Origin of the sequence: Azospirillum baldaniorum (assembly GCF_003119195.2) — a bacterium.
Classification (GTDB): Bacteria; Pseudomonadota; Alphaproteobacteria; order Azospirillales; family Azospirillaceae; genus Azospirillum; species Azospirillum baldaniorum.
Window position 1 is genome coordinate 1,911,261 of record NZ_CP022253.1, and the last position, 112,299, is coordinate 2,023,559.

The window sequence follows — 112,299 nt, forward strand, 5'->3', positions numbered from 1 at the left end:
CCGATCACCATCACCGCGGTGTATTGCGGAACCACCAGCCGCAAGGCGGTCACGGACGCCACCACACCCAAAACCGTCCCAACGACCAGAATCGGCCAGCCCTCCCGCATCGTCCGCAGGAACCGCCGCAGCCGCAGTCCCGATTCCACCGCTTCGGCCTCCAACGGGGAGCGGCGCAGCGGCATTCCATCAGGCATGGGGCAGGCTCCGCCCGCGCAGAACGGACGCGCCGCGCAGCTTTGTCTGGCGCAGCGTCTCGGCCAACACCGCGAATCGCCGGGCCGCCGCCGTGGCGTCCCAGGCCGATGCGACGGTCAGCGCGCGTGCCCCGTGCGCCGCGCGCAGCAGCGGATCGCCGGCATAGCGGCGGATCGCGGCGGCCAGGCCCGCCACGTCGTCCGGCGCCAGCCTTTGCCCGCAGCCCTCCAGCATGGCCGCCGCATCGCTGCCCGCCGGCCCCAGAAACAGGCAAGGCCGGCCGGCCGCCAGCGCGCCGGCCACCTTGCTGGGCACCAGCAGCCCTTCGGCCCGCGGGTCCATGGTCGCCAGATGCAGATCGGCCGCGGACAGGCTTTCGGCCAGCCGGTCCGGCGGCTGGAGCGGGAGCAACCGGACGTTCGTCAGCCCGCGCCGTTCCACCGCCTCCGCCACGGCGGCCCGCCGCCGCCCCTCCCCGATCAACAGAATCGCAATGGCGGGATCGCTGCGCGCCAGCAGAGCCGCCGCGTCCAGCAGAGGATCCATCGGGTGGGCCAGCCCCATGTTTCCCGAATAGGCCACGGTGAAACGACCACCCAGATCATGCTCCCGCCGGAACGGGTTGTCCGCGCGGGGCACCGGCCGGATGCGCGGGTCGGGCCAGTTCGGCAGGACGGTGATCCGTTCCGCCGGCACCCCCGCCGCCGCCAGCCTTCCCGCCATGCAGCGCCCGATGGCGACCACCGCGTCGTGGCGGCGAAGCGCCCGAACACTCGCCCGCTCCGTCATCCGCATCAGCGGTTCCGGCAAGTGGATGCCGAGCACCGGCAACAGCGCCGGAAACACATCCTGGCTCCAATGAAGGGACGCCGCGCCGTGGCGGGCGGCGATCAGCGGACCTGCGCAGCCCAACAGCGGCGGATCGGTCATGGTCACCACCACGTCGTGCCGCGGCAGGCGCAACGCCCGCTGAATCAGCCGAAGCGCGCCGGCGAGATAACCGCGGGCGGTCAGCCGCGGGTCTCGGGGCACCGCCCGTTCATCACGCGGAGCATCCCCACCGGTGCGGCGGACCGAGACGCCCGGCGGCGCATCACTGGGTCCGCACCCGTCCGCGACGACGGTGACCCGCCAGCCCATTGCCGCCATCCGCCCCGCCAAGTCGGACACGCAACGCCCGGTCGCCCCCTTGTCCGGAGGAAACACACGGTTGACGAACAGGATGGACGGCGAATCCACGAAAGTGGGATCTCTATAATATTTTGACACGCATAAGTATGCATCTCCGTCAGCGCGGCGGCAACCACTTCCCGCGCTCCGCCGCCAGCACCGCCAAGGTGAGCAAAAGGCCGGTGTCGAGGTATTTGAAGCTGGTGTGCGCCCCAAGCGCCATCAGAAGCGGCGCCGATACCGCCCAGCCGAGCGCAGGATCGGAACGGAGGAGCGCCAGCACACGCGGAGCAATGCCGCCGAGATAGGCAATCAGGGCGCACAGGCCGATCACCCCGGTCTTGGCCAAGGCGTAGGTCACGAGCGTGTGGGTGTAGGACACGCGCCAGCCGCCCACCGCCGGATTGGCGAGGAGCGCCCCCCACCCCTGCCCGAACAGGAAGGCGGCCGGAGAGGACAGGGCCTGCCCGAGGGCGGCCTCCGCCTCTTCCCACCGGGTGTTGGCCCCGGCCAGCCGGGTTTTCTCCGCCGCCTGCCCCAAGGCGCCAAACAGCATCTCGGGAAACAGCGCCACCGACAGCAGCGCCGCCGTTCCTACGCCCAACGCGGCCAGAGGCGCCCACCGCAACCACCACGGCCCCAGAGCGAAGAAGGCCACGGCGGCAAGCCCAAGCGCCATGCGGTGCACCGCTCCGGCCAGCGCCACCAGACACAACAGGCCACCCAGAATCGACGCCACACCGGCGGCGCGCCGCAGCCATCCGCCCTGCGTCAGCATCCCGATTCCGAAGGCCGGCAGCGCAATCGCGGCGAACAGGACCGATGGCGCGTTCAGCAGATAAACGCCGCCATCCGCCATCGCCCGCACGCCGACGGCGCCGAAGCCCCAGTCCGCCTGCTTCCACCAACGCAACGCGAATCCCACACCGGCCACCGCAAGACCACCGGCCAGCAGGCCCACCGCCCGGTCGGGAGCGGCGCGCAGCATCGGCACCAGCAGCACCGGCAGGAACAGATAAAGAAGTGGCACCACGTCGCGCACCATGTCGCCCGGCGCCCAGTCCAGCCACACGCCGCGCATCAGCGGGCACCACAACAGCACCGCCAACGCCAGAGCCGCAGGCATCTCCCACTGCGGCGAACCACGCTCCAGCAACGTCTGGCCCGTCGCCACGCACAGGGGGCGCAGCAGCCCGACACCCAGCACCAGCAGCGCACCAATGGCCGCCTCCGCCGGGCGGATCTCTGCCGGTGCCGGCACGCTCAGCAGGCCGTAGAGGACGAGCGCCAGGAACAACCCGGCGGCACGCCACGAAGCCACATTCCTTCCGGCCACGCCTTTCCCGTCACCCGCCCGACTCGAACAGGTGCCAGAATTTCACGACTCATCGGAAAAAGGAACAACTGATCGGAACCGCAACGATCAGGCGTAGCGCAGCTCAGCCCGATCAAGGCGGTAGAACAACCCTTCCAGAGGGTTCAGCCGCAACGTGCCGGTCATCAGCACCGGCGCCTGCGACTCGCGGACAGGAATCTGGCTGTGGACGTGCAGCATGGTGGAAGGGCTGGGCCTGTGGCAGGCCGGGCAGAAGATGGGATTGGCGGCGAGGATGAAGCGGTTGTGGGACGACGCGTCGCTCAGCGGCACCATGAAGCCACGCACCGTCACCAGCTTTCCCTCCAGCGCCTTGACGCGGGTCGGAAAGACCGGATTGGCGGCTGGCCCCTCCATGCGGACCTGAACCAGATCCCGCCACAGGGCCGTGGTGTCGTCCAGCGGCAGATGGAACGGTCCGGCGGGGTGCGTGGGTTCGCTGGCGTTGGTCGCCCAGATCGCCCAGCCGGCCACCGGGGCCAGCGCGAGCGGCAACAGAAACTGTCGGCGCGACGTCATGGCTTCCTCCCCCTTGATCCTGCCCGTTCCGGTCGTTCGTTCGACCGTTCATTCGATCCCGTTCATTGGATCGTTGAAGGCATCCTGTGCGGCCTTGCCCCAGACCGTCGTGCTTGTGGCCGAATTGTTCCCGAGCCTCCGCCCAAGGTCAACAGGCGAGCGATAGGCCATACGTAAGATGCCGCCGCCCGGCGACTTCGGGCACCGCTTCGCCGACCTATGGGATTGACGCGGCCGCCGACCTATACTTTGTAAGAGCGGCAACCACCGATAAAAACCTTACGAGCGGGAATCAACGCGGCATGCAAAAAGGGTCAGCACCGAAGGACAAGCCGGCGCATCTCCGCCTGTCCGAAGACCAGACCACCGAACTGGCCGACATGTTCCGCCTGATGAGCGACCCCAGCCGGCTGCGCATCATCCTGGCCTGCCTGGACACCTCGACCTCGGTCGGCGACATGGCGGCGGCGCTGGGCCTGTCGCCGTCCCTGGTCAGCCATCACCTCCGCCTGCTGCGGGCGGGACGGCTGATCCAGGCGGAACGGCGCGGCAACCGTGTCTTCTACCTGATCACCGACGAGCACATCCGGCGCGTCCTGTCGGACATGGTCGACCATGTGGCCGAGGAAAGCGAAGGCGATCTGGAAGCGTGAGGTGGTTGCGGCGGCCCCGGCCGCCACAACCCGTTGAAGCCTTTATAACAAATACGCAATAGGATTTGACCGCCATGCCGGTTGCGCCGCATAGTTCCGATCATGCTGCGGCGCATCAAACCGTTGTTGCACGAATGGCTTGATGAATCGGGCCAGGAAACAAAGGGTGTTGGCATGGAGACGTTCCGCTTCCAGCCGGGGGAAACCCCCGTCCTGCTCAGCATCCCGCATGTCGGCACCGTCGTGCCGCCGGACATCGCGGCCACCATGACCGACTCCGCCCTGGCGATGCCGGACACCGACTGGCATCTCGACCGGCTCTATCACTTCGCCCCGGCGCTGGGCATCGGCTTCCTGAAGCCCATCCTCTCGCGCTACGTGATCGACCTCAACCGCGATCCCGACAGCGACCTTCCCATCCCCGGCGGCGCCAGCAGCACCGAACTCTGTCCCCTCACCACCTTCGATCACCAGCCGGTCTACCGCCCCGGACAGGAACCGGACGCGGTGGAGGTGCGGCGACGGATCGGCGCCTATTGGCGCCCCTATCACGAGCAGCTCAACGGCGAACTTCAGGCGCTGAAGGAACGCTTCGGCGTGGCGGTGCTGTTCGACGCCCATTCCATCCGATCGCGCGTGCCGCGCTTCTTCGACGGGCAGATTCAGGACTTCAGCCTGGGCACGGCGGAGGGGACTAGCGCCTCGCCGGCGCTGGTCGGCCGTGTGATGAACGTGCTCACCGCCACCGGACGTTTTTCCTCGGTGCAGAACGGGCGCTTCAAGGGCGGCTTCATCACCCGCCGCTACGGCAACCCCGCCGACAACATCCATTCGATCCAGCTCGAACTGTCGCAGCTCACCTACATGGACGAGGAGGCTCCCTTCGGCTTCCGCGAGGAGTCGGCGCGTCAGGTGCGTCCGACGCTGGAGCGGCTGCTGAGCCTCGTCGTCGAGTGGGCTTGGGAGAACGCCGCCGGCCGGCGGCGCAGCGCCTTCCTGTAACGCCCTGTCCGGCCCTCAGACCCAGACGCCCCGCACATAGGGGGTCAGCTGCGTGTCCTGCATGATGATGTGGTGGACCAGCCAGTTCGCGGTGAAGGTATAAATCCGCTCGGCGTTCTGATGCGTCGGGTCCCGCGTGAAGACCGCGGACAGTTCGCTCAGCGTCCGCACGGCCTCGTGATGCTGGCGGACGTGCTCCTCGAACTTCGGGTAATGCACGGCCTGCATGATCTTTTCTTCGCGGGCGAAATGCTGCTGGGTGTATTCCAGCAGTTTCATGAGGATCTTGGCGACGCGCACCGGCATGAAGCTGCGCGAATTCAGCGCGGCGTTCAGTTCGTTCAGATACTCGATCAGGTGCTTGTGATCTTCATCGATGGACGGCTGGCCGACGCTGAGCTGCCGCCTCCACGTAATGACACCCATGAACCCTCCGCACCCTGACTTCCGCGGCTACCGGGCCATTCCGCCGAAAGCCACCGCATTGAAGGGAAGCGCGCCGTAGCTTGCGCAACTGAAGATGAAGGTGCGCAACCCGTCAAGGAACCGTAAATACCGGACGCCGCGACCCTTGTTACCGCCGACTCCGCAACCGGCGGCCTTTGCCTGCATTATGGGCGCATTTTCTACAAAACGAACGCATACGATCGTCACATGGCATTTTGCCGCACCAAAACAAAGACGCGAAAAGGCAGGGGAAACGTCATGTTTCCGCCTGCCTTCGCATCGACTTTATGAAGATGAGGCGATGATCGGCCGCCCCAACTTACCTGTCAAACAACGTCCGATCAGCCGACGATCGAATAGCCGCAATCCACATAGGTGGTGCTGCCGGTGATGCCCTTGGCGCCGTCGGTCGCCAGGAAGGCGGTGGTGTAGCCGACCTCTTCGATGGTGACGAGGCGCTGCTCCGGCGCGCGTTCCGCGGCCTTCTCCATCAGCTCGTCGAAATGCGCGATGCCGGAGGCGGCGCGGGTCTTGATCGGGCCGGGGGAGATGGCATGGACGCGGATGCCCTTCGGGCCCAGCTCCGCCGCCAGATAGCGCACGCTGGCCTCCAGGGCGGCCTTGACAGGCCCCATGACGCCGTAATTGTCGATCACGCGGTTGGCGCCGAAATAAGACATGGTGAACAGCGAACCGCCGTCCTTCATCAGCGGCTCCGCGTAGCGGGCCATGCGGATGAAGGAGTGGCAGGACACGTCCATCGCCATCTGGAAGCCCTCGCGCGAGCAATCGACGACGCGGCCGTGCAGATCGTCCTTCGGGGCGAAGGCGATGGAATGCAGCGCGAAGTCCAGCTTGCCCCACTTCTGCTCGATCTTCTCGAAGATGGCCTTCAGCTCACCCTCGCCGGTGACGTCCACCGGTTCGAAGATCTCCGCTTCGAGCTGCTGGGCCAGCGGCTCGACGAAGCGCTTCGCCTTGTCGTTGAGGTAGCTGACCGCGAGATCCGCGCCCAGAGCGCGGAAGGCGCGGGCGCAGCCCCACGCGATCGACTGATCGTTGGCGATGCCGAGCACGAGGCCCTTCTTGCCTTCAAGAGTGGCGGCGGCGGGGATGATCGTGGTCATAGGCTGGCTTTCCCGGATTGCAAGGTGGCCGGATTCAGAGTGCGCCAGATCGGATCACTCGAATTGTGCAACGCACCATAATGCAATCGAAGGTCATAGGCAACTTGTTAAAGTCGCAATATATCCGACATTATCGCTTTGTTTATCCGTAACACAGCCTTCACACAGCGAAGACGCGAAGTCCGCGGCGGCAATCCATACCTCTTTCTTGCGTATTCATAACGAGGACCGCAACAAAAACAAAGGCCCCACCTTTCGGAGGGGCCTTTTCGTAGGACCGGCTTCTATGGAACCGGAGACGATCAAACGGCGCCGGGCGTGAATGACGGCGGATCGCTGGCCGGGAAGGATTCCATCGACGCCTCGTCCACCTTCTCCTTCTCGTCGGCGTCGTCGTAGATGTCGCCGGGATGACGCGAGTACCGATGGACGCCTTGATCCACATCCTCGGCGGGGGTGCCCGCCCCGTCGTGATGGCTGCCAAAATCCTCCATCATCGCCTTGGCCGGGCAATAGCCGGTCAGCCCACGGGCGACCAGGGCGCCGCCGGCCAGAGCCAGCGCCGCCCCACCGACGGTCGGACGGCGCAGCCCGAGCACGGCGAGAAGCCCACCGCCGACCAGAGACACCAGACGTTCGGTGTGCCCGACGTTGATCATGCGTTCGAGATCGTCCGGCAGGGCCGCGTCGCGGCTGCCCATGCCCTTTTGGCTCGTCATCGCCATCGCTGCTCTCCTCGATCTTTTTCTATAGTCACTGCTGCGGAGCGGGCGGCGTGGACCCGCCCTGCCCCTGCGCCGGCGCGGCGCCGGTTGAACCGGACGAGCCCGGCTGCGCCGTCCCATCGGGCTTGCGGGCCGTGTCGGCCAGAGTGCGGGCCTGCGACAGCTCGCGGTTCAGCCGGTCCACCTCCTGGGAGAGGCGCTGCACTTCCGACTGGAGCTGCGGCGATCCCGCGGCACCGCCCTCCGGCATACCAACCGCGGCGAGGGCCGCACCGTCGCGCATCCAATAGGGCTGGACTCCGTAATAGGTGTGCAGCGCCACCGCCCATTGCCGGTCCGACATGTCCGGACGGTTGGAACGGGTGAATTGCGGCGCCGCGGTCAGCCGGTCCTTGGTCACGTTCAGGACATAGCCGTCACCGGACTGCGCCGGCTGGATCAGTGCCCAGGGAACCGGGAAGTTGCGCTCACCAAGACCGAGGAACCCACCGGCTTCGACCACGGCGTAGGCGACGCGCCCGGTGTTCGGATCGACCACCAGTTCGGAAATGGAGCCCATCTCCTCGCCGCTGGCGTTGTGCAGCTTGGCCTTCGAAAGGTCGTCGGCGGCAACCACGCGCGGATGCTCGACCGAGCGCAGCAAGGCGTCGGCCTCGCCCAGGATGGTCTGGCAGGCCGGCTCGCCGCCCCGCTGCCCGGCGCGCTCGGCGGTCTGGCGCAGGGCGCGGAGCTGGCCGATCTCCTGCGGGCTGATGGAGGCGGGAGTCTGGTTGCCGGCGGCCTCCAGCGCGCCGATGCGCTGGCCCAGCCGGTTCACCCCCTCCGGGCAGGTCTCGGCGAATGCCGGCCAAGGCCCGAGCGCCCCCGCGATCATGGCGGCGCTGAGGAGCAGGCGTTTCATCGTGGGGGCCTCCGGCTTGGTTTCCGTGCGTGTGCGTCTCACGCGGGGAAAACAGCACGGCCAAGACGGAGGTTCCGCGAATGCTTCTTCTGCGAAGTGATCAGCCCGGAAGCGGCAACCCGCCCCGCTGAACGATGAAGGACTGGACCGCGTCCACCCCCTGCCCCGTCTTGATGTTGGTGAAGACGAAGGGCCGGTCGCCGCGCATCTTCTTGGCGTCGCGGTCCATCACCTCCAGACTGGCGCCGACTAGCGGGGCGAGGTCGATCTTGTTGATGACCAGCAGGTCCGACCGGGTGATGCCCGGCCCGCCCTTGCGCGGGATCTTGTCGCCCGCCGACACGTCGATGACGTAGATGGTCAGGTCGGCCAGTTCCGGCGAGAAGGTCGCCGCCAGATTGTCGCCGCCCGATTCCACGAAGATCAGGTCGAGGTTGGGGAACTTGCGGTTCATCTCGTCGACGGCGGCGAGGTTGATCGAGGCATCCTCGCGGATCGCCGTGTGCGGGCAGCCGCCGGTCTCCACCCCCATGATCCGGTCCGGCTTCAGCGCGCCGGAACGGGTGAGGAATTCGGCGTCCTCCTTGGTGTAGATGTCGTTGGTGATCGCCGCGACCTCCCAATCGTCGCGCATGCGCTTGCACAGCGCGTCGGTCAGCGCCGTCTTGCCGGAGCCGACCGGCCCGCCGATGCCCACGCGCAGGGGGCCACCATGGCTCTTGGAAATCGGGGCGGTCATGAGCGGAACAACCTCGTGTATTGGGTTTCGTGGATCATGGAGGTCCAATCGACGGCCATGGCGCGGCTGCCCAGATCGTCGAGCGGGGCGGCCAGCGCGGCCTCCGCCGCAGAGTGCACCACGGAATCGAGCGCCGCCAGGGCCTTCTGCCCGTCCGTCTGCCCCAGCGGCACCAGCCGCACCCCGGCGGAGACGAGGTTGGCGGCGAAAGCGTGCAGATAGGCCGACAGGGCGGGTCCCTCCGGCACGCCGATCAGCGCGGCGGCCAGCGCCACGGCGACGGCGTAGGCGACCGGGCGGCCGGTGTCGGCGATCACCCGGTCCCAGCGCTCCATCCCCTCCAGCGGCCAGGCGGCGCGCACGGCGATGAGGAAGGCCTGCCCCTGCGCGCGGCTCTCCAGCGCGGTTTCGGAGGAGGCGCGCATGGCGTCGGCGCGCTCGACCGCCCAGGCGAAACCAGTCTCGTCGCCCGCCAGCACGGCGCGGTGAGCGGCCACGAAGAGCATGCCGTCGGTCCGCCCGGCGCCGTGGCGCAGGATGCCGTCCATCCAGCGCGCCAGCGTGTCGCGGTCGCGGACGAGGCCCTGCTCCACCGCCGCCTCGATGCCGTGGCTGTAGGAGAAGCCGCCGACCGGGAAGGACGGCGACAGCCAGGCGAGGAGCTTGGTGAGGTGGGTGGCCGAGACGGGCCCCCACCCCCCCGCTTCGCGGGTCCCTCCCTCCCCCGCTGCGCAGGGGAGGGCCAAATCCCCTCCCTCGCGAAGCGGGGGAGGGTTGGGGAGGGGGCAAGCGCCCTCAGTCATGCGAATGCCCATGGGAATGGGAATGCCCATGGGAATGGGAGTGGCTGTGGGAATGCGAATGACCATGATCGTGGTCATGATCATGCCCATGGTCATGGCCGTGCCCGTGCGAATGCCCGTGCCCCTGCCCCGAGTAGGCCCCGCCCTCCGGCGCGAAGGGCGCGTGGATGGCCGCGACGCTGGCCCCCAGCCCTTTCAGCATGTCCTCGATCACATGGTCGCGGCGCAGGCGGATGGTCTCTCCGACAATCTGCACCGGCAGGTGGCGGTTGCCGAGGTGCCAGGCGATGCGCGCGAAGCCCTCTGTCCCGCCGCCGCAGCGCACCTCCATCAGGTCCTCGTCGGCGGCGACCACGCGCAGATAGGCGCCGTCGCCCAGTTCCAGCCCGTCGCCATGGTCGAGCGCGACCGCGCGCGGCAGGTCCAGCAGGAAGTCGGCCCCCGCATCGTCCGTCATCACCATGCGCCGCCGGTGGCGGTCGTCGAAGGCGAGGGTCACCGTGCCGGCCTCGCGCTCGGCCGGCCAATGGCCGCGGGCGTGGACTCGGGTGGCGCGGCGGAGCGTGTCGGTCATGGAGAAAGCCGTTCGAAGGGTGTGGGCCGGCCGAAGAAACGTCCCGCGAGGGCGCCGACCGGTTCCGCCGCTCCCGTGGTGAAGAAACGAAGGGCGCCCGGCGCCTCGCCAGCGGACGGGGCGTATTCGGGGTGGCGCTCCAGGTAATTGTCCAGCGACCGGGCGACCAAGCTGGGCTGGCACAGCACCTCCACCCCCGGCGGCAGCGCCTCCGCGAACAGATGCGCCACCAGCGGGTAATGGGTGCAGCCGAGCACCGCCGCGTCCAGCGGGCGTCCATCCAACTGCGCCAGCAGCGCCCGCACATAGCCGCGCACCGCCGGAGCCAGTTCTTCGTCCCCCGCCCCGCGCTCGATCAGCGGGACGAGGTCCGGGCAGGCCTGCTGCACCACCCGCACGTCGGGCGCCCGCTTGCCGATCTCGCGCGGGAAGGAACCCGACGCGACGGTGGCCGGGGTGGCGAAGACGCCGACCGTCCGCGGCTCCGGACGCCAGTCGGCGGCGGGGCCGTCCTGCATCCAGGGCACGCGGGTGATCGCCTCGACCATCGGCACCAGGACGCCCAGCACGTTGCGGCCGGGATGGGCCACCGGCAGCCACGTCCGCTGCATCCGCCGCAGGGCCACCGCCGCCGCGGTGTTGCAGGCCAGGACGACCAGCCCGCAACCCTGGGCGAACAGCCGCTCCACCCCCTGGACCGTCAGGCGGTAGATGTCCTCCTCGCTGCGCGGACCATAGGGAGCGGCGGCATGGTCGCCGAGATAGACGAAGGGACGCCCGGGAGCGGCGGCCACCAGCGCGCGCAGCACCGTCAGACCGCCATGCCCGGAATCGAAGACACCAATCACGAACCCCTCACCCCACACTCAGAACAGGAAGTACCGCTGCGCCATGGGCAGCACGTCCGCCGGCTCGCAGGTCAGGAGCTGGCCGTCGGCGCGCACCTCGTAGGTTTCCGGATCGACCTCGATGTGGGGTGTGGAATCGTTGTGGATCATCTGCTTCTTGCCGATGGCCCGCACCCCCGTCACCGCGACCAGTTCGCGCCGCAGGCCGAGCGAGCGCAGCGCCTCGTTCTCCAGCGACAGCTTGCTGACAAAGGTCAGGGAACTGGCCTGCATCGCGCGTCCGTAGGCGCCGAACATCGGGCGGTAATGCACCGGCTGCGGCGTCGGGATGGAGGCGTTGGGGTCGCCCATCAGCGCCGCCGCGATGGTCCCGGCCTTCAGCACCATGTCCGGCTTCACGCCGAAGAAGGCCGGCGACCAGACCACCAGATCGGCCAGCTTGCCCACCTCGACCGAGCCGACGACATGGGCGATGCCGTGCGACAGCGCCGGGTTGATCGTGTATTTGGCGACGTAGCGCTTGACGCGGAAGTTGTCGTTCTCGCCCAGCTCCTCGGCCAGACGCCCGCGCTGCACCTTCATCTTGTGCGCGGTCTGCCAGGTGCGGATGATGACCTCGCCGACCCGGCCCATGGCTTGGCTGTCCGAACTCAGCATCGAGAAGACGCCGAGGTCGTGCAGGATGTCCTCCGCCGCGATGGTCTCGCGCCGGATGCGGCTTTCGGCGAAGGCCACGTCCTCCGGGATGCGGGGCGACAGGTGGTGGCAGACCATGAGCATGTCGAGATGCTCGTCCACCGTGTTCACCGTGAACGGCCGCGTCGGGTTGGTGGAGCTGGGCAGCACGTTGGGCAGGCCCGCCACCTTGATGATGTCCGGCGCGTGGCCGCCGCCCGCCCCCTCGGTGTGGAAGGCGTGGATGTTGCGGCCCTTGAAGGCGGCGATGGTGTTCTCCACGAAGCCCGACTCGTTCAGCGTGTCGGTGTGGATGGCCACCTGGATGTCCGTCTCCTCCGCCACCGTCAGGCAGGTGTCGATGGCCGCCGGGGTGGTGCCCCAGTCCTCGTGCAGCTTCATGCCGCAGGCGCCGGCGGCGATCTGCTCCAACAGCGCGTCGGGACGGCTGGCATTGCCCTTGCCGAAGAAGCCCAGGTTGATCGGCAGCCCCTCCGCCGCCTGGAGCATCCGGGCCATGTGCCACGGCCCCGGCGTGCAGGTGGTGGCCGACGTGCCGGCCGCCGGGCCGGTGCCGCCGCCCAGCATGGTGGTGACGCCGCTGTTCAGCGCCTCATCCACCTGCTGCGGGCAGATGAAGTGGATGTGGGCGTCGATGCCGCCGGCGGTGACGATCTTGCCCTCACCCGCGATGACCTCGGTCCCCGGCCCGACGACGATGGTCACGCCCGGCTGGACGTCCGGGTTGCCGGCCTTGCCGATGCCGGCGATGCGCCCGCCGACGATGCCGATGTCGGCCTTGACGATGCCCCAGTGGTCGATGATCAGCGCGTTGGTGATGACGGTGTCCACCGCGCCGCCCTGGCGCGAGGTCTGGGCCTGCCCCATGCCGTCGCGGATCACCTTGCCGCCGCCGAACTTGACCTCCTCGCCATAGACGGTGTGGTCCTTCTCGACCTCGACGATCAGGTCGGTGTCGGCCAGCCGGACACGGTCGCCCACGGTGGGGCCGTAGAGAGCCGCGTATTCGGCCCGGTCGATGCGATGCGCCATTGTCTGATGCCCTCCGCTGGCGCCCTTCACAGGCTGCCGTTGACCTTGCCGTTGAAGCCGATGACCACGCGGTTGCCGGCGTAGGCGACCAGCCGCACGCGGCGCGTCTGCCCCGGCTCGAAACGCACCGCTGTCCCGGCGGGGATGTCCAGCCGGAAGCCGCGCGCCGTCTCGCGGTCGAAGGTCAGCGCCCCGTTCGTTTCAGCGAAGTGATAGTGCGAGCCGACCTGGATCGGGCGGTCGCCGGCGTTGGCGACGTCCAACTCCACCGTGTCGCGGCCGGCGTTGAGTTCGATCTCGCCCGCGGCGGGGATGATTTCACCGGGTTTCATCGGGGCTCCCCTTAGCGAATCGGCTGGTGGACGGTGACGAGCTTGGTGCCGTCGGGGAAGGTGGCCTCGACCTGGATCTCGTGGATCATCTCCGGGATGCCATCCATCACCTGATCGCGGGTGATCACCGTCGCGCCGTCGCGCATCAGCTCGGCCACGGTGCGTCCGTCGCGCGCGCCCTCCACCACGTAATCGGTGATGAGGGCCACCGCCTCGGGATGGTTCAGCTTCACGCCACGCTCCAGCCGGCGGCGCGCCACCATGGCGGCCATGGCCACGAGAAGCTTGTCCTTCTCGCGCGGTGTCAGGTTCATGGGGCTGTCTCTCCGCCTTCCCATTGGGTTGGCGGGATTATGCCACGTTGCTGCGGTGCGCCAATCCCGTTTTGACGGGTGCGCGGCGCTTTCGCGCCGGTCAGACCTCCCACAAACGCGGCAGCCGGGTTGGCAGACCCGCCGCCGCGGAGCGAAGATGCGACCACAGCGCCGCGTAGGCGCGGCGCACCGCCAACGCCTCGCCGCCCAGGATGCGGACGACCAGCAGCCCGTCGAAGGCGGTCGCGCCGACCCGCACGCCTTCCAACTCCTCCGCTGCCTCGCGCAACGCGTCCCGCCGGGTCGCGGCGTCGGGGGCGGCGTAAAGCAACGTGGCACAGGCCCCGGCCCCGCCGAAGCCCGCCGGGTGGGCCAGCGTCTCGGCGAGGTCGCCGTCCATGTGCAGGGCGTCGGCCCAGGCGAGGCGGCCATCGCGCACCACCTCCCAGGCGTCGCGGACGAGGCCGCGGGTGACCGTCTCGCCGAAGGCGGCGCGTCCGAAGACCAGCATCTCGCCGGCGATCAGGCGGGCATCGCCCTCCAGCTCCAGCCGGGTCAGGCGGCGCAGGCGGGAGCCCTCGAAGACGATGGCCTCCTGCGGCATCCATTCCAGCCAGCCGCCGGCCTCCACGGTCACGCGGGTGTCGATGCGGCAGTCCGGCCCGGCGGAGCGGTAGACCTTCTCCGCCGCCTGCGTCGTCACCAGCGCCGCCGCCCCCGGCCCCGCCGACAGGGCAACGTCCAGCCGGTCGCCGCCGACCAGCCCGCCGGAGGTGGTGACCAGAACCGCGATGGGCAGGTCCCCCGCCCGCGGGTCGGGCAGCAGCACCCGCAGCGGGTCGTGGTGGTAGAGCGTGGCGAGGCGCGTGGCCCCATGGCGATGCTCGAACCGCACCGTCGCCGCGCCGTGGACGGCGACCTTCTTCATCAACGCGTCAGCCACCAGCGGAACCCATCCCTGCTTTCAACTTCTGGGCCTTTACATCCTCAACCGCCAGCAGCACGCGCTCCGGCGTCGCGGGCGCGTCGAGGCGCACGGGCAGCCGGTGGCCGCCCACCGCCGCGACGGCGTCGGGCAGCCGGTGGCCGCCCACCGCCGCGACGGCGTCCTTCAGCGCCAGCCACGCCGAGATGCCGAGCATCAGCGGCGGCTCCCCGATTGCCTTGGAGCGGAACACCGTGTCCTCCCGGTTGGGGCGGTCGGTGTAGAGCGCCACCCGGAAATCCTCCGGCAGCGAGCGCGAGGTCGGAACCTTGTAGGTGCTGGGCGCGTGGGTGCGCAAGCGTCCCTCGCCGTCCCACCACAGCTCCTCCGACGTGACCCAACCCAGCCCCTGGACGAAGGCGCCCTCCACCTGCCCAAGGTCGATGGCGGGGTTGATGCTGCCGGAGCAGTCGTGCAGCACGTCGGCGCGGGGGAATCTGTACTCGCCGGTCAACGTGTCGATCAGCGCCTCGGTCACCGCGACGCCGCAGGAGAAGTAGAAGAAGGGCCGCCCCTCGCACTTCTCGCGGTCCCACCAGATCTTCGGCGTGGCGTAATGGCCGGTGGAGGACAGCGACACCCGGTTCAGATAGGCGAGCTTCGCCACCTCCGCGAAGGTCATGGCGTGGTTGCCGGCGAAGACGGCGTTGTCGCGGAACTCCACCTTGTCCGGCGTGGTGTGGCAGTGCTCGGCGAGGAACGCCACCAGCCGGTCGCGGATGGTCCCCACGGCGATGCGCACCGCCATGCCGTTCAGGTCGGTGCCGGCCGACGCCGCGGTGGGCGGGGCGTTCGGCACCTTGTCGGTGGCGCTGGCGGTGACCCGCACCCGCTCCACGTCGATCTGGAACTCCTGGGCGGCGATCTGGGCCATCTTGGTGTGGATACCCTGCCCCATCTCCGTCCCGCCGTGGTTCACCTGGATGGAGCCGTCGGTGTAGACATGAACCAGCGCCGCCGCCTGGTTCAGGTGCTTGACGGTGAAGGAGATGCCGAACTTCACCGGAGTCACCGCCAGCCCCTTCTTCAGCACCGGGCTGCGGGCGTTGAAGGCGTCGATCTCCTCGCGGCGGCGGCGGTAATCGCCGTCCCGCTCGATCCGGTCCATCAGTTCGGCCAGGATCTCCGGCTCCTCGACCGGCATGCCGTAATGGGTGGTGTCGCGGCCCGGCCCGCCGTAGAGGTTGGCGCGGCGCACGTCGAGCGGGTCCTTGCCCAAGCTGCGGGCGATCTCGTCGACCACATGCTCGATGGCGATGACGCCCTGCGGCCCGCCGAAGCCGCGGAAGGCGGTGTTGGACACCGTGTTCGTCTTGCAGCGGTGCCCGGTCACCCGCGCCGCCGGCAGGTAATAGGCGTTGTCGGCGTGGAACATGGCGCGGTCGACCACGCCGTTCGACAGGTCCAGCGACATGCCGCAGCGTCCGGCGAGGTCCATCTCCAAACCCAGGATGCGCCCTTCGCCGTCGAAGCCGACGTCGTAGCGCACGAAGAAGTCGTGGCGCTTGCCGGTCATCAGCATGTCGTCGTCGCGGTCCAGGCGGAACTTCACGGGACGCTTCGTCGCGTTGGCCAGCAGGCCGGCAATGGCGGCGATCTGCGCCGGCTGGCTCTCCTTGCCGCCGAAGCCGCCGCCCATGCGCCGGCACTCCACGGCGATGCCGTGCATCGGCCGCCCCAAAACCTGGGCGACGGCGTGCTGGACCTCCGACGGGTGCTGGGTCGAGGAATGGACCAGCAGGTCGCCGTCCTCCTTGGGGATGGCGTAGGCGATGTGGCCTTCCAGATAGAAATGGTCCTGCCCGCCGACCTCCAACGTGCCGGTCAGCCGGTGCAGCGCCCCGGCGACCTCCGCCGCCGCGTTGCCGCGCCGGAAGGTCAGCGGCGGGGAGACGAAGCTGCCCTTTTCCAGCGCCGCCTCGGCGGTCAGCACCGCCGGCAGGTCCTCGTAATGGATCTCCACCAGCCGGGCGGCGGCGCGGGCCTGCAACAGCGTCTCCGCCGCCACGGCAACCACCGCCTGCCCGGCATATTCGACCAGCTCGTCGGCCAGCACGGGATCGCCGCGCTGGATGGTGCCGATGTCGCCGTCCCCCGGAACGTCGGCGTAGGTGAGGACCGCGTGGACGCCCGGTGCCTGCTTCGCCCGCGACAGGTCCATGCCCAGGATGCGCGCGTGCGCCCGCTCCGACAGCCGCACCGCGACGTGCAGCGTGCCGGGCAGCTCCGGGATGTCGTCGGTGTAGGCCGCGGCGCCCATCACATGCTTGCGGGCGCTTTCATGCTCGATGCCCCGGTGGACGCCGCCGCGGATCGGTTGGATGGTGCCGCCGTCAGCCATGCACGGCCTCCAGGGAGGGCAACTCGGCCCCGGTCGTGTGAAGAAGGAAGCGCATCAGCAGGTTCTTCGCCACCAGCGCCCGGTAGCGGTCGCTGGCTCGCATGTCGGTCATCGGGCGGAAGTCGCGGTCGAGCGCCGACAGGGCCGCCGCCACGGCGTCCGCCGTCCAGGGTTGCCCGGCCATCGCCGCCTCCAGCGCCGGAGCGCGGGCCGGGGTCGCCGCCATGCCGCCGTAGCCGGCGCGCAGCTCGGCCACCCGCCCCTCCCCATCCAACGTCAGCAGGAAGGCGGCGCAGACGGCGGAGATGTCCTGGTCCCGCCGCTTGGACACCTTCCAGGTGGCGAAGCGCTGGCCGTCGCGCGGCAGGGGGATGCGGATGCGCTCGACCAACTCGCCCGGCTTCAGATCGTTCTTGCGGTAGCCGTGGTAGAAGCCGTCCAGAGGCAGCTCCCGCCGCACCCCGCCCCGGTTCAGCACCAGCGAGGTGCCGAGCGCCAGCAGGGCCGGCATGCTGTCCCCGATGGGCGAGCCGTTGGCGACGTTGCCGCCCAGCGTGCCGGAATTGCGCACCTGCGCCGCGCCGATGCGGGTGACCAGGGCGGCCAGTTCGGGCAGGCGGCGCTCAAGGACCGGGAGCAGGTCGGTGTAGGTCACCGCCGCACCGATCTCCAGCGCATCGGTCCCCTCGTCGATCCGGTGGAGTTCCCGCACCTGGGCGAGATGGATCAGCGTGGGCAGGCTGCGCCCCTGCTTGGTCACCCACAGCCCGACGTCGGTCGCTCCGGCCACCAGCGTGGCGTTCGGATGAGCGGCGCACAGGGTGGCCAACTCATCGACGCTCCGCGGCGCGTGGAAGCTGGCGGCGCCGTGGGTCACGGTCAGAGGCCCATCGTGCTGGATGGAGCGCAGCAGAGTGGCGATGCCCTCCTCCGCCCGGTCGAAGCGGTCGTCGGTCCGTTCCGCCGCCATGGTCCGGGCGGCGTCAAGGATCGGGCGGTAGCCGGTGCAGCGGCACAGGTTGCCGGCCAGCGCGTCGTGGATCGCCCCGTCGGTCAGGCCGCCGGACGCGACGCGCCCGTCATGATGGAGCGCGAACAGCGCCATCACGAAACCAGGGGTGCAGAAGCCGCATTGCGAGGCGTGCTTGTCCACCATCGCCGCCTGGACGGGGTGCAGCTGCCCGTCCTCGCCGGCCAGATCCTCGACGGTCAGCAGCAGCTTGCCGTCGATCATCGGCAGGAAGAGGATGCAGGCGTTGACGGCGCGGTACCGGACGCGCCCGTCCGCGGCAAGATCGCCCAGCACCACCGTGCAGGCGCCGCAATCCCCCTCGGCGCAGCCCTCCTTGGAACCGGGGCGCCCGTTGGCGCGCAGCCAGTTCAGCACCGTGGTGGTGGGTTCAGAGTCCCGCACCTCCACCACCCGTCCGCCGAGCACGAAACGCACAGAGCCCGTCATTGTCCCTCCTGTCGGGCGTTTCCGTCATAGTGCCGGAAAGTCTCCGCAGGCCGCAATGGCGGGCCGGCCGTCTAGCCATAAAGGCATGGTCCGGATGGATAAACCGCTCCGAAAGGCGTCAGGCGTCCTCGGGGAAGCAGCCGCTGCGGGCGGCCACGACGGCGACCTGGGTGCGGTTGCGCACGCCCAGCTTCTGCATGATGGCCCGCACATGGACCTTCACGGTGCCCTCCAGCACGCCCAGCTCCCGCGCGATCTCCTTGTTGGAGTGACCGGCCAGCAGAAGCTGGAACACGTCGCGCTGCCGGTCGGTCAGACGGTCGAGGATTTGGCCCGAGGGGCGCGCGGCCTCCGCCGCGACGTTGCCGGACAGGACGGCGCGCGGCAGCGGCAGGAAGGTCTCCCCGGTCAGCGCCAGGGAGATCGCGTGCTCCAGCACCGCCGTCGAGCTGGTCTTCAGGATGTAGCCCCTGGCCCCCAGCCGCACGCTGTCCACGATGTCCGCCACCTCGTCCGACCCGGAGATGACCAGAAGCGGACGGTTTCCCAGCACCTCGACCATGCGGCGCACCCCGTCGCGCCCGCTGCGGTCGCCCAGGTTGAGGTCGAACAGGACCAGCGTCAGATCCGGCGTGCGGTCGGCGATGGCCATCGCCTCGTCCAGCGAGCCAGCCTCCAGCACCTGCGCGTCCGGGTGGATCTCCCCCACCGAGAGGGCGAAGCCGTGCCGGACCAGGGGGTGATCGTCCACCACCAGAAACTTCTGTGCCCTGCCGGCCACCGACCGCTCCTTGCCGCGCGTCTGCAGCTGAACTTCCATTGCTTTGCTACCCCATCAAGCCGCCGAAAGCCGACTTGGAAAAACAAAAACGCCCAACCCAGCTCGGCTTTCTGTCCAGCGGAAAAGTATAAAGATACCTCTTTTGGACTTTGCAGGAGCAGTGCTGTGCGAATTCCAGTCTTTTTGAAGCCATTTATGATTCATTCGTATCGAGCTTCTTCCAAGCATCTTGCACCGCTCCCTGACCATCCGTATAAATCATCGGGACAACCAGCGTAAAGCACGCTTTTTCGATACAATAAAGGCGGCTTTTTTCCCTTTTCCCAGGCGAAACGGACAACGATTGGCGTTGTGCGCTGCTCGTCACGGGTGGCGTCACGGAGGAGTTTCGATGAGAACCTGGAACGTCATGCTCGTGGACCATGATCGGCTGTTTTCGGCGGCGCTGGGAACGCTCATCAGCGGCGGCCCCTTCCGCGTCTGCCACCACGCCACGACGGTGGAGGATGCCGAGGCGGCCATCGCGCAGGGCGTGCAACCCGACCTGATCGTGGTGGCCCTGGGGGACGCGACGAACGACGAGGCCGGCGGGGTGAAGCGCCTGCGCGCCGCCACCAGCGCCCGCATCGCCGTGCTGGCCGACGCCATCGCCGACCGCACGCTGTCGCTGTCGCTGAAGGCCGGCGCCGACGCCTATCTGAACAAGTCGATGTCGAGCGAGTCCCTGCTGCGCGCCCTGCAGCTGGTCATGCTGGGCGAGGTGGTCTATCCCACTCATGTCGCCAGCCTGCTGATCGCCAACGCCAACAGCGAGCGTCCGCAGCCGGAGCGCGCCCAGCCCGCCAACAACGAGCTGTCGAAGCGCGAGATCCAGATCCTGCGCTGCCTGCTCGCCGGGCAGTCGAACAAGGCCATCGCGCGCAACCTGCACATCACGGAATCGACCGTGAAGATGCATTTCAAGAACGTGATGCGGAAGATCAACGCCCAGAACCGCACGCAGGCCGCGGTGTGGGCGATCCAGAACGGACTGTCGCCGCTGGCGCCCGTCTAGAGAATTTGTCCCCTCTCCCAGCGCAGGGGAGAGGGGACGGTGCACGATCATTCCGCCGCGTGGCGGTGGGTGCCGTGGCGGCCTTCGGCGAACTCCTCCACCATCTTGCGGCAGAAGGCCGGCAGATCGTCCGGCTTGCGCGAAGTCACCAGCCCCTGATCGGTGACCACCTCGCTGTCCTCCCAATTCGCCCCGGCGTTGCCAAGATCGGCCTTCAGCGACGGCCATGAGGTCATGCGCTTGCCCTTGGCGCCACCCGCATCGATCAGCGTCCAGGGGCCGTGACAAATCGCGGCGATGGGCTTGCCCGACTGGACGAAGCTGCGCACGAAATCGATGGCCTTGGGCTCCAGCCGCAGCGCGTCGGGGTTGATGACGCCGCCCGGCAGAACCAGCGCGTCGAAGCTGCCGGGGTCCGCCTGATCGAGCGTGACGTCCACATCCACCCGGTCGGCCTTGTCGTGATGGTTCCAGCCCTGGATCTGCCCGCCCTGAGGCGCCACGATCCGCACATCCGCCCCTTCGTTGCGCAGCGCCTTCACCGGTTCGGTCAATTCGACCTGCTCGAAGCCGTCGGTCGCCAGAACCGCGACGGTCTTCTTCTCAAGTTTTCCTGCCATGGAATCACCTCCTCGGTTGGCCTGTCCGCTCAGCAACCGGCGTACCTCTGGGGAGTTCCCTCCGGAACCGTCACGCACCCCCCATGTTCCCTTTGACGGACCGCGCGTCACAATCGGGAGCACAGACCCATGCGTTACAGCGGCACTTCGGCGGGCATCCTCGCCGCGTTCGCCATCGCCACGTCCCTGACTTTGGGCGTTCCTCAACCTGTCCAGGCTCAACCTTCCCAGGCTCAACCTTCTCAGTCCGCCGAAACGGTGCGGACCGCGGAAGCGTCCTACCCCCGCCTCTACCAGGGCTGGCGGGCCGGCGTGATCGTCGGGACGGATGTCGAGGGGCTCCTCGGCGAGGAGCTTGGGCAGGTGGTGGATCTCGTCGTCGGCCCGGACGGACGGCTGGAAAGCGCGGTGATCGAGGCGAGCGGCATGCTCGACGTCGGCGAGGCGCGCTTCACCGTGCCCTGGCACCAGTTGATGCCCGGATCGGTGGACGGCGTCCTGGCCTATCCGGTCACCGGCCCCGACACGCTGGATATGATCCGCCGCCAGCAGCAGGCGGCCAGCCGTCCCGGCGACTGGCGCGTCTCAGCCCTGATCGGCCAGCCGGCCAACACCGCGGGCGGTGCGATGGAGGCCGGCTTCTTCGGCACCGTGGAGGATCTGGTGTTCGACCGCAACGGCGCGCTCAAGGCCCTTGTGGTGACGCCCGAACCGGAGGGTGAAGGCCCCTACGCCGTCGCCTGGAAAGCGGCGGCGCTGGAGCCGGGCCTGACCTCCGTCACATTGCAGGCGACGCCGGATCAGGTGAAGGCGCTCGGCTCCTTCGACGCGGCGCGCATGAAGGAGTTCAACACCGCGCGCCTGAACCAGGGTGCGCAGGCGCGTCGGGAATAGGCCCCGGCAGAAACAGGCCTCTTCGGGAATAGCCCCGTCAGGCCGCCGGGCGGGCCACGCCGCCGACCGTCGGGCGGCTGGCCGCGGCGGCGGAACGGCCGTAGCGGGCCACCGTCAGCCCGTCCATGTCGATCTCCGTCTGGCGCCCGCCGACCACGTCGGCGACCACCCGGCCCGAGCCGGCGGCCATCGTCCAGCCGAGCGTGCCGTGGCCGGTGTTGAGGAACAGGTTGCGCACCGGGGTCGGCCCGACGATGGGGGTGCCGTCCGGCGTGTTCGGGCGCAGGCCGGTCCAGAACTCCGCCTTCGACAGGTCGCCGCCCGTGGGGAAGAGGTCGCTCACCACATGGTCGAGCGGACCGCGGCGTCCCGGACGCAGCGTCAGGTCGAAACCGGTCAGCTCCGCCGTGCCGCCGACGCGGATGCGGTCGCCCAGGCGGGTCACCGCGATCTTGTGCGTCTCGTCCATCACCGTGGATTCCGGAGCGCCCGCCGCGTCGACGATGGGCAGCGTCAGCGAGTAGCCCTTCACCGGATAGACCGGCAGGTCGAGCCCGAACGGCTTCACCAGCGTCGGGGAGTAGCTGCCCATGGCGACGACGTAGGAGTCGGCGGTCAGCGTGCCGGCGTCGGTGACCACGCCGGTGACCCGGCGCCCGTCGCTCTCCAGCTTGCGGATTCCGGTGTTGTAGCGGAACTCCACCCCCAGCTCCGTCGCCATCGCGGCCAGCGCGTTGGTGAAGCGGAAGCAGTCGCCCGTCTCGTCACCGGGCAGCAGCAGGCCGCCGACGATCTTCTCTTTGACCAGCCGCAGCGCCGGCTCGACCGCCGCGCAGCCCTCCACATCCAGCAGGCTGTAGGGCACCTTGAAGCGGTCCAGCACAGCCATGTCGGTGGCGGCGGCGTCCACCTGCTTCTGGGTGCGGAAGACCTGGAGCGTGCCCTTTGCGCGCTCGTCGTAACGGATGCCGGTCTCGTCGCGCAGGACGCGCAGGCAGTCGCGGCTGTATTCGGCCAGCCGGACCATGCGGCCCTTGTTGATCTCGTAGGAACGCTCGTTGGCGTTGGCCAGCAGCTTCAGGCACCAGGACCACATGGCCGGGTCCATCTTCGGCCGGATCACCAGCGGGGAATGCTTCATCAGCATCCACTTCACCGCCTTCGCCATCAGACCCGGCGCCGCCCAGGGAGCGGAGTAGCCCGGCGACACCTCGCCCGCGTTGGCATAGCTGGTCTCCAGCGCCGGGCCGGGCTGCCGATCCACCACCGTGACCTCGTGCCCGGCCTTCGCCAGGAAATAGGCGGTGGAAACGCCGATGACGCCGCTGCCGAGGACGATGACGCGCATGTGAAGGCTCCCGAGATCACGGATTTGTTCGCATCCCATTCGCAAACGCGATGCCAAGTGCCGGAAGCCGCGGAAACATTGGGGAGGACGGCTGGGCGCCGGACGAAGCTGTACAAAAATCGTTACACATTGCCCGAGACGCGCTACCCGGACCCTGAATAAACACACTTAGAACAATGAATTGATCAACCCGTACAAAAAACGTTACGGCGTACACAGATGTTTACGGATGCGCCCATCGTGGTACACTCCCTCCTCCATCGGGGAGAGCCATGCGCATCGACGTCCTGTTCGCCGACCGGGTCGGCATCGCCCATGAGATCCTGGCCGTGCTCGCCAAGCGGCGCCTAAACGTCGTGGCGGTGGAAGTGGACCCGCCGCACATCCACATCGACGCGCCGGAACTGGACGTGCCGGGCTTCGGCGCGCTCGACGCCGCGCTGCGCGCCGTGCCGGGGGTGGAGTCCGTCACCCCCATCGACATCCTGCCCGGCACGCGGCGACGGCTGCATCTGGACGCGCTGCTGGCCGCCCTGCCCGACCCGGTTCTGGCGGTGGACCGCGCGTGCCGCATCGTGGTGGCCAACACCGCCGCCGCGACGGTCGCCGGGCGCAGCGAGGCCGCCCTGACCGGCGCCGACTTCGGGCGGCTGTTCGGTGACGCCGAGCTGTCCGACCTGCTGGTGGACAACGGCTTCCGCCTCGCCGCCGGGCAGGAGGTCACGCTGAACGGCCAGCCCTTTCTGCTGGACGCCACCCCCATCGTGGAGGACGGGCGCGCTGCCGGCGGGGTGGTCACCCTGTTCGCGCCGAGCCGGCTGGGCGAGCGGCTGAACGCGCTGCAGAACTTCGACGAGGGCGGCTTCGACCGCATCCTCGGCGAGTCCGCTCCGGTCCGCTCGCTGAAGGCACGGGCGGCGCGGGTCGCGGCGGTGGACGCGCCGCTGCTGATCCTGGGCGAGACGGGCACCGGCAAGGAGCTGATCGCCCACGCCTGCCACCGCGCCAGCCCGCGCCGCGACAAGCCCTTCCTGGCGCTGAACTGCGCCGCCGTTCCGGAGAGTCTGGCCGAGAGCGAGCTGTTCGGCTACGCCCCCGGCTCCTTCACCGGGGCGCAGCGCGGCGGCAAGCCCGGCCTGCTGGAACTGGCGCACGGCGGCACCGTCTTCCTCGACGAGATCGGGGAAATGTCGCCCTACCTCCAGGCCAAGCTGCTGCGCTTCCTGAACGACGGGCGCTTCCGCCGCGTCGGCGGCGACCGCGAGCAGACGGTGGACGTGCGGGTGGTCAGCGCCACCCACCGCGACCTCGACGCCATGGTCGCCGAGCACAGCTTCCGCGAGGACCTGTTTTACCGGCTGAACGTGCTGTCGCTCCAAGTCCCGGCACTGCGCGAGCGCGGCGACGACATCCTTCTGCTCGCCCGGCACTTCATCGCCCGCGCCTGCGCCCAGGCCCGCCGCCCGCCCTGCCGGCTGACCGTGGCGGCCAGCGCCGCCCTGCTCGCCAACCCCTGGCCGGGCAACGTCCGCCAGCTGGAAAACGTCATCTTCCGCGCCGTGACGATGAGCGACGGCGCCTATCTCGACGCCGCCGACTTGGAACTGGCCGGAGCGCGCATGGAGGCCGAAACCGGCGGCGAGCCCGCCGAGCCGTCCAGTTGGGACGAGGCGGCGGCGGCGTTCGAGCGCGGCCTGCTCCGCCGCCTCTACCCGCGCTACCCGTCGAGCCGCAAACTGGCCGCCCGCCTCCACACCTCGCACACCATGATCGCGAACAAGCTGCGGAAATACGGGATACCGGACGGGACGTGAGCGCCGCGCCGGATGCGGAAGCGCTAAATGCGCGAGCGTTCCGCCTTGCTGTAGTTGCTGAAATGGCCCTCCGCGGCAGCGGCGCTGCGGGCGGTCTTGAGGAACTTGTCGGCCTTGGTGTCCGGCGCGATGCGCGCCACCTTCCGCTCCAGCGCCGCCGATCCGCAGGAGGCGCAGACGGGCGTGTCCGACGAGCGCACCAGCGCTTCGAAGTCGTGGTCGCAGGCGGTGCAGCGATAGGAGTAGAGCGGCATGGGAGTCCTCACACGGGTCGGGAACCAGGCGCACCCATCCTATCACGTAATTTTCTTATGGGTATAGCGCAGTGCAGCAACCGCACCCCGCCGCAGCGATCTGCGCTAGGATCGCTCAGCGATATGAAATGGAGGAACGGGTGATCTACGCCTTCAACGACAAGGTCCCGCAACTGTCGCCCGCCTGCTGGGTAGCTCCCAACGCCACCGTCGTCGGCGACATCCTGCTGGAGGAGGACGTGTCCGTCTGGTGGGGCGCGGTCATGCGCGCCGAGGAGGAGCGCATCCACATCGGCGCCGGCAGCAACGTCCAGGACAACGCCGTCCTCCACGTCGATCCCGGCTTCCCGCTGCTCATCGGCAGGAACGTGACCATCGGACATCTGGCGATGGTGCACGGCTGCACCGTCGGCGACGGCAGCCTGATCGGCATCGGCGCCACCGTCCTCAACGGCGCCCGCATCGGCCGCGATTGTCTGATCGGCGCCCACGCCTTCATCGCCGAGGGCAAGGAGATCCCCGACCGCTCGCTGGTGCTCGGCGCGCCGGGCAAGGTGGTGCGCACGCTGTCGGACGAGGATGTGGAGCGCATGCGCGCCCCCGCCGCCGTCTACCAGCAGCGGTGGAAGAGCTACGCCAAGGGGCTGCGCCCGATCACCGCCCCCGGCACCGCCCCCGGCCAGCCCTGACCGGAGCCGGCGTGGGGCGCCCTCAGGCTCCGGCGCCCCTGATGAAGAAGTACAGGGTCAGCCCCACGCCGATCGACACCACCACCCACTTCATCACGTCGCGGCTGACCCGCTTCGCGGCGTGGGCGCCGGCATAGCCGCCGGCGATGGCCGACACGGCCATGACGGCGGTTTCCGGCCAGGACACCGCGTCGGACAGGCAGAAGGCCGCCACAGCCGCGCCGTTCATCAGCGCGGCCAGCAGGATGCGCAGCCCGTTCATGGCGTGGATGTCGCGCAGGCCGAACAGGGTCAACGCCGCCAGCATCAGGAAGCCGATCCCGCCGCCGAAATAGCCGCCATAGATGGCGATGACGAACTGCACGACCAGAACGGAGCGACCACTCAGCCGCAGCCGGGCGGCCAGCGCCGGCATGAAGCTGCCGACCGCGAAGACCGCCGTCGCGAACAGCAGCAGCCAGGGCACCAGCCCGGCAAAGGCGCGATCCGGCGTGGTCAGCAGAAGGATCGCCCCGACCACCCCGCCGACCAGGCTGACCACCGAGAAGGCGGTGACGCTGACCTCCGTCACGCCGCGGATCTCGTTGCGGTAGGCCCAGGCGCTGGCCATCTGGCCGGGGAACAGGGCGACGGTGCTCGACACGTTGGCGCTGACCGGCGGCACTCCGGCAAACAGCAGCGCCGGGAAGGTGATGAAGGCCCCACCCCCGGCGACGGCGTTGAGAACGCCCGACGCGAACGCCGCGACCATCAGCAGCACCATGGCAAGCATCGCACCCCCACCGTCAGCTTTCCTATGTATTTGGCATGCCAGCTATCGTTGTGGGCACCCTGACAAACGCCATAGGAGGCGGGCAAGCGCCAAGGGTGTGGCCGCGCGGTTCGGCGACATCGTCACACAAAATGCGATTCCACTGATTGTTTGCTATATTAGCCATTGACGTGTCGTGGCATTTGGTATACCAAATATCCATCGCCTGCCACTGCCCGATGCCCAGGTGCCGCCGACGGCCTTCGACCGGCCCGACGCGGTTCCACCGGTCAAGCTCCGGTCCCCCGCGGGGGTCTCCGTGCAGGGCGCGCTTACGCAACCCGCTGTCTGGTGGAGGGCTCGCCATGAAAGTCGCCGACATTCTTCGGACCAAGGAATCCCGCGTCGTCACCGTCCGTTCCGGCGAAACCATCGAGGAGGCGATCCGGCTGATGCGGTCGGAGAACATCAGCGCCCTGGTGGTCAAGGACGTCTGCCGGACCGAGGGCAACGCCGTGGCCGGCATGCTGTCGGAACGCGACGTCGTCTACGCGCTGCTGGAGCGCGGCGCGTCGGTCCTGAAGACGCCGGTCTTCATGCTGATGTCGCGCGCACCGCAGACCTGCTCGCCCGACGACAGCCTCATCCATGCGCTGGAACTGATGGACCGGCACCATATCCGCCATCTGCCGGTGCTCGACGGCTCCACGCTGGTCGGTGTCGTCAGCGCCCGCGACTTCACCAAGCTCCAGCTCACCGAGATGGTCGCCCACACCCAGCCGCCGGCCCAGGAATCCCCGGTCTACGCCCACTGACCGCGGCCCGGCGGAAGCGAAAAGGCCCCAGCCAAAAGGCCCGTCGTCCCCTCGGACGGCGGGCCTTTCTTCATGGCCGCGAAACCGTCAATCGTCGGCTCCCTCGGCCCAGCGCAGCAGCAGCGCCACGGCTTCCGGCGGCTCGGGGCGGATCATCGGCACGCTGCCCAGGATCACATGGCCCGCCCCGCCGTCCACGGTGATGATCTCACCCGCCCGGACGGTCAGGTCGCCCACGGTCATCACGCCGGCCGCCGGATCGACGCGCAGCATGCGCGCTCCGGTGACGCAGGGCAGCCCCATGGCGCGGGCGACGGTGGCGGCGTGGCTGGTCGCTCCGCCGCGGGCGGTCACCACCGCGCAGGCCACCTGCATGCCGTGCACGTCGTGGGGAGAGGTTTCCGGGCGGCACAGCACAACCGCCACGCCCTCCGCCGCCAGCCGGACCGCCTCGTCCGACGTGAAGACCGCGGCACCCGTGGCAGCGCCGGAGGAGGCCGGCAGACCGCGGGCGATCACCTCGCGGGGCGCGTCCGGATCGGGGATGGGGCGCAGGCTGTCCGCCAGCGCCGGCAGGTCGGCGCGCCGCACCGCCTCGGCCCGCGAGATGATGCCGGCCTGCGCCATTTCCGTGGCGATGCGCACTCCCGCCTCCGGCGTCCGCTTGCCGGCACGAGACTGGAGGATGAACAGGCGCCCCTGCTGAACGGTGAACTCGATCTCCTGCATGTCGCCGAAATGGCGCTCCAGCCGGTCGGCGATGCGCCCCAGCTCGGCGAAGGCCTCGGGAGCGACCGCCTCAAGAGACGCGTCGGCGCCGGCCAGCGGCCCCGGCGTGCGCAGGCCGGACACGATGTCCTCACCCTGGGCGTCAGCCAGGAATTCGCCGCACAGCACGGCCTCGCCGGTGGAGGGATCGCGGCTGTGGGCGACGCCCGTGCCGGAGGCGCTGCCGCGGTTGCCGAACACCATCGCCTGCACGGTCGCCGCGGTGCTCCAATCGTCGGGAATGCCGTGCACCGCCCGGAAGGCCACGGCGCGGGCGTTGCTCCAGGAGCGGAAAATGGCCCCGATGGCGGCGAAGAGCTGGGTGCGCGCGTCCTGCGGGAAGGGCTCTCCCGCCTCGCGCTCAATCACCTCGCGGTAGGCAGCGGCCACGGCGCGCCAGTCGGCGGCGTTCAGGTCGGCGTCACGGGTCAGCCCACGCCCTTCCTTGTAGGCCTCCAGCGCCGCATCGAAGACGTGGGCGCCCACCCCCTGCACCACCGTGCCGTAGGTTTGGATCAGCCGGCGGTAGCAGTCATAGGCGAAGCGCGCGTCGCCGCTGCGCGCGGCCAGCCCCGTCACCGTCGCGTCGGTCAGGCCGAGATTCAGGATCGTGTCCATCATGCCGGGCATCGAGGCCCGTGCGCCCGACCGCACGGACACCAGCAGCGGGTTCTCCGACCCGCCGAAGCGGGTGCCCGCCACGGCTTCCAGCCGGGTCAGCGCCTCCTCCACCTGGGCCTTCAACCCGGCGGGAAAGCCACCCTGCCCGGCGCGGTGTCGGCGGCTGGCCTCCGCCACGATGGTAAAGCCAGGCGGCACCGGCACGCCCAGCCGTGCCATCTCGGCCAGCCCGGCGCCCTTGCCGCCCAGCTCCGCCAGCATGCCGCCGTGCCCTTCCGCCCCGCCGCCACCAAAGGCGTAGACCCACCGCTGCCCACCGGCTACCTGTCCTTTGGCCGCTGGCAACGCCGCGTGCCCGGCAACCACGGCGGCACCGACGGCGATGGCGCCGCTGGTGTCGGTGGAGCCTTGGATGATGGACTGGTGGAGCATGGACCTATCCTCGCGTCGGCGTGGTGTTCAGGCACCCTGTGGACATGAACGGAAAATTTCTCCGGTCAAACCGATATCTTATTTCCTTATAATGCCATCTTGCGAACTGAGTGCAATGCACAAATAGTCGCATTTGCGACGATAACGCTTCGGCGGCGAAAAAAGGCACGGGAAATTCCGCATAGCGGAATTTTAGGCGAATTGTTCACCAGAAATGCGCGACGCGAACCCCGGACGGCCTGGGCGCTCAGCCCAGCCGCGCCTGCTCCAGCGGAACTCGGGTCAGGGGGTAACCGAGACCTTCCGGGATGCACAACGCTGGCCCCTCGGGGGTGTCGGCGGGACGGGGCAGGATGGGGGTCAGGGGATGGAAGCGCGCGGCCTCTTCCATCGCGTGGCGGACCGTGCGGCAGCCGGCCAGACGCAGCAGGGTCATGCGGGTGGCGAAGACCAGCGACAGCCGTTCCGCCTCCGCCTCGGCCAGGATCGCCCGCGGCGTGCCCCAGAACCCGGCGACCGCCTCCACCCCATCGACCACGGCGGTCTGGCGCGGCGGCGCCTTGGCGAGGAAGAACAGGGTGTCGTAGCGCCGCCACACGCTCTCGGGCGTGACCCAGCGGGCGAAGGGCACCAGAGCCGCCACGTCCGGCGCCAGCCCCGCCGCCAGCAGCCGATCCAGGAAGGTCCCGCCCGACGCGCTGCGCAGCCCGTCGAGAAGGGCGGCATCCACCGTGCCACCGGTCAACAGCAGGCCGCATTCCTCGAACGCCTCGCGGATCGCGGCCATCCGCTGCGGCATGTCATCGGTCAGCGGCAACGACAGCTCCCGCCAGGGCAGCTCGCTGTCCTCCGCGTCCAGCCGCCCGCCGGGAAACACCGTGGCGCCGGGCGCAAAGCGAAGGTCGCGGTGGCGCTGGATCATGAAGACCTCCAGCCCGTCCACGCTGTCGCGCAAAAGGATCAGGCCGGCGGCGGAAAGCGGCTCGACAGGCGTGTTCATGGCATCGTCCTGGCTGATCGCGGGCGTCCAGTGTCTGCCCAGGGCTCACCCCCGGTCAAACCAACCGTGTGACTTCCCGCTATGTGGAAAAGCCATAGCGGCGGTTTGACCCCCGCCCCGCCCCGGTCGCAGCATCACCCCAAGCACCGCACAGTCACCGCCTAAAGTCATCGCCCTCTCAGGAGGCCCGCGCCATGCAGCGCAACCGCAGCACCAAGATCGTCGCCACTCTGGGGCCGGCCAGCTCGACCTACAGCCAGATTTTCGCCCTCGCCGAGGCCGGCGTGGATGTCTTCCGCCTGAACGCCAGCCACGGCACGCAGCGCGACCACGCCGAACGCTACCGCCAGATCCGCGCGGTCGAGGAGACGGTCGGGCGCCCCATCGGCGTGCTTCTCGATCTTCAGGGTCCGAAGCTGCGCGTCGGCACCTTCAAGGAGGTGGCGGTGATCCTGGCCGGCGGCGACCGCTTCCGCCTCGACCTCGACCCGACCCCCGGCGACCGCAGCCGCGTCTGCGTCCCGCATCCGGAGATCTTCGCCAGCCTGGAGCCGGGGCACGAGCTTCTGCTGAACGACGGGCGCATGCGCCTGCGCGTGCTGAGCTGCGGGCCGGACCACGCGGAGACCGAGGTCATGGTCGGCGGCACCCTGTCCGACCGCAAGGGCATGAACGTCCCCGGCACCACGCTGGCCCTCAGCGCCCTGTCGGAGAAGGACCGCAGCGACCTGCAGTTCGGCCTGACGCTGGGCGTGGACTGGATCGGCCTCAGCTTCGTGCAACGGCCCGAGGACATCCTGGAGGCGCGCGCCCTGATCGGCGACCGCGCCCACATCATGACCAAGGTGGAGAAGCCCGCCGCCCTGCCCCGGCTGGAGGAGATCATCGCCCTGTCGGACGCGGTGATGGTGGCCCGCGGCGACCTCGGCGTGGAACTGCCGCCCGAGGACGTGCCCGGCCTGCAGAAGCGGATGATCCGCCTGAGCCGCGCCGCCGGCAAGCCGGTGATCGTCGCCACGCAGATGCTGGAATCCATGATCACTGAGCCGACGCCGACGCGCGCCGAGGCGTCGGACGTGGCGACCGCCGTCTATGACGGGTCGGACGCCGTGATGCTGTCGGCGGAATCGGCATCGGGCAAGCATCCGGTGGAGGCCGTGGCGATGATGGACCGCATCATCCGCCGGGTCGAGCGCGATCCGCTCTACCGCCGCATCATGGACTCCGAGCATCCGAGCCCGGAGGCGACCACCCCGGATGCCCTGTCCGCCGCGGCGCGCCAGATCGCCGAGACCATCTCGGCCGCCGGCATCGCCACCTTCACCAGCACCGGCTCGACCGCGCGGCGCGCCTCGCGCGAGCGGCCGACCGTGCCGATCCTCGGCCTCAGCGCCGAACGCGGGACTGCCCGCCTGCTGTCGCTGGCCTGGGGCGTGCATCCGGTCTGGACCGCCGACGTGGCGAATTTCGCGGAGATGGTCGAGCGGGCGAGCCTCGTCGCCGCGCAGGAGGGCATCGGCGCCCCCGGCCAGTCCCTGATCGTGACGGCGGGTGTCCCCTTCGGAACGCCCGGCACCACCAACAGCCTGCGCGTGGTCACGATCGCCGCGAACGGTCTGAACAGCGCTTCCGAAACCGCCGCGGTCAAGACCCACGTGCCGGCCTGACCCTGTATCGGTGCCCTTCCCCCTCATCGGGGGCGGGGCACCTTCACTCCAGGAAATCGCAATGCTTCTCGACGTGCGCCGCCAGACCCAGCGTGTGGTCGCGGATCAGGTGTTCGGCCTGATCGACGTCGCGGCGTTCCAGCGCCTTGATGATTTCCTTGTGGTCGTTGATCGACCGCTCCGCCCGGTTGTCCTGACCGATGGTCAGCTTGCGGATCGCGCGGATGTGGATGAACAGGTTGTCGGTCATCTCCTGGATCAGCTTGGAGCCGCTGAGCCGGATGATGCTCTTGTGGAAGGCGATGTTGGCGTCGGAGTATTCGTTGACATGCTCCTTGGGGTTCCGCATCTCGAAGTTGCGGAACAGGTCCCACAGGGTGCGGATGTCCTCGTCAGTGGCCTGCGTCGCGACCATCCGACCGGCCATGCTCTCCAGCGCCGCCCAGACCTGGATCATCTCGACGATCTCGGCCTTGGTCTTACGGATGACGAAGATGCCCCGGCGCGGCTGGAGGCGGATGAACCCCTCCTGCTCCAGCAGGGTCAGCGCCTCGCGGATCGGCGTCCGGCTGACGCCCAGCAACTCGCTGAGCTGCCGCTCCTCAAGCCGGATCTCGTCGTTATGGTCGTAGATGTCCATTTGCGAGATGGCTTGCTTCAACGCATGGTACGCTTGGCTGCGGAAGGTCGTTCCGGTGTCGAGCGGCTGGACGTTGATCGGCGGAGGGTTCATGGTCGGCACCGTTCCTCAATGCTGGCCGTCCGGAAGCACCCCACTGTGCGCCGGCCCGGTCGTGCGAAAGGCATCGCATCGTTTTCGTATATGAGATACCAGATGCACATTTCGGGCTGAAAAGTCCAGGATTACGATAAAGATAGGGTGGCTCCGCCCGCCCCTCGTCCTTACGGTTGTCCGCCTTTCAATGCCTTGAGCAGATCGGGCAGGCGGTCCGGTGTCCGCATCGCCGTGCCCATGACCGCCACTCCGGCGGCTCCCGCGGCCAGACAGTCTCCAACAGTGCCCGACTCCACGCCGCCAAGCGCGATGATGGGCAGCGGAGCCTCCGCGGCCAAGCGTCTCAGCGCCTCCGTCCCGATCGGCGGGCCGTAGCCCGGCTTGCTCGGCGACGGAAAGACGGGCGACAGCGTGACGTAATCCGCCCCGCCCGCCACGGCCCGCCGAATCCCCTCCGCGTCATGGGTCGAGAGCCCGACCAAGGCGCCGGGGCCGAGCCGCCGCCGTGCGGCCGCCACATCGGCCCCCTCCGGCAGATGCACACCATCCGTACCGGCGGCCAGCGCCAGATCCGGATCGCCGTGCAGCGTGACCACCGCCCCCCAGGGCCGCGCCCGCTCCACCAGCGCATGCGCCAGGGCGATCTGCCGCGACTCGTCCAGATCCTTTTCGCGCAGCGACAGCCAACGCAGCCCGCCGGCGAACAGGCGCGCCGCCAGATCCGGCAGGGGCTGCGCCGCCTGCCGCCGGTCCGTAATCGCCAGGAGGCGGGGACTCGGGATCGCCATCATGCAACCACGATGACAGCGCCATCGGGACTGTGCAAGTGCAGCATAATTGTCCGCCGCGCCGTGAAGGACTGCCCCGTTCGGCGCGATTTCCATCACGCGGAAAGGATTCGCCAACACTTTGCCAATAGCCGCCCCGCTGATGAAAGCTCAATCCAACGCAACAGCGACCCGTTACGCGAGGGAGGAGACCAAGCCATGGCTAGGATGATGGCGATTGAAGCGGCGGTGCATGTCCTGGAAAAGGAAGGCGTGTCCGTTTGCTTTGGCGTCCCCGGAGCGGCCATCAATCCGTTCTACGCGGCGCTGCAACGCAACGGCCGCATCGGCCACGTTCTTGCGCGCCATGTCGAGGGCGCGTCGCATATGGCCGAGGGCTACACGCGCGCCAAGGCCGGCAACATCGGCGTCTGCATCGGCACCTCCGGCCCCGCCGGCACCGATATGATCACGGGCCTCTATTCGGCCTCCGCCGACTCCATTCCGATCCTGTGCATCACCGGCCAGGCGCCGCGCGCCCGCCTGCACAAGGAGGATTTCCAGGCCGTGGACATCCCGTCCATCGCCAAGCCGGTCGCCAAGTGGGCGGTCACCGTGCTGGAGCCGGGGCAGGTCCCCTACGCCTTCCAGCAAGCCTTCCACCTGATGCGCTCCGGCCGGCCCGGCCCGGTGCTGCTCGACCTGCCGATCGACGTGCAGATGGCCGAGATCGAGTTCGATCCCGACGCCTACGAGCCGCTGCCCACCTACAAGCCGGCGGCGACCCGAGCCCAGGTGGAAAAGGCGCTGGCCATGCTGAACGCGGCAGAGCGTCCGCTGCTGGTGGCCGGCGGCGGCATCATCAACGCCGACGCCAGCGACCGTCTGGTCGAGTTCGCCGAGATCGCCGGCCTGCCGGTCATCCCGACCCTGATGGCCTGGGGCGCCATTCCGGACGATCACCCGCTGATGGCCGGCATGGTCGGTTTGCAGACCGCCCACCGCTACGGCAACGCCGCCATGCTGGCGTCCGACTTCGTGCTGGGCATCGGCAACCGCTGGGCCAACCGCCACACCGGATCGGTCGACGTCTACACCAAGGGCCGCAAGTTCGTGCATGTGGACATCGAGCCGACCCAGATCGGCCGCGTCTTCGCGCCGGACCTGGGCATCGTGTCCGACGCCGGGGCGGCGCTCGACCTCTTCATCGAGGTGGCGAAGGAGTGGAAGGCCGCCGGCAAGCTGCGCGACTGGTCGGAGTGGGTGAAGACCTGCCAAGTCCGCAAGCGCTCCATGCTGCGCCGGTCCGACTTCGCCAACGTGCCGATCAAGCCGCAGCGCGTCTATCAGGAGATGAACAGCGCCTTCGGCGAGGACGTCTGCTACGTCTCGACCATCGGCCTGTCGCAGATCGCCGGCGCGCAGTTCCTGCACGTCTACAAGCCGCGCCATTGGATCAATTGCGGTCAGGCCGGCCCGCTCGGCTGGACCCTGCCGGCGGCGCTCGGCGTGCGGGTGGCCGATCCGAAGCGCAAGATCGTCGCGCTGTCCGGCGACTACGACTTCCAGTTCCTGATTGAGGAGCTGGCGGTGGGCGCCCAGTTCAAGCTGCCCTACATCCACGTCCTGGTGAACAACAGCTACCTCGGGCTGATCCGGCAGGCGCAGCGCGCCTTCCAGATGGACTTCCAAGTCCAGCTCTCCTTCGAGAACATCAACGCCCCGGAGATCGGCGTCTACGGCGTGGACCACGTCGCGGTGGCCGAGGGTCTGGGCTGCAAGGCCATCCGCGTCACCGACCCGGACAACCTGCAATCCGCCTTCGCGCAGGCGCAGCAGTGGATGGACGAGTTCCAGGTCCCGGTGGTCGTCGAGGTCATCCTGGAGCGCGTCACCAACATCGCCATGGGCACGGAGATCAACAACATCACCGAGTTCGAGGACGTGCTGGACGTGCCCGCGGACGAGCCGGAGCTGGTGCGGGTCTGATCGGGCGGTTGCCCCACCCTTCCCACTTCGTGGGTCCCCTCCCTCCCCCGCTTCGCAGGGGAGGGCCAAATTCCCTCCCCTGCGAAGCGGGGGAGGGTCAGGGTGGGGGCAAGCGGCTCCGCCAGATCCACAGTTCCGCAGGGTGAAAAAAGGCGGCTGTCGCGTTGACGCCTCCGCCATCACCCTCCGATCCTGAGCCAAACGGCCAAGCCTGTAACGAACATCCGGCCCGAAACGACCATCCGGGAGAGAGACATGCCCAAGTTCGCCGCCAACCTGACGATGCTCTACAACGAACTGCCCTTCCTCGACCGCTTCGCCGCGGCGGCGAAGGACGGCTTCACCGGCGTCGAGTATCTGTTCCCCTACGCCTTCGAGAAGGACGCGCTGGTCGAGCAGCTGGCCGCCAACCGGCTGACCCAGGTCCTGCACAACCTGCCGGCGGGCGACTGGGACGCGGGCGAGCGCGGCATCGCCGTCCTGCCGGACCGTGTGGGCGAGTTCCAGGACGGGGTGGGCCGCGCCATCGAATACGCCACGGCGCTGGGCTGCAAGCAGATCAACTGCCTCGCCGGCAAGGCCCCGGCGGGTGTGGCGGCGGATGCGCTGGAGCGCACCTTCGTCGACAACCTGTCCTTCGCCGCCAAGGCGCTGAAGCAGGCCGGCATCCGTTTCCTGATCGAGCCGATCAACACCCGCGACATTCCGGGCTTCTACCTGACCAACACCACGCAGGCGGAACGGATTCTCGAGGCCGTCGGCTCCGACAACCTCTTCATCCAGTACGACGTCTATCACATGCAGATCATGGAGGGCGACCTCGTCCCGACCATCCAGCGCCTGCTGCCGAAGATCGCGCATGTCCAGATCGCCGACAACCCTGGCCGCAACGAGCCGGGCACCGGCGAGATCAACTACCCCTTCGTCTTCGCGGCGCTCGACCGGATCGGCTACGACGGCTGGGTCGGCTGCGAGTACAAGCCGGCCAAGGGGACCAGCGAAGGGCTGGGCTGGATGCGCGCCGCCACCCCCGGCGAGACCGTAGCCGCCTGAGGGCCGCCGCCTAATGGCCGCCACCTGATCGCCCACCCCATTTCGACCGCCCGAACACAGAAGATTTGAGGACACAGCCATGAACGTTGGATTCATCGGTCTCGGCATCATGGGCCGCCCCATGGCCGGTCATCTGGCCGACGCCGGCCACACCCTGTTCGTCTACGACATCAACCCGGCTCCGGAAGACCTGCTCGCCAAGGGCGCCACGGCCTGCGGTTCCAGCCGCGAGGTGGCGCAGAAGGCCGACATCGTCTTCACGATGGTCCCCGACACCCCCCATGTGCAGGCCGCCCTGTTCGGCCCGAACGGCGTCGCCGAGGGGCTGTCCGCCGGCAAGATCGTCGTCGACATGTCCTCGATCTCCCCGATCGAGACCAAGGCCTTCGCCCAGCGCATCAACGAACTGGGCTGCGACTACCTCGACGCCCCGGTGTCCGGCGGCGAGGTCGGCGCCAAGGCCGCCTCGCTGACCATCATGGTCGGCGGTCCGGACAAGGCCTTCGAGACGGTGAAGCCGCTGTTCGAGAAGATGGGCAAGAACATCACGCTGGTCGGCGGCAACGGCGACGGCCAGACGACGAAGGTCGCCAATCAGATCGTCGTCGCCCTGACCATCGAGGCGGTGGGCGAGGCCCTGCTGTTCGCGTCCAAGGCCGGCGCCGACCCGGCGAAGGTCCGTCAGGCCCTGATGGGCGGCTTCGCCTCCTCGCGCATTCTGGAGGTGCACGGCGAGCGCATGGTGAAGCGCACCTTCGATCCGGGCTTCCGAATCGAGCTGCACCAGAAGGACCTGAACCTCGCCCTGTCCGGCGCCCGCGCGCTCGGTGTGTCGCTGCCCAACACGGCGACCTGCCAGGAGCTGTTCAACGCCTGCGCCGCCCAGGGCGGCAAGGCGTGGGACCACTCCGGCATGGTCCGCGCGCTGGAGCTGCTCGCCAACCACGAGATCGGCCAGAACCACCGCGTGACCGAACCCGCGGAGTGAGGTTGTTTCCTTCTCCCTCTCCCGCCCCGGGAGAGGGAGGGGGCCATGCGCCGCATGGGAGGGTGAGGGTGCCGCCAAGAACACGAGACTGATCCTCGTACGGCCCTCACCCGCCCGCTTCGCGGGCACCCTCTCTCATGATGTGAGAGGGATAAACGCCCTCCCCATTGCCCCCTGCGCCAAATTCGTTAGCATTCCCAGCACATGAGGACCGGCGCCGACGAACGGCGCGGCTCAGGGAAGGGACAGAACCGAACCATGACGACCACCGATCCCCGCGCGCTCCTGACCGACATGTTCCGCGCCGCCGTCGCTTCGGCGCAGCCGGCGCTGTGCGTGCCGCCGCATCTTCCGGAACCGCCGAAGGGCCGCACGGTCGTCGTCGGTGCCGGCAAGGCCGCGGCCTCCATGGCGAAGGCGGTTGAGGATCACTGGAAGGGTCCGCTGTCCGGTCTGGTCGTCACCCGCTACGGCCACAACGTGCCCTGCGAGCGGATCGAGGTGGTCGAGGCGTCGCACCCCGTCCCCGACGAGGCCGGCCAGCAGGCGGCAAAGCGCATCCTCGACATCGCCGCCTCGCTCGGCCCCGACGACCTGATGCTCTGCCTGATCTCCGGCGGCGGCTCCGCCCTGCTCGCCCTGCCCGCGCCCGGCATCTCCATGGCCGACAAGCAGGCGGTGTCCAAGGCGCTGCTCCGCTCCGGCGCGAACATCACCGAGATGAACTGCGTGCGCAAGCACCTGTCCGCCATCAAGGGCGGGCGACTGGCCGCGGCGACCAAGGCGCGGGTGGTCTCGCTGGTCATCTCCGACGTGCCGGGCGACGATCTGTCGGTGATCGCCTCCGGCCCCACCGTCCCCGACCCGACCAGCTACGCCGACGCGCTGGCCGTGCTGGAGAAATACGGGATCAGCCCGCCGCAGCCGGTCATGGACCATCTGCTGGCCGGGCGCGACGAGAGCCCGAAGCCCGGCGACCCGCGGTTGGAGCGCGTCAGCACGATCCTCGTCGCCACCCCGCAGATGGCGCTGGAGCGCGCGGCAGAGGTCGCCCGCAAGGCCGGCGTCACTCCGGTCATCCTCGGCAACGCGCTGGAGGGTGAGTCGCGCGAGGTGGCGCTCGTCCATGCCGGCATCGCCCGCCAGATCGTCGAGCACGACCAGCCGGCGGCCAAGCCCTGCGTCCTGCTGTCCGGCGGCGAGACCACGGTGACCGTGCGCGGCAAGGGCCGCGGCGGGCGCAACGCCGAGTTCCTGCTGGCGCTGACCGTGGCGCTGGACGGGATGAAGGGCGTGCATGCCCTGGCCGCCGACACCGACGGCATCGACGGGACGGAGGACAACGCCGGCGCCCTGCTCTCCCCCGACACGCTGGCCCGCGCCGCCGAGGCCGGCGTCAACGCCAAGGAACGGCTGGCCGACAACGACGGCTACAGCTTCTTCAGCGCGCTCGGCGACCTGCTGGTGACCGGGCCGACCCTGACCAACGTCAACGACTTTCGCGCGGTTCTGGTCGTGTAAGCGGTGGGGCGCCGCCGGCCGATTTGATATATCACTTACGGCCAGAGCGGCGCCCGCTCACGAAAATTTGTTGATGACTCCACGGATTATCCGCCACACTCACCGTCAAGGCATCACGAATATGGCGTCTGGCATGCCAACAGCATGCAGCCGGGCCGCCCCGTTCGAAGGATAAAGCGAAGCGGTCGGGCACCGAACGCACCCCGCGCGCGCCAGGACAAGAACGAGATAGCGGACCCATCCGGGAGGAACCATATGCGCCAAACCGGTGCGCAAAGCGCCCTGCCTGTCGGCGGGCGTTGGATGCAGTTGCTTGCCGGCGTCATCTGCATGTCGATGATCGCCAATCTGCAGTACGGATGGACCCTCTTCGTCGAACCCATCGACGACAAGCACGGCTGGGGCCGTGCGGCCATCCAGGTGGCCTTCACCATCTTCATCGTCACCGAAACATGGCTGGTGCCCGTCGAGGGCTGGTTCGTGGATCGCTTCGGCCCGCGGATCGTCGTGCTGTTCGGCTCGGTGCTCTGCGCCGCCTCCTGGGCGCTGAACGCGGTGGCGGACTCGCTGCTCGTGCTCTACGTCGCGGCGGCCATCGGCGGCATCGGGGCGGGCGCCGTCTACGGCACCTGCGTCGGCAACGCGCTGAAATGGTTTCCCGACCGGCGCGGTCTGGCCGCCGGCATCACCGCGGCGGGCTTCGGAGCCGGCTCCGCCCTGACGGTGGTGCCCATCGCCACGATGATCGAGACCTCGGGCTACGAGGCGACCTTCATGGCCTTCGGGCTGGGACAGGGGCTGGTGGTCTTCGCGCTCGCCTGGCTGCTGGTCGCCCCGCCGTCCGCTCCGCTCGCCCGCGGCGGCTTCGCCACCCCGCCCGCGCAGCGGCAATACACGCCGAGCCAGATGGTCCGCACGCCGGTCTTCTGGGTCATGTACGCCATGTTCGTGATGGTGGCCGGCGGCGGGCTGATGGCGACGGCCCAGCTCGGCCCGATCGCCCAGGATTTCGGGCTGGCCCACGCGCCGGTCAGCATCCTCGGCCTGACCCTGCCCGCCCTGACCTTCGCCCTGTCCATCGACCGGGTGCTGAACGGGCTGACGCGCCCCTTCTTCGGGTGGGTGTCCGACCACATCGGGCGCGAGAACACCATGTTCATCGCCTTCGCCATCGAGGCGGTGGGCATCGTCGCACTCAGCCTCTACGGCCGCGACCCGGTGGCCTTCGTGCTGCTGACCGGTCTGGTCTTCTTCGCCTGGGGCGAGATCTACAGCCTGTTCCCGGCCTGCTGTGCCGACACCTTCGGGTCGAAGTTCGCCGCCAGCAACGCCGGCCTGCTCTACACCGCCAAGGGCACGGCGGCGCTGCTGATCCCCTTCGCCAACATCATCGCCGACGCGACGGGAAGCTGGCACGCCGTCTTCCTACTGGCCGCCGCGGTCAACGCGCTGGCCGCCGTGCTGGCGCTGTTCGTCCTGCGCCCGATGCGGAATCGCATGGCCGCCGAATCGCTGGACGCGCGCAGCGGCCGGAGCGTGACGGCAACGCCCTGACGCTCTTTTCCCCGCTTGGGGAAGGAGCCGAAGCGAGGGGACGCCCGCGAGGGCGTCCCCTTTTCGATTCGGGAGGTCAGTCCGCCGCCTGCCCCTCCTCCAAATAAATCTCCCCGCCCTTGGCGCGGAAGCTCTCCGACATCTCGGCCATGCCGGAGTTGGCGTAGTCCCGCACCTCCTGCGTGATCTTCATCGAGCAGAACTTCGGCCCGCACATCGAACAGAAATGCGCGACCTTCGCCCCCTCCGCCGGCAAGGTCTGATCGTGGAAGCGCTCCGCCGTCTCAGGGTCGAGCGACAGGTGGAACTGGTCGCGCCAGCGGAACTCGAAGCGGGCGCGCGACAGGGCGTCGTCGCGTTCCTGGGCGCCGGGATGGCCCTTGGCGAGGTCAGCGGCGTGGGCGGCGATCTTGTAGGTGACCACGCCCACCTTGACGTCGTCGCGGTCCGGCAGCCCCAGATGCTCCTTCGGCGTGACGTAGCAGAGCATCGCCGTGCCGAACCAGCCGATCATGGCGGCGCCGATGGCGCTGGTGATGTGGTCGTAACCCGGCGCGATGTCCGTGGTCAGCGGCCCGAGCGTGTAGAAGGGCGCCTCGCCGCACAGCGCCAGCTGCTTGTCGACGTTGGCCTTGATCTTGTGCATGGGCACATGGCCCGGCCCCTCGATCATCACCTGCACATCGTGCTTCCAGGCGATCTTGGTCAGCTCGCCCAGCGTCTCCAGCTCGGCGAACTGGGCGGCGTCGTTGGCGTCGGCGATGGAACCGGGGCGCAAGCCGTCGCCCAGCGAGAAGGCGACGTCGTACGCCTTCATGATCTCGCAGATCTCCTCGAACCGCTCGTAGAGGAAGCTCTCGCGGTGGTGGGACAGGCACCATTTCGCCATGATCGAGCCGCCGCGCGACACGATGCCGGTGGTGCGCTTCGCGGTTAGCGGGATGTGCGCCAGACGGATGCCGGCGTGGATGGTGAAGTAATCCACCCCCTGCTCCGCCTGCTCGATCAGCGTGTCGCGGAAGATCTCCCAGGTCAGGTCCTCGGCCTTGCCGCCCACCTTCTCCAGCGCCTGATAGATCGGCACGGTGCCGATGGGGACCGGGCTGTTGCGCAGGATCCATTCACGGGTGGTGTGGATGTTGCGGCCGGTGGACAGGTCCATCACGGTGTCGGCGCCCCAGCGGATCGACCAGACCATCTTGTCGACCTCCTCCCCCACCGAGGACGCGACGGCGGAGTTGCCGATGTTCGCGTTGATCTTGGTGAGGAAGTTGCGGCCGATGATCATCGGCTCCGATTCGGGGTGGTTGATGTTGGACGGGATGATCGCCCGCCCGCGCGCCACTTCGTCGCGGACGAACTCCGGCGTCACATGGTCGGGGATGGAGGCGCCGAAATCGTCACCATCCCGCGCCGCCGCCTCGGCCAGCCGCTGGCGGCCCAGATTTTCGCGGACGGCGATGTACTCCATCTCCGGCGTGACGATGCCGGCGCGGGCGTAGGCCATCTGCGTGACCGTCCGGCCCGGCTTGCCGCGCAGCGGACGGCGCCCGGCGCGGTCGAAGACGGGCACGGCGCGCGTCTCGCCGACGCGCAGCCCGTCGTCCTCCGGACGGACCTCGCGGCCCTCATAGGCCTCGACGTCGCCGCGGGCCTCGATCCAGGAACGGCGCAGCTCCGCTAGGCCGCGGCGGATGTCGGTCTGCACCGCGGGATCGCTGTAGGGGCCGGAGGTGTCGTAGACGCGCACCGGCGGCTCGCCGCCGCCGACATGGATGTCGCGCATCGCCACGCGCAGGTCGGGGAAGCGCTCCCCGGCCACATGGACCTTGCTGGACGACGGCAGCGGGCCGGTCGTCACCGAGAAATGGTCGGACGGCGCGGCGTCTTTCGAAGCGGAGGGAAGAGTGTCGGGCATCTGCTGTGGATCTCCATCGCACATAGGATCGTTGGAGACCCGGGTGTGACGGAGCGGCAGAACGGACGACCGGAGCGGTCCCCATGGAGGGGTGCGCGATGGGGGTGCGCGTGACCGTGGCCCGTTTGTTCCTGTCCCTACGCCGGTACGACCCGGATCAGGTTCAAAGGGTTCGGCGCCTTACGGCATCATCTCAGCCCCGTGCTATGGGGCTCCCCTTGGAACGTCGCCATGCTGAACGATCCGCCCCACCCACGTCAATGCGATTCACAGCGCGATTCACGGCGAATCCCGCCCGATCAATGCGCTTGGCGCGTTTCTGGTATCCATTATCTGGTATACAAAATCCTATTGCGCAGCCTGAGCCGGGCCGCTATGCTGCATCACAACAACAAGAAGCAACATCCCCTCCCGAGTGCCCGGAGCCCGTCCCATGCTCGAATCCCAGATGATCGCCTTCGTCGCCCTGGCCGGACTGATGGGCCATGGCCTGACCCTGCTGATGCGGGAGGACGACGAGTGGAACGCCGATCCGCAGGACGAGCAGCCGGACGGTCTCTGGTCGTCGGACCGCTTCAACCAGTCCGGCGAGGGCCACAACCGTCCCTTCTTCCTGGAATGAAAGAAGGCCGCCGCGCGGGGTGCGCGCGGCGGCCGTCATTCGAGACAAGAAACCTGAAGCTTCGCGGGCCGATCAGTGGCCGGGCTGCACCGCCAGCCCACCCGCACCCTGCTGGGCGGCGAGTTCGGCGTTTCGGGCGTGATGCTTGCGCAACATGGGCCGCAGGACCGCGATGGCGCAGAAGGCCGCGATGAGGTCCATGGTGGCGCAGATGTAGAGCACGGTCGCCCAGGTGCCGGTGGCTTCCATCAGCAGGTTGCCCAGCGGGACCAGCAGGGCCGCGACGCCCTTGGCGCAGTACAGCACGCCGTAGATCTTCGCCGCATGCTTGGTGCCAAAGGTGTCCGCCGAAGTGGCGCTGAACAGGCTGTACACTTCGCCCCAGGCCAGGAACACCAGACCCGACAGGATCAGGAACATGATCGGGTCGTGGCCGAAGCGGCTGAGCATCAGGATGCCGAGGCCTTCGAAGGTGAAGGCGATGAACATGGTCGCTTCACGGCCGATGTGGTCGGAGACGAAGCCGAACAGCGGACGGGAGATGCCGTTCATCACGCGGTCGAGCATCAGCGCGAAGGGCAGAGCCGCCATGGTGATGCCGAACAGGCTGATCGGGGCTTCCTTCACGCCCAGATCGTGGGCGATCACGCCGAGCTGGGCCACCGCCATCAGACCGCCCGAGACGGTGCAGATGAACATGAGCATCATGACCCAGAAGACCGGCGTCTGCAGCGCTTCCTTGAGCGTGTAGTCGCGGCGGGACTGCAGAACCTTGGTCGAGGCCTTGACCTGATCCTTCTGCGGAGCGCGCAGGAAGAAGGCGGCGATGAGGATGATCGTGCCCTGCAGCAGGCCGAACCAGAAGAAGGTCGCCTGATAGCCCGAGGAGTGGATCATGTTGGCGATCGGCAGGATCGTCACGGCCGAGCCGGCGCCGTAGCCGCCCGCGGTCAGGCCGACGGCGAGGCCGCGCTTGTCCGGGAACCACTTCAGGGCGCTGTTGACGCAGGTGGCGTAGACGCAGCCGACGCCGATGCCGCCGATGGCCGAACCGACATAGAGCATGCCGAGCGAGCCGGCATAGCTGTCGATGATCCAGGAGAGGCCGGTCATCACGCCGCCGAAGGCGACGATGGCGCGGGGGCCGTAGCGGTCGATGAAGTAGCCTTCGATGGGGGTCAGCCAGGTCTGGACGACGACGAAGACGGTGAAGGCGGTCTGGATCGAAGCGCGGGTCCAGCCATGGGTGGCCTGGATTTCCGGCACGAAGAGCGTCCAGGCATACTGGATGTTGGCCGCGGCCACCATGCAGACGATGCCGACGACGATCTGCATCCAGCGCGCGCCTTCGGAAATGGGCGCCTGCGAGCCGCCGGAACTGTTAAACGCTGGCCTCTGGGATTCTGTCGATCCAACCATCATTCCCTCCCGTGGGATTGCGACGCTTTGATACCGGGCATGAGGGTCCCCTTGAGCCGACGAGGCGGTGTCCGAGCGAACGTCCGCATCGCCGCGTCATGGGCGGCCTTGTTCCGTGCCGATGTGAGTCATGGTTCAATGATGAGCTGGAGAGCCGGTCACGCCGTCCCTGCGTTCGTGGCGCTCCAGATACGGCATATGGTATGCCAGAGACATGATTGTTGGCAACACGAACTTTTGGCGCGTTGCGCTTTTCATCCAAAAATTTTCCGGGCTTTCGAAATCCGCGCAGCCGGAAGGGTCAGCCCCACCTTGCGGGCGGGGCTTCGTGGCCTTCTCGCGATTGGATGAGCGAGGCGCCGACCGTCGGCTTCAGACGGCCGCGGACGCGGCGCGGGACGAGGCCGTGACGGCAAGCGCCGCGATGGCCGCCGCCAGCGGCACGAAGGACACCCAGAGCACCGAATCCCAGCCGAACGCCGCCAGCAGTCCGCCGGACGCGAAGGACCCCACCGCCATCGTGCCGAACACGATGAAGTCGTTGAGCGATTGCACCTGGGTCTTCTCTTCCGGCCGATGGCACTCCAGAACGAGCGCGGAGGCCCCGAGGAAGCCGAAGTTCCAGCCGACGCCCAGCAGGATCAGGCTGACCCAGAAATGCGCCACGCCGATGCCCCCCAGCCCGACCACAGCGGAGGCGGCGATCAGGCCCAGCCCGGCGAACACGATGCGCGACGCGCCGAACCGCTCGACCAGACGCCCGGTGACGAAGCTCGGGGCGTACATAGCGATGACGTGCCATTGCAGGCCGAGGTTGGACACCTCCTGCGACAGGCCGCACAACCGCATCGCCAGCGGGGCGGCGGTCATGATGAAGTTCATCAGAAGGTAGGAGACGACTCCGCACAGCGCGGCGGTGATGAATCGCGGCTGGCGGACGATGATGCCGAGCGGGCGGCCTCCGGCGGCTTCGGCGGCGGTCGGCATGGGCAGCCGCACGCCGGCCAGCACCAGCGCGGACAGCGCCGCCACGGCGGCCTGGGCGAGGAAGGTCGCCAGGAACAGATGCGGCGGCCAGACGTCCATCGTGAGGGTGACGAGCTGCGGCCCGATGACCCCGGCGAACACCCCGCCGGCCATCACCGCCGACATGGCCCGCGGGCGCCGTTCCGGTTCGACGCAATCGGTCGCGGCGAAGCGGAAGGACAGGACCACGGCGGCGTAGGCGCCCCCGGGAATCATCGCCGCGCAGAACAGCCAGAAGCTCCCCAGAATCACCGCCAGAGCGGACAGCAGCCCGACGAGCACACCGCAGCCCGTCCCCGCCAGGAAGGCGGCGCGCCGCCCGTGCCGCCGGGCGATGGCACCGGCGGGAATGGTGCAGACCGCCATGCCCACGACGAAGACGGAGAGCGGCATCGTGGCCAGCGCCGGGCTCGGCGCCAGCGTGTTCCCGACGATGGCCCCCGTCGCATAGACGACCACAGCGTTGGCGCCGGCCAGCGCCTGCGCGGTCGCCAGCCGCAGAACGTTCGCCGTCCCGTGAGGGTAAAGGCCCTGTGCATGAGGGGTGGGGTCGGCTTGGCTCATATCGGTGTCCGGGAATCGTTCGGTGATGGTTGCCCCACACCTACCGACCCGCCATCATGAATAAAAATGGTATGTTCTCATGATTGGATGAATGGGGATCATGAATGCTTGACCGCCAGATTCTCGCGATCCTGCGGGAGGTGGATCGGGCGGGCAGCGTCACCGCCGCCGAACGCCTGAACCTCAGCCAGTCGGCGCTGAGCCACACGGTGCGCAAGTTCGAGGAGCGCTGCGGCGTGGAGATCTGGATGAAGAAGGGGCGCAGCCTCCGTTTCACCCAGGCCGGGCAGCATCTTCTGTCTCTGGCGCAGCGCCTGTTGCCGCAGTTCGAGCACGCCGAACGGGTTCTCGCCGACTTCGCGGCGGGACGCCGCGGCGCGCTGCGGGCGGGCATGGAATGCCACCCATGCCAAGCCTGGCTGATGCGGATGACCGCCCGCTACCTCACGCAATGGCCGGACGTGGATGTCGACGTCCGCACCGCCTTCCGTTTCGACGGCTTGGCGGCGCTGCTCGACAACGAGATCGATCTGCTGGTCACGCCCGACCCCATCGAAACCCCCGACGTGCTGTTCACGCCAGTCTTCGACTATGAGCTGGTCCTCGTGGTGCATGGGGCGCATCCGCTTGCCGCGCGCGGCGTGGCGCGGCCCGAGGACCTGCGCGCGGAGGAGCTGATCACCGTCCCGGTCGGCCTGGAGCGGCTGGACGTCTACACCCGCTTCCTCGTCCCGGCGCACTGCCGGCCGCTCCGCCACAAGACGGCGGAGACGACCGACCTGATGCTCCAGCTCGTCGCCGCCCGGCGTGGGGTCACCGTCCTGCCGGACTGGCTGGTGCGGGAGGACGGTGCCGGCCTGCCCGTCCGCTGCGTGCGGCTGGGGAACGAAGGGATCGGCAAGAGCATTCATCTCGGCGTGCGCCGCGGCGAGGAGAGCGTGGATTACATCGCCGGCTTCCTTGCCCTCGCGCGAGCAGCGGATCAATAAGCAAGTGAGCAAAAAAATGGCCGTGCTGTTTCCAGCACGGCCAGTGATTTCGAGAGGCTCGCATAAATGCAGAGCAACAACCCGCCCGATACAAAGGGTGAAGCACCCTGTGCAAGAACAAGATGGCTGGTCAGACCACTCGCCGCAATGCCTCTTTTTCAGCTTTCCACATTGCGGAAACAGTCCCCTTCCCTGACCGAATACACAACAAAGAAGACCGCGCCGTTGCCGGCGCGGCCAGTCACTTCGGGGAAACACCACTGCGAAGAAAACAGATCAGCCCTTGAAGACCTTGAGCATGGTGGAACCCAGGCTCGCGGGGCTGTCGGCGACGGCGATGCCGACGGACTTCATGAACTCGATCTTGAAGTCCGCGGTGTCGTTGCCGCCGGAGATCACCGCGCCGGCGTGGCCCATGCGGCGGCCCGGAGGCGCGGTGCGCCCGGCGATGAAGCCGACGACCGGCTTCCTGGTCCCGGAGTCGCGGATGAACTCCGCGCCCTTGACCTCGGCGTCGCCGCCGATCTCGCCGATCATGATGATGCCCTCGGTCTCCGGGTCCTTCAGGAACAGCTCCAGGCTGTCCACGAAGTTCGTCCCGTTCACCGGGTCGCCGCCGATGCCGATGCAGGTCGTCTGGCCGAGACCCGCCGCGGTGGTCTGCGCCACCGCCTCGTAGGTCAGCGTGCCCGAGCGCGAGACGATGCCGATCTTGCCGCGCTTGTGGATGTGGCCCGGCATGATGCCGATCTTGCACTCGTCGGGCGTGATGATGCCCGGGCAGTTCGGCCCGATCAGACGGGTCTTGGAATTGCCCAGCGCCCGCTTGACGCGCACCATGTCGAGCACCGGGATGCCCTCGGTGATGCACACCACCAGCGGGATCTCGGCGTCGATCGCCTCCAGGATGGCGTCGGCGGCGAAGGGCGGCGGCACGTAGATGACGCTGGCGTTGGCGCCGGTCTTCTCGACCGCGTCGGCCACCGTGTCGAAGACCGGCAGGTCGAGGTGCTTGGTGCCGCCCTTGCCCGGGGTGACGCCGCCGACCATCTTGGTGCCGTAGGCGATCGCCTGCTCGGAATGGAAGGTGCCCTGGGCTCCGGTGAAGCCCTGGCAGATCACCTTCGTGTTCTTATCGACGAGAACAGCCATCTTACGCGGCCTCCTTCACGGCCTTGACCACCTTCTCGGCGGCGTCGGCGAGGTTGTCGGCCGAGAGGATCGGCAATCCGGACTCGGCAAGGATCTTCTTGCCCAGCTCGACGTTCGTGCCCTCCAGGCGGACGACCAGAGGCACATGCAGCTTCACGTCGCGGGCCGCCGTGACGACGCCTTCGGCGATGACGTCGCAACGCATGATGCCGCCGAAGATGTTGACCAGGATTCCACTCACATTGGGATCGGAGAGGATCAGCTTGAAGGCCGCGGTGACGCGCTCCTTCGTGGCGCCGCCACCGACATCGAGGAAGTTGGCCGGCTCGCCGCCGTACAGCTTGATGATGTCCATGGTGCCCATCGCCAGGCCGGCGCCGTTGACCATGCAGCCGATATTGCCGTCCAGCTTGACGTAGTTCAGGTCGTGCTTGGCGGCCTCGACCTCGGCCGGGTCCTCCTCGGCGACGTCGCGCAGCTCAGCCACGTTCTTGTGGCGGAACAAGGCGTTGTCGTCGAAGGCCATCTTGGCGTCGAGCGCCAGGATCTCGCCCGAGCCGGTGACGATCAGCGGGTTGATCTCGACGATCGCGCAGTCCAGTTCGGTGAACGCGCGGTACATGGCGGTCAGGAACTTCGCCGCCGCACCGACCTGCTTGCCTTCGAGGCCGAGCGCGAAGGCGACCTTGCGGGTGTGGTAGCCCTGGATGCCGGTGGCCGGATCGACGGCGACCTTGACGATCTTCTCCGGCGTGTTGTGGGCGACCTCCTCGATCTCCATGCCGCCTTCGGTGGAGGCCATGATGGTGACGCGGCCCGACGCGCGGTCGACGAGCATGCCGAGATACAGCTCGCGCTTGATGTCGGCGCCTTCCTCGACGTAGAGGCGCTTGACCTCGCGGCCGTCCGGACCGGTCTGCTTGGTGACCAGCACGTGGTTCAGCATCTCGGCGGCGTTCTTGCCGACCTCCTCGACGGATTTGACGACGCGGACGCCGCCCTTGCCCTCGGGGTTGTCCTTGAAGCGGCCGGCGCCGCGGCCGCCCGCGTGGATCTGCGACTTCACGACCCACACCGGGCCACCCAGCTCGCGGGCGACGGTCTCGGCCTCCTCGGGAGAGAACGCGACGCCGCCGCGGGGCACCGCGACGCCGTACGTCTTCAGCAGGCCCTTGGCCTGATACTCATGGATGTTCATGGCTGTCTTCGGGTGTTTAAAATGGAAGGGTGCGGGGCGCAGGCCGGCATCGGCGCTGACGCTTTCCGCGCCGGCACCCTGCGTCCTGTGCTGAATCCGTGGAAGAATAACGGTGTGAGCCTGCGGCTCACCGGATGTGTGCGTCAACGCCCCCGCTCTTCGGGACTGCGTGCGCCTGTTATCCGTGCTGCGTGGAGCGGGCGTCCCGACGGGACGCCCCTGCCACGGCTGTCTTTACTCGGCGGCCATGCGGGGAACGACCAGCCCCAGCGCGCCGCTGTCGCGAACCTCGCCGATGCGGCGTTCGTCGAAGCCGAGAACCTCGCGCAGGATCTCGTCGGTGTGTTCGCCCAGAAGCGGCGACCGCGTGACCTCGGTCGGGCTGTCCGACAGCTTGATCGGGTTGCCGACCGTCAGGTACTTGCCGCGCGTCGGGTGATCGACCTCGACGATGGTGCCGGTCTCGCGCAGCGACTGATCCTCCGCCAGCTCCTTCATCGACAGGATGGGGCCGCAGGGGATGTCGTACTTGTTCAGAATCTCCATGACCTCGAACTTCGTCTTGGTCATGGTCCATTCTTCGACGGTCGCGAAGATGTCCTTCAGGCGCGGCAGGCGAGCGGCGGGCGTCGCGTAGTCCGGATCGGTGACCCATTCCGGCTTGCCGATGACGTCGCAGATCTTCGCCCACACGGGCGCCTGGGTGATGAAGTAGATGTAGGCGTTGGGATCGGTCTCCCAACCCTTGCACTTCAGGATCCAGCCCGGCTGGCCACCGCCCGAGGCGTTGCCGGCGCGTGGCACGGTGTCGCCGAACTCGCCGTTCGGGTACTGCGGGTATTCCTTGAGCGGGCCGCGCTCCAGCCGCTGCTGGTCGCGCAGCTTGACGCGGCAGAGGTTCAGCACGGCGTCCTGCATGGCCGCCAGCACCTTCTGGCCGCGCCCGGTCTGGGTGCGCTGGTAGAGCGCCGTCACGATGCCCAGCGCCAGATGCAGGCCGGTGCCGCTGTCGCCGATCTGGGCGCCGGTGACCATCGGCGGGCCGTCGTCGAAGCCGGTCGTCGAGGCCGAGCCGCCGGCGCACTGCGCGACGTTCTCATAGACCTTGCAGTCCTCGTAGGGACCGGGGCCGAAGCCCTTGACCGAGGCGACGATGATGCGGGGGTTCAGCTCCTGGATGCGCTCCCAGGTCAGGCCCATGCGGTCGAGCACGCCGGGGGCGAAATTCTCGACCATCACGTCGCAGATGCGCACCAGATCCTCCAGGACGCGCTTGCCGTCCGGGTTCTTGGTGTCCAGCGTGATGGACCGCTTGTTGTGGTTCAGCATGGTGAAATAGAGGCTATCGGCCTCGGGCACGTCGCGGAGCTGGCCGCGCGTGATGTCGCCCTCGCCCGGACGCTCGACCTTGATCACGTCGGCGCCGAACCACGCCAGAAGCTGCGTGCAGGTCGGACCCGACTGAACGTGGGTAAAGTCCAGAACCCGCACGCCTTCAAGAGCTTTTCCCATCGTCGTTCCTCCCGGTGGTGCTCTGTGTCTGAAAAGGGCGGCCCCACCCCTCGCTGGCAGGGCCGCCCGGCCTGGAACCGGAGAACCGGCGTCCTTAGTAACGTTCAAGCGTCAGGTCTTGGGACCCTTGCGAACGGCGCTGGTGGGGTTGAGGCTGCCGATGTTGCCGCTCTCCGACCCGGCGTTGGGGTCGATCACCGCGTTGATCAGCGTCGGCCGGCCGCTGTCCATCGCCGCGCTGACCGCGCGGTACAGCTCGTCCGGCGTCGTCACGTTGACGCCCGCGCCGCCGAAGGCCTCCATCATCTTGTCGTAGCGCGAGTCCGGAACGAAGACCATCGGCGACGGGTCCGACCCGCCCGTCGGGTTCACGTCCGTCCCCTTGTAGATGCCGTTGTTGTTGAACACCACGATGCACACCGGCAGGTTGTAGCGGCAGATCGTCTCGACCTCCATGCCCGAGAAGCCGAAGGCGCTGTCGCCTTCCACCGCCAGAACCGGCTTGCCCGACTCCACAGCCGCCGCCACCGCGAAGCCCATGCCGATGCCCATCACGCCCCAGGTCCCGACGTCCAGGCGCTTGCGCGGCTGGTGCATGTCGATGATCCCGCGCGCCAGGTCCAGCGTGTTGGCACCCTCGTTCACCAGCAGCGCCTCGGGCCGCTCCTGCACCACCCGGCGCAGCGCGCCCAGCGCGCCGTGGAAGTTCATCGGCGAGGCGTTGCTCATCAGCTTGGGCGCCATCTTGGCGATGTTCGCCTCCTTGCGCGCCGACACCGCCCCCGTCCACTCCGCCGGCGGCGGCGTCCAGCCCTTCGCCATCCCGGCGGTCAGGGCCGACACGCACGACCCGATGTCGCCGACCAGCGGCGCCACGATCGCCACGTTGCTGTCCATCTCGCGCGGCTCGATGTCGATCTGGATGAAGGTCTTCGACCCCGGCTCGCCCCAGGTCTTGCCTTTGCCGTGCGACAACAGCCAGTTCAGACGCGCGCCGACCAGGACCACCACGTCGGCGTCCTTCAGGACCATCGAGCGCGCCGCCCCCGCCGACTGCGGGTGGGTGTCGGGCAGCAGGCCCTTGGCCATGCTCATCGGCAGGAACGGGATGCCGCTCTTCTCGACCAGCTCGCGCACCGCCTCGTCGGCCTGGGCGTAGGCCGCGCCCTTGCCCAGGATGATCAGCGGCCGCTTGGCGCCCTTCAGCACCTCCAGGGCGCGCGCCACCGAGTCCGGCGAGGGCAGCTGCGCCGGGGCGGCGTCGACCACCTTGACCAGCGAGCGGGCGCCCTCGGCGGCGTCCATCACCTGCGAGAACAGCTTGGCCGGCAGGTCGAGGTAGACGCCGCCCGGACGGCCCGACACCGCGGCGCGGATCGCGCGGGCCACGGCGATGCCGATGTCCTGGGCGTGCAGCACGCGGAAGGCCGCCTTGCACAGCGGCTTGGCGATGGCCAGCTGGTCCATCTCCTCGTAGTCGCCCTGCTGGAGGTCGACGATCTCGCGCTCCGACGAGCCGGAGATCAGGATCATCGGGAAGCAGTTGGTGGTGGCGTTGGCCAGCGCGGTCAGGCCGTTGAGGAAGCCCGGCGCCGAGACGGTCATGCACACGCCCGGCTTCTTGGTGAGGAAGCCGGCGATCGCCGCGGCGTTGCCGGCGTTCTGCTCGTGGCGGAAGGAGATGACCCGCAGCCCCTCGCCCTGGGCCATGCGCAGCAGGTCGGAAATCGGGATGCCCGGCACGACGTAGAGGTTCTCGATGCCGTTGAGCTTGAGGGCATCGATGACGAGCTGGAAACCATCCGTCAGCGCCGGTTCCGCATCGGTGGCGGCCGTGGCTTGGTTGTTGAGGACTGTGACGGCTGACATAAGGGTTACTCCTCCCCGACTCTTATTCGGTTCACGATCGGTCAATCGAGAAAATCGCAGTGCTGTTCGACATGGCGGGCCAGCCCCAGCGTGTGCTCGCGCACCCGCCGCTCGGCCAGATCGGCGTCGCGCCGGGTCAGGGCGTCGATGATGTCGCGGTGCTCGACGATGGACGTCTCGGCCCGGCCGCCGCGGCGCATGGTGACGCGGCGGATGGCCCGCATGTGGATGAAGAAGCGGTCGGTCAGGTCGGCGATGAGCGTGCAGCCCGAGGCCTGGATGATCGACTGGTGGAAGGCGACGTTGGCGTCGGAATACTCCAGCACGTGGTCGGCCAGTTCGCCTTCGGCGAAGCGGTCGAAGGTCTCGTGCAGGTCGGCCATGCCGCGCTCGTCGGCGCGCTCGACGAAGAGGCGGGCGGCCATGCCCTCCAGCGCCGCGCAGACGGTGATCATCTCGATGATCTCCGCCTTGGTCTTGCGCACCACGAAGATGCCGCGCCGGGGCATGGAGCGGATGAAGCCCTCCTGCTCCAGCAGCGCCATGGCCTCGCGCACCGGGGTGCGGCTGACGCCCAGCGCCTCGCAGAGCTGGCGCTCGTCGAGGCGGATCTCGCTCGGCCCGCCGTAGATGTCCATCTGGGTGATGGCTTGGCGCAGCGCCTGGTAGGCCTTGGCCTTGAAGCTCATCCCCTGATCCAGGGGTGCGACCGAGAAACTCATCATCTGCATTGGCGTTCCCGTCCCTCTCTCTCCGCCCCCGGAATGATCCGGGGTTTCCCCGGTTGACGGGGTTTGGGCCGCGCTTTCATTGCCCCGGAGAGGGAAGCGGCTTGGATTGGAGATACGGTATACCAGATGCCAGTTCATGACAAGCGGATATGTTCGGATCGCGGACTGTTTCTTCGATGAACGACGACACGGCAATTCCTCCGCGACGGTCCGGCAATTCTGCGCCTTTTTGGCGCTTTCTGGCATATCGTATACGGTATCCACATGCCGCATGACTGGTATACCGAATCCACTGTGGTTGCGGCGGATCGCTGAGGGTACAAACGTTCTTGGAACTACACGCATTCCTCCCTGTAGATTCCCCCACCTGACGGCTCCGCGGCTTCCTGCCAGCGGAGCCTTCTTTTTTTCTCCGCCCGCAAAATTTGCCCGACTGTGGAATTTGCCCTGCGGCAAATTGGTATACCGTACACCAGACAGTTTCACCGCACTTCTCGTGTGTGTATGTTGGCTGGGTCAACGAATCAGGCAAACGGAGGAAAGCCATGAAAGCTGCGGACATCATGACCCGTCAGGTGGTCACCATCGGTCCCGACGCCACGGTGACCGAAGCCGCGAAGCGCATGCTGGAGAACCGGATCAGCGGCCTGCCCGTCTGCGATTCGAACGGGCGCCTGCTCGGCGTCATCAGCGAGGGCGACCTGCTGCGACGGACGGAGACCGGCACGGTGCGCCGGGCCTCCTGGTGGCTCGCCATGTTCGCGGGCGCGCCGAACCAGGCCGCCGACTACACCAAGTCCCACGGCCGTCACGTGCGCGACGCGATGACCGAGTCGCTGATCTCCGTCACGGAGGAGACCCCGCTCGACGAGGTGGTCCGCCTGATGGAGGGCAACCGCATCAAGCGCGTTCCGGTGCTGAACAACGGCAAGCTGGTCGGCATCGTCAGCCGCGCCAACCTGCTGCACGTCCTCGCCAGCATCGCGCCGGACGTCTCCCCCGCCGCCGCGGACGACCGCGTCGTGCGCGACCGGCTTCTGGAAACCCTGCGTGCGCAGCCCTGGGCGCCGGAGATCAGCGAAAACATCGTGGTGCGCAACGGCGTCGTGCATCTCTGGGGCAGCGTCCGCACCGAGGCGCAGCGTGACGCCATTCGCGTCGCCGCGGAGAACACCCCCGGCGTCACCCGCGTGGAGAATCACCTGATCATCGTGGATCATGTCGCCGAAGGCGCGGTCGGCTTCTGAGCCAATCACCGATGCGGCAACAAAAAAGCCCCTTCCCGGTTCGTCCGGGAAGGGGCTTTTCCTTTCAGCAGACCTTTACTCGGTGGCCTTCACGACCTCTTCGGTGACCTTCTTGGCGTCGCCGAACAGCATCATGGTGTTGGGGCGGAAGAACAGCTCGTTCTCGACGCCGGCGTAGCCGGCGGCCATGCCGCGCTTGATGAAGAACACCGTCTTGGCCTTCTCGACGTCGAGGATCGGCATGCCGTAGATCGGCGACTGCGGATCGGTCTTGGCCGCCGGGTTGGTCACGTCGTTGGCGCCGATCACGAAGGCCACGTCCGCGGTGCTGAAGTCGCGGTTGATGTCCTCCAGCTCGAACACCTCGTCGTAGGGCACGTTGGCCTCGGCCAGCAGCACGTTCATGTGCCCGGGCATGCGCCCCGCCACCGGATGGATGGCGTACTTGACCTCGACGCCCTCCTTCTTCAGCAGGTCGGCCATCTCGCGCAGCGCGTGCTGGGCCTGGGCCACCGCCATGCCGTAGCCGGGGACGATGATCACCGACTGGGCGTTCTTCATGATGTAGGCCGCGTCCTCCGGCGAGCCGGCCTTGACCGTGCCGCGCTCGCCGCCGCCGGCCGCCGCCGACGCCGCCCCGCTGTCGCCGCCGAAGCCGCCCAGGATGACGTTGAAGATCGAGCGGTTCATGCCCTTGCACATGATGTAGGACAGGATGGCGCCCGACGAGCCGACCAGCGCGCCCGTGACGATCAGCAGGTTGTTCTGCAGCGTGAAGCCGATGCCCGCCGCCGCCCAGCCCGAGTAGCTGTTCAGCATCGAGATCACCACCGGCATGTCGGCCCCGCCGATCGGCAGGATCAGCAGCAGGCCGAGCGCCAGCGACACGGCGACGATCAGCCACATCGGGGCGTCGGCGTTGCTCTGCACCAGCCAGACGATGAGCAGGATGGTCAGCACGCCGAGGGCGGCGTTGAGGTGGTGCTGGAAGGGGAAGACCAGCGGCTTGCCGGTGACCAGGCCTTGCAGCTTGGCAAACGCGACGATCGAGCCGGTGAAGGTGATGGCACCGATGGCGGTGCCGAGCGCCATCTCGACCAGCGAGCCCTTGGCGATGGCGCCGGGCACGCCGATGCCGTAGGCCTCGGGCGAGTAGAAGGCCGACAGCGCCACGAACACCGCGGCCAGACCGACCAGCGAGTGGAAGGCGGCGACGAGCTGCGGCAGGGCGGTCATCTCGATCTTCTTGGCGATGACGTAGCCGATGCCGCCGCCGATGGCGATGCCGAGCACGATCATCCAGTAGGACTGGACGATGGGCAGGGCCAGCGTGGTCAGCACGGCGATGGTCATGCCGGCCATGCCGAAGAAGTTGCCCTGGCGGGAGGTCTCCGGGCTGGACAGGCCGCGCAGGGCCATGATGAAGCAGACCGAAGCGACCAGATAGAGAAGGGCGGACAGGGTTTCCATGGTTACTTGCCCTTCTTCTTGAACATCGACAGCATGCGCTGGGTGACCAGGAAGCCGCCGAAGATGTTGACGCTGGCCAGGATGACCGCGAGGAAGCCCATGATCTTGGAGAAGCCGAACCCCGCGGGGCCGGCGGCGATCAGGGCGCCGACGATGATCACCGAGGACACCGCGTTGGTCACCGCCATCAGCGGCGAGTGCAGCGCCGGCGTCACCCGCCACACCACGTAGTAGCCGACGAAGCAGGCCAGCACGAACACCGTCAGGCCGGTGATGAAGAAATTGCCATGGCTCGCCGCGTCCAGGACGGGCGCCGGGATCGGCATCGCGTGGGTCATCTGGGCAACCTGGACCTGAAGCTCCGCCGTCTGGTTGGTCAGGGTGAGGAGCGAGTGGCGGAAGGCCTCAATCTGGCTCGCGGGATCGGGATGTTCCATGGAAGCCGCCTCCTCAGACGGTCTGGACTTCGCGGACCGTGTCCGCGAAGGCGGGATGGACGACCTGCCCATCGCGGGTGAGCGCGATGGCCTTCACGATCTCGTCGTCCCAGTTGAGCGTGACGCGACCCTTTTTGCTGTCCTCGGGGTCCTTGTCGTGCAGCGACTGCAGCAGCGCGAGCAGGTTCTTGGCGTACAAGAGCGAGGCGCTCTCGGCGATGCGGCTGGGGTAGTTGGCGTGGCCGACGATCTTCACCCCGTTCTCCGTGGTGACGACCTTGCCCAGCTCCGAGCCCTCGACGTTGCCGCCCTGCTCCACCGCCAGATCGATCAGCACCGAGCCCGGCTTCATCGACGCCACATGCTCGCGCGTCACCAGGATCGGCGCCTTGCGCCCGGGGATCAGCGCCGTGGTGATGACGATGTCCTGCTTCTTGATGTGCTCGGCCACCAGCGCCGCCTGCTGGCGCTTGTAGTCGTCCGACATCTCCTTGGCGTAGCCGCCCGCCGTCTCGGCCTGCTTGAACTCCTCGTTCTCCACCGCGACGAAGCTGCCGCCCAGCGACTGCACCTGCTCCTTGACCGCCGGACGCACGTCGGTCGCCGAGACGATGGCGCCCAGCCGCTTGGCCGTGGCGATGGCCTGCAGGCCCGCCACACCGACGCCCATGATGAAGGCGCGGGCCGGCGGCACCGTGCCCGCCGCGGTCATCATCATCGGGTAGGCGCGGCCGTACTCGCTGGCGGCATCGACCACCGCCTTGTAGCCGGCGAGGTTGGCCTGCGAGGACAGCACGTCCATGACCTGGGCGCGGGTGATGCGCGGCATGAACTCCATGGCGAAGGCGTTCACCCCGGCCGCGGCGTAGGCCGCCACGTGGTCGCGGCTGTTGTAGGGGTTGAGGATGGCGAACAGCAGCGCGCCGCGCTTGATCAGCGCCAGCTCGTCGAGGTCCCCTTCCCCGGCCAGCAGCGGGCGCTGCACCTTCAGCACGATGTCGGCATCGGCCAGAGCCGACGCGGCGTCCGGCGCGATCTCCGCGCCGGCGTCCTGGTACACCCGGTCCGGCAGGTTCGAGCCCAGACCGGCGCCGGCCTCGACCACGACGTCGAGACCGAGACCTTTGATCTTCTTGACGGTTTCCGGAGACGCCGCGACGCGATTCTCGCCCGCGCGCCGCTCCCTGGGTATGGCGATTTTCATGGTTGTTGATTGCCTCCCAAAGCAATCGGCAGGACGAGGCGTCAGCGCTCCGGCCTCGACGGCGGGCGGCCTCGGCGGGCGGCCCGCCGGTCAAATTCTCGAATGATGTCGGTGCCGGCCAGCGACGAGGCGTGGTCCGGCGTCAGGCCCGCAGGGCGGCGGAGCGGTCACCCGGGATGGATGCGGGTGACCGCCTCCGGACCACCGCCGCCGTCACGGGAAGGCTGCCCCAGGCACTGCCCAAGGCGCCGCCGTTCGTCACTGGGCCGCGGCGACGGGATAGCTGACGACCTCGCCGGCCCCGGCGTCCGGCGGGGCGGCATCGAGCTGCGCCTTGATGAGATCGCGCACGCTGACCACGCCGACCAGCGACGCGCCGTCCAGAACGGGGACGTGACGAATGGTGTGCTCGTCCATCAGCTGGAGCACGTGGCGGACGGAATCGCCCGGCGCGCAGCAGACGGGATGGTGGCTCATCACCGCCGTGACCGGCAGGGATAGGATGCCCGGCCCGCGGTCGGTCAGGCTGCGCACGATGTCGCGTTCGGAAATCACCCCGACGACCGTGTTGCCCTCGGTCCGGCAGACGTCCTTGACCACCAGCGCGCCGGTGTTTTCGGCCTTCAGAAGACGCAACGCCGTTTCCACGGTTTCGTTGATGCGCACCGTGCCGATGCGCGTCCCCTTCCGGCGGAGAATGTCTTCAACCCTCATGACGCTCCTCCTGTGAAGCGATTGTCCGGCCCCTCGGCGTTGCTTCGCTTCGTCGTTGGGGGCGTTGGTTTCTGTGTGCGGGGCCGGACGGTGTCCGCCCTACTGGGCGGCGACCGCGGGGGCGGCCTCGGACGATGCCCGCTGCGGGCGGGTGTAGCAGTCGGCGATCTCGCCGCGCTGGCGGACGAGCGCCAGGACCACGTCGATGGTCGGGGTCGCCACGCCGACCATGCGGCCCATTTCCTGGACCACCGACAGCAGGGCGTCGATCTCCATCGGACGGCCGCGCTCCAGATCCTGGAGCATCGAGGTCTTGTGCGCGCCGACCGCGCCGGCACCGTTGATGCGGCGCTCCACATCCACCCGGAAATGCACGCCCAGACGGTCGCCGATCTCCTTGGCCTCCAGCATCATCGACTTGGCGACGGCGCGGGTTTCCGGATCGGAGCAGATGACGTCCAGCGTGGCGTGGGTGAGCGCGCTGATCGGGTTGAAGCAGAGGTTGCCCCACAGTTTCAGCCAGATCTCGTCGCGGATGCGGTCGAGCACCGGGGCGCGCAGGCCGCCGGCCTCCATCGCCGCGCTGAGCTTCTTCACGCGGTCGGACTGGCTGCCGTCCGGCTCGCCCAACGAGAACTTGTCGCCGTAGATGTGCTGAATGACGCCGGGTTCGACAACTTCGGTCGCGGGGTAGACGACGCAGCCGATGGCGCGCTCCGGGCTCAGGCCGTTCCACTGGATGCCGCCGGGATCGACGGTGTCGAGCACCCGGCCTTCGAACTCGCCGCCGTTCTTGTAGAAGTACCAGTAGGGGATGCCGTTGACCGCGGTGACCACGGCGGTGTCCTTGCCGAGCAGCGGCTGGATGGCGTTGACGACGCTGGGAACGGAATGGGCCTTCAGACCGATGATGACGTAGTCCTGCGGGCCGAGTTCCGCCGCGTTGTCGGTGCAGCGGGGGTGGACGACCGTTTCTTCCTCTCCGACGATCAGCTTCACGCCGTTCTCACGCATGGCCGTGAGATGGGCGCCGCGCGCCACGAGGCTGACATCCGCGCCGGCCTGGTGGAGACGCACACCCAGATACCCGCCGATGGCCCCGGACCCAAAGATGCAGATCTTCATAACCCGTTTCCTCTCCCCCAATTATCGGCCACGCGCCGCGCAGCCTTTGCAGTAACCCCAATCAATCAGCACACCGAACAAATACGGAGTTTGGTATACCAGATACCAGATGTCAACTGGCAAAATAGACCCTGTCGAGGGAGGGGCATGATCCGGAATCGGGCGAGAATCCTGGGTTTTCCAACGAAAGTTCGAGCATGGAAAACCGGACGCCCGGCCCGTCCGGACGCCCGGTTCGCGGGTCCATCCGGTGTGTGGGATCAGGTGAGCGGCAGGACGAGCTGGAACGCCTTAACCGTCATGCGCTTGCGGTGATAGAAGCGGTGCGCGTCGCCGCGCTGGACGCCGGAGATGATTTCCATCTGGGCGCAGCCCTTTTCGCGGGCCTGACCGGCCAGCCAATCGAACAGCTTGTCGCCCAGACCGAAGGAACGGTGCTTCGGCGAGGTGACGAGGTCCTCAACATACATATAGCGACCGCGCGACAGCGTCTCGTGAACGCGGAAGCCGCCGCAGCCGGCCACCTCGCCGTCGATGCGCAGGAGCGCCATGTTGTAGCCGTCCTCCATCTGGCGGCGGATCTGGGCGGCGTAGGCGTCGGGGTCGGTCATGTGGGTGCGCAGTTCCTTCACCACCGCGTAGCTGTCGGCGATGTCTGCGTCGGTCTTCGCCAGAGCGATCTCGATGGTGTGCTGGTCGGCAGCGTTCTGTTCGGCGATCCGCTGGTCCATCGTGCGTAACTCCCGTTTTTTTGTGTGTTCGAGGGACTCTGTTCGTCTCTCTGGTATTTGGTATACCAGATAATCCGTGCAGGAAGCAACCGACCTTATGGTGCAGCTGCGCAAAGTCCCTCGAAATCACCCGGGCTTCGTCGTCCGAGCCCCGGTCAGGCGCGCATCAGGGCCTGGAGATGGGCGGCGCACCCTTCGGCGAGCCCCACCATGTCGTAGCCACCCTCCAGCACCGTCACGACCCGGCCGTCGCACAGCCGGTCCGCCGCCTCGACCAGCTTGCGCGTCGCCCATTCGAAATCCGGACCGGTGAAGTTCAGCGACGCCAGAGGGTCGCGGGCGTGGGCGTCGAATCCGGCGGAGATCAGGATCAGCTCCGGCTGGAACTCCTCCAGCGCGGGGAGGATGCGGCGCTCCATGGCTTGGCGGAACTCCACCGTCCCGGAGTGGGGCGGCAGTGGCGCGTTGACGATGTTGTCGGCGACTCCGGTCTCGCTCATCGAGCCGGTGCCGGGATAAAGCGGCGACTGATGGGTCGAAGCGAAGAACAGGTCGGCGTCGTCCCAGAACATCGCCTGGGTGCCGTTGCCGTGGTGCACGTCGTAATCGACCACGGCGACGCGGGTCAGGCCACGCCGCTTGCGGGCGTGCTCGGCACCGACCGCCACGTTGTTGAAGACGCAGAAGCCCATGGCGCGGGCCGGCTCGGCGTGATGGCCGCAGGGGCGGACGGCGCAGAAGGCGTTTTTCGCCGTCCCGTCCAGCACCGCGTCCACCGCCGCGCAGACCGCGCCGGCGGCCCGCAGAATCGCCGAGCGCGAGGTGGGCGACAGCACGGTGTCGGCGTCCAGCCGGGCATGGCCGCTGTCCGGGACCGCGTTCAGCACGGCGTCCACATAGGCCGGGTCATGGACCCAGCGCAGCTGCTCGACCTCCGCCTCCGGGGCCTCGAAGCGGGGCAGATCGCGAAACTCATCGCGGTCCAGAACCTCCCACACCACGGCGATTCGCTCGGGACGCTCCGGGTGTCCCGGGCCGGTGTCGTGCGCCAGGAAGTCCGGATGGGTGAAAATGGCGGTGGTCATCGAGTCTTCTCCTCCCCTGTACCGACGATCTGAAGCTGGTCTTCGCGCGACGGCGCGGAAGCGTCATGCCATCCCGAGTCGACGCGCGCTCTTGCCTTATATGTATACCAGATACCAGAACGGACCAAATCGCTTTGCTGACGAACCGTCAGCACTGCAACCGTCCAAGCGCAAGAACCCCTATTCAGACAAAGGCCATCAGCGCTTCCGAAGGTGGTAGAGCGGCCCTCGCACGCCGAGTCTGTTTGTTACGCTGACAAACAGCTTGCGCCGGAAACTGTATCTGGCATACCATATCTCTAATGCCAAAAACGCTCATCCCGGGAGCTTAAGCCGCCCACACCAAGCGGCCGGTTCCACGGTCAGGCCAAGGCGATGGAGACGACCCGGCACACCACGGGGAAACCTCCGGTCAAAAAAACAAAAACAACCCGACTCAAAAAAGCAAAAGACCGCTTCGCAAAGAGATCGCTTCTAGGAGGAGAGAAATGCACCAAGCCCTCACGGAGGCCCCGAAGGGGCCCCTCGGCGGCCGCTGGTTCCAGCTCGTCATCGGCGTCATCTGCATGTCGATGATCGCGAACCTGCAGTATGGCTGGACTCTGTTTGTCGAGCCCATCGACCAGAAGCATGGCTGGGGCCGTGCGGCCATCCAGGTGGCTTTCACCATCTTCGTCGTCATGGAAACCTGGCTGGTTCCCGTCGAAGGCTGGTTCGTCGACAAGTTCGGCCCGCGCATCGTCGTCCTGATCGGCGGCGTGCTCTGCGCCGCGGCCTGGGCGGTCAACTCGGTGGCCGACTCGCTCGCCATGCTCTATCTCGGCGCGGCGCTGGGCGGCATCGGTGCCGGCGGCGTCTATGGCACCTGCGTGGGCAACGCGCTGAAGTGGTTCCCCGACCGCCGCGGCCTCGCCGCCGGCCTGACCGCCGCCGGTTTCGGCGCCGGCTCGGCCCTCACGGTCGTTCCCATCGCCAACATGATCCACTCCTCGGGCTATGAAGCCACCTTCATGACCTTCGGCATCGGCCAGGGCGCGGTGATCCTCGCGCTGGCGTGGTTCCTGGCGTCGCCGAAGAAGGGTCAGGTTCCGGAGGTCACCCGCTCGGCGGTGTCGCAGACCCGCGAGAGCTACACCCCGGTCCAGATGCTGAAGACCCCGGTCTTCTGGGTCATGTACGCCATGTTCGTGATGGTGGCGGCGGGCGGCCTGATGGCGACCGCGCAGCTCGGCCCGATCGCCAAGGACTTCCACCTGGACGGCGTGCCCGTCAGCATCATGGGCCTGACCCTGCCGGCGCTGACCTTCGCCCTGTCGATCGACCGCGTGCTGAACGGCGTCACCCGCCCCTTCTTCGGCTGGGTGTCGGACCACATCGGCCGCGAGAACACGATGTTCATCGCCTTCGCTCTGGAGTGCGTCGGCATCCTGGCGCTGAACCAGTGGGGCCACAACCCCGTCGCCTTCGTGATCCTGACGGGTCTGGTGTTCTTCGCCTGGGGTGAGATCTACAGCCTGTTCCCGGCGCTGTGCGGCGACTCCTTCGGCTCGAAGTTCGCCACCACCAACGCCGGCCTGCTGTACACCGCCAAGGGCACCGCGTCGCTGGTCGTTCCCTTCGCCAACGTGGCGGTCGCCTCGACCGGCAGCTGGCAGGCGGTGTTCTTCTTCGCCGCCGCGGTCAACGGCATCGCCGCCCTGCTGGCCATCTTCGTCCTGAAGCCGATGCGCGCCCGCCAGATCAACGAGAGCCTCCCGGCCTCGAAGCTGGCGGCGGAGCCGGCCCAGTAAGGCGCCGGACGCGCCATCAGCACCCGAACGCAATCGGGCCGGGAAATTTCCCGGCCCGATTTGCTTTTGGGGAATCAGTCTCTGGGAGAAGGTCAGAGCCCGCGCGGGAAGGACGCCCAGGACGGGCCGCCCTTGATCTCCTCCTGCGCCTTGCGCGCCTTCTTCACCCGGCGGAGATGCCGGGGCGACCAGGGATCGCGGACCGGCACGCCGGCGGTGGCGACCTCGGCGGTCAGAATCCGCGCCACGACGATGGCGAATCCCGACAGCAGCATGGACAGAAGAACGATGGCGAGCATGCTTCGATTCCCGGATAAGCCACACGCGGACTCAGGCATGCCTGATTCCGCAATGCAGCATACATAGGCCGTTCGGCCAGGGAAATCGAGTCCGCCACCGCAAGCGCGGCGCTTCGCCGCGCTACAGCATCTCCAGCGGGCGCGGCCCGCGGGGCGGCGGGAAGGCCCGGTCGAGGTCCGCGAGATCCTGTTCGTCGAGCCGCAAATCGGCGGCGGCCCGGTTGTCGCGGACATGGGCGGGGTCCGACGCCTTAGGGATGGCGACCACCCCGTCCTGGCGCAGCAGCCAAGCCAGCCCGACCTGGGCCGGCGTCGCGCCGTGCCGCTCGGCGACGCGGCGAAGCTCGGGATGGCGCAGCATCCGCCCCTGCTCGATCGGCGAATAGGCCATGATCGGAATGCCCCGCCCACGGCACCAGGGCTGCAGGTCGTACTCGATTCCGCGGCGCGTCAGGTTGTAGAGGAGTTGATTGGTCTGCACCCCCTCCCCACCCGGCGTGCCGACCAACTCCTCCATATCCTGGAGATCCAGGTTGCTGACGCCCCATTGGCCGATCTTGCCGTCGCGCATCAGCGTGTCGAAGGCCGCGATCGTCTCGGAGAAGTCGTGGCTGCCGCGCCAGTGCAGCAGATAGAGGTCGATGCGGTCGGTGCGCAGACGCTTCAGGCTGCGTTCACAGGCCGCAATGGTGCCGCGCAGGCTGGCGTTCATCGGCAACACCTTGCTGACCAGGAACACCTCGTCGCGCCGCCCGGCGATGGCCTCGCCGACCACCTCCTCCGCCCCGCCGTCGGCGTACATCTCCGCCGTGTCGATCAGCGTCATGCCGAGGTCGAGGCCAAGCCGCAGCGCCGCCGCCTCCCGCGCGCGGTCGCGGCTGTCCTCGCCCATGTACCAGGTGCCCTGGCCGAGCACCGGAACGGCGGTTCCCGAAGGAAGGCGTGTCGTCGGAATGGTCATGGATGTCTCCCGTTCCCTTGGCCCCGTCGAGGGGCGTGAGGAACGTTAGTCCACGGAGCCCCCCCTGGAAACCGCCCCTTGGCGCTATTTCGGCGGGTGGGAGAAGCCGGCGACCGCGGCGCGGCGAACGGGTCGCTTACCAGACCGGCAAAGGTGCCGGACAAATGACGCCTGAAACGACAAAAGCTCAGCCAAGGGCTGAGCTTTCGAAACCGGTGCCAACCTGTGAGAAGATGGCGTCCCCAAGGGGATTCGAACCCCTGTCGCCGCCGTGAAAGGGCGGTGTCCTAGGCCTCTAGACGATGGGGACGTCGTTGGCGTGGCGGGATTACTAATGGGATGACGGGCCGAGCGCAAGCGTTTTTTCCAACTCCTTTCTACCCCGTTCGCGTATGCCCCCCATGCACCATCTCCACGGCGAATTTGTTTGCATTCACATGGTTTGGGAGGGTGCGGCGTCGTCGATCAGGAGCTGGACTCCCTCCGCCCCGTTCCAGCGGTCGATGCGCAGGACACCGGCGATGTGGAAGGGCGATCCGCGGCCCATCAGCAGGGCTTTTCCCATCTCGCTCTCCAGCGCGCGGAAGGCGATGGCCTTCAGCCGGGCGCCGTCGCCACCCTGCAGGATGCAGCGGACATGATTCGCCCCGACCACGTCGGCCCGCACCACACGGGCGTCGGTGACGGCGAAGCGCGGCTCCGCGTTGCCGGTGCCGAACGGGCCGAGCTGGTTCAGGCGGTCAACCAGGGACGTGTTCGCCGCCCCCACGGACAGCGCGCCGTCCAGTTCCAGCGTCGGCACCAGCGGGGCCGCGGCCACCTGTTCGGCGACGCGGCCGGTCAGGAAGGCCTGCAGGTCGGCCAGCTTGCTCCCGGCCACGGTGAAGCCGGCCGCCATGCGGTGCCCGCCGCCGGCCATCAGCAGCCCTTCCTGCCGCGCCGCGATCACCGCCGCCCCGAGATCGACCCCGCGCACCGAGCGGCCCGAGGCCTTGCCGATCACCGTGCCATCCGCCCCCTCCTCCAGCGCGATGACGCAGGCGGGGCGGCTGTAGCGCTCCTTCAGGCGGCTGGCGACGATGCCGATCACGCCGGGGTGCCAGCCCTCCCCCGCCACGAAGACCAACTCGGCCAGTTCCTCGGCGTGCTCCTCCAGCCGGGCCATGGCGTCGGCGAGCACGCCCTGCTCCACCGCGCGGCGCTCGGCGTTGTGGGCCTCCAGCTTCTGGGCCAGTTCCATCGCCTCCATGGGGTCGTCGGTGGAGAGCAGCCGCGCCCCGAGGTCCGACGCGCCGACGCGCCCGCCGGCGTTGACCCGCGGGCCGAGCACGAAGCCGGCGTGGTAGGCGTCCGGCTTCTCCTTGACCCCGGCGACATCGGACAAGGCGGACAGGCCGGGGTTGGCGCGCCGCGCCATCACCTTCAGCCCCTGCGCAACCAGGGCGCGGTTCAACCCCGTCAGCGGCACCACGTCGCACACCGTGCCCAGCGCCACGAGGTCGAGCCATTCCATGAGGTTCGGCTCGTTGCGGCCCGCGTAGAATCCGGCGCTGCGCAGCGCCCGGTTCACCGCCACCATGGCCAGGAAGGTGACCCCCGCCGCGCACAGCGTGCGGTAGGCGCCGTCCTCGTCCAGCCGGTTCGGGTTGACCAGGGCGACGGCCGGCGGCAGGCGCGGTTCCGCCGCGTGATGGTCGAGCACCACCACCTCCAGCCCGGCCTCCGCCGCCGCCTCCAGGGCCGCGAAGGCGGAGATGCCGCAATCCACCGTCACGACCAGCCGCACGCCCTCGGCCTTCAGCCGCAGCAGCGCCGGGCCGTTGGGGCCGTAGCCCTCCTTCATGCGGTCGGGCACGTAGATGCGCAGATCCGCTCCCACCGCCCGGAAGAAGCGCCGCAGCAGCGCGGAGGAGGTGGCGCCGTCCACGTCATAGTCGCCGAAGACGGCCACCGGCTCGCCATCCATGATCGCGCGGGCGATGCGCTCCGCGGCGATGTCCATGTCCTTGAAGCGGGAGGGGTCGGGAAGCAGCGCCTTCAGCGTCGGGTTCAGGAAGCCGTCGCACGCCTCCTCGGTCACCCCGCGGGCGGCGAGCACCCGCCCGACGATCTCCGGCAGCCCCCGCCCCTGCGCCAGCCCCCAGGCCAGCCGCTCGTCGTAGGGCCGCGCCTGCCAGCGCTTGCCGGACAGGGAATGGGCGACGTTCAGGAAGGGGGGAACGGTGTCGGTCATGCTGCCCAGGATGCCACGGATCGGAATGGCCGAAGCCATAGCAGAAGTAGGGCGGCGGGGGCCAGCGGGTGGGGTTGGCCCTGTACCTCGGGCAGCTCCGCCAAGCATGGCGCAGTCTTCCGAAGGGACTGCCCCCACCCCGGCCCTCCCCCGCTGGGCGGGGGAGGGAGGCAGGAGTTTTGCGGACGTGCGGCGGAGTTCCCTCCCCCGCCCAGCGGGGGAGGGTTAGGGTGGGGGCAAACCGGGAGGCAGATGCTCTACCCCTTCAGCCCTCCGACTCAGCGGGAAATGGCTGCCGAAACCGTAACCCCGGTCCCTTCCCGTCCGCCTCGCCAATGAATTCGATGCCGCCGGCCTCCAATGCTTGGCGCAAGGTTAGAACGGTTCGCGGGAGCAAACGGTCGCCACGTTCGAAACGGGCAACCGTGCTAGCCGACACATCCGCTTTCTGTGCCAGATCACGCACGCCCCAGTTCAATGCGACACGGGCAAGCTTGCACTGGATCGGGAAAATTGACAACCCTGTTCCGATTTCGGCACTTGACTGCATTCTTGGCTATCGGCAGTATGGCGTTGAAGGTGAAACAAGCCGCACACACGGCTCGATCGCTGCACCACTCCTTTGCTCACTTACAGAGGCTCAGATCATGGTGGATTCTGAGGATAGCACAGCTTTGCCCGCGTTATCCCACCCTGCCCTCGGTCTGGGCTTTGTTCGCCTGCCCGTGCGGACGGACTCGCCGGGATTGCGGGATCTGGACGTGCTGACAGCACCGCTCGCTCACTGGGACCGGGTGCCGGAGGCCGGAGCCGTGCGGGCCATGGCGGCAGCGAAAGAGCGACTCCAGCGATTGGAACCGCGCTGCTTGGGCGACGCCGTGGCGCTGCTGATGACCGTCACGGTGGCCGGGGGCGATTGCACGCCGCCCGAAACGGTGGCGATGATCACGCGGTCGGTGGCTTTCCTCACGGCTGACGCGCCCCACTTGCGGCGCCCTGAGTTGGAACATCTGGTGCTCGCTTACGCCATGCACATGCATCGGTGAAGAACGGCACCCCACCACTGTCGCCCACTATTTGTTAGGGCGCTTCTGCAAACCGGTGCCGGGTTGCGAATGCTTCTGCCTGGAAGACCTGTTGGCGGTTGAGCGCCGCTGTTAGCGTACGGGCTTTCCATTCTTGCAAGGCGGGAAAGCGCAGTGTCGACTGGAGCCTAGCCTGGACGCGGAACAGGAAAACGGAGCATTGCCTGAATCCCACCTTCCGTTCGGGACTGTATGTCCAGCTTGCCTCGAAGCTGCAACGCCAGCTGCTGCACGATCTGACGCCCGAGACCCGTCCCTTTCGGCTGGTCCGAGGTGAACCCGACGCCGTTGTCGCTGACGCACAGAACGTACTCGTCTGCCTCCTGGCGAAACGAGAGATCAACCCAGCCTGCCTGCGCGTCGGGGAAGGCGTACTTGACCGCGTTGGTAACGAGTTCGTTGGCAATGGTGCCGACAGCGACAGCCGTGTTCATGTCCAAGTCCACGCTGTCCGCGCGGGCGCTCAAGGCAATCGGTCGCACGCCCACCATGCCCAGCTGGAGGTCCTCCACCAAGCTCTCCAGAAACTCCTTTACGTTCACGATGCTCGCCCCATCGACCCGGCGCAGGCGGCCATAAATGCGGGCCAACACACCGATGCGCTCAATGGTCCCTTGCATCATCGCTTGGGCGTTTTCCGGCCGCATGGCCGCCAAGGTCAGCTGGGCGGAGATCATTTGGAGATCGTTGCGGATGCGGTGATGGATCTCCTGCAGCATGAGATCCTTTTCCCGATCTGACGCAGCCAGCTTTTCCCAGGACTGGCACAGCTCCTCGAGCGTTGTGCGCAGCATTTCCGTGATCGCGGCGATACCAAGCCCCAGGCCGACATAGATCATGAAGGCCAACTGGTCGCCATGATCGGCGATCCAGAGATCACCCCGCGGTTCCATGAACAACCACGCCGCGAAACCACCAGATAGGAGTACGGCGATAAAACCAGACGCGCGGTCGAACAGCAGTGAGACCAGGAAAATTGCAGGGATGTATAGAAGGAAGGGGTATTTGCTTAGGATGGGCTCAAGCACGTAACGCAACAGCGTCGTGATAGCAATGATCACGGCTGTAACCCCGTATCGCACCCAGATCGATTGTGGGTCCTTGGGGAGGAACTGAAGAAGCAGGTTTTCCATACCTTAATCCGATCAAGCCGGCAGACGGGTATGGACAACACCTGAGGGCCGTCTTCGGTCACAGGACGGATGTTCCGGAAAACGGTGGGCCTCGGCTTCCTCGCCCCCATCTGGTTCGGATGGTACGCCTTGAGTTGACGAAACCGGAACGGCTGGTCGCCGACAAAGCCTGCAGCAGCGGCGTGATCTGCCGCGCCCTGCACCGCCGCGGCATCCAGCCAGCGATCCCGACCAAGAGAAACGAGCGCCCGGAGCCAACGTTTGATCGCACCGCCTATCGCGAGTGTAACCGTGTGGAGCGCCTGATCGGCCTGTTGAAGCAGTTCCGCCGGATCGCCACCCGGTACAAGAAGCGCGCCGCCAACTACCTCGCTATGATCACCGTCGCCGCCATCCTTCTATGGCTCTGACCTTTGCAGAAGCGCCCCAACACAAAGGCAGTGGATTTATTTGCTGCGCCGCAACTTGAGGCAGGTCATTGCGGAGGCAGAAGAGTCTTGCTCCACTGCGGGTACCAATCCGCGGAGGAGGGAACCATGATCACCACGGCGATCTTTCCGGCCCGCTACGTCCAGGGCAACGGCGCCCTCGACAGTCTGGGCGAGGATCTGGCCCGGTTGGGCAAGACGGTTCTGGCCGTCACCGACAGTTTCGTCCTGAAGACGCTGAAAGGCCGGCTGGTCGAGGCCGCCGCTGGGCGCGTCGAGATGAACATCCAGGAATTCCGTGGCGAGTGCTCCGACGAGGAGATCGAGCGGCTGACCGGCCTCGCCCGCGCCATGGGCGCCGACGTCGTGGCCGGCATCGGCGGCGGCAAGGCGCTCGACACCGCCAAGGCGGTCGCCCACGCACTGAACGCGCGCACCGCCATCGTCCCGACGCTCGCCTCCACCGACGCGCCGTGCAGCGCCCTGTCGGTGATCTACACGCCGGAGGGGGCGTTCAAGCGCTACCTCGTGCTGCCGCGCAACCCCGACCTCGTGCTGGTCGACACCGGTGTGGTGGCGAGCGCGCCGGTGCGCTTCCTCGTCTCCGGCATGGGCGACGCCCTGTCCACCTGGTTCGAGGCGGAGGACTGCCGCATCAAGCGCGGCGGCAACATGACCGGACGCGTCGGCCCGATGACCGCCTTCGCGCTGGCCCGGCTGTGCTACGACACGCTTCTGGAGTATGGCGTGCTCGCCAAATCGGCCTGCGAGCAGGGCGTGGTCACCCCGGCGCTGGAGCGCATCGTCGAGGCCAACACGCTGCTGAGCGGGCTGGGCTTCGAGAGCGGCGGACTGGCGGCGGCGCACGCCGTCCACAACGGCCTGACCGCGCTGGAGGAAACGCACCATTGCTGGCACGGCGAAAAGGTCGCCTTCGGCACGCTGACCCTGCTGATCCTGACCGATCGGCCGCCCGCGGTGCTGGACGAGGTCTACGGCTTCTGCAAGGCGGTGGGGCTGCCGACGACGCTGGCCGAGATCGGCCTTGCCGGCGTGTCGGACGAGCGGCTCCTGTTGGCGGCGGAGCGGGCCTGCGCCGAGGGCGAGACCATCCACAACGAGCCACACGAGATCACCCCGCAGCGCGTCCTGGCCGCCATGAAGGCCGCCGACGCCGAGGGACGGCGGCGGAAGGGCCTGTAGTCTCCGAAAAAGGAGAAATCTCCAAAAAAGAAAGGGGCGCGCGGCGGATGGCCGCGCGCCCCTTTTTTTTCCTTAAGCGGCCTTACGCCATGCTCGGCTTGCGCTGCAGGTTGTGGTGCGCCTCGACGTAGCGCACGGTGCCCGACTTGGAGCGCATGATCACCGAGTGGGTGGTCGCGCCGCCGGGGAAGCGGCGGACGCCGCGCAGCATGGCGCCGTCGGTCACGCCGGTCGCGGCGAACATGACGTTGCCGCTGGCCAGCTCGGTCAGGCTGTACTTCTTGTTCAGGTCCTTGACGCCCCAACGGGCGGCGCGGGCCTTCTCGTCGTCGTTGCGGAACAGCAGACGGCCCTGGAACTGGCCGCCGATGCAACGCAGCGCCGCCGCGGCCAGAACGCCTTCCGGCGCGCCGCCGGAGCCGACATACATGTCGACGCCGGTGCCGGCCTGGCTGGTGGCGATCACGCCCGACACGTCGCCGTCGTTGATCAGCATGATGCGCGCGCCGGCCTCGCGGACGCGGGCGATCAGCTCGGCGTGGCGCGGACGGTTCAGGATGCAGACCAGCAGCTCCTGCACCTCGGTGCCCTTGGCCTTGGCCAGCGCCTTGAGGTTGTTGGCCGGCGTCTCGTCGAGATCGACCACGCCTTCCGGCAGGCCGGAACCGACGGCGATCTTGTCCATGTAGACGTCGGGGGCGTTCAGGAAGCCGCCCTCGTCCGCCATGGCGATGACGGCCAACGAATTCGGGCCGCCGGTGGCGCAGATGGTGGTGCCTTCCAGCGGGTCGAGCGCGATGTCGACCTTCGGCCCGCGGCCGATGCCGGCGCCGACCTTCTCGCCGATGTAGAGCATGGGCGCCTCGTCGCGCTCGCCCTCGCCGATCACGACGGTGCCGTCGATGTAGAGGGTGTTGAGCGCCTGGCGCATGGCGTCGACCGCGGCCTGGTCGGCAAGCTTCTCGTCACCGCGGCCCATCAGCAGCGACGCGGACAGCGCGGCGGCCTCGGTGACGCGGACGGCTTCCAGAGCCAGGTTCCGGTCCATACCGGACAGGTCGACATGAACGGACATGGTGTTCTCCCCCGAATCGATGCTCGGTTCTTCTATGGTTCGGTCAAAACTGTTCGATGCGGATCATACGCGGCGGCTCGACCACCGACTCCTTATCGGCGATGGTGGCAAGCGCGCGCTGCATGGCCGCCTCTTCGGTGTCATGGGTGGTCAGGACCACCGGCACCGCTTCACCGGGGGCGCGCCCGCGCTGCAGGAACTGCTCCATGGAGACGTTCTGGTCGCGCATCGCCGCCGCAACATCCGCTATCACGCCGGGACGGTCCACGACCATCAGGCGTACGTAGTACGACCCCCGGCGCGCCTCCATCGGCGACGGCTGCGCCTCGGAAAGCTGGGCCGCCGGCACGCCGAAGGTGGGGGTGGAGCGCCCGCGGGCGATGTCGATCAGGTCGGCGACCACGGCCGAGGCCGTCGGTCCCTCGCCCGCGCCGCGGCCGACGAACAGCACGCGGTCCACGAAGTCGCCCTGGGCGATCACGGCGTTGAACACGCCGTCCACCGCCGCGATGGGCGCCGCCTTCGGCACCATGCAGGGGTGCACGCGCTGCTCGATCCCGTGATCGGTGCGCCGGGCGATGCCCAGCAGCTTGATCCGGTAGCCGAGCGCGTCGGCGTAGTCGAAGTCCACCGCCGAGACATGGCGGATGCCCTCGACATGGACGCTCTTGAAGTCCACCGGCGTGCCGAAGGCCACCGAGGTCAGGATCGCCAGCTTGTGCGCCGCGTCCACACCGTCGATGTCGAAGCTCGGGTCGGCTTCCGCGTAGCCCAGCTTCTGCGCGTCGGCCAGCACGTCCGCGAAATCGCGGCCGGTGGTGCGCATCTCGGTGAGGATGTAGTTGCAGGTGCCGTTGAGGATGCCGTGCACCTCCGACACCCGGTTGGCCGCCAATCCCTCGCGCAGCCCCTTGATGATCGGGATGCCGCCGGCCACCGCCGCCTCGAAGCCGATGGCGAGGCCGGCGGCCTCCGCCTTGGCCGCGAGCGCGGTGCCGTGATGGGCGAGCAGCGCCTTGTTGGCGGTGACGACGTGGCGTCCCCGCTCCAGCGCCAGCTCGACGGTCTCCTTCGCCGCCCCTTCGGACCCGCCGATCAGCTCGACCACCACATCCACGCCGGGATGGGCGGCGAGCGCCACCGGGTCGTCGTACCATTCGGCCTTCGACAGGTCGACGCCGCGGTCCTTGCCGCGCGAGCGGGCGCTGACCGCCACCACCTCGATGCGGCGGCCGCAGCGCTGCTCGATCAGGTCGGCCTGCCGCTCCAGAAGCTTCAGAACGCCCGCGCCGACCGTGCCCAGGCCCGCGACGGCGATTTTCAGGGGGCCTGTTTTGTGGGAGTCGGACATCAGACTTTCGCTTTCTCCGGGTCGAGGAGGGCGGCGCGCGCCGCCGGGTCCTTGCTCGCCGCCGCACCGGCGGCGTTGGAGCGGAAGAACTCCTTGATGTTGCGGGTCGCCTGACGGATGCGGTGGACGTTCTCCACCAGCGCCAGACGGACATGGCCGTCGCCGTACTCGCCGAAACCGATGCCCGGCGCCACGGCCACCTTGGCCTCCTGCAGCAGCAGCTTGGAGAATTCCAGCGAGCCGAGATGGGCGAAGGGCTCCGGAATCGGCGCCCAGGCGAACATCGAGGCCGACGGGCTCGGCACCGTCCAGCCGGCCGAGGCCAGACCCTCGATCATCACGTCGCGGCGCTGGCGGTACATGGTGCGCACCTGCTCCACGCACTCCTGCGGGCCGTTCAGCGCGGCGGTCGCGGCGACCTGGATCGGCGTGAAGGCGCCGTAGTCCAGATACGACTTGATGCGGGCCAGCGCGGTGATGAGCTTCTTGTTTCCGGTGGCGAAGCCGATGCGCCAGCCGGCCATCGAATAGGTCTTCGACATCGAGGTGAATTCGACGGCCACCTCGCGCGCTTCCGGGATCTCCAGGATCGAGGGCGGCGGCTCACCGTCGAAGAACACCTCGGCGTAGGCCAGATCCGACAGGATGTAGATGCCGTGCTTGCGGCAGAACTCGACGATCGGGCGGTAGAAGTCGAGGCCGACCACCTCCGCCGTCGGGTTGGACGGGTAGTTCAGCACCAGCGCCAGCGGCTTCGGCACGCTGTGGCGCACGGCGCGCTCCAGCATGATCATGAAGCTGTCGATGTCGGTGGAGGTGCCGTTGGCCTGCCCCACCGGCAGATGGCGCACCGAGGCGCCGGCCAGGATGAAGCCGAAGGGATGGATCGGGTAGCTGGGGTTCGGCACCAGGATGATGTCGCCGGGGCTGGTGATCGCCTGGGCGAGGTTGGCCAAGCCCTCCTTCGACCCGATGGTGACGATGCACTCCGACTCCGGATCGACGTCCACGTTGAAGCGGCGCTTGTAATAGGCCGCGTGCGCCTTGCGCAGGCCTGGGATGCCGCGGGAGTTCGAGTAGCGGTGCGTCTTGGGATCGCGCACGGCCTCGATCAGCTTATCGACGATATGCTGGGGCGTCGGCTGGTCCGGGTTGCCCATGCCGAGGTCGATGATGTCCTCGCCGGCAGCTCGGGCTCGCGCCTTCATGGCGTTCACTTCGGCGAAGACGTAGGGCGGAAGCCGCTTGATCCGGTGGAATTCTGAATCGCTCATGGACGCTCCGAAGCCTTGTCCGGCCACGCCACGAACCCATATTTGCGGACCGGGACCACTTATCTACCGCCCCGCATCTTCAGAAGCGAGGTAAAATTCGCGTCCGGCCGCATTCCTGCGCTGCCTGAGGCATACCGGACGCCGAAGCCCATCTTCAGCCTCCCTTGCGGCCGGAAGCCCGACGCTGGTGCAGCGCCTCCTCGATCTCCTCGCCGCCGGCGCCGACCAGGGCGACGGGGTCCACGGCGACCTCCAGATCCTCCGGCCGGGCGGGCTTGGCCGGGTGGCCGCGCCGGGACGCCGGCACGCGCAGCAGCGCGTAGGACAGCAGCGACAGCGCGGCGAGGCCCGGCATGATGGCCGTCGTCGCGGTGTAGGGATCGGCGAACAGGGCGGCCACCGCCGTGCCGGCCAGCCCGCCGCCGATCTGCATGAAGCCGATCAGGGCCGACGCCGCCCCGGCCATGCGGGGGAAGCCGGCCAGAGCGTCGCTGGTGGCCCCGGGCATGACCAGGGCGATGCCGAAGGCCCAGACGGCGGTCGGCCCCATCACGCTCGCCACGGTCGGCTCGCCGGTCAGGGGCGCCAGGGCAAAGCCGAGCCCGCCCACGGCCACGCAGGCCAGCCCGTAGGGGATCAGCCGCATCGCGTCCACCCGGCGCAGCAGCCGCCCCGCCAGGGTCGCTCCCAGCGTGTAGGAGCCGGTCTGCAGCAGCATGGCGAAGCCGAAGACGGTCGGGCTCAGCCCCACCCGCTCGATCATCACGAAGGGCAGCAGCGCCGCCATGGTGTAGAGGCCGCCCAGCGTCGTGCCGAGCACCAGCCCCGCCCGCATGAAGCGCCGGTCGGTCAGCAGGGTCCGGTAGTTGCGGATCACCGGGCCGGGCCGGGCCGCCGTGCGGTCGCGCGTCCGGTTGGTCTCCGCCGTGCCCAGCGCGAAGACCGTCAGCACGGCGAGGCCGTAGAGCGTCATCACCACGAAGATGGCGTGCCAGCCCACCGTGCCGAGGATCACCCCGCCCAGCGTCGGCGCCACCGCCGGCACGATGGCCAGCATCAGCCCGATCAGGTTCAGGATGCGCGCCGACCGCTGGCCGGTGAACTGGTCACGCACGATGGCGCGGGAAATGGCAATACCCGCCGCCGCCCCGATGCCCTGCAGCGCCCGGCCGACCAGAAGCCATTCGATGCTGCCCGACAGCGCCGCCACGACGCTGCCCAGGACGTAGGTGACGAAGAAGCCCAAGGCGACCGGCCGCCGCCCGTAGGCGTCGGACAGCGGCCCGCAGGCGAGCTGGGAAAAGGCGAAGCCGAAGAAATAGACGGAGAGCGTCAGCTTCAGCGCCGCCGGTGTGGTCTGGAACGCCTCCACCAGCATCGGCAGGGCCGGCGTGTAGAGCGCGAGGCTGAGCGGCCCCAGCGTGACGATCAGCGTTCCGATGACGGCCGTCCGCGTCTCCGTCATGGCGGGCGCGTCGGTCTGCACGGGAGGACGGCTCATTGGCCGGCCCCGCCGCGGTCGTCGGCGATCATGCGGTTGCGCAGGCGGCCCAGCATGTCCTTGAGCAGGACGATCTCTTCCGCCGAAAGGTCGGCCATGGCCGACTCGCGCTCGGTGCGGAAGGCCTCCAGGACCTGGAGCGCCAGCGGCTCGGCCTGCGGGGTCGGCTGGACGATCTTGGCGCGGCGGTCCGCCGGGTCCGGCTCGCGGACCACCAGCCCGCGCGCCTCCAGCCGGTCGAGGAAGCCGACCAGGGTCATCGGCTCCACCCACATGTGGGTCGCCAGCACCGACTGGCGCGAGCCGGGGTGGCGGCAGACATAGACCAGCGCCCGCGCCTCCCCCGCCGTGAGGCCGAGCCGGGCGTCGTCCAGGGCACGGTCGAACCGCGCGCGCAGAAGCCGCGCGCAGTCGATCAGGATCATTCCGAAGGGGGATTCATCAAGCATCCCTTATTGTAAGGGCGCCTTATGATTTCCAGCAACCACGGGCGGCGCAGGGCGGTCATGCTGCGACGCCATGGCCGTGCAGCGGCATGACCGCCCAAGCTGAAGCGAAGCCGACGCGCCAAATAGTCGCAGCATGAAAATCTGTTGCGGACCCGCCGCCGCAAGACGTAGTTTTTCCACCTTGGCAGCAGCAATGGGTGCTCCGTGGTCCGCGCCACCGCCTTCGTAACTGCGCATCGACCGGACGAAGACCGGCGCGTCCCTTTCCTTCAAAGGGATGCCATCAGAGGCCGAAGGACGCTCCGCATAGGTATACTTACGGATTACTGGCAGCGCCCGCCTTTTGCTACACCCCAGCCCTCAATTGGGCTTTCCGGGGGCGGGCTTCCCGGCGCTTGGCTGTCCAGGCGTGATGTCCGGCGGCGGGGGAACGTCCATGGGGGTCGGCAGCATGGTCTTGGCGGCCGCACGGTCCTGGGCCAGACGGTCAAGGTCCTGCTGGCGCTGCGCTTCCGTCCGCAGATCGGTGGGGCGCGGCGGAACGGTGCCGAGATTGGGGTATTCCCGGTTCTGGCCGGACATGCCGCGCACCGGCGACTCCTGGCTGGGTACGTCGCGGCCGGTCACGGCACCGACCAGCCCGGTGTCGAGCACGCGGTCGCTGCAGGCCGGCAGAGCGAGAACAACCAGGACGGACAGCGCCGGACCCAGCCGGCCCGCCTTCGCAACCACGCCGCGTCGGATACCCGTTTCCATTCTGCGAACCCCACATCCGAACCCATCCGGCCGCTTGAACGGTGGTGGGCGAAATGAAATCTTCATACGAGAGGTGTATGACGGACCCCGGCTCGAACGGACATGGCATAAGCTGTCCGGGATGCCAGGACCGGAACGCACTCCGACCGAACAGACTTCCGGCAGGCACTGTATAAACCGCACAACGTCCCTCCTGAAGCCTAAAACTCGCCTAAAGAAGAAGGACCGCACCAATGGCCGAAAACCAGGCCCCTGACGTCAAGCTTCCCGACCCGGTGGAGATGTCGCGGGCGATGACCCGCATCGCCGAGCAGAGCCAGCGGCTGGTCACCGAATTCCTGTCCCGTCAGGCCTCGGACGGCGTCGGCGCGAAGAACCCCGACCCGATGGGCGTCGGCCATGCGTTCCTGGAAATGACCACGCGCATGATGGCCGATCCGGCCAAGCTGATGAAGGCGCAGATGACGCTGTGGCAGGACTACCTGACCCTGTGGCAGCGCACCACCCAGCGCTTCTTCGGCCAGGAGGCCCAGCCGGTCATCGCCCCGGCGAAGGACGACCGCCGCTTCAAGGATTCGGCCTGGGACGAGAACACCCTGTTCGACTTCATCAAGCAGTCCTACCTGCTGTCGGCCCGGTGGATGCAGTCGACGGTCAACGAGGTGGATGGGCTGGACGACCACACGGCCAAGAAGGTCGACTTCTACACCCGCCAGTTCGTCGACGCGATGGCGCCCTCCAACTTCGTCATGACGAACCCGGAGGTGCTGCGCACGACCATCGAGACGGGCGGCGAGAACCTCGTCAAGGGCCTGGAGCACCTGCTGAAGGACCTGGAGCGCGGCAAGGGCGAGCTGCGCATCTCCATGACCGACTACGACGCCTTCCAGGTCGGCAAGAACATCGCCGTCACCCCGGGCAAGGTCGTCTTCCAGACCGATCTGATGCAGCTCATCCAGTACACCCCGACCACGCCGGAGGTGAACAAGCGGCCGCTGATGATCGTGCCGCCCTGGATCAACAAGTACTACATCCTGGATCTGCGCGAGAAGAACAGCTTCATCAAGTGGGCGGTGGACCAGGGCCACAGCGTCTTCGTCCTGTCCTGGGTGAACCCGGATGAGAAGCTGGCCCAGAAGGGCTTCGAAGACTACATGTTCGAAGGCGTTCTGGCCGCGCTGGACGCCATCGAGAAGGTGACCGGCGAGAAGGACGTGAACGCCATCGGCTACTGCCTGGGCGGCACGCTGCTGGCCTCCACCCTGTCCTACATGGCCGCCAAGAAGGACGACCGCATCAAGTCGGCCACCTTCTTCACCACCATGCTGGACTTCACCGAAGCCGGCGAGCTGTCGGTCTTCATCGACGAGGAGCAGCTCACCATGATCGAGAGCCAGATGGCCCAGCAGGGCTACCTGGACGGCTCGAAGATGGCGACCACCTTCAACATGCTGCGCGCCAACGACCTGATCTGGTCGTTCGTGGTGAACAACTACCTGCTCGGCAAGGACCCGTTCCCGTTCGACCTGCTCTACTGGAACAGCGATTCGACCCGCATGCCGGCGGCGATGCACAGCTTCTACCTGCGCAACATGTACCAGAAGAACCTGCTGGCGAAGCCGGGCGCGGTGTCGCTGGGCGGCGTGCCGATCGACCTGCGCAACGTGAAGACCCCGTCCTTCTTCCTGTCGGCGCGCGAGGACCACATCGCGCCGTGGAAGTCCACCTACATGGGCGCCCACCTGTTCTCCGGCCCGGTGAAGTTCGTGCTGGCGGCCTCCGGCCACATCGCCGGCGTGGTGAACCCGCCGGCTGCCGGCAAGTACTGCTACTGGACCAACGCCAAGCTGCCGAAGGCCTCGGACGACTGGCTGGCGTCGTCGGAGCAGACCCCCGGCTCCTGGTGGCCGGAGTGGAACAGCTGGGTCTCCACCTTCTCCGAAGGCAAGGTCCCGGCGCGCAACCCGGAAAAGGGCGGCCTGCCCGTTCTGGAAGACGCCCCCGGCTCCTACGCCAAGGTGCGCATCGTCTGATGCCCCGAATCCGGAGGGCGGTTTGCCGCCCTCCGGATGCCCGGGACCGTCGGAGCGGCGGGCCACAAGAGATGGCCCATAAGAAAAGGCCCCGGACAAATGTCCGGGGCCTTTTCCTTTGTCGGCGAAAGCCCCGGACCGAAGTCCGGGGCTCCGTGTCCCGAAAGGGAACCTGCGCCTTACGACGACGGGGCGTTCGCACCGCGCGGCAGGATCTGCGCACGACGGTTGGACGGCTCGCGGACGTTCGGGCCGGTCTGCACCAGGAGCTGGCTCTCGCCCTTGCCCTCGGTGGTGATGGCGCCGGCGGCGATGCCCTTGGAGACGAGGGCCTGCTTCACCGCCTCGGCGCGACGCACCGACAGACGCTGGTTGTAGGCCGGCGAACCCGAGGTGTCGGTGTGGCCGACGACATGGACGCGGGCGTTGGCGCCCTTGCCGATGGCGGCGGCCGCATCGCCGATCACGCGATCGGCGGCCGGGGTGACGTTGGCCTTATCCCAGTCGAAGAACACGAGGTATTCGGTCTGGGCGCGGGCGGCCGGGGCCGGGGCAACCGCCGGAGCGGCGGCCGGCGGGCACTTGAAGCTGCCCTGGTGGGTGGCGTAGCCGCCATCCGCCGTGCGGACCGGGGTGTCGTTCCAGCCGATGACCGGGTTGCACCACTCGGCGGTGTCGGCGCTCTGGGCCTGAGCCCCGGCGGTCAGGCCGAAAGCGACGACGGCGGCCGGCACGACGGCCATGGTAGCGCGGAAGAAGCTGTTCATTTCTCCACTCCCTTAGAGACACACTCCCTACCGCTTGGTTCGCGGAGGACGAATCGCACAAACGATAGGACATATCGCGTGCATGTAACGTGACAAAACGCGAAACATGTGGGGTTTGTCCACGTACAAACATACCCTCCGGAAGTCCTACACGTTTCGTGCCGGTGTCACTGTTGCTAGTATGCCACAGTGCTGCGACGCACTAAAGAGGTATTAGCCTTCTCTGTAGATTTGAGCAAGCCGCACGTAGTTCCGGATGTTTACCGGGAAGAAAGATGTGTCCTTTTCCGTAAGTGCACGCACGGGTCTTGCGGGACTTCCGGCCCAAAGTTGCCCCGTTGCCACACGCTTCCCAGGGGTCACCAGAGCCCCGGCGGCCACCATGGCCCCCGACTCGACGTAGGCACCGTCCATGACGCAGGCCTGCATGCCGATGAAGCAGCCGCCCTCCAGCGTGCAGGCGTGCAACAGGGCCATGTGACCGATCGACACGTCGTCGCCGATGTAGGTCCCCTGCCCCGCCGACGCGACGTGAATCACGGTACCGTCCTGGATGTTGGTGCGCGCACCGATTCGGATCTCGTTCACGTCGCCGCGGATCGTGCAGCCGAACCAGACACTGCTGCCCGGCCCGATCTCCACATCGCCGATGACCGAGGCCGTCGGCGCCACATAGACGCTGGGGTCGATCTTCGGGTGCGTGCCCTGGAAGGGCAATATCAGGCCGGACATCGCAGGCAATTTTTCCTCGGGCTGTTTCTCTTCTGTCACGGGAACAGCGGAGCCTGCTCCAGGCCGGTCGTCTCGCCCAGGCCGAACATGACGTTCATGTTCTGGATGGCTTGGCCGGAGGCGCCCTTCACCAGATTGTCGATGACCGAGACGATGATGGCGCCGCGCGGGGTGCGGTCGGGGAAGACGCCGATCAGCGCCTGGTTGGAGGCGCGGACGTGGCGGGTCGCCGGGGCGATGCCCGCCGCCGTGACGTTCACGAAGGGCTCCGATTCGTAGCGCGCGGTCAGGGTGGCGCGCAGGTCGTCGGCGGTGACCCCGTCGGCCATGCGGACGTAGATCGTCGCCATCATGCCGCGGTTCATCGGGACGAGGTGCGGCGTGAAGCTGACCGTCACCGGACGCCCGGCGGCCAGCCGCAACTCCTGCTCGATCTCCGGCATGTGGCGGTGATGGCCGACGCCGTAGGCGTTGAAGCCCTCCGACACCTCGGTGAAGAGATTCTGCTGCTTGGCGTCGCGCCCGGCGCCGGACACGCCCGACTTGGCGTCGATCACGATGCCGCCCGGCTCGATCATCTCATCCATCAGCAGCGGCAGCAAAGCCAGCAGCGAGCAGGTCGGGTAGCAGCCGGGGTTGGCGACCACGCGGGCCTTGCGCACGCCCTGCCGGTTGAACTCGGTCAGCCCGTAGGCGACCTCCTTCTGAAGCTCCACGGCGCGGTGCTCATGCCCGTACCAGGTGGCGTATTCGGCGGGGTCGGACAGGCGGAAGTCGGCGGACAGGTCCACCACCTTGATGTGGCGCGGCAGGCCGGCGATGACCTCCTGCGTGGTGCCGTGCGGCAGGGCGCAGAAGACGGCGTCCAGCTTGTCCCAGGCGACCTCCTCGATCTTCACGAGGCCGGGCAGGTTGAACTGGCCCAGATGCGGGAACACCTCCGCCATGGGCTTCCCCGCCTGTCGCTCGGCCGTCAGCGCGCAGATCTCCACGCCGGGATGGCGGAGAAGCATGCGCACCAGCTCGGCGCCGGTGTAACCGGACGCGCCAAGAATGCCGACGCGGATGGGGGAAGTGCTGTTGGCCATGGACGCTGTTCCTTTTGACGCACGGGGATGGGCACGGAACGGTGAAGACGAATGAAACAGACCTGAAACAAAAAAGGGGCGTCCCGTCGGGACGCCCCTCGCTTGTACAGCAGTAACGCGGGTCCGCGGTAGGCTTTAGCGCTTCGAGAACTGGAAGCTGCGGCGGGCCTTGGCCTTGCCGTACTTCTTACGCTCGACGACGCGGGCGTCGCGGGTCAGGAAGCCGGCGGCCTTCAGCGGCGGACGGAGCGCCGGCTCGAAGTAGGTCAGCGCCTTGGAGATGCCGTGACGGACCGCACCGGCCTGACCGGACAGACCACCGCCGGCCACCGTGACCATCACGTCGAACTGGTCGGCGCGGTCGGTGATGCCGAACGGCTGGGCGATCATCATGCGCAGCACGGGGCGGGCGAAGTAGACTTCCTGGTCGCGGCCGTTGATGACGATCTTGCCGGAGCCCGGCTTGATCCACACGCGGGCGACGGCGTCCTTGCGCTTGCCGGTGGCGTAGGCGCGGCCCTGGGCGTCCAGCTTCGGGGCGACCACTTCGGCGGAGGCGGCGGCCGGAGCGGCAGCGATGTCCTTCAGGCCGGAAAGGGTGGTGGTAACCTGAGCCATTGGATTACGCGCTCCGCTTATTCTTCGGGTTCATGGCCGCAACGTCGAGAGCGACCGGCTGCTGCGCCTCGTGCGGGTGGGCGGCGCCCTTGTAGACCTTCAGGTGGGTCATCACCTTGCGGCCGAGCGGACCGCGCGGAACCATGCGCTCCACGGCCTTCTCGATCACGCGCTCCGGGTACTTGCCATCCAGGATCTGGCCCTTGGAACGGCCCTTGATGCCGCCCGGATAACCGGTGTGCCAGTAGAAGATGTCGTCCTGGCGCTTGTTGCCGGTCAGCTTGACCTTCTCCGCGTTGATCACGACGACATGGTCGCCGCAATCCATGTGCGGGGTGAAGGTCGGCTTGTTCTTGCCGCGCAGGATGTTCGCCAGGATGCTGGCAAGCCGGCCGAGAACGAGGCCGTCGGCATCGACGACGTACCACTTCTTCTCGATGTCGGTCGGCTTCAGATTGAAGGTCTTCATCGCCACACTCGTTGACTAAACGTGGATCGGCGGGCCACCGAAACTGGACGTTCAATCCCCGGGGCGCCGAAGCGGCCGGTTTTGTACGCAGCGCAGGGGTACTCTGTCAACGGAAAAATATCCGTTTCATATCAAAGCCCTACGAGCACGGTATCATTTTACCGTGAAAGCAAAGACATTGATATCATTGGTGTTTTCAGGACATTTCCGGATCGTGGTATCCTGATACCGCGAGCGTCACCGGGTCGTGCGGCGGAATCGAGTAGGTGCCGGTGGCGTGGGCGACGGGCTCCGGATCGCCCTCGGAGAACAGCAGGACTTCGCCATAGGCCAGCCGCTTGCCCATCTTCAGGATCCGGCAATTGGCGGTGATGGCGACCGGCGCCGGACGGCGCAGGAAGTTGATGGTCATGCTGGTGGTCACCGCCAGTTCCACCCGCCCGATCAGGCTGAGCACGGCGGCGTAGAGCGCCACGTCGGCCAAGCCGAACATCGCCGGCCCGGTCACCGTGCCGCCGGGACGGACGAAGCTGTCGTTGTAGGGCAGCTTCATGCGCACGGTCCCGGCGCCAAGTTGCTCGATGGTGATTCCATAATTGCCGACCAGCGGCACGCCCTCGCGAATCAGGGCTTCCAGTTCCTCGGCGGACACGACCGGCGCGCTCATTCCCTCACCCATGGATTTTCTTATGGAGGCCCGATCATGGCGGACATTCCCCGGCCCGCCAAGCGCATCGCGGTGCCGTCTATTTTACACAACCATCCGAGGCCAAACGGCATTAAATCTACAAACGTTATCAACAAATAGGTTGAGTTGTCCGCCTTGGCACCGTTAGATGAACGGACCACACGCCCGGTTCCGTGGCGGGGGCGGTCGGGGTACTGTTCCCGCCAACGATCAAAACATCCGGGAGGATTGGACAGCGATGAACGACACCCCGCCCCTCATCGGCGACGACGCGCCGCTGGTTCTCCGCGAGGACCGCGACGGAGTCGCCACCCTGACGCTGAACCGCCCGCAGGCGCGCAACGCCCTGTCCGTCGGGCTGATGGGCGCGCTGCAGGCGGAGCTGGACACCATCCACCAGGACTCCACGGTCCGCGCCGTGGTGCTGGCCGGGGCCGGGCCGGCCTTCTGCGCCGGGCACGACCTCAAGGAGATGCGCGCCAATCCGGACCGCGCGGCCTATGAATCGCTGTTCGTCCAGTGCTCCAAACTGATGCTGACGGTCAGCCGCATCCGCCAGCCGGTGATCGCCAAGGTCCACGGCATCGCCACGGCGGCGGGGTGCCAGCTCGTCGCCACCTGCGACCTCGCCTATTGCGCCGACACGGCGCGATTCGCCACGCCGGGCGTGAACATCGGCCTGTTCTGCTCCACCCCCATGGTGGCGCTGAGCCGCGCCGTGGGGCGCAAGGCGGCTATGGAAATGCTTCTGCTCGGCGACCTGATCGGCGCCGAGGAAGCGGTGCGCATCGGCCTCGTCAACCGCGCTGTGCCGGCCGACCGGCTCGACGCCGTGGTGACGGAGGCCGCCGGCAAGATCGCCGCGAAGTCGCCGCTGACTCTCGCCATCGGCAAGGAGGCCTTCTACCGCCAGATCGAGCTGGACGTGGAGGAGGCCTACGCCTACGCCGCCCGCGTGATGACCGAGAACATGCTGGCCCGCGACGCCGAGGAGGGCATTGACGCCTTCCTGCAGAAGCGCCCTCCGGTGTGGTGCGGCCAATGAGCGGCCCCGCCCCCTCGCACGACGGCTACAGCGACGAGTTCATCCGCGGCGTTCTGGATCGGGTGAAGACCATCGCCCTGGTCGGCGCGTCGAACGACCCGGTGAAGGCCAGCTTCATCGTGCTGAAGTACCTGCGCGACAAGGGCTACCGGGTCATCCCCATCAACCCGAAGCTGGCCGGCCAGACCATCCTTGGCGAACGCGTCCACGCCAGCCTGTCGGAGCTGCCGGAGCCGCCCGACATGGTGGATGTCTTCCGCAACGCCACAGCCGCCGGAGGGGTGACCGACGAGGCCATCGCCATCGGCGCCAAGGTGGTGTGGATGCAGCTCGGCGTGCGCAACGACGAGGCGGCGGCGCGGGCCGAGGCGGCGGGGCTGACCGTCATCATGAACCGCTGTCCCAAGATCGAGCTTCAGCGCCTGTTCCACGAGATCGGGCGCATCGGCGTCAACTCCAACATCCTGACGTCCAAGAAGGCCGCACCGGCCAAATCCTTCAAAAAACTGATGTAAAAAGCAGAGGAAGCCATCATGAGCGAGCAGAAGTCCTTCGGTTTCGAAACCCGCGCCATCCACGCCGGCGCCGCCCCCGACCCCGCCACCGGGGCGCGCCAGACGCCGATCTACCAGACGACCAGCTTCGTCTTCGACGACGTGGACGACGCGGCGTCGCTGTTCAACCTCCAGAAGGTCGGCTTCATCTACTCCCGCCTGACCAACCCGACCGTGTCGGTGCTGGAGGAGCGGCTCGCCAACCTGGAAGGCGGCGCCGGTGCCACGGCCACCTCCTCCGGCCACGCCGCGCAGCTGCTCGCCCTGTTCCCGCTGATGGAGCCGGGCGACGAGATCGTCGCCTCGCGCAAGCTCTACGGCGGCACGCTCAACCAGCTCGGCACCAGCTTCCCGCGCGCCTTCGGCTGGAAGTCCGTCTTCGTGGACACCGACCAGCCGGAGAACGTCCGCGCCGCCATCACCGCGAAGACCAAGGCCATCTTCGTGGAAAGCCTCGCCAACCCCGGCGGCGTGGTCACCGACCTGGAGGCCATCGCGAAGATCGCCGACGAGGCCGGCATTCCGCTGATCGTCGACAACACGCTGGCGACCCCGTACCTGATCAACCCGATCCAGTGGGGCGCCACGCTGGTCGTGCATTCGACCACGAAGTTCCTGTCCGGCAACGGCACCTCGGTCGGCGGCGTGGTCATCGACAGCGGCAGCTTCGACTGGGGCAAGTCCGGCAAGTTCCCCGCCCTGTCGGAGCCGGACGCCGGCTATCACGGGCTGAAGTTCCAGGAGACCTTCGGTCATCTGGCCTTCACCATCCACGGCCACGCCGTCGGCCTGCGCGACCTCGGGCCGAGCCAGGCGCCGCTGAACGCCTTCCTGACGCTGAACGGCATCGAGACGCTGCCGCTGCGCATGCAGCGCCACAGCGACAGCGCCCTGAAAGTCGCGCAGTTCCTGGAAAGCCACCCGGCGGTGGGCTGGGTCAGCTACGCCGGACTGGAATCGTCCAAGTACAACGCGCTCGCCAAGAAGTACCTGCCGAAGGGTGCCGGCGCCGTGCTGACCTTCGGCGTCAAGGGCGGCTTCGACACCGGGGTGAAGGTGGTGGAGAACGTCCAGCTCCTCAGCCATCTCGCCAACATCGGTGACAGCCGGTCGCTGATCATCCACCCCTCCTCGACCACGCACCGTCAGCTGTCGCCCGAAGGTCAGGCCCAGGCGGGCGCCGGCCCGGACGTGCTGCGCCTGTCAATCGGCCTGGAGAGCGTGGAGGACATCATCGCCGACCTCGACCGCGCGCTGTCGGCCGCCTGATGCCGGCTCCCCTCCGCCCGCTGCGGCGTCCGGCCCGGCGGGCGGAGGGGTACCCCGCAAGAGGTAGACATGACGCGAAGGGCTGAGCGCTGGCCGTTCCATTGACCGCCGCAGGTCATAGCACCGACCCTGACGCGAACAGGGTGGGGAAGCGGAGCATGAGCGGACGGCTCAGGCGGGGGGTGGCGGCGGTCGCGGTGCTGGGGCTGGGCGGCTGCGCGGGAGCGCCGGTGGCGATGACCGCCGCGTCCTTCGCGGTGGACGGGATGCTGTATGTCGGAACCAACAAGAGCAGCACCGACCACATGCTGTCGGCGATGCTGCAGCAGGATTGCGCGACCTTCCGTGTCCTGAGCCAAGGCTATGTCTGCAGGCCGGTGATTGTGCCGGTGGTCCGCAGCGCCGAGAGCGTACCGATCCCCCTTCCGGAAACCGAACCATCACCCGCCCCCGCCCCGCCCGCGCCGCTCCCCGTGACGGCGGAGGTGGAGATCGCCGCGCTGCCGCCGATGCCGCCGATGCCGCCGATGCCGCGTGCCGCCGAACGGCGCTTCCTCGTGGTGGCGGGCAGCTTTTCCAAGCGTGGGCAGGCAGAAGCCCAGCGCGCGCGGTTGGGCCATCCGGAGGCCGACATCGTGGCGGCCGACGTGCACGGTCGGCGCATCCACCGCCTCGTCCTACCGCCGGAGGACCGCCCAACCGCCCTGCGCCGCTTGGCCGAGATCCGCGCCGCCGGGGTCGGCGACGCGTGGCTCCTGACCTGGAAAGGGCGGACGGTGGTCGCCGACCTGCCCGGCGACGCGCCCTACCCCAGCCTGCCGGACCAGATGTGAGGCGTCACTCCGCCGCCGCCATCGGCGCGGCGGCGGGCTTGGCCGGAACGTCCCGGTCGCGCGGCAGCAGCAGCGCCGCCGCGAAGGCGACCAGCGCAAGCACCGACAGCGTGATGTAGAGCATGACGAATTCGCCCGTCCGCTCATAGACCAGGGCGACGAGTTGCACGGCCAACGGGCCGGCGCCGAAGGACAGGATGAACTTGGCCCCATAGGCCAGCCCGCGGTGCTTTTCCGGGGTGTAGCGGGCGAGCAGAAGATTCTCCGCCGGGATCTGCACCTGGGAGGCGACGACGACCAGAGCCGCCGCACCGACCAGCGGCAGATCGGCCAGGACCGCCACCGCCGCCATCATCGGCACCTGGACCAGCAGGCACAGGGTGTAGATGCGCTTCAGCGGGTACTTGTCCGCCAGATGCCCGCCGATGAGCTGCGGCAGGGCGGCGAACAGATAGACCGCCGTCACCACGCCGCCGACGCCCAGCGTGCTGCCGCCCAGCAGGTCGCTCAGCCGCGCCTCGAACAGCTTCGGCAGCACCACCTGCATGGCGTTGAACATCAGCCCGGCGCAGACCATCGTCACCGACAGCACGAAGAAGGCGCGGATCACGTCGCCGCGCGAGGCCTTGGGGATCGGCTTCACGTCGCCCTGGCGGTCCTCGACCTTGCCCGTGGCGATCAGCAGGGCCAGAACGACGCCCAGCCCCAGGCAGACCGCACCCGGAATCAGGAAGGCGGAGCGCCATCCCAGCCATTCGGTCAGACCGCCGGCCACCACCGCCGCCGAGGCGATGCCGATGGTGCCGAAGATGCCCTGGTAGCCCAGCGCCTTGCCGCGGTTGGTGGCGTTCTTGACCATCCAGGCCATGCCCACCGGGTGGTAGATGGAGGAGCCGAGCCCGAGCACCGCCAGCGCCCACAGCAGAGCCTCCGGGCCGTCGGTCAGGCCGCAGGCGATGGTCCCCGCCCCGGTCAGCAGGAAGAAGACCGCCATCATCCGGCATTCGCTCCAGCGGTCGCCCAGCCAGCCGGCCAGCGGCGCGCCGACGCCGATCATCAGCGCGCCGAGCGTCCACAGCCGGATCAGCTCGTCGTAGGGCAGCTTCCATTCCCGCTCCAGCGCCAGGACGACGGTCAGGAACAAGGCCGACACGATGTGCATCAGCGCGTGGCCGATCCAGGAAAAGCCGATCGACAGCCGCGCCGATGTGTCGGTCATGGAAATTCTCCGCATCCGGATGATTTGCGCTTGAAAGCAACTCTTGCGAAACTGGCACGCGGGTCGGAGGCGGTCCAATGCGCCGCCGTCATGGCCGACATGCGGCGGCCGGCATCGGGGCTCAGGCGGTCTCGTCGCGCAGCCAGTCCAGATAGGCCGGGTTGCCGCGCCCCACCCTCAGCTCGACCACGCAGGGCACCTCGTAGCTGTGCAACTCCCGCACCCGCGCGGTGAGCCGGTCGAACAGCTCCGCCCGCGTCTTGGCAATCAGAACCGTTTCCGTGGCTTCCTCGATGGCATCCTGCCAGCGGTAGATGGAGGTCATGCCGTCGAAAATGTTGGCGCAGGCGGCCAGCCGCTCCTCGACCAGCGCGCGGCCGATGCGCCGGGCCTCGTCCCGCGATCCGGCGGTGATGTAGGCGAAGACGAATTCCATGACCGAAGCCTTTCGATGTAGAGTGCCCGAATCTTGCCACAGGCCGCCAGAGCGCAACAGCCAGGCCGCAACATCTTCCGAGGCGACGAACCATGGCCGCACCCCGACGCACCACGTCCCGACGCCGCCCCACCGAGGCGCAGGCGGCGTGGCTGCGCAACGGCCTGGACCAGCCCGGCGGCAAGCTGCCCCTGTTCGACGGCGACGGCCAGCGCGTCAAGCGCCAGACCATCGAAAGCTGCCTGAAGTCCGGCTGGGCGGAGCGCTGGTTCCACAACCCGCTGAAGCCCGACTGGCTGGTCTGCCGCCTGACCGACGCCGGCCGCGCCGCCCTCGCCCCCCGCCCCGCCGCGAAGGAACTCGTCCAGGCGGAGTGACCGCCGGGCGGGTGACGATCCACCCCATGCGCACCCCCATGCGCACCATGTTGCGGTCCGCGAACGCTCGCGGCCCGACCGGGCTTTGTTTTGTGACGGTATCAATCCATGCAGCTCTCCGACCTCGGCCACCGCATTTGCATTCTCGGGCCGTCCAACAGTGGAAAATCCACGCTTGCCGAAGCGATCGCGCGGCAGCGCGGCTTTCCCGTCGTCCATCTCGACCGGCTGTACCACGCCCCCAACACGGACTGGCAGCCGCGGCCGACCGAAGAATTCGTCGCCCTCCACGACGCAGCCATCGCCGGCGAGCGCTGGGTCATGGAGGGAAACTACTCACGCTGCATTCCGCAGCGTTTCCAGCGGGCGACGGGCCTGATCTACCTGGACGTGCCCATGCCGCTCAGCCTGCTGCGCTACTTCCGCCGAACCCTGTTCGAACGGGAACGGCGCGGCGCGCTGGAGGGCCGACGGGACAGCATCAAGTGGGAAATGATCCGCCACATCGCCGTCACCACCCCGAGAAACCGGGCGCGGAACCTGCGGACCTTCGATCAGGCCGACCTGCCGAAGATCCGGATCGACTCCGCGCGCGACCTGAACGCGTGGTACCGGCGCTGGGACCTTACGCGATAAGGTCCCGGCGCACGCCTCACGCCGGCACGGCCTTCAATTGCTGGTCCACCGCCGCCGCCAGTTCACGGGGGGTCACCGGCTTGTGGATCACCGTCAGCCCGTGGGCGGTGGCGTCCAGCAGGCAGTCCGGCGCCGTCTCCCCGGTCAGGATCACCCCCGGAACCCCGCTGCCGTAGCGCTCGCGCACACGCAGGATCACCTCGGTCCCGATCCGCCCCTCGCGCAGCCGGTAATCGGCGATCACGATGTCGGGAACGCGGGTCTGTGCCGACAGACGCTCCATGGCCTGATCGGCGCTGCCCGCCGCCAGCACCGCATACCCCCACTCCGTCAGGATCAGCTGAAGCCCCATCAGCACGATGGCGTCGTCGTCCACCAGCACGGCGAGGCGGCCCTGCCCCATTCCCGGTGCCGCACCTCCCGCCCCCGCGGCGGCGGCGACCACCGTTTCGCCCATCGGCACCAGAACCCGGAAGGCCGAGCCCTTGCCCACCGCGGAACGCACCTCCACCGGATGGTCCAGCAGCCGCGACAGGCGCCGTACAATGGCAAGGCCGAGGCCGAGCCCCTGGTTGCGGTCCCGCTCCGGGTTGCCGACCTGATGGAACTCCTCGAAGATGCGCTCCAGATGATCGTCGGGAATGCCCATGCCGGTGTCCTGGATGACGATCGACAGGAAGCGCCCGTCCGGCCGGCACTGCACCCGCACCAGCCCGCTGTCGGTGTAGCGGATGGCGTTCTCGACCAGATTGCGCAGCAGCCGGCCCAGCAGCGTGCGGTCGCTGCGCACCCGCCCGGCGGCGACCTCCACCTGCCAGCCGATGCCCTTGCCCGCGGCGACCGGCGCGTAGGCGGCGCGGATGGGGTCCAAAACCTCCCCGATGTCGAAATCCTCGAACACCGGCGTCACCACCCCGGCGTCGAGGCGCGACACGTCGAGCAGGCTGTCCAGCAGCCCCTTCAACGCGTCCAGCCCCTGCTCCAGATGGGTCAGGATCTTGGTGCCGGCGGGGGACCCGACATGGGCCGACAGGGCGGCGGCGAAGAAGAACAGCGACTGGAGCGGCTGGCGCAGGTCGTGGCTGGCTGCCGCCAGGAACTTGGACTTGGCGAGGTTGGCGCGCTCCGCCTCGTCGCGGGCGGAACGCAGCTCGGCCTCCATCGCCTTGCGCTCGGTGATGTCCTCGGCGACGGTGATGCGGTAGGCCGGCTCCGTGCCGGTGATCCGGGCGAGCGACGAGGTCACCCGCACCCACACCGCCCCGCCGTCCTTGCGGCGGTAGCGCTTCTCCAGGGCGTAGCTGGCCAATTCTCCGGACAGCAGCCGCTCAATCAGTTGTTCCTCCGCCGGCAGATCGGCCGGGTCGGTGATGTCGCGGTAGGTCCGCCGCAGCAACTCCTCCCGCGGGTAGCCGACGATGTCGCAGATCTTGGCGTTGACGTCGAGGATGCGGCCATCCAACCCCACCCGCTCGATGCCCACCGCCGCCAGTTCGAAGACCGACCGGAACCGTTCGTCGCTCTGGCGGCGCGCCGTCTCGGCCCGGCGCAGGTCGGTGACCTCCATCACGACGGCGCCGACCGCCGCGACCTCGATCCCCTCATGCACGGGAAACAGGGCGATCAGCCAATGGCGCGTCACGCCCGGCTCCCGGGGCGTCTCGCCCATCACCTCCCGGTAGGGAATCGGCTCGCCGGTGTCGAAGACCCGGTCGATCAGCGGCTCGACGCTGGCGCCCACGACGGGAAGCAGGTCCGCCAGCGTGCGGCCCATGTGGGCCTCCGCCAGGATGCCGTTGGCGTCGGCCAGTTGCTCGTTGATGCGGATGTAGCGGCGCTCACGGTCGAAGAAGGCGAAACCGACCGGCGCGTTCTGCAGCAGGCTGTTCAACTGCGCCAGCAGTGCGTTCTTTTCCCGGTTGGCCGAAACCAGCGCGGCCTCCCCCCACTTGCGGGCGGTGGTGTCCTGGAAGAAGACGGCCAGCCCGTCCGGCGACGGGAAGGCGCGCACGGCGAACCAGGACTCAAAGGCCGTGCAATACTCCTCGAACTCGACGGGTGTCTGATCCTTCATGGCGCGGCGGTAATTCTCGCCGAAGGCGCTGGTGGCGACCTCCGGAAAGACGTCCCACAGATCCTGGCCAATCAGGTCGCGCCCCCCGGCGATCAGCGTTCGGGCTCGCTCGTTGATGAAGGTGATGCGCCACTGGCGGTCCACCTCGAACACGCCGTCGGTGATGCTGCCCAGAACGGCGGCCGTCTTGTGGGCCAGCGCGTTGGCCTGTTCCCGGACCTGCTGCTGGCGGGCCAGTTCCTCGGCCATGCCGTCGAAGGCGCGGGCCAGCGTGCCGAGTTCGGACGACTGCTTCGCCACGCCGCTGCGCGCCGTCAGGTCGCCGCCCTTCCAGCGCTCCGCCGTCGCGACCAGCGCCGCCACCGGCCGCCGCAGGAACCGGCTGGCGCCCCACCAGACGGCGAGCAGCGTCAGCAGCAGCACCATGGCGATGCCGGTCATTGCCTGAAGCATCGCGCCGCGGATCGGTCCCAGCGCCTCGCCCTTGTCGAGACAGACCACGACGCCGACGCCGTCCAGGCTCCGGCCGGTCGGCTGATAGGCGACGATGCGCGGCCGGCCGTCCGGCCCGGTCACTTCGGCGACGCCAGGGTCCTCGCGGGAGAGCAGCGCGATAACCGATGGGGACAGTACGCCGCCATCCGTCTGGTTCGGCCCCGTCTGGTTTGGCCCCGTCTGGTTCGGCAGGGGCGGCACCTGGGCGACCACCCGGTCGCGTCGATCCACAAGCGTGATCCGCGCGTTGCCGGACAGCGGCCGCTGGGACAGGAAATCGGCGATCCAGGAGATATCGGTCATCGCCGTCACGACGCCGGCCGGCCGCCCCTCCGCGTCCTTGAAGCCCAACGCGACGGGCATGGCGGAGCGCCCGTCCGTCCGGCGGAAGACATGTTCGCCCAGGGTCATCCGACCGCTGTCCAGCGCGTCGCGGAAATAGTCGCGGTCGGCGATGGAAATTCCCAGCGAGGCGCGATCGGTCGCGCAACGCACCACCCCGTCCAGCCCGGCGATCACGATGCCAAGATGACCGGGATACGACGCGCGCAGGTCGTCCATCAGCGCCTGACAGGCCGGGGAACCGGGGGCGCGCACCGGATCGGCCGTCACCAGCGTGCTCAGCACCTGCCGCAGCCCGTCGATCATCCGATGCTGTTCCGCCTCGAACAGCGCGGCGAGGTGCAGGGCGTCCCGCCCCACCTCGGCCTCCCGGGCGGCGCGCAGGGCCAACTCGTTCTTCACCTCGATGACGGCCGCCGGAATCATCGCCACGAAGACGAGCAGCAACAGGCGGTGAAGAAGGCTCATGCAAAACGGCTTTCGGAAAATGATGCCGTAAGACCGTGCGGGATGCGGGATGCTCCCGTCAACGGGCGCGGGTGGGGATACGGGTGGCCTTCCACACGCCGGAGCGCTCGGCCCCGGCGGCGATGCGGCGGTCGGCGATCTCCGACTCCTCCACCTCGGCGATCCCGGCGTGCTTCAGGGCGCGCAGAAGAACGCTGCGGACGGTCGTCCCCTCCTCCTCGGCGCGGCGGCGGACGGCGCGCTTGACGCTCTGCGGCACCATGGCGGCCAATTGCACGTCGGGTTCGCGCGCGGCGGACGGAGCCTGATCGGCATTGGACGGAATGACATCGTGCGGAATGGCGTGGGCGGGTCGGAAGGGATGGTCGCGCATCGGTTCTGCCGTACATGGTTCGAAGGTACGAAACCCTCTCCGCTTATAGTTAATTTCTTGTTAACCATGAATTCGCCAACGGCGTTCGGGGCGCCCCGATACATCGGAATAGCGGTTGACCTGCACAATCCTGCACCGAACAGTGGCCGACCGGGACTTCCGGCGCCACGGCACCGGTTCACCACCCCTTTCGTACGGCCAGAGCAGAGGAGCGCCGACGTTGTCAGCACGCCCTTCGAAACGCCGCATCGCCATCATCGGAGCCGGCTTCACCGGCAGCGTCCTCGCCGCACACCTGATGCGTCGCGCCGATGAGCCGACCAGCCTGCACCTGATCGAGCGCACGCCCAGCGTCGGCGCCGGCCTCGCCTACTCGACACCCAACGCCACGCATCTGCTGAACGTGCGCGCCTACAACATGAGCGCCTATCCGGACGACCCACGGCACTTCCTCCGCTGGCTGTGGGCGCAGGACGGAGGGGTGCTGGACGATAAGGCCGGAGCGGTGCCGCCCAGCGGCCATGCCTTCGTCTCCCGCGCCCGCTACGGAGCCTACATCCAGGACGTTCTTCGGGAGGCCATGGCCGCCGCGCCGCCCCACGTCTCGCTCACCGTGTCCCAGGCGGAAGCGGTGGACATCGCGTCGGACGCGCGGGGCACCCGGCTGCGGCTGGGCAACGGGACCAGCCTGTCGGTGGACACGGCGGTTCTGTGCATCGGCAACTTCGCCCCCTCGCCGCCGCCGGTCCCGGCGCCGGAAGTCTACGCCTCCAGCCGCTACGTGGCCTCGCCCTGGGACTGGCCGGCGCTGGCCACCATCGCCCCCGACGCGCCCGTGCTGATCCTGGGGACCGGGCTGACCATGGTGGACACCGTCCTGTCGCTGGAGGACCAGGGACACCGCGGCCCGATCGTCGCCCTGTCGCGCCGCGGCCTGCTGCCACAGACGCACGAGGAGACGCGGCCCTTCAAGAGCTTCATCCACCCGCAGGTGATGCCGCGCACCGTGTTGGACGTGATGATCGCCCTGAAGGCCGACGTCCGCCGCGCGCGGGAGACGGGGTTCGACTGGCGGTCGGCCTTCGACGCGCTGCGCCCCTACCATCACCTGATCTGGAGCCACCTGCCGACCGAGGAACGGCGGCGCTTCCTGCGCCACGTCCGCCCCTATTGGGAGGTCCACCGCCACCGCATCGCGCCCGAGGTGGCGGCCCGCATCGCCGCCCTCTGCGCCAACGGGCGGCTGACCATCCGCGCCGGCCGCCTTCAGACGCTGAGCCTCGTTCCGAACGGGGTGGAGGCGACCGTCCGCGCCCGCGGGGCGGAGGGAACCGTCTGGACCCGGTCGGTGGGGGCCATCGTCAACGCCACCGGCACCGAGTGCGACTTCAGCCGGATCGCCCATCCGCTGGTCAAGGCGCTGCTGACTCGCGGCCTGGCGCGGCCCGACCCGCTGCGGCTGGGGCTGGACGTCACCGTGGACGGCGCCCTGATCGGCGAGGACGGGCAGGCATCGGACCGGCTGTTCGCGCTCGGCCCGGTCAGCCGGCCGCCCTTCTGGGAGATGACCGCTGTGCCCGAACTGCGCAACCAATGCGCCCAGGCCGCCCGACACATCGCCGGACTGCGGCGGTCCACCTACCCTCTGGCGGAGCCGGCCTTTCTGGGCGCACGGGCGGTGCCCTGACGGATGGGGTTGCCGAACCGCGCCCCCGCCTCCCTCACCAGGGGGTGCCGTCGCGATGCGTGAAGAGATCCGTCACGCTGTCGTAGCGCAGATCCTCGTCCGGGTAATGCGCCTCGTCCCCCGCGCTGCGGTCGCCGACCTCCAGGTAGGTCGCCGGTTCGTCGGAGCGGTTGACGAGCTGATGCCCGTCTGGCTTTCCGGCTGGGAAGCCGGCGCACATGCCGGGACGCAGGACCGTCTCGCCGGCGTCGGTGACCAGGGTCAGCTCGCCGTCCAGCACATAGACGAACTCGTCCTGGCGGGTGTGCCAGTGCCGCAGGGCGGAGGCGGCGCCCGGCTCCAGCCGGGTCAGGTTCACGCCGAAGTTGGTGATCCCCAGCGGGTTGCCCAGCCGCTTGCGCAGGCGCCCGGCAACCGCCGCGCGGAACGGCTCCGGATAGTCGGTGGCGCCGAGCTTCGCCCTGACCGCGGCGGGGTCGAGGACTGGGGCGGTGGGCGGCGCGTCGGGCGGGACGCAGGCGGGGGGCTTGTCTGACAAAGGTGGGTCTCCCTTCACCGGGGAACGATACCGATCTCTGGATTCGGTCCGGGATCGTCACTGTAGGCCATCGGGCACGGACCGACCATCCGGCCTGTTGAGCCACCGGCCGGGCACCTCATCGGGGCAAGGCCCAACGAAAGGGGGAAAGGCGCATGGAGACGACGCTCTACATTCCACCGCTCGGCCTTGCGGGCCAGTTCGAAGCGCCCGCCGATTTCGCGGCGGCGGTGATCTTCGCCCATGGCACCTCCAGCGGACGGAAGAGCCCGCGCAACGTCCGCGTCGCCGCGCGATTGCGCGAGGCCGGATTCGCCACGCTGCTGATGGACCTGCTGACCGAGGGAGAGAAGGCCGACCCGGCCAACCAGTTCGATGTCCACCGCCAGTCCGAACACCTGCTGCTGGCCGTCCGCCACCTGCGCGCGACCACCGCGGTGGAGCGCAAGCCAATCGGCTTCTTCGGCGCCGGGTCCGGAGCGGCGTCGGCGCTGATCGCGGCGGGTCGCGCCGCGGAGCACGACAGCATCGGCGCCGTGGTCTGCCGCGGCGGTCGGCCCGATCTGGCGGAGGAGTGGCTGAACGCCGTCGCCGCCCCCACCCTGCTGGTGGTCGGCGGCAAGGACGCGCCGGCGCTGGACCTCAACAACGACGCCTTCAGCCGGCTGCACTGCACCAAGGCGCTGGAGGTCGTGCCGGGGGCCGGGCGCCTGTTCGAGGAGACGGGGAAACTGGATCAGGTGGCCGATTCCGCGCGCTCCTGGTTCACCACCCATCTGCTCAAGGCTGCCAACGGCTGAGCGCGGGTCGACAGCGGGAGCGATGCGGGCTACCTCTGGTTTCCCTACCGCATCGCAGCGTCCGGATCCGACCGCCCATGCCCCAGCTCGAAATCCTCAGCCACCGCCCCGTTGGACCGGCCAAGCCCGTGCCCCTGCTGTTCGTCCATGGCGCCTTCTGCGGTGGCTGGATCTGGGACGAGCATTTCCTGCCCTGGTTCGCCGAGCGGGGGTGGGAGGCGCACGCCGTGTCCCTGCGCGGCCACGGCGCCAGCGAGGGGCGGGAGCGGCTGAACAGCTTCGGCATCGTCGATTACATCGAGGATGTTCTGGCCGCCGCGGACGCCTGCTCCGCCCCGCCGGTGCTGATCGGCCATTCCATGGGCGGCATGGTGGTCCAGCGGACGCTGATCCGCCGTCGCTTCCCCGGAGCGGTCCTGATGGCTTCCGCGCCGCCGCACGGCCTGCTGGAATCGACGATGCGCCTGGCCTGGAGCGACCCCTACGTGTTCCAGCAGATGGGCATGCTGATGACCTTCTCCAACGGCATCGAACCGGAGGCGGTGCGCCGCGCCATGTTCTCCGATCGGGTGCCGCTGGAGTTGGCCAAGCGCTATGAACCGTTGATGCAGGAGGAATCGCAGCGCGTGCTTCTGGACATCGGCGGCTGGATTCCCTTCCCGCTCCTGCCGGCCCGCGGCGTTCCCGTGGCCGTGCTGGGCGCCGAGGAGGATCGGCTGATCCCCAAGGACCAGGTCGAGGCCACCGCCCGCGCCTTCCGGACGGAACCGATTTTCTACCCCGCGATGGGGCACTGCATGATGCTCGAACCCGGCTGGGAATCGGTTGCCCATGACATCGTGGACTGGGTGGAGACGGCGGTGCTGAAGACGCAGGCGCCGAAGACGACGGAACCACAGAGAAGGGCTCCCGATACGGGCGTCCGCGCCGCGGCCGACTGACCGGCACGGCACGCCGCCGTTTCGCCGCTCACTGCGTGCGCAGGGTCTTCAGGAAGCCGCCGATCTCGCCGTTCAGGGTTTCCGACTGCTGGGCCAGTTGCCGGGACGCCTCCAGCACGGCATAGGCCATCTTCCCGCACTGCCCGGCGGCGGCGGTGACGCCTGAGATGTCGCGCGCCACGTCGCGCGTCACGTCGGCGGCCTGCTGGACGTTGCGGCTGATCGCCTGGGTGGCCGCCCCCTGCTCCTCCACCGCCGACGCGATGATCGTGGCGATGCCGTTCACCTGCTCGATCACCCGCGCCACCCCGCCGATCTCGGCCACCGCCTCGCCGGTCGCGGACTGGACGCCGGCGACCTGGGCGGCGATCTCCTCGGTGGCGCGGGCGGTCTGGCTGGCGAGGCTCTTCACCTCGCCCGCGACCACCGCGAAGCCCTTGCCGGCCTCGCCAGCGCGGGCCGCCTCGATGGTCGCGTTGAGCGCCAGAAGGTTGGTCTGCGCCGCGATGTCGTTGATCAGGCTGACCACGGTGCCGATCCGCCCGACCGCCTCGGCCAGCCCGGTCACCTTGCCGGTGGCGCGCTCCGACGCGGTGGCGGCGTCCCGCGCGATGCGCGAGGCGTCGGCGACCCGGCGGCTGATCTCCCCCACCGACCCGGAGAGCTGCTCCGTCGCCACCGCGACCGTCTGCACGTTGGCCGAGGTCTGCTCCGTCGCCGACGCCACGGCACCGGCCAGCCGGTCGGTCTGCCCGGCGGCGCGGGTCATCTCCTGGGCTTCGCGCTCCATCGCCTCGGTTTCGTGCGACACCGACTTCATCACCTCGCCGACGCTCCGCTCGAAGCGTTCGGCGAGACCGGCGAGGGTACGGCGCTTGTCCTCCTCCGAGCGGCGCAGCGTGGCGGCCTGATCGGCCTTCAGACGCTTCTTCTCCTCGGCGTTGCTCAGGAACACGCGGGCGGCGCTGGCCATGGCGCCGATCTCGTCGCGGCGGGTCGCCTCGGGAAAGGCAACGGAAAGGTCGCCGTCCGCCAAAGCGTGCATGCGGACGCTGAGGCTGCGGATGGTGGCGCTGAGCCGCACCCCGACCAGCGCGATCAGGCAGACCGCCGGCACCGCCAGAAGGCCGGCCACCGCCAGAACCGTCCACAGCGTGCTCAGGAAGGCGCCGCGGATGTCGTCGATGAAGACGCCCGTCCCGATGTAGATGCCCCAGGGCTGGAAGGTCTTGATGTAGGACAGCTTCGCCGCCGTCTCGTTGCTGTTCGGGGCGACGTTCCAGAAATAGCCGTAGGTGCCCTCCCCCGAGGCCTTGGCGATGCGCGCCATGTCCATCAGGATCGGCGCGCCCGTGGTGTCCTTCACGCCGGACACGTCCTGCCCCATCAGCTTCGGGCTGGGATGGGCGAAACCGAAGCCGTCCAGCGTGATCGCGAACAGATACTCTTGCCCGCCGTAGCGCATGCCGAGAAGCGACCGTTTGAAGCGGGCCTGCGCCTCCTCCTGCGTGATCTGTCCGGCGGCGGCCTCCGCCTCGTAAGCGGCGGCCATGCTGTGGGCGGCTTCGACCATGAAGCGGAGCGACTGGACGCGGTCGGCGTGCATGCGCTGGTAATTCAGCCAGAGGCCGGCACCGACAATGGCCGCCGACGCGATGCTCGCCAGAGCCACCAACCCCCAAAGCTTCGAGCGGATGGACACATTATCGAACATGACAACCTTTCCGACAAATCGGCGCCGATGGGCGGTGGCACGCGTGAGCGTTCCCATGCCGGAATGCTATCGAAGCAATCGTGACTCATTTGTTAATAGTTTTATTTAATCTCGTTCAAAGAAATTTGAACAACTTCAGAGCAATCGTCGAGAATGTTTTGATGTCTCAGTCCGAAAAGAGATAACTCAAAGGAGACACAAAAGAATGCCACAACCAGTTTTGGTTGCTCCGCTCAGGCGCCGGGGGCTGACTTTTGCGTCAGGACGAGAAAGACCTTTTCCTCGAGCTGCTCCGGGGTGAAGGGCTTGGCGATGTAGGCGCTGACGTTGTGGGCCAGAGCCCGCTCCACCGCCTTCAGCGTGGCGAGCGCCGTCACCATCAGGAAGGGCAGATCGCGCCGCACCTCGCGCACCCGGCGCAGCACGTCCAGGCCGCTGGCCTTCGGCATCATCCAGTCGCAGACGATCAGGTCGTACGCGCCGTCCCCGGCCAGCCGGAGCAGCGCCTCCTGGCCGTCCGACGCCGTGTCTATGTGGCCGATGCCGAGGTCGCGCAGCACCGATTCGACGAAGTGCCGCGGCCCGTCCTCGTCGTCGACGACCAGAACGCGGATGGCGCCGAGGTCGATGAAGGGCACGCCGATCACCCCCAGCGCCCCGCGCATCCAGGAGGCGCGGGCCGAGCGCTCCTTGCCGCCCGTGGCGCCCAGCAGGAAGGAGCGCACGAAGCGCGGCCGGTGCACCTGCCGGTACAGCGCCTTGGCGACCGCCGCCCGGCTCTTGCCGCGGCAGAAGGCGCCGTCGCCGGCCAGCCGCACCATCTCCAGCACCGTGTCGGGGTTCGGCTCGTCCTTGCCCTGGAGGGGGCTCAGCAGACGCTGGGTGCGGATGAAGGCGTTCTGGATCTCGTCGATCTGCCCGGCCATATGGTCGCGGGCTTCCTCCGCAAAGGCGCTGTCGAGCACGAGCTTCTGGACCTCCGACAGCCCCTTCAGCTTCTCGGTCTTCTCCTTCCAGCAGTCGAGCAGGCGTCCGGCGAAATCCCGCCCGTCGAAGAATTGGGTCAGATATCCGTTCACCGCCCGCTCGGCGCTCGGCGACAGCGGCATCCTTTGCAGGACGAACAGGATGCGGAGCTTCTGCATCAGCGTCCGCCCCTTGGTGATCTCGGGCAGCGTGTCCTCGTTGACGAGCAGAGCGCTGCGCCGCTGGAGCGCCGCCTCCGTCCGGGCACCGCCGAAATAGCCCTCCCCCGTGCGCAGCCGCTGCGACACCTGGCTCAGCGCCATGATCTCCCGCTGCACCGCCTCCACCCCGAACAGGTCGCCGGCGCTGGTGATGGTGAAGCGGTCGGGCTTCGACAACTCGCGGCGCAGCGCGACGATCAGGCTGTCGCTCAGCACCGGCATGGCCGTGCGGCGCACCAGCGTCTCAAGCCCCTTGAAGACCGGTGGCGCCTCGTCGGACAGCGGCTTGTCCCCGGCGATCAGCGTCACGATCATGTCCACCCGGTCCACGAAGGGCGCGTCCAGGGAGCAGGAGGCGGTGCCGGTGTCGCTGCGCAGGATCTCGCCGAGCAGCCGGTCGAGCGGCGCCAGCGCGTCGGCGTCCTCCAGGCCGTCCGCCAGCTCCAGCAGGAGCCGCGCCTTTTCGGCGAAGCTGCGGCCCTGGTACAGGTGCGTGGTCAGCGCCGCATCGACCATGAAGCGCCCGGTGAAGGCGTCGCGGGCGGCGATCAGCCGCTCCGCCGTCGCGGCGTAGCTGGCCGGAGTCAGGTCCGGCGGCTGGGCGTCCTTCAGCCGCTCGCGGGTCACCCGGGCGACCTCGTTGACCAGGGCGGTCAGCGCGCCCTTGCGGTCCATCGCCCGTTCCGCCTGCTGCAGGATGGCGACGAAGGTCGGGATGTTGGACAGGCTCTGCTGGTGGCGGGGGGAATGCAAAAGCTCGGTCGGGGTCAGCGCGTTCTCGTCGAAATAGCGCTGGCAATGCCGGCCGATGCTGTCGCGGCCCTGCGGGGTGTAGAAGTCCTCCGGGGTCCGGCAGACGACGGCGTCGCTCCCGCCATCCGCGTCAAGGTCACGACCGCTATCCCGGCCGTCCGCGATGCTCTGGTCCGATGCCATGCCCTAACCCCGTCTCATTCGGCCAGCAGCCCGCGCACCGCCTCGATCAGGCGGTCCGGGGCCACTGGCTTCATGACGATCCGGCGGCCCGGCTGTGCCGTCATGTCCGCCGCCGTTTCATGGGACGCGTAGCCGGTCAGGAAGAGGATGCGCAGATCGGGGTTGCGCTCCGCCAGGGCGCGGCTCAGCTCCAGCCCGTTCATGCGGGGCATGGACATGTCGGACACCACGGCGTCGAACAGCCCGCCGCATTCGTCCCAGCGCTCCAGCGCGTCCAGCCCGTCCACCGCCTCCGTCACCGTGCAGCCGGCTTCCTCCAGCGCCAAGCGGACGTAGGTGCGCACGGAATCCTCGTCGTCCACCAGCAGGATGGCGGCCCCCTCGTCCTCGCCCAGCCCCAGCCCGTCCGCCAGCGAACCGGCCGGAGCGGGAGCGGGAACGGCGGGCAGATGGATGGAGAAGACGCTGCCGCGCCCGTCCGGCCCGGCCTCCATTTCCACCGCCCCGCCGGCCTGCTGGGCGGTGCCGTAGACCATCCACAGGCCGAGGCCGGTGCCCTTGCCCGGCTCCTTGGTGGTGAAGAAGGGCTCCCAGATGCGGTCGCGCACCGCCTCCGGCACGCCGCAGCCCTCGTCGATGACGCGGATCACGGCGTAGCGGCCGTGCGCCAGCGCGCCGTGCCGCCCGAAGAAGCCGGCATCCGGCAGGGCGCTGTCCAGCGCGATGGTCAGGCGCCCGCCGTCCGGCATGGCGTCGCGCGCGTTGAGGGCGAGGTTCAGGATGGCCTGGTTCAGCATCACCGGGTTGGCGACGGCGTGCGCTTCCCCGTCGCCGATGCGGATGTCCAGATCGATGCCGGCGCTCAGCAGCGGCTTCAGGAAGACCTTCAGGTCGCGCACCAGCGGCGCCAGCGCCACCACCTCCGTCTCGTCCGACGGTCGGCGGCGCGAGAAGTCGAGAAGCTGGGCGGTCAGCGCGGCCGCCCGGTCGGACGCCTTGGCGATCTCCCGCACGCAGGTGGTGACGCGCGCCGGATCGTCCGGCGCCCGCTCGGCCAGCCGGGCGAAACCGCCGATGGCGGTCAGCATGTTGTTGAACTCATGGGCGATGCCGCCGGCCATGCGGCCCACCGCCTCCATCTTTTGCGACTTCTGAAGCTCCGCCTCCGCACGGCGGCGCTCGGTCACGTCGTTCAGCACCAGAAGAACCGCCGCCTCCCGCTGGTAGACCGCTGGGAAGGCGCCGATCTCCACATGGCGCTGCTCGCCCGACGGGCGGGCGATCGCGCATTCCACGCGCTGGTGGTCGCCCTCCGCGCCCATCCCGAGCCGCGTCGTCACGGCCTCCGCCTCGACGATGAAGCGGTTGAGGTCCACCCCCTCCAGCCCGCCGCTGCCGCCCACCCCCAGGATGGACGCCGCGGCGGCGTTGCCGAAGCGGATGGCCCGGCGGTCCCAGATGACGATGCCGTAGGGCGCCAGCTCGACCAGCTGGCGGTAGCGCTTCTCGCTCTCGCTGAGCGCGCTGACGGTGGCCTCCAGCCGTTCCGTCTGGCCGGCGAGCTGCTCCTCGCGCCGCTTCAGCTCGGTGATGTCCATCAGGATCTTCACGATGCCGCCGGAGCCGGTGGCGTGCTCGCTGATGCGATACCAGCGCCCGTCGGACAGGCGGCCGTCCACCGGATCGGTGTGCAGCAGGTGGCGCTTCATCCGCTCGGCGATCCAGTCGGCCATCTCGCGGTCGTCGCCTTCGTACCCGCCGCGCTCGGCGGCGGCGCGCAGGATGTCCTTGAAGGCGGTGCCGGGCACCAGCACATCGGCCAGATTCGGGTAGGCGCTGCGGTAGCGCTCGTTGCAGAAGATCAGGCGGTCGTCCGGGCTGAACAGCACGAAGCCCTCGGAGATGCTGGACAGCGCGTCGTGCACCACCGACTGCATGAAGCGCGCCTCGACCAGGGCCAGAGTCTCCGCGGTCGTCTCGATGCCGGTGCCGCGGTAGCCGGCGAACCGCCCGTCCGCGTCGGTGAAGGGCTGGGCGCTGATGCGGAAGACACGGGTGTCGCCCGCCCCGTCGCGTAGCGTGATTTCCAGGTCGCGAAAGGCCCGCCCGGCCTCGATGTCAGCCAGATGGTCCAGCCAGGTGTCGGTGTCCTCGACCAGCGCGCCGAGGTCGAGCAGCGAATCGCCGAACACCGGCGCCGGATCGCCGCCGAGAAGCTCCGGCAGCCGTTCGGACACGTAGGTGTAGCGGTGGTCGGAGGCGCTTTCCCAGAACCAGTCGGACGCGGCCTCGGCGAAGTCGCGGAAGCGCTGGCGGCTGGCGGCCAGTTCCTCGTTGGCGGCGCGCAGCAGGCGGGCGGAGCGGTCCAGGGCCGCCGCCGCGGCGCGGGCGCGGCGCACCGACAGCACGGCCAGCGCCGCCATTGCCAGCGTCATCACGCCGAGCGGCAGCATCAGCCGGTCGCGCCCCTCCTCCGGCATCATCACGGCCAGCAGGCCGGCGGCGCCGAGCATGAGGAACAGCAGGTCGGTCAACCCGCCCGGCCCGCGGCGCGGCGCCGCGTCACTGCCCGGCCGGACGGCACGGACGTCGAGGTCGGTGTCGGTGGGGGGCAGCCCGCCCCGGCCGGAAAGATCCACGGAGCCCCGCTCCATCGTCATGGGTGTACCGCCGCGCAAGGCGCGATCTGCATAGACCCGTAATAGGAGGGGAGCCGTTAACAGCCCGTTTCGCTGTTCGCCTTCGTACGATCGGATTCTACCGTGAGCATACGATTTCCACCGCTCAGCGCCGGTTGACCAGAACCAGGATCTTCTCTTCGAGCTGTTCGGGAGAAAAAGGTTTGGCGATGTAGGCGGTGACGTCGTGGGCCATCGCCTCCTCGACCGCGATGATGGTGGCGAGCGCGGTGACCATCAGGAAGGGCATGTCGGGACGCACCGCGCGGACCAGCTTCAGGAACTCCAATCCCGACAGGCGCGGCATCTTCCAGTCGCAGACGATGAGGTCGAAGGCGCCCTGCCGCTCCTCGAATCGGGTCAGCGCCTCGCGCCCGTCCTGGGCGATGGTCAGATCGGTGATGCCGAGGTCGCGCAGGATCATCTCGACATAGCCGCGGGCGGCCGGCTCGTCGTCGGCCAGCAGGACGCGCAACGTGTTCATGGCGCGCATCGGCAGGCCGGCGTCGGCCAATGTGGCGAAGAACTGGGCGAAGCGGTCGGCCCGTTGCTCCGTCGCGTCCTTGCAGCGGGCGAGGTAGCCGCGCAGGAAGGCGGTGGAGCGGACATGGTGCCCGACCAGCTCGCGCGCCGCCGCCACGCATTTCCCCTCCGTGAAGGCGCCCTCGGCGAGCAGGCTGGCGAACTCCATGACCTCGTCGACGTGGGGCGGCCGGTCCTTGGCGATGCGGGCGAAAACCTTGTTGGTGCGCAGGAAGGTGTTCTGGATCTCGTCGAGCATGCGGACGTAGCGCTCGCGCAGGCCGTCCGGCAGGGTGGAGCGCGCCACGCGCCGTTGCAGGTCGGCCAGCGCCTTGATGCGCGCGCGCGGCGTACGGGCCGTCTCGAACAGGCGCTGGGTGAAGTCGCGGGCCTCGAGATGGCGGCGCAGATGGGCGACGATCATGCGCCGGCTGCGCTCCCCCGACACCGCCCCTTCGAAGGCCAGAAGATCGACGATGCGGGCGTAGTGGCTCTTGGCGTGCAGGACCGCCTCCAGCCGCGCGCCGGACAGCAGCAGCGCCACCCGCCGGTCGATCAGCCGGGTCGTGCGCTCGCCGCCGATCACCCCGCCCTTCGCCGTCAGGCGCGCGGCGAGGAGCCCGATCGCCGACAGCTCGTCCAGCACCGCTGCGACGCTGTTCGGCTCCGCCTTGGTGCCGGACAGCGGCGCGTCGCCGAGCAGGGCGTGGTGAACCCCCGCCTCCAGCCCCAGCCGGGCGGCGCGCGCCTGATGGCGGGTGACGAAGGCGGACAGGCGGTGCAGCACCGCCGGGGCGTCGGGGTGCGACGGCGCCTCGCCCCGCCAGACCATCGCCATGGCGTCGAGCACGCCGCGCAGCCCGTCCGCCCAGCCGAACAGCGCCTCGACCACCAGCCCGTTGGCCAGCATCTCCCCGACGATCTGGTCGAGAGTGGCGATTCCCTCGCCGGACAGCCCGTCCCCGTCGAGCGACAGGATGCGCACCAGCCGAAGCTCGTGGTTGCGCCCTTCCCCCAGCCAGGCGGACAGCCAGCAATCGATGGTGTGGCGCCCGGCGAATCCCGGCGTCCGCGCCATGGTCTGGGCCACCGTGGCGGCGAACTGCTTGGCGTCGATGGACAGGGCCGCGCCGCTGTGGGCGCGCCGGGCGGTGACGGCCAGCACCTCCTGCTCCAGCCGCTTCAGCTCCTCCAGCCGCATGGCGGGGGAGCGGCGTCCGGGGCGGGCCTGCCGCTGGGCCACCCGTTCCAGCACCTGGGCGCGGCGTGGCCAGTCGAGGAAGGAGCGCTGCGGCTCCACCTTGTGCAGGAACTCGGTCGGGGTGATGCCGCGCGCCTCCAGGAACTCCGCCAGCTCCTCCGCGATCAGGAATCGCGCGGCGGGGGCGAAGACCTCCTCGACCCGGACGCAGACGGCGGACTCCGGCGACTCCTCCGGCGCGTCGCCGCTCAGCTCGCCGAGGAGCGCGTCGACGTCGTAGGCGCCGATGGGAATGCCGTCGGTCGGAAGGGAGGAAGGCGGCGGCACGGCGCTCATCGATGCTCCGCCATCAGATCAGCAGCGCGTGGATCGTGTCGGCCAGCTCGTCCGGGTTGATCGGCTTGCGCAGGAAGACGATGCGGCGCCCGCCTGATTTCGGGTCGGCCAGCAGGTCGTCCAGGCTTTCCGTTTCCGGCGGGTAGCCGGACATCAGGACGGTCGGCAGATCCGGATTCTCCCGGCGCAGCGCGCGCGCCACCGACGCCCCGCCGATCTGCGGCATCACGAGGTCGGTCACCAGCAGGTCGAAGGCCCCGCCATGGTCGGCGTAGGCGCGCAGGGCCTCGCTGCCGTCGGCGGCGCAGACCACACGCATGCCCATGTCCTCCAGCGTCAGGCGGATGAAGTCGCGCACCTGCGCCTCGTCCTCCACCAGCAGGACGGTGGCGGCCATCGACAGCCCCTCCATCTCGTCGTCCTCTGCGTCGAGGGAAAAGGCGTCGTCAAGACCGAGGGCGTCCAGACCGGGGGCATCCGCGTCCTGCGGCTCCGCGACGTCCTCCGCCGGGAAGCGGAGCGTGAAGACGGTGCCGCGCCCAAGCTCCGTGTCCACCTCGACGTCGCCGCCCGCCCGCGCGACCGTGGAGTAGACGAGCGCCAGCCCCAGCCCGGTCCCGGCCCCCGGCTCCTTGGTGGTGAAGAAGGGTTCGAAGATGCGGTCGATCACCGCCGGGTCGATGCCGCAACCGGTGTCGGCAACGGTGATGGTGATTCCGAGATCGTCCGTCCGCTCCACCGCGATGGTGATCGGCCCGCCCTCCGGCATGGCGTCGCGCGCGTTGAGCACGAGGTTGAGCAGCGATTGGTGCAGCAGGGCCGGGTCGATGGTCACCACCGCCCCGCCGCCCGCGCCGCCGATCCGCAGCGGGTGGCGCTCGCCCAGCGTCGGGCCGAGGAAACGGCGCAAATCGTCGATCACCGCGCCGACGCGCACGGGACGCGCCGCATCGGTCTGGCCGGGCCGTCCGAAGCTGAGAAGCTGGGCGGTCAGGCCGGAGGCGCGGTCGGTCGCCTTGACGATCTCGGTCAGGCACTGCTCGACCCGCGGCCGGTCCTGCGGGGCGCGGCGGGCCATCTGGGCGAAGCCGCCGATGGCCGTCAGCATGTTGTTGAACTCGTGGGCGATGCCGCCGGCCAACTGGCCGATGGCCTGCATCTTCTGCGCCTGCTGGATGGCGCGCTCGGCCTGCTTGCGCCCGGTGATGTCGGTGAGGACGAGGAACCACGCCGCCTCCCCCTCTACCGCGAAGGGGTGGATGCCGACCTCAAGCTCGCGCAGGGCGCCCTGCGCGGTGACGAAGCGGGCCTCGACCGGCGGCGGGGCTTCCAGGCCGCTGCCGGGCGGGGGCAGCCAGTCGAACAGGCGCTGCACCCCGTCGAACTCCGTCGCCTCGACCAGCGGGATGCGCAGCATCGCCTCGGGATCGCCGCTGCCCAGGATCAGCGCGGCGGAGCGGTTGGCGAAGCGCAGCCGCAAGCCATCCCAGATCAGGATGCCGTAGGGCGCCATCTCGACCAGCCGGCGGTAGCGCGCCTCGCTGTCGGCCAGCGCCTCCTCGTGGCGCTTCAACTCGGTGATGTCGGTGAGGATCTTGACCACACCGCCGAAGCGCGTGGCGTGCTCGCTGATGCGGTACCAGCGCCCGTCGCCGAGCTGGTGGTCGGTTGGCGGCCCGCTGCGGATGTGGCGGTTCAGCCGCTCGGCGATCCAGTCGGACGGGTCGCCCAGATCGTCGCCGGCCGCCCCCCGCTCCACCGCGACCCGCAGCAGATCGGCGAAACGGACGCCGGGAACCAGATGGTCGGACAGCAGCGGATAGGCGGCACGGTAGCGGTCGTTGCACAGCACCAGCCGCCCGTCGGCGCCGAACAGCACGAAGCCTTCGGACACGCAGCCGATGGCGTCGGACAGCAGAGCGCGGAAATGCGCCTCGCCCTCGCCTGGGTGACGGCTCGCCGGGCTCTCCACGACGGCGTCGAGCCGGTCGCGCAGCGCCCGCAGCGGCTCCCGCAGATGGGCCAGCGCGCCGGGCGGCGCGGCGGACAGCCGCGCGCCCAGGGTGTCGAGGAGTTCCGCAAGCTCTTGGTCGGGCCGGTCCATAACCCGGCATTCAACCATTACGCCCGGTCCCCCCGCCAGTTGATTCCGCGCTCAGCCCTGCTTCGGGAAATGGTGATGGCCGTGGTCGCAGGTGCCACGCGAATGCTTGTCGTCGCAGCTTTCGCCGGACGCGGTCAGCCCGATCCAGGCGTGCAGCGTGTTGGGGTCGAATCCGGCCTTGCGGTCCGCCCCGACCTGGAGCAGCGGGCGGCGGATCAGGTCGCGGTCGGCCAGCAGGGCGGCCAGCGCCGACTCCTCGTCCAGCTCGTCGGGTTTCACGGCGCCGGTCTTCACGGCGGCGGCGCGGCGGTTGAACCAGTCCTCGACCGGACGATCCTCGAAGAAGGGGCGGAGGGTTTCGGCGGTCAGCGGCTCAACGGCCAGATCGCGCTCCACCAGCGTGTGGCCGGCGGCCTGGAGTTGAAGCTTCTGCTTGGCGTTCGCCGTGCAGCCGGACAGACCGTAAAAGATCACTTCCGTCATGGGGTTGGTGCTCCGCATCGAAACAGGACGAATTAGGTCCAGTCTAGCGGCGCGGAGACCGGGGGTGCCGGTGACGGAATGTCGCACCCGCCTCCCCTCTCCCGCCCCGGGAGAGGGAGGGACCCGCCGCGAAGCGGTGGGAGGGTGAGGGTATCGCCAAGGATCATCGGCTCCTTCCTTGGACGCCCCTCACCCGCCCGCTGTCGCGGGTACCCTCTCCCGGGACGGGAGAGGGTACAACTCACTTGATGCGCTTCAGCGAGTCCTCGACGTAGGCGTTCGTGTAGGTCTTGGACAGGTCGATGTCCGTCGCGGCCACCGCCTTGTCGAAGGCCTTCAGCACCTTGTAGGCGGCCTCCGCCCCCTCCTGGGAGAAGCGGCCGTCGGGCGAGTAGGTCGGCTTGGAATGCTCGAAGGCCTGGGCGTAGAGCGTCTGGTTGCCGAGGAAGTATTCCGGCGGCAGGACCTTCAGGACGTCCTCGGTCTTGGCTTGATCCAGCCACTTCAGCGTCCGCACGAAGACGTCGACCAGCGCCTGGGTGGTCTTCGGATTCTCCTTGATGAAGGCCGGCGTGGTGTAGAGCACCGCCGCCGGGTACGGCCCGCCGTAGGTGTCGAGCGTGCCCTTCTCCGTCCGGGTGTCGGCGATGGTGGTGACGTCGCCGTCGGCCTCCAACTGGCTGATCACCGGGTCGAGGTTGGCAATGGCGTCGATCTCGCCACGCTTCACCGCGGCCACCGCGCTGGGGCCGCCGCCGACGCCGATGAAGGACACATCCTCCGGCGTCATGCCGTGCTGGGTCAGCAGGTAGTTGACCATGAAGTTGGTCGAGGAACCGGGGGCGGTCACGCCGATCTTCTTGCCCTTCAGCTCCTTGATCGACGTGATCGTGCCGGCCTTGTTGACCGCGGCCAGAACGATGCCCGGATAACGGCCCAGCAGGGCGACGGCGGTGATCGGCTGGCCCTTGGCCTGCATTTGCACCGTGTGGTCGAAGGCGCCCGTCACGATGTCCGCCGAGCCGCCGACCAGCGCCTGGAGGCTCTTGGCGCCGCCGCCGAAGTCGTTGATCTCGACGTTCAGCCCGGCCTCCTTGAAGTAGCCGAGCCGCTCCGCCACCGTCAGCGGCAGGTAATAGAGCAACGGCTTGCCGCCGACCGCCAGCTTCAGGTCCTTCTTCTCGACCTGCTGGGCGTTCGCCCCGCCGATGCCGAAGGCCAGAACCACCGCCGCGGCGGCGATCACGCTTTTCATACGCATGGCTTCCCTCCCAATTTTCTTGCTATGGCGCAGTCATCCCTGCGCGTTGGTCGTCTGCGCCTCCTGCGGGCGCCAGTGCAGAAGGCGTTTCTCGATGACGGTCACCACGGCGTCGATCACCACGACGAAGATCGTCAGCACCAGCATGCCGGAGAAGACGCCAACCGTGTCGAACACCCCCTCCGCCTGATGGATGCGGTAGCCGAGACCAGCGGCGGAGCCAAGATACTCGCCCACCACCGCGCCGACCATGGCGAAGCCGACCGCGGTGTGCAGGCTGGAGAAGACCCAGGACAGGGCGGACGGCAGATAGACGTGCCGGAACAGGTGCCGGTTGCTCGCCCCCAGCATCTTCGCGTTGGCCAGCACCACCGGGCTGACCTCCTTCACACCCTGGTAGACGTTGAAGAAGACGATGAAGAAGACCAGCGTCACCCCCAGCGCCACCTTCGACCAGATGCCGAGGCCCAGCCACAGCGCGAAGATCGGCGCCAGCACCACGCGGGGCAGCGCGTTGACCGCCTTGATGTAGGGGTCAAAGACGATGGAGACCAAGGGCGCGCGGGCGAACCAGAAGCCGAAGGCGATTCCCGCCACCGTGCCGATGACGAAGGCCAGCGCGGTCTCCAGAAGGGTGATGCCGAGATGGTACCAGATCACCCCGGACGCAAAGTCGCTCCAGGTGCGCTCCAGCACCGCCAGCGGCGTGCCGAAGAAGAAGGGGCTCAGGATCTTCGTCGCGGTCAGGACGTGCCAGATCAGGAAAAAACCGATCAGCACGGCGACCTGCAGCAGCAGGATCACCGGACGGCTCGGCAGGCGTTTCACACGGGCCACGGCCATGGGGTCCTCACGTCGGCTTGGACGTCATTTCAGTTTGGTCTGGGCATAGCCCTTCAGCACTTCCTCGCGGAGCTGCCCCCAGATTTCCCGGTGCAGGTCGAGGAAGCGCGGCGTCATGCGGATTTCCGCCACGTCGCGCGGGCGCTCAAGATCCACCCGGTACTCGCCGATCAGCCGGGCGCCGGGGCCGGCGGACAGCACCAGCACCCGGTCGGACATGGAGATGGCCTCCTCCAGGTCGTGGGTGATGAAGACGACCGACTTGCGGTCCGCCGACCACAGGTCCAGCAGCTCGTTCTCCATCAGTTGCCGCGTCTGGATGTCGAGCGCCGAGAAGGGCTCGTCCATCAGCACGATCTTCGGATCGACGATCAGCGTCTGGGCCAGCGCCACCCGCTTGCGCATGCCGCCGGAGAGCTGGTGGGGGTAGCGGTCGCCGAAACGGTCCAGCCCGACGCGCGCCAGCCAGGGGCGCGCCCGTTCCTCCGCTTCGCGCCGCGGCACGCCGCGGAACTCCAGCCCGGCGGCGACATTTTCCAGCGCCGACTTCCAGGGCATCAGTGCGTCCGCCTGGAACATGTAGCCGGCGTGCGGATTGATGCCGTCGACCGGCTCCCCGAAGGTCAGGGCGCGCCCGGCGCTGGGGGCGAGAAGCCCAGCCGCAACGTTCAGGATGGTGGATTTGCCGCTGCCGGTCGGCCCGACGATCGACACGAACTCCCCCGCGGCAACCGACAGGGTCACGCCCTGGACCGCCGTGTAGGTCTGCCCGCGTCCGTCGGGCGATGGAAAGGTGCAGGTCACGCCGTCCAGGCGGAGCGCGGCCTTGTCCGCCCCCTCCGTCCGCAGGGCGGCCGCCACGGCGGCGCTGTCTGACATCAATGCGTTCCGTCCCTGATGGTCGTTTTCACGGCATCTTGGCGGAATGAGGCGGCGTCGGCAATGGGTGCAGCCAACAATTGTTGCCGCGGACGGTGAGACTCAGTCCAGCCGCGCGAAGAAGGCCATGATCGCCGCCCCCACCCCTTGCGGCCATTGATGCGGGTAGAAGCGCCCGTTGCGTGTCCGGTCGTCGGCCAGCGGACACCACAGAACCGGGTTCTCCTCGCCCTCGGCGCCATAGCGCCGGCAGTTGAAGCGGCGCGGCTCGTCGGGCTCGCTGCCCGTCGGCAGGCCGTCCTGGGCCAGCAGAGCACGGCGCAGGCGCAGGGCTTCGGAGACCGGCACCTGCTCGTCGCGCGGGTTGTGCAGGACCATGGCGGCGACCGGCCCGCCGCAGTCCTTGGGCCGCGCGGACCCGCCTCCGACGCTGGCCAGCCCGCGGATCACCCCGCCCCGCGCGCAGGCGAGGCTGTTGGCGAAGGACCCGCCCAGCGAATGGCCGACGACGAACACCCGGCCCATGTCGATGCAATAGCTCGCCGCCATGCTCTCCAGAACGGCGTCGAACAGACGGAAATCGCGCAGCCGGTCCGGCGGGTCGCCGGGATCGGACCAGACGTTCAAGCCGCGGGCGTCCTTCAGGCTGGCAGGATAGACGATGATCGCCGGCTCCTCCGCCTGCCCTTCCAGGCCGAAGTAGCGCCGCACCTCGGCGTTGCTGTTGGTCCGCCCGTGGAAGGCGACGACGAGGCTGTGCGGACGG

Annotated in this window: 104 protein-coding genes, 1 tRNA gene and 1 riboswitch (2 of these 106 running past the window's edge); of the genes, 30 read left to right on the top strand and 75 right to left on the bottom strand. The window is 68.4% G+C overall.

The features are described from left to right. The 4 genes from Sp245p_RS09040 to Sp245p_RS09055 form a co-directional block, all read right to left on the bottom strand. Positions 1–197, bottom strand: the 5' end (the start) of a protein-coding gene (locus tag Sp245p_RS09040) for a hypothetical protein (protein WP_109138466.1). It extends 775 nt beyond the left edge of the window; only the first 197 of its 972 coding nucleotides appear in the window; its start codon is at positions 195–197; its stop codon lies beyond the left edge, outside the window. Continuing rightward, a complete protein-coding gene (locus Sp245p_RS09045) occupies positions 190–1,437 on the bottom strand; it encodes a glycosyltransferase family 4 protein (protein ID WP_244439281.1) in 1,248 nt (415 codons plus the stop codon). Before Sp245p_RS09045 ends, Sp245p_RS09040 begins: the two co-directional genes overlap by 8 nt. A 49-nt stretch (positions 1,438–1,486) precedes the next feature. Then, positions 1,487–2,689, bottom strand: coding sequence for a membrane protein (locus tag Sp245p_RS09050; protein WP_014240325.1), 1,203 nt, complete (start codon positions 2,687–2,689; stop codon positions 1,487–1,489). A gap of 102 nt (positions 2,690–2,791) precedes the next feature. Continuing rightward, the gene (locus Sp245p_RS09055) at positions 2,792–3,262 is read right to left on the bottom strand and encodes a DUF3299 domain-containing protein (protein WP_014240324.1); all 471 of its coding nucleotides are present in this window, start codon (positions 3,260–3,262) and stop codon (positions 2,792–2,794) included. Positions 3,263–3,564: 302 nt separating this feature from the next. On the opposite strand from Sp245p_RS09055, the gene Sp245p_RS09060 reads away from it, so the two are divergent. Together Sp245p_RS09060 and hutG are read left to right on the top strand one after the other, a co-directional pair. After that, positions 3,565–3,915 (top strand): ArsR/SmtB family transcription factor, encoded by a 351-nt coding sequence (locus Sp245p_RS09060; protein WP_014240322.1) that lies wholly within the window; start codon positions 3,565–3,567, stop codon positions 3,913–3,915. A gap of 174 nt (positions 3,916–4,089) precedes the next feature. Then, a complete protein-coding gene (gene hutG / locus Sp245p_RS09065; RefSeq protein WP_014240321.1) occupies positions 4,090–4,917 on the top strand; it encodes an N-formylglutamate deformylase in 828 nt (275 codons plus the stop codon). A 15-nt stretch (positions 4,918–4,932) separates the two neighbouring features. Here the strand turns inward: hutG and Sp245p_RS09070 are convergent, their stop codons facing one another. From Sp245p_RS09070 to Sp245p_RS09140, 15 genes are all read right to left on the bottom strand, one after another. Further along, positions 4,933–5,343 (bottom strand): bacteriohemerythrin, encoded by a 411-nt coding sequence (locus tag Sp245p_RS09070; RefSeq protein WP_014240320.1) that lies wholly within the window; start codon positions 5,341–5,343, stop codon positions 4,933–4,935. Between the two features lie 362 nt (positions 5,344–5,705). After that, the gene (fabI, locus tag Sp245p_RS09075; RefSeq protein ID WP_014240318.1) at positions 5,706–6,491 is read right to left on the bottom strand and encodes an enoyl-ACP reductase FabI; all 786 of its coding nucleotides are present in this window, start codon (positions 6,489–6,491) and stop codon (positions 5,706–5,708) included. A gap of 302 nt (positions 6,492–6,793) precedes the next feature. Next, positions 6,794–7,216 (bottom strand): YgaP-like transmembrane domain, encoded by a 423-nt coding sequence (locus Sp245p_RS09080; protein WP_014240316.1) that lies wholly within the window; start codon positions 7,214–7,216, stop codon positions 6,794–6,796. A gap of 28 nt (positions 7,217–7,244) precedes the next feature. After that, a complete protein-coding gene (locus Sp245p_RS09085; RefSeq protein WP_014240315.1) occupies positions 7,245–8,117 on the bottom strand; it encodes a PRC-barrel domain-containing protein in 873 nt (290 codons plus the stop codon). A 100-nt stretch (positions 8,118–8,217) separates the two neighbouring features. Beyond that, positions 8,218–8,856, bottom strand: coding sequence for an urease accessory protein UreG (ureG, locus tag Sp245p_RS09090; RefSeq protein WP_014240314.1), 639 nt, complete (start codon positions 8,854–8,856; stop codon positions 8,218–8,220). Then, on the bottom strand, positions 8,853–9,602 hold the full coding sequence (locus tag Sp245p_RS09095; protein ID WP_041811036.1) for an urease accessory protein UreF: 750 nt from the start codon (positions 9,600–9,602) through the stop codon (positions 8,853–8,855). Before Sp245p_RS09095 ends, ureG begins: the two co-directional genes overlap by 4 nt. 49 nt (positions 9,603–9,651) lie before the next feature. Next, the gene (locus tag Sp245p_RS09100) at positions 9,652–10,233 is read right to left on the bottom strand and encodes an urease accessory protein UreE (protein ID WP_014240312.1); all 582 of its coding nucleotides are present in this window, start codon (positions 10,231–10,233) and stop codon (positions 9,652–9,654) included. After that, on the bottom strand, positions 10,230–11,081 hold the full coding sequence (murI, locus tag Sp245p_RS09105) for a glutamate racemase (protein WP_014240311.1): 852 nt from the start codon (positions 11,079–11,081) through the stop codon (positions 10,230–10,232). Before murI ends, Sp245p_RS09100 begins: the two co-directional genes overlap by 4 nt. 18 nt (positions 11,082–11,099) lie before the next feature. Beyond that, positions 11,100–12,809 carry an urease subunit alpha gene (gene ureC / locus Sp245p_RS09110; protein ID WP_014240310.1) on the bottom strand — a complete coding sequence of 570 codons (1,710 nt, stop codon included), beginning with the start codon at positions 12,807–12,809 and terminating at the stop codon, positions 11,100–11,102. A 26-nt stretch (positions 12,810–12,835) separates the two neighbouring features. Next, positions 12,836–13,141 (bottom strand): urease subunit beta, encoded by a 306-nt coding sequence (locus tag Sp245p_RS09115; RefSeq protein ID WP_014240309.1) that lies wholly within the window; start codon positions 13,139–13,141, stop codon positions 12,836–12,838. A gap of 11 nt (positions 13,142–13,152) precedes the next feature. Continuing rightward, positions 13,153–13,455 carry an urease subunit gamma gene (locus Sp245p_RS09120; protein WP_014240308.1) on the bottom strand — a complete coding sequence of 101 codons (303 nt, stop codon included), beginning with the start codon at positions 13,453–13,455 and terminating at the stop codon, positions 13,153–13,155. Positions 13,456–13,555: 100 nt separating this feature from the next. After that, a complete protein-coding gene (locus Sp245p_RS09125; protein ID WP_244439280.1) occupies positions 13,556–14,398 on the bottom strand; it encodes an urease accessory protein UreD in 843 nt (280 codons plus the stop codon). Next, positions 14,391–16,781, bottom strand: a complete 2,391-nt coding sequence (gene xdhB / locus Sp245p_RS09130) for a xanthine dehydrogenase molybdopterin binding subunit (protein WP_109138468.1) — start codon at positions 16,779–16,781, stop codon at positions 14,391–14,393. Before xdhB ends, Sp245p_RS09125 begins: the two co-directional genes overlap by 8 nt. After that, entirely contained in the window at positions 16,774–18,240 is a 1,467-nt protein-coding gene (gene xdhA, locus Sp245p_RS09135) for a xanthine dehydrogenase small subunit (RefSeq protein ID WP_014240305.1), read from the bottom strand. Before xdhA ends, xdhB begins: the two co-directional genes overlap by 8 nt. Before the next feature lie 118 nt (positions 18,241–18,358). Continuing rightward, positions 18,359–19,060, bottom strand: a complete 702-nt coding sequence (locus tag Sp245p_RS09140) for a LuxR C-terminal-related transcriptional regulator (protein ID WP_014240304.1) — start codon at positions 19,058–19,060, stop codon at positions 18,359–18,361. 352 nt (positions 19,061–19,412) lie between these two features. Between Sp245p_RS09140 and Sp245p_RS09145 the strand changes: the two genes are divergently transcribed. After that, a complete protein-coding gene (locus Sp245p_RS09145; protein WP_014240303.1) occupies positions 19,413–20,075 on the top strand; it encodes a LuxR C-terminal-related transcriptional regulator in 663 nt (220 codons plus the stop codon). A gap of 47 nt (positions 20,076–20,122) precedes the next feature. Here the strand turns inward: Sp245p_RS09145 and Sp245p_RS09150 are convergent, their stop codons facing one another. After that, entirely contained in the window at positions 20,123–20,695 is a 573-nt protein-coding gene (locus Sp245p_RS09150) for a type 1 glutamine amidotransferase domain-containing protein (protein WP_014240302.1), read from the bottom strand. 129 nt (positions 20,696–20,824) lie between these two features. Between Sp245p_RS09150 and Sp245p_RS09155 the strand changes: the two genes are divergently transcribed. Then, a complete protein-coding gene (locus Sp245p_RS09155) occupies positions 20,825–21,589 on the top strand; it encodes a PRC-barrel domain-containing protein (protein WP_014240301.1) in 765 nt (254 codons plus the stop codon). Positions 21,590–21,626: 37 nt separating this feature from the next. Here Sp245p_RS09155 and Sp245p_RS09160 read toward each other — a convergent pair whose 3' ends face one another. Next, positions 21,627–22,976: a D-amino acid dehydrogenase gene (locus tag Sp245p_RS09160; protein ID WP_109138469.1), complete on the bottom strand. Its 1,350-nt coding sequence runs from the start codon at positions 22,974–22,976 to the stop codon at positions 21,627–21,629. Between the two features lie 233 nt (positions 22,977–23,209). Here Sp245p_RS09160 and Sp245p_RS09165 point away from each other — a divergent pair, with 233 nt between their 5' ends. Next, complete coding sequence (locus Sp245p_RS09165) at positions 23,210–24,751, top strand: sigma-54-dependent transcriptional regulator (protein WP_109138470.1); 1,542 nt, start codon at positions 23,210–23,212, stop codon at positions 24,749–24,751. Between the two features lie 23 nt (positions 24,752–24,774). Here the strand turns inward: Sp245p_RS09165 and Sp245p_RS09170 are convergent, their stop codons facing one another. Then, positions 24,775–25,005 carry an FmdB family zinc ribbon protein gene (locus Sp245p_RS09170; protein WP_014240299.1) on the bottom strand — a complete coding sequence of 77 codons (231 nt, stop codon included), beginning with the start codon at positions 25,003–25,005 and terminating at the stop codon, positions 24,775–24,777. A 140-nt stretch (positions 25,006–25,145) separates the two neighbouring features. On the opposite strand from Sp245p_RS09170, the gene Sp245p_RS09175 reads away from it, so the two are divergent. Next, on the top strand, positions 25,146–25,694 hold the full coding sequence (locus Sp245p_RS09175) for a gamma carbonic anhydrase family protein (RefSeq protein ID WP_244439279.1): 549 nt from the start codon (positions 25,146–25,148) through the stop codon (positions 25,692–25,694). Positions 25,695–25,716: 22 nt separating this feature from the next. On the opposite strand, the gene Sp245p_RS09180 is transcribed toward Sp245p_RS09175, so the two are convergent. Next, positions 25,717–26,466, bottom strand: coding sequence for a sulfite exporter TauE/SafE family protein (locus Sp245p_RS09180; RefSeq protein WP_014240297.1), 750 nt, complete (start codon positions 26,464–26,466; stop codon positions 25,717–25,719). Positions 26,467–26,810: 344 nt separating this feature from the next. Between Sp245p_RS09180 and Sp245p_RS09185 the strand changes: the two genes are divergently transcribed. Further along, entirely contained in the window at positions 26,811–27,260 is a 450-nt protein-coding gene (locus Sp245p_RS09185; protein WP_014240295.1) for a CBS domain-containing protein, read from the top strand. An 87-nt stretch (positions 27,261–27,347) separates the two neighbouring features. On the opposite strand, the gene Sp245p_RS09190 is transcribed toward Sp245p_RS09185, so the two are convergent. Beyond that, on the bottom strand, positions 27,348–29,081 hold the full coding sequence (locus Sp245p_RS09190; protein WP_014240294.1) for a PEP/pyruvate-binding domain-containing protein: 1,734 nt from the start codon (positions 29,079–29,081) through the stop codon (positions 27,348–27,350). A 247-nt stretch (positions 29,082–29,328) separates the two neighbouring features. Next, positions 29,329–30,081: an NUDIX hydrolase gene (locus tag Sp245p_RS09195; protein ID WP_014240293.1), complete on the bottom strand. Its 753-nt coding sequence runs from the start codon at positions 30,079–30,081 to the stop codon at positions 29,329–29,331. 194 nt (positions 30,082–30,275) lie between these two features. Between Sp245p_RS09195 and pyk the strand changes: the two genes are divergently transcribed. Next, positions 30,276–31,748, top strand: coding sequence for a pyruvate kinase (pyk, locus tag Sp245p_RS09200; RefSeq protein WP_109138471.1), 1,473 nt, complete (start codon positions 30,276–30,278; stop codon positions 31,746–31,748). 43 nt (positions 31,749–31,791) lie between these two features. On the opposite strand, the gene Sp245p_RS09205 is transcribed toward pyk, so the two are convergent. Together Sp245p_RS09205 and Sp245p_RS09210 are read right to left on the bottom strand one after the other, a co-directional pair. Then, positions 31,792–32,481, bottom strand: a complete 690-nt coding sequence (locus Sp245p_RS09205) for a GntR family transcriptional regulator (RefSeq protein WP_014240292.1) — start codon at positions 32,479–32,481, stop codon at positions 31,792–31,794. Between the two features lie 170 nt (positions 32,482–32,651). Further along, the gene (locus Sp245p_RS09210; RefSeq protein ID WP_014240291.1) at positions 32,652–33,275 is read right to left on the bottom strand and encodes a thiamine phosphate synthase; all 624 of its coding nucleotides are present in this window, start codon (positions 33,273–33,275) and stop codon (positions 32,652–32,654) included. A gap of 195 nt (positions 33,276–33,470) precedes the next feature. Here Sp245p_RS09210 and gcl point away from each other — a divergent pair, with 195 nt between their 5' ends. The 5 genes from gcl (at position 33,471) to oxlT (Sp245p_RS09235) (ending at position 40,356) form a co-directional block, all read left to right on the top strand. Next, on the top strand, positions 33,471–35,240 hold the full coding sequence (gcl, locus tag Sp245p_RS09215; RefSeq protein WP_014240289.1) for a glyoxylate carboligase: 1,770 nt from the start codon (positions 33,471–33,473) through the stop codon (positions 35,238–35,240). Positions 35,241–35,495: 255 nt separating this feature from the next. After that, entirely contained in the window at positions 35,496–36,293 is a 798-nt protein-coding gene (gene hyi, locus Sp245p_RS09220) for a hydroxypyruvate isomerase (protein ID WP_014240288.1), read from the top strand. Between the two features lie 79 nt (positions 36,294–36,372). After that, positions 36,373–37,281, top strand: coding sequence for a 2-hydroxy-3-oxopropionate reductase (gene glxR / locus Sp245p_RS09225; RefSeq protein WP_014240287.1), 909 nt, complete (start codon positions 36,373–36,375; stop codon positions 37,279–37,281). Positions 37,282–37,539: 258 nt separating this feature from the next. Next, positions 37,540–38,802, top strand: a complete 1,263-nt coding sequence (locus Sp245p_RS09230; RefSeq protein ID WP_014240286.1) for a glycerate kinase type-2 family protein — start codon at positions 37,540–37,542, stop codon at positions 38,800–38,802. Between the two features lie 255 nt (positions 38,803–39,057). Next, positions 39,058–40,356, top strand: coding sequence for an oxalate/formate MFS antiporter (gene oxlT / locus Sp245p_RS09235; RefSeq protein WP_014240285.1), 1,299 nt, complete (start codon positions 39,058–39,060; stop codon positions 40,354–40,356). A 76-nt stretch (positions 40,357–40,432) separates the two neighbouring features. On the opposite strand, the gene thiC is transcribed toward oxlT (Sp245p_RS09235), so the two are convergent. After that, positions 40,433–42,274, bottom strand: a complete 1,842-nt coding sequence (gene thiC / locus Sp245p_RS09240; protein WP_014240284.1) for a phosphomethylpyrimidine synthase ThiC — start codon at positions 42,272–42,274, stop codon at positions 40,433–40,435. Between the two features lie 116 nt (positions 42,275–42,390). Beyond that, positions 42,391–42,503, bottom strand: a riboswitch (TPP riboswitch). Between the two features lie 204 nt (positions 42,504–42,707). On the opposite strand from thiC, the gene Sp245p_RS09245 reads away from it, so the two are divergent. Then, on the top strand, positions 42,708–42,896 hold the full coding sequence (locus Sp245p_RS09245) for a hypothetical protein (protein ID WP_014240283.1): 189 nt from the start codon (positions 42,708–42,710) through the stop codon (positions 42,894–42,896). Positions 42,897–42,968: 72 nt separating this feature from the next. On the opposite strand, the gene oxlT (Sp245p_RS09250) is transcribed toward Sp245p_RS09245, so the two are convergent. Further along, positions 42,969–44,231 (bottom strand): oxalate/formate MFS antiporter, encoded by a 1,263-nt coding sequence (oxlT, locus tag Sp245p_RS09250; RefSeq protein ID WP_109138472.1) that lies wholly within the window; start codon positions 44,229–44,231, stop codon positions 42,969–42,971. A 456-nt stretch (positions 44,232–44,687) separates the two neighbouring features. Further along, on the bottom strand, positions 44,688–45,905 hold the full coding sequence (locus Sp245p_RS09255) for an MFS transporter (protein ID WP_109138473.1): 1,218 nt from the start codon (positions 45,903–45,905) through the stop codon (positions 44,688–44,690). Between the two features lie 104 nt (positions 45,906–46,009). Here Sp245p_RS09255 and Sp245p_RS09260 point away from each other — a divergent pair, with 104 nt between their 5' ends. Further along, complete coding sequence (locus Sp245p_RS09260) at positions 46,010–46,894, top strand: LysR family transcriptional regulator (protein WP_109138474.1); 885 nt, start codon at positions 46,010–46,012, stop codon at positions 46,892–46,894. A 276-nt stretch (positions 46,895–47,170) separates the two neighbouring features. Here the strand turns inward: Sp245p_RS09260 and sucD are convergent, their stop codons facing one another. The 5 genes from sucD to Sp245p_RS09285 form a co-directional block, all read right to left on the bottom strand. Beyond that, the gene (gene sucD / locus Sp245p_RS09265) at positions 47,171–48,046 is read right to left on the bottom strand and encodes a succinate--CoA ligase subunit alpha (protein WP_109138475.1); all 876 of its coding nucleotides are present in this window, start codon (positions 48,044–48,046) and stop codon (positions 47,171–47,173) included. A gap of 1 nt (position 48,047) precedes the next feature. Then, positions 48,048–49,244, bottom strand: coding sequence for an ADP-forming succinate--CoA ligase subunit beta (gene sucC / locus Sp245p_RS09270; protein ID WP_109138476.1), 1,197 nt, complete (start codon positions 49,242–49,244; stop codon positions 48,048–48,050). 234 nt (positions 49,245–49,478) lie between these two features. Beyond that, positions 49,479–50,756 carry a formyl-CoA transferase gene (gene frc / locus Sp245p_RS09275; RefSeq protein ID WP_038528124.1) on the bottom strand — a complete coding sequence of 426 codons (1,278 nt, stop codon included), beginning with the start codon at positions 50,754–50,756 and terminating at the stop codon, positions 49,479–49,481. Between the two features lie 111 nt (positions 50,757–50,867). Next, positions 50,868–52,625: an oxalyl-CoA decarboxylase gene (gene oxc / locus Sp245p_RS09280; protein ID WP_014200111.1), complete on the bottom strand. Its 1,758-nt coding sequence runs from the start codon at positions 52,623–52,625 to the stop codon at positions 50,868–50,870. Positions 52,626–52,666: 41 nt separating this feature from the next. Then, positions 52,667–53,356, bottom strand: coding sequence for a GntR family transcriptional regulator (locus Sp245p_RS09285; RefSeq protein WP_038528128.1), 690 nt, complete (start codon positions 53,354–53,356; stop codon positions 52,667–52,669). 545 nt (positions 53,357–53,901) lie between these two features. Here Sp245p_RS09285 and Sp245p_RS09290 point away from each other — a divergent pair. Continuing rightward, on the top strand, positions 53,902–54,603 hold the full coding sequence (locus tag Sp245p_RS09290; protein WP_014240280.1) for a CBS domain-containing protein: 702 nt from the start codon (positions 53,902–53,904) through the stop codon (positions 54,601–54,603). A gap of 75 nt (positions 54,604–54,678) precedes the next feature. Here Sp245p_RS09290 and Sp245p_RS09295 read toward each other — a convergent pair whose 3' ends face one another. The 7 genes from Sp245p_RS09295 to Sp245p_RS09325 all read right to left on the bottom strand — a co-directional run bounded on the left by Sp245p_RS09295 (position 54,679) and on the right by Sp245p_RS09325 (position 61,369). Then, positions 54,679–56,073: an NAD(P)(+) transhydrogenase (Re/Si-specific) subunit beta gene (locus Sp245p_RS09295; RefSeq protein WP_014240279.1), complete on the bottom strand. Its 1,395-nt coding sequence runs from the start codon at positions 56,071–56,073 to the stop codon at positions 54,679–54,681. Positions 56,074–56,075: 2 nt separating this feature from the next. Continuing rightward, positions 56,076–56,510: an NAD(P) transhydrogenase subunit alpha part 2 gene (locus Sp245p_RS09300; RefSeq protein ID WP_014240278.1), complete on the bottom strand. Its 435-nt coding sequence runs from the start codon at positions 56,508–56,510 to the stop codon at positions 56,076–56,078. Between the two features lie 13 nt (positions 56,511–56,523). Beyond that, positions 56,524–57,714 carry a Re/Si-specific NAD(P)(+) transhydrogenase subunit alpha gene (locus Sp245p_RS09305; protein ID WP_014240277.1) on the bottom strand — a complete coding sequence of 397 codons (1,191 nt, stop codon included), beginning with the start codon at positions 57,712–57,714 and terminating at the stop codon, positions 56,524–56,526. Between the two features lie 258 nt (positions 57,715–57,972). After that, positions 57,973–58,428, bottom strand: a complete 456-nt coding sequence (locus Sp245p_RS09310) for a CBS domain-containing protein (protein ID WP_014240276.1) — start codon at positions 58,426–58,428, stop codon at positions 57,973–57,975. A 99-nt stretch (positions 58,429–58,527) separates the two neighbouring features. Beyond that, positions 58,528–59,553 (bottom strand): 2-dehydropantoate 2-reductase, encoded by a 1,026-nt coding sequence (locus Sp245p_RS09315; RefSeq protein WP_014240275.1) that lies wholly within the window; start codon positions 59,551–59,553, stop codon positions 58,528–58,530. Positions 59,554–59,813: 260 nt separating this feature from the next. Beyond that, positions 59,814–60,284 carry a GNAT family N-acetyltransferase gene (locus Sp245p_RS09320; RefSeq protein ID WP_014240274.1) on the bottom strand — a complete coding sequence of 157 codons (471 nt, stop codon included), beginning with the start codon at positions 60,282–60,284 and terminating at the stop codon, positions 59,814–59,816. A 155-nt stretch (positions 60,285–60,439) separates the two neighbouring features. Continuing rightward, positions 60,440–61,369 carry a histone deacetylase family protein gene (locus tag Sp245p_RS09325; protein ID WP_014240273.1) on the bottom strand — a complete coding sequence of 310 codons (930 nt, stop codon included), beginning with the start codon at positions 61,367–61,369 and terminating at the stop codon, positions 60,440–60,442. Between the two features lie 488 nt (positions 61,370–61,857). Here Sp245p_RS09325 and oxlT (Sp245p_RS09330) point away from each other — a divergent pair, with 488 nt between their 5' ends. Next, entirely contained in the window at positions 61,858–63,159 is a 1,302-nt protein-coding gene (oxlT, locus tag Sp245p_RS09330) for an oxalate/formate MFS antiporter (protein WP_014240271.1), read from the top strand. A 92-nt stretch (positions 63,160–63,251) separates the two neighbouring features. On the opposite strand, the gene Sp245p_RS09335 is transcribed toward oxlT (Sp245p_RS09330), so the two are convergent. The 5 genes from Sp245p_RS09335 to Sp245p_RS09360 all read right to left on the bottom strand — a co-directional run bounded on the left by Sp245p_RS09335 (position 63,252) and on the right by Sp245p_RS09360 (position 67,202). Next, positions 63,252–63,458: a hypothetical protein gene (locus Sp245p_RS09335; protein ID WP_014240270.1), complete on the bottom strand. Its 207-nt coding sequence runs from the start codon at positions 63,456–63,458 to the stop codon at positions 63,252–63,254. 121 nt (positions 63,459–63,579) lie between these two features. Further along, positions 63,580–64,419 (bottom strand): aldo/keto reductase, encoded by an 840-nt coding sequence (locus Sp245p_RS09340; protein WP_109138477.1) that lies wholly within the window; start codon positions 64,417–64,419, stop codon positions 63,580–63,582. A 234-nt stretch (positions 64,420–64,653) separates the two neighbouring features. Continuing rightward, positions 64,654–64,729: transfer RNA gene (locus Sp245p_RS09345), tRNA-Glu, on the bottom strand. A 123-nt stretch (positions 64,730–64,852) separates the two neighbouring features. Further along, positions 64,853–66,652, bottom strand: coding sequence for a single-stranded-DNA-specific exonuclease RecJ (gene recJ / locus Sp245p_RS09350; protein WP_109138478.1), 1,800 nt, complete (start codon positions 66,650–66,652; stop codon positions 64,853–64,855). Between the two features lie 265 nt (positions 66,653–66,917). Further along, positions 66,918–67,202 carry a helix-turn-helix domain-containing protein gene (locus tag Sp245p_RS09360; protein WP_014240265.1) on the bottom strand — a complete coding sequence of 95 codons (285 nt, stop codon included), beginning with the start codon at positions 67,200–67,202 and terminating at the stop codon, positions 66,918–66,920. Here Sp245p_RS09360 and Sp245p_RS09365 point away from each other — a divergent pair. Further along, on the top strand, positions 67,147–67,698 hold the full coding sequence (locus tag Sp245p_RS09365; RefSeq protein WP_162471574.1) for a hypothetical protein: 552 nt from the start codon (positions 67,147–67,149) through the stop codon (positions 67,696–67,698). The two genes, Sp245p_RS09360 and Sp245p_RS09365, sit on opposite strands and share 56 nt — an antisense overlap. Before the next feature lie 167 nt (positions 67,699–67,865). Here Sp245p_RS09365 and Sp245p_RS09370 read toward each other — a convergent pair whose 3' ends face one another. After that, positions 67,866–68,870: a sensor histidine kinase gene (locus Sp245p_RS09370; protein ID WP_041811028.1), complete on the bottom strand. Its 1,005-nt coding sequence runs from the start codon at positions 68,868–68,870 to the stop codon at positions 67,866–67,868. A 119-nt stretch (positions 68,871–68,989) separates the two neighbouring features. Here Sp245p_RS09370 and Sp245p_RS09375 point away from each other — a divergent pair, with 119 nt between their 5' ends. Both Sp245p_RS09375 and Sp245p_RS09380 read left to right on the top strand, forming a co-directional pair. Beyond that, complete coding sequence (locus tag Sp245p_RS09375; protein WP_014240261.1) at positions 68,990–69,280, top strand: transposase; 291 nt, start codon at positions 68,990–68,992, stop codon at positions 69,278–69,280. A 126-nt stretch (positions 69,281–69,406) separates the two neighbouring features. Further along, positions 69,407–70,501: a glycerol dehydrogenase gene (locus tag Sp245p_RS09380; RefSeq protein WP_014240260.1), complete on the top strand. Its 1,095-nt coding sequence runs from the start codon at positions 69,407–69,409 to the stop codon at positions 70,499–70,501. An 82-nt stretch (positions 70,502–70,583) separates the two neighbouring features. On the opposite strand, the gene glpX is transcribed toward Sp245p_RS09380, so the two are convergent. The 6 genes from glpX to Sp245p_RS09410 all read right to left on the bottom strand — a co-directional run bounded on the left by glpX (position 70,584) and on the right by Sp245p_RS09410 (position 76,907). Further along, entirely contained in the window at positions 70,584–71,576 is a 993-nt protein-coding gene (glpX, locus tag Sp245p_RS09385; protein ID WP_014240259.1) for a class II fructose-bisphosphatase, read from the bottom strand. Positions 71,577–71,619: 43 nt separating this feature from the next. Further along, positions 71,620–72,927, bottom strand: coding sequence for a homoserine dehydrogenase (locus Sp245p_RS09390; RefSeq protein WP_014240258.1), 1,308 nt, complete (start codon positions 72,925–72,927; stop codon positions 71,620–71,622). Continuing rightward, positions 72,927–74,201, bottom strand: a complete 1,275-nt coding sequence (locus Sp245p_RS09395) for an LL-diaminopimelate aminotransferase (protein ID WP_014240257.1) — start codon at positions 74,199–74,201, stop codon at positions 72,927–72,929. The genes Sp245p_RS09390 and Sp245p_RS09395 overlap by 1 nt, the downstream gene beginning before the upstream one ends. Before the next feature lie 154 nt (positions 74,202–74,355). Continuing rightward, positions 74,356–75,702 (bottom strand): multidrug effflux MFS transporter, encoded by a 1,347-nt coding sequence (locus Sp245p_RS09400; protein ID WP_014240255.1) that lies wholly within the window; start codon positions 75,700–75,702, stop codon positions 74,356–74,358. Next, positions 75,699–76,151 (bottom strand): MarR family winged helix-turn-helix transcriptional regulator, encoded by a 453-nt coding sequence (locus tag Sp245p_RS09405; RefSeq protein ID WP_041811027.1) that lies wholly within the window; start codon positions 76,149–76,151, stop codon positions 75,699–75,701. Before Sp245p_RS09405 ends, Sp245p_RS09400 begins: the two co-directional genes overlap by 4 nt. Positions 76,152–76,511: 360 nt before the next feature. After that, positions 76,512–76,907 carry a hypothetical protein gene (locus tag Sp245p_RS09410; RefSeq protein ID WP_014240253.1) on the bottom strand — a complete coding sequence of 132 codons (396 nt, stop codon included), beginning with the start codon at positions 76,905–76,907 and terminating at the stop codon, positions 76,512–76,514. Between the two features lie 233 nt (positions 76,908–77,140). Between Sp245p_RS09410 and Sp245p_RS09415 the strand changes: the two genes are divergently transcribed. After that, a complete protein-coding gene (locus Sp245p_RS09415) occupies positions 77,141–78,940 on the top strand; it encodes a PHA/PHB synthase family protein (protein ID WP_014240252.1) in 1,800 nt (599 codons plus the stop codon). 179 nt (positions 78,941–79,119) lie between these two features. Here Sp245p_RS09415 and Sp245p_RS09420 read toward each other — a convergent pair whose 3' ends face one another. The 6 genes from Sp245p_RS09420 to Sp245p_RS09445 all read right to left on the bottom strand — a co-directional run bounded on the left by Sp245p_RS09420 (position 79,120) and on the right by Sp245p_RS09445 (position 83,281). After that, positions 79,120–79,707, bottom strand: a complete 588-nt coding sequence (locus Sp245p_RS09420) for an OmpA family protein (protein ID WP_014240251.1) — start codon at positions 79,705–79,707, stop codon at positions 79,120–79,122. A gap of 213 nt (positions 79,708–79,920) precedes the next feature. Next, the gene (locus Sp245p_RS09425; RefSeq protein WP_014240250.1) at positions 79,921–80,439 is read right to left on the bottom strand and encodes a gamma carbonic anhydrase family protein; all 519 of its coding nucleotides are present in this window, start codon (positions 80,437–80,439) and stop codon (positions 79,921–79,923) included. Positions 80,440–80,474: 35 nt separating this feature from the next. Beyond that, positions 80,475–81,527, bottom strand: coding sequence for an N-acetyl-gamma-glutamyl-phosphate reductase (argC, locus tag Sp245p_RS09430; RefSeq protein ID WP_014240249.1), 1,053 nt, complete (start codon positions 81,525–81,527; stop codon positions 80,475–80,477). A gap of 135 nt (positions 81,528–81,662) precedes the next feature. After that, the gene (rpsI, locus tag Sp245p_RS09435) at positions 81,663–82,145 is read right to left on the bottom strand and encodes a 30S ribosomal protein S9 (RefSeq protein WP_014240248.1); all 483 of its coding nucleotides are present in this window, start codon (positions 82,143–82,145) and stop codon (positions 81,663–81,665) included. 4 nt (positions 82,146–82,149) lie between these two features. After that, a complete protein-coding gene (rplM, locus tag Sp245p_RS09440) occupies positions 82,150–82,614 on the bottom strand; it encodes a 50S ribosomal protein L13 (RefSeq protein WP_014240247.1) in 465 nt (154 codons plus the stop codon). Between the two features lie 196 nt (positions 82,615–82,810). Further along, entirely contained in the window at positions 82,811–83,281 is a 471-nt protein-coding gene (locus tag Sp245p_RS09445; RefSeq protein WP_014240246.1) for a PaaI family thioesterase, read from the bottom strand. A gap of 259 nt (positions 83,282–83,540) precedes the next feature. Between Sp245p_RS09445 and Sp245p_RS09450 the strand changes: the two genes are divergently transcribed. The 4 genes from Sp245p_RS09450 (at position 83,541) to Sp245p_RS09465 (ending at position 87,003) form a co-directional block, all read left to right on the top strand. Further along, positions 83,541–84,347, top strand: coding sequence for an enoyl-CoA hydratase (locus Sp245p_RS09450; RefSeq protein WP_014240244.1), 807 nt, complete (start codon positions 83,541–83,543; stop codon positions 84,345–84,347). Further along, entirely contained in the window at positions 84,344–84,862 is a 519-nt protein-coding gene (locus Sp245p_RS09455) for a CoA-binding protein (RefSeq protein WP_014240243.1), read from the top strand. The genes Sp245p_RS09450 and Sp245p_RS09455 overlap by 4 nt, the downstream gene beginning before the upstream one ends. Positions 84,863–84,880: 18 nt before the next feature. Next, the gene (locus Sp245p_RS09460; RefSeq protein WP_014240242.1) at positions 84,881–86,170 is read left to right on the top strand and encodes an O-acetylhomoserine aminocarboxypropyltransferase; all 1,290 of its coding nucleotides are present in this window, start codon (positions 84,881–84,883) and stop codon (positions 86,168–86,170) included. Between the two features lie 158 nt (positions 86,171–86,328). Then, positions 86,329–87,003, top strand: a complete 675-nt coding sequence (locus Sp245p_RS09465) for an SPOR domain-containing protein (RefSeq protein ID WP_014240241.1) — start codon at positions 86,329–86,331, stop codon at positions 87,001–87,003. Positions 87,004–87,007: 4 nt separating this feature from the next. Here Sp245p_RS09465 and Sp245p_RS09470 read toward each other — a convergent pair whose 3' ends face one another. Beyond that, positions 87,008–88,222 carry an MFS transporter gene (locus tag Sp245p_RS09470; RefSeq protein ID WP_014240240.1) on the bottom strand — a complete coding sequence of 405 codons (1,215 nt, stop codon included), beginning with the start codon at positions 88,220–88,222 and terminating at the stop codon, positions 87,008–87,010. Positions 88,223–88,343: 121 nt separating this feature from the next. After that, positions 88,344–88,658 (bottom strand): divalent-cation tolerance protein CutA, encoded by a 315-nt coding sequence (gene cutA, locus Sp245p_RS09475; protein WP_014240239.1) that lies wholly within the window; start codon positions 88,656–88,658, stop codon positions 88,344–88,346. A 92-nt stretch (positions 88,659–88,750) separates the two neighbouring features. On the opposite strand from cutA, the gene Sp245p_RS09480 reads away from it, so the two are divergent. Continuing rightward, a complete protein-coding gene (locus Sp245p_RS09480) occupies positions 88,751–89,035 on the top strand; it encodes a hypothetical protein (RefSeq protein ID WP_014240238.1) in 285 nt (94 codons plus the stop codon). A gap of 108 nt (positions 89,036–89,143) precedes the next feature. Then, a complete protein-coding gene (locus tag Sp245p_RS09485; protein ID WP_103041004.1) occupies positions 89,144–89,671 on the top strand; it encodes an isopentenyl transferase family protein in 528 nt (175 codons plus the stop codon). A gap of 16 nt (positions 89,672–89,687) precedes the next feature. Here Sp245p_RS09485 and Sp245p_RS09490 read toward each other — a convergent pair whose 3' ends face one another. Both Sp245p_RS09490 and Sp245p_RS09495 read right to left on the bottom strand, forming a co-directional pair. Beyond that, positions 89,688–93,050, bottom strand: a complete 3,363-nt coding sequence (locus Sp245p_RS09490) for a PAS domain-containing protein (protein WP_014240237.1) — start codon at positions 93,048–93,050, stop codon at positions 89,688–89,690. A gap of 58 nt (positions 93,051–93,108) precedes the next feature. Beyond that, on the bottom strand, positions 93,109–93,423 hold the full coding sequence (locus Sp245p_RS09495; protein ID WP_014240236.1) for a hypothetical protein: 315 nt from the start codon (positions 93,421–93,423) through the stop codon (positions 93,109–93,111). A gap of 220 nt (positions 93,424–93,643) precedes the next feature. On the opposite strand from Sp245p_RS09495, the gene Sp245p_RS09500 reads away from it, so the two are divergent. After that, on the top strand, positions 93,644–95,110 hold the full coding sequence (locus tag Sp245p_RS09500; RefSeq protein WP_014240234.1) for an FAD/NAD(P)-binding protein: 1,467 nt from the start codon (positions 93,644–93,646) through the stop codon (positions 95,108–95,110). A 34-nt stretch (positions 95,111–95,144) separates the two neighbouring features. Here the strand turns inward: Sp245p_RS09500 and Sp245p_RS09505 are convergent, their stop codons facing one another. Continuing rightward, on the bottom strand, positions 95,145–95,648 hold the full coding sequence (locus tag Sp245p_RS09505) for a cupin domain-containing protein (protein ID WP_014240233.1): 504 nt from the start codon (positions 95,646–95,648) through the stop codon (positions 95,145–95,147). A gap of 155 nt (positions 95,649–95,803) precedes the next feature. Here Sp245p_RS09505 and Sp245p_RS09510 point away from each other — a divergent pair, with 155 nt between their 5' ends. Both Sp245p_RS09510 and Sp245p_RS09515 read left to right on the top strand, forming a co-directional pair. Beyond that, positions 95,804–96,448, top strand: coding sequence for a dienelactone hydrolase family protein (locus tag Sp245p_RS09510; RefSeq protein WP_014240232.1), 645 nt, complete (start codon positions 95,804–95,806; stop codon positions 96,446–96,448). 77 nt (positions 96,449–96,525) lie between these two features. Continuing rightward, complete coding sequence (locus tag Sp245p_RS09515; RefSeq protein WP_014240231.1) at positions 96,526–97,389, top strand: alpha/beta hydrolase; 864 nt, start codon at positions 96,526–96,528, stop codon at positions 97,387–97,389. A gap of 28 nt (positions 97,390–97,417) precedes the next feature. Here the strand turns inward: Sp245p_RS09515 and Sp245p_RS09520 are convergent, their stop codons facing one another. The 10 genes from Sp245p_RS09520 to Sp245p_RS09565 form a co-directional block, all read right to left on the bottom strand. Further along, positions 97,418–99,103, bottom strand: coding sequence for a methyl-accepting chemotaxis protein (locus Sp245p_RS09520; RefSeq protein WP_014240230.1), 1,686 nt, complete (start codon positions 99,101–99,103; stop codon positions 97,418–97,420). Positions 99,104–99,336: 233 nt separating this feature from the next. Further along, positions 99,337–101,226: a response regulator gene (locus tag Sp245p_RS09525; protein ID WP_051657866.1), complete on the bottom strand. Its 1,890-nt coding sequence runs from the start codon at positions 101,224–101,226 to the stop codon at positions 99,337–99,339. A gap of 14 nt (positions 101,227–101,240) precedes the next feature. Next, entirely contained in the window at positions 101,241–103,865 is a 2,625-nt protein-coding gene (locus tag Sp245p_RS09530) for a hybrid sensor histidine kinase/response regulator (protein WP_246119754.1), read from the bottom strand. A 145-nt stretch (positions 103,866–104,010) separates the two neighbouring features. Beyond that, entirely contained in the window at positions 104,011–105,963 is a 1,953-nt protein-coding gene (locus Sp245p_RS09535; protein WP_109138480.1) for a response regulator, read from the bottom strand. Positions 105,964–105,976: 13 nt separating this feature from the next. Continuing rightward, a complete protein-coding gene (locus tag Sp245p_RS09540) occupies positions 105,977–108,067 on the bottom strand; it encodes an ATP-binding protein (RefSeq protein ID WP_014240228.1) in 2,091 nt (696 codons plus the stop codon). 51 nt (positions 108,068–108,118) lie between these two features. Beyond that, positions 108,119–108,550, bottom strand: coding sequence for an ArsC/Spx/MgsR family protein (locus tag Sp245p_RS09545; RefSeq protein ID WP_014240227.1), 432 nt, complete (start codon positions 108,548–108,550; stop codon positions 108,119–108,121). A 241-nt stretch (positions 108,551–108,791) separates the two neighbouring features. Continuing rightward, positions 108,792–109,811, bottom strand: coding sequence for an ABC transporter substrate-binding protein (locus Sp245p_RS09550; RefSeq protein WP_014240226.1), 1,020 nt, complete (start codon positions 109,809–109,811; stop codon positions 108,792–108,794). A 33-nt stretch (positions 109,812–109,844) separates the two neighbouring features. Further along, positions 109,845–110,654 (bottom strand): ABC transporter permease, encoded by an 810-nt coding sequence (locus Sp245p_RS09555; RefSeq protein WP_014240225.1) that lies wholly within the window; start codon positions 110,652–110,654, stop codon positions 109,845–109,847. Positions 110,655–110,678: 24 nt separating this feature from the next. Next, the gene (locus tag Sp245p_RS09560; protein ID WP_014240224.1) at positions 110,679–111,533 is read right to left on the bottom strand and encodes an ABC transporter ATP-binding protein; all 855 of its coding nucleotides are present in this window, start codon (positions 111,531–111,533) and stop codon (positions 110,679–110,681) included. Positions 111,534–111,635: 102 nt separating this feature from the next. Continuing rightward, positions 111,636–112,299, bottom strand: partial view of a CE1 family esterase gene (locus Sp245p_RS09565; protein ID WP_014240223.1) — the 3' portion only. It continues 74 nt past the right edge of the window; 664 of the gene's 738 nt are visible here — the last part of the coding sequence; its start codon lies off the right edge, out of view; its stop codon occupies positions 111,636–111,638.

Excerpts from the sequence above, each read along its gene's own strand:
- Sp245p_RS09160 (WP_109138469.1), bottom strand. The coding sequence starts at position 22,976 with ATGGGATGCGAACAAATCCGTGATCTCGGGAGCCTTCACATGCGCGTC.
- Sp245p_RS09375 (WP_014240261.1), top strand. The coding sequence starts at position 68,990 with ATGGTACGCCTTGAGTTGACGAAACCGGAACGGCTGGTCGCCGACAAA.
- Sp245p_RS09405 (WP_041811027.1), bottom strand. The coding sequence starts at position 76,151 with ATGCTTGATGAATCCCCCTTCGGAATGATCCTGATCGACTGCGCGCGG.
- Sp245p_RS09425 (WP_014240250.1), bottom strand. The coding sequence starts at position 80,439 with ATGTCCGGCCTGATATTGCCCTTCCAGGGCACGCACCCGAAGATCGAC.
- pyk (WP_109138471.1), top strand. The coding sequence starts at position 30,276 with ATGCAGCGCAACCGCAGCACCAAGATCGTCGCCACTCTGGGGCCGGCC.
- Sp245p_RS09150 (WP_014240302.1), bottom strand. The coding sequence starts at position 20,695 with ATGGCAGGAAAACTTGAGAAGAAGACCGTCGCGGTTCTGGCGACCGAC.
- Sp245p_RS09520 (WP_014240230.1), bottom strand. The coding sequence starts at position 99,103 with ATGTTCGATAATGTGTCCATCCGCTCGAAGCTTTGGGGGTTGGTGGCT.
- Sp245p_RS09455 (WP_014240243.1), top strand. The coding sequence starts at position 84,344 with ATGAGCGGCCCCGCCCCCTCGCACGACGGCTACAGCGACGAGTTCATC.
- Sp245p_RS09210 (WP_014240291.1), bottom strand. The coding sequence starts at position 33,275 with ATGATGGCGATCCCGAGTCCCCGCCTCCTGGCGATTACGGACCGGCGG.
- Sp245p_RS09490 (WP_014240237.1), bottom strand. The coding sequence starts at position 93,050 with ATGAGCCTTCTTCACCGCCTGTTGCTGCTCGTCTTCGTGGCGATGATT.
- hutG (WP_014240321.1), top strand. The coding sequence starts at position 4,090 with ATGGAGACGTTCCGCTTCCAGCCGGGGGAAACCCCCGTCCTGCTCAGC.
- Sp245p_RS09165 (WP_109138470.1), top strand. The coding sequence starts at position 23,210 with ATGCGCATCGACGTCCTGTTCGCCGACCGGGTCGGCATCGCCCATGAG.
- Sp245p_RS09395 (WP_014240257.1), bottom strand. The coding sequence starts at position 74,201 with ATGAGCGATTCAGAATTCCACCGGATCAAGCGGCTTCCGCCCTACGTC.
- Sp245p_RS09155 (WP_014240301.1), top strand. The coding sequence starts at position 20,825 with ATGCGTTACAGCGGCACTTCGGCGGGCATCCTCGCCGCGTTCGCCATC.
- Sp245p_RS09245 (WP_014240283.1), top strand. The coding sequence starts at position 42,708 with ATGCTCGAATCCCAGATGATCGCCTTCGTCGCCCTGGCCGGACTGATG.
- cutA (WP_014240239.1), bottom strand. The coding sequence starts at position 88,658 with ATGGAATTCGTCTTCGCCTACATCACCGCCGGATCGCGGGACGAGGCC.
- Sp245p_RS09115 (WP_014240309.1), bottom strand. The coding sequence starts at position 13,141 with ATGAAACCCGGTGAAATCATCCCCGCCGCGGGCGAGATCGAACTCAAC.
- Sp245p_RS09535 (WP_109138480.1), bottom strand. The coding sequence starts at position 105,963 with ATGAGCGCCGTGCCGCCGCCTTCCTCCCTTCCGACCGACGGCATTCCC.
- argC (WP_014240249.1), bottom strand. The coding sequence starts at position 81,527 with ATGGCCAACAGCACTTCCCCCATCCGCGTCGGCATTCTTGGCGCGTCC.
- Sp245p_RS09460 (WP_014240242.1), top strand. The coding sequence starts at position 84,881 with ATGAGCGAGCAGAAGTCCTTCGGTTTCGAAACCCGCGCCATCCACGCC.
- Sp245p_RS09525 (WP_051657866.1), bottom strand. The coding sequence starts at position 101,226 with ATGGCATCGGACCAGAGCATCGCGGACGGCCGGGATAGCGGTCGTGAC.
- Sp245p_RS09120 (WP_014240308.1), bottom strand. The coding sequence starts at position 13,455 with ATGAACCTGACACCGCGCGAGAAGGACAAGCTTCTCGTGGCCATGGCC.
- Sp245p_RS09465 (WP_014240241.1), top strand. The coding sequence starts at position 86,329 with ATGAGCGGACGGCTCAGGCGGGGGGTGGCGGCGGTCGCGGTGCTGGGG.
- Sp245p_RS09450 (WP_014240244.1), top strand. The coding sequence starts at position 83,541 with ATGAACGACACCCCGCCCCTCATCGGCGACGACGCGCCGCTGGTTCTC.
- ureC (WP_014240310.1), bottom strand. The coding sequence starts at position 12,809 with ATGGCGCATCGCATCGACCGGGCCGAATACGCGGCTCTCTACGGCCCC.
- glxR (WP_014240287.1), top strand. The coding sequence starts at position 36,373 with ATGAACGTTGGATTCATCGGTCTCGGCATCATGGGCCGCCCCATGGCC.
- Sp245p_RS09560 (WP_014240224.1), bottom strand. The coding sequence starts at position 111,533 with ATGTCAGACAGCGCCGCCGTGGCGGCCGCCCTGCGGACGGAGGGGGCG.
- Sp245p_RS09195 (WP_014240293.1), bottom strand. The coding sequence starts at position 30,081 with ATGAACACGCCTGTCGAGCCGCTTTCCGCCGCCGGCCTGATCCTTTTG.
- Sp245p_RS09545 (WP_014240227.1), bottom strand. The coding sequence starts at position 108,550 with ATGACGGAAGTGATCTTTTACGGTCTGTCCGGCTGCACGGCGAACGCC.
- Sp245p_RS09180 (WP_014240297.1), bottom strand. The coding sequence starts at position 26,466 with ATGCTTGCCATGGTGCTGCTGATGGTCGCGGCGTTCGCGTCGGGCGTT.
- xdhB (WP_109138468.1), bottom strand. The coding sequence starts at position 16,781 with ATGGCTGACGGCGGCACCATCCAACCGATCCGCGGCGGCGTCCACCGG.
- Sp245p_RS09055 (WP_014240324.1), bottom strand. The coding sequence starts at position 3,262 with ATGACGTCGCGCCGACAGTTTCTGTTGCCGCTCGCGCTGGCCCCGGTG.
- Sp245p_RS09100 (WP_014240312.1), bottom strand. The coding sequence starts at position 10,233 with ATGACCGACACGCTCCGCCGCGCCACCCGAGTCCACGCCCGCGGCCAT.
- Sp245p_RS09230 (WP_014240286.1), top strand. The coding sequence starts at position 37,540 with ATGACGACCACCGATCCCCGCGCGCTCCTGACCGACATGTTCCGCGCC.
- Sp245p_RS09510 (WP_014240232.1), top strand. The coding sequence starts at position 95,804 with ATGGAGACGACGCTCTACATTCCACCGCTCGGCCTTGCGGGCCAGTTC.
- Sp245p_RS09540 (WP_014240228.1), bottom strand. The coding sequence starts at position 108,067 with ATGGACCGGCCCGACCAAGAGCTTGCGGAACTCCTCGACACCCTGGGC.
- ureG (WP_014240314.1), bottom strand. The coding sequence starts at position 8,856 with ATGACCGCCCCGATTTCCAAGAGCCATGGTGGCCCCCTGCGCGTGGGC.
- Sp245p_RS09300 (WP_014240278.1), bottom strand. The coding sequence starts at position 56,510 with ATGGAACATCCCGATCCCGCGAGCCAGATTGAGGCCTTCCGCCACTCG.
- Sp245p_RS09515 (WP_014240231.1), top strand. The coding sequence starts at position 96,526 with ATGCCCCAGCTCGAAATCCTCAGCCACCGCCCCGTTGGACCGGCCAAG.
- Sp245p_RS09255 (WP_109138473.1), bottom strand. The coding sequence starts at position 45,905 with ATGAGCCAAGCCGACCCCACCCCTCATGCACAGGGCCTTTACCCTCAC.
- xdhA (WP_014240305.1), bottom strand. The coding sequence starts at position 18,240 with ATGACGGGCTCTGTGCGTTTCGTGCTCGGCGGACGGGTGGTGGAGGTG.
- Sp245p_RS09370 (WP_041811028.1), bottom strand. The coding sequence starts at position 68,870 with ATGGAAAACCTGCTTCTTCAGTTCCTCCCCAAGGACCCACAATCGATC.
- thiC (WP_014240284.1), bottom strand. The coding sequence starts at position 42,274 with ATGCCCGACACTCTTCCCTCCGCTTCGAAAGACGCCGCGCCGTCCGAC.
- recJ (WP_109138478.1), bottom strand. The coding sequence starts at position 66,652 with ATGACCGACACCGTTCCCCCCTTCCTGAACGTCGCCCATTCCCTGTCC.
- Sp245p_RS09445 (WP_014240246.1), bottom strand. The coding sequence starts at position 83,281 with ATGAGCGCGCCGGTCGTGTCCGCCGAGGAACTGGAAGCCCTGATTCGC.
- sucD (WP_109138475.1), bottom strand. The coding sequence starts at position 48,046 with ATGGCTGTTCTCGTCGATAAGAACACGAAGGTGATCTGCCAGGGCTTC.
- Sp245p_RS09170 (WP_014240299.1), bottom strand. The coding sequence starts at position 25,005 with ATGCCGCTCTACTCCTATCGCTGCACCGCCTGCGACCACGACTTCGAA.
- oxlT (WP_014240271.1), top strand. The coding sequence starts at position 61,858 with ATGCACCAAGCCCTCACGGAGGCCCCGAAGGGGCCCCTCGGCGGCCGC.
- hyi (WP_014240288.1), top strand. The coding sequence starts at position 35,496 with ATGCCCAAGTTCGCCGCCAACCTGACGATGCTCTACAACGAACTGCCC.
- Sp245p_RS09495 (WP_014240236.1), bottom strand. The coding sequence starts at position 93,423 with ATGCGCGACCATCCCTTCCGACCCGCCCACGCCATTCCGCACGATGTC.
- Sp245p_RS09085 (WP_014240315.1), bottom strand. The coding sequence starts at position 8,117 with ATGAAACGCCTGCTCCTCAGCGCCGCCATGATCGCGGGGGCGCTCGGG.
- Sp245p_RS09285 (WP_038528128.1), bottom strand. The coding sequence starts at position 53,356 with ATGCAGATGATGAGTTTCTCGGTCGCACCCCTGGATCAGGGGATGAGC.
- Sp245p_RS09080 (WP_014240316.1), bottom strand. The coding sequence starts at position 7,216 with ATGGCGATGACGAGCCAAAAGGGCATGGGCAGCCGCGACGCGGCCCTG.
- Sp245p_RS09340 (WP_109138477.1), bottom strand. The coding sequence starts at position 64,419 with ATGACCATTCCGACGACACGCCTTCCTTCGGGAACCGCCGTTCCGGTG.
- fabI (WP_014240318.1), bottom strand. The coding sequence starts at position 6,491 with ATGACCACGATCATCCCCGCCGCCGCCACTCTTGAAGGCAAGAAGGGC.
- Sp245p_RS09480 (WP_014240238.1), top strand. The coding sequence starts at position 88,751 with ATGGCCGCACCCCGACGCACCACGTCCCGACGCCGCCCCACCGAGGCG.
- Sp245p_RS09550 (WP_014240226.1), bottom strand. The coding sequence starts at position 109,811 with ATGCGTATGAAAAGCGTGATCGCCGCCGCGGCGGTGGTTCTGGCCTTC.
- Sp245p_RS09315 (WP_014240275.1), bottom strand. The coding sequence starts at position 59,553 with ATGAAGATCTGCATCTTTGGGTCCGGGGCCATCGGCGGGTATCTGGGT.
- Sp245p_RS09470 (WP_014240240.1), bottom strand. The coding sequence starts at position 88,222 with ATGACCGACACATCGGCGCGGCTGTCGATCGGCTTTTCCTGGATCGGC.
- Sp245p_RS09390 (WP_014240258.1), bottom strand. The coding sequence starts at position 72,927 with ATGTCCGACTCCCACAAAACAGGCCCCCTGAAAATCGCCGTCGCGGGC.
- Sp245p_RS09290 (WP_014240280.1), top strand. The coding sequence starts at position 53,902 with ATGAAAGCTGCGGACATCATGACCCGTCAGGTGGTCACCATCGGTCCC.
- Sp245p_RS09295 (WP_014240279.1), bottom strand. The coding sequence starts at position 56,073 with ATGGAAACCCTGTCCGCCCTTCTCTATCTGGTCGCTTCGGTCTGCTTC.
- sucC (WP_109138476.1), bottom strand. The coding sequence starts at position 49,244 with ATGAACATCCATGAGTATCAGGCCAAGGGCCTGCTGAAGACGTACGGC.
- Sp245p_RS09380 (WP_014240260.1), top strand. The coding sequence starts at position 69,407 with ATGATCACCACGGCGATCTTTCCGGCCCGCTACGTCCAGGGCAACGGC.
- Sp245p_RS09140 (WP_014240304.1), bottom strand. The coding sequence starts at position 19,060 with ATGGAAGTTCAGCTGCAGACGCGCGGCAAGGAGCGGTCGGTGGCCGGC.
- Sp245p_RS09335 (WP_014240270.1), bottom strand. The coding sequence starts at position 63,458 with ATGCTCGCCATCGTTCTTCTGTCCATGCTGCTGTCGGGATTCGCCATC.
- Sp245p_RS09415 (WP_014240252.1), top strand. The coding sequence starts at position 77,141 with ATGGCCGAAAACCAGGCCCCTGACGTCAAGCTTCCCGACCCGGTGGAG.
- Sp245p_RS09190 (WP_014240294.1), bottom strand. The coding sequence starts at position 29,081 with ATGCTCCACCAGTCCATCATCCAAGGCTCCACCGACACCAGCGGCGCC.
- Sp245p_RS09310 (WP_014240276.1), bottom strand. The coding sequence starts at position 58,428 with ATGAGGGTTGAAGACATTCTCCGCCGGAAGGGGACGCGCATCGGCACG.
- oxc (WP_014200111.1), bottom strand. The coding sequence starts at position 52,625 with ATGTCAGCCGTCACAGTCCTCAACAACCAAGCCACGGCCGCCACCGAT.
- oxlT (WP_109138472.1), bottom strand. The coding sequence starts at position 44,231 with ATGCAGATCGTCGTCGGCATCGTCTGCATGGTGGCCGCGGCCAACATC.
- Sp245p_RS09260 (WP_109138474.1), top strand. The coding sequence starts at position 46,010 with ATGCTTGACCGCCAGATTCTCGCGATCCTGCGGGAGGTGGATCGGGCG.
- rplM (WP_014240247.1), bottom strand. The coding sequence starts at position 82,614 with ATGAAGACCTTCAATCTGAAGCCGACCGACATCGAGAAGAAGTGGTAC.
- Sp245p_RS09420 (WP_014240251.1), bottom strand. The coding sequence starts at position 79,707 with ATGAACAGCTTCTTCCGCGCTACCATGGCCGTCGTGCCGGCCGCCGTC.
- Sp245p_RS09325 (WP_014240273.1), bottom strand. The coding sequence starts at position 61,369 with ATGACCACCGCCATTTTCACCCATCCGGACTTCCTGGCGCACGACACC.
- Sp245p_RS09400 (WP_014240255.1), bottom strand. The coding sequence starts at position 75,702 with ATGAGCCGTCCTCCCGTGCAGACCGACGCGCCCGCCATGACGGAGACG.
- Sp245p_RS09555 (WP_014240225.1), bottom strand. The coding sequence starts at position 110,654 with ATGGCCGTGGCCCGTGTGAAACGCCTGCCGAGCCGTCCGGTGATCCTG.
- oxlT (WP_014240285.1), top strand. The coding sequence starts at position 39,058 with ATGCGCCAAACCGGTGCGCAAAGCGCCCTGCCTGTCGGCGGGCGTTGG.
- glpX (WP_014240259.1), bottom strand. The coding sequence starts at position 71,576 with ATGTCCGTTCATGTCGACCTGTCCGGTATGGACCGGAACCTGGCTCTG.
- Sp245p_RS09185 (WP_014240295.1), top strand. The coding sequence starts at position 26,811 with ATGAAAGTCGCCGACATTCTTCGGACCAAGGAATCCCGCGTCGTCACC.
- Sp245p_RS09320 (WP_014240274.1), bottom strand. The coding sequence starts at position 60,284 with ATGGACCAGCGGATCGCCGAACAGAACGCTGCCGACCAGCACACCATC.
- Sp245p_RS09305 (WP_014240277.1), bottom strand. The coding sequence starts at position 57,714 with ATGAAAATCGCCATACCCAGGGAGCGGCGCGCGGGCGAGAATCGCGTC.
- Sp245p_RS09485 (WP_103041004.1), top strand. The coding sequence starts at position 89,144 with ATGCAGCTCTCCGACCTCGGCCACCGCATTTGCATTCTCGGGCCGTCC.
- Sp245p_RS09070 (WP_014240320.1), bottom strand. The coding sequence starts at position 5,343 with ATGGGTGTCATTACGTGGAGGCGGCAGCTCAGCGTCGGCCAGCCGTCC.
- Sp245p_RS09360 (WP_014240265.1), bottom strand. The coding sequence starts at position 67,202 with ATGCAGTCAAGTGCCGAAATCGGAACAGGGTTGTCAATTTTCCCGATC.
- Sp245p_RS09060 (WP_014240322.1), top strand. The coding sequence starts at position 3,565 with ATGCAAAAAGGGTCAGCACCGAAGGACAAGCCGGCGCATCTCCGCCTG.
- rpsI (WP_014240248.1), bottom strand. The coding sequence starts at position 82,145 with ATGGCTCAGGTTACCACCACCCTTTCCGGCCTGAAGGACATCGCTGCC.
- Sp245p_RS09410 (WP_014240253.1), bottom strand. The coding sequence starts at position 76,907 with ATGGAAACGGGTATCCGACGCGGCGTGGTTGCGAAGGCGGGCCGGCTG.
- Sp245p_RS09205 (WP_014240292.1), bottom strand. The coding sequence starts at position 32,481 with ATGAACCCTCCGCCGATCAACGTCCAGCCGCTCGACACCGGAACGACC.
- gcl (WP_014240289.1), top strand. The coding sequence starts at position 33,471 with ATGGCTAGGATGATGGCGATTGAAGCGGCGGTGCATGTCCTGGAAAAG.
- frc (WP_038528124.1), bottom strand. The coding sequence starts at position 50,756 with ATGGGAAAAGCTCTTGAAGGCGTGCGGGTTCTGGACTTTACCCACGTT.
- Sp245p_RS09145 (WP_014240303.1), top strand. The coding sequence starts at position 19,413 with ATGAGAACCTGGAACGTCATGCTCGTGGACCATGATCGGCTGTTTTCG.